This is a genomic window from Sphingomonas canadensis, assembly GCF_026013525.1.
In the GTDB taxonomy this organism is placed as follows: Bacteria; Pseudomonadota; Alphaproteobacteria; order Sphingomonadales; family Sphingomonadaceae; genus Sphingomonas; species Sphingomonas canadensis.
This window is the reverse complement of sequence record NZ_JAPDRA010000001.1, coordinates 392010-501140: the sequence shown is the minus strand read 5'-3', so window position 1 is coordinate 501140 and position 109131 is coordinate 392010. Positions and strand designations below refer to the sequence as shown.

Below are 109131 nucleotides of genomic sequence, written 5' to 3'. Positions count from 1 at the left end.
CGCCGCGCAGGGTATCGAGCAACGGCTTGGACTTGGGGGCAATGGGAGTGGTCAGAACCGCCTCTCAATCATCAATAGAATCAGATTCCAGAAGATTGTTGGAGTCTGTTGTCGCGTGGAAGCCGGGGCTTATGCGTTCATGCCCAAGTTGCCAACAGCTTGACTCGCCGGGGCCTGCGGGCTCCCCCGGATTCGCGGATCGCTTCCCCAAAATTCACAGCCTGTGGATCGTTCCGCGGGTCTGGGGATCGCGCTGTGGATGGTGCCGGCCCGAATCCGCCCGGCTGGGGATGCTTGGCCCCGGCCCGGGGTTGCGCTAGCGCCTGTCCGCCATGTTCTCCACAGATCCATCCAGAAGCTGATGCGCCTGCACCTGCACCTGCTCTCCGATTCCACCGGCGAGACGCTCGAGAATATCGCCAAGGCCGCGCTTGCCCAGTTCGACGATGTCGAGACGCTGCGTCATTTCTGGCCGATGGTGCGAAGCGAGGCGCATCTGGAACGCATCCTGCAGGAGATCGCGCAGAACCCCGGGCTGGTGCTGTACACGCTGGTGAACCCGGAGATTCGCCGCACGCTGGAGGCACGATGCCGGGCGATGGGCCTGCCCGCGGTGGCGCCGCTCGATGCGGTGAACAACGCGCTGAGCAACCTTCTCGGCCAGGAAGCCAAGGCGCGGCCGGGGCGCCAGCACATGCTCGACGCCGCCTATTTCGCGCGCGTCGATGCGATCCACTTCACCATCGCGCACGACGATGGCGTGGGCGAGGAGAATTGGGAGCAGGCGGACATCGTGCTCGTCGGCGTCTCGCGTTCGTCTAAGACGCCGACCTCGATCTATCTCGCCAATCGCGGGTACAAGACGGCGAATGTGCCGATCGTAATCGAATCGCCGCCGCCCGAGATACTGTTCCGGCTCAAGCGGCCGCTGGTGGTGGGGCTGACGACCAGTGCCGATCGCCTGGTCCAGATCCGGCGCAACCGGCTGCTCTCGCTCAACCAGCAGCCCGGTACTTCCTATGTCGATCAGGACTCGGTCCAGCATGAGGTGGCGGTGGCGCGGCGCATGTTCGCCGACAATGGCTGGCCGGTGATCGACGTGACGCGGCGCTCGATCGAGGAAACCGCGGCGGCGATCATCCAGCTCTGCAACGAACATCGCGCCGCGCGGGATGCCGAAGCATGAGCCTCCGGCTGGTGCTCGCCTCACAGAGCGCATCGCGCCGGGCGATGCTCGATGCCGCGGGCGTACCGCATGAGGCGATGGCGGCGCTGGTCGACGAGCAGGCCGCGAAGGAATCGCTGCTCGCGCGCCAAGTCGCGCCGCGCGACTTGGCCGATGCGCTCGCCGAGCTGAAGGCGCTCAAGGTTTCCGCACGCGATCCCGCTGCACTGGTGCTGGGCGGCGATTCGGTGGTGGCGCTGGCCGACGGCAGCCTGCTCGACAAGCCGGAGAGCCGCAGTCAGGCGCGCGATCACCTGCGCCGCATGTCCGGCGCGACCCACAGCATCTACAGCGCCGCGGTGATCGCCGAGGGCGGCCGCCCGGTGTGGCGCTTTGTCGATCGGGCCAGGCTGCACGTCCGGCCGCTCTCGGATGCGTTCGTCGAATCCTATCTCGACGTCGAATGGCCCGCGATCGCGGGCTGCGTAGGCTGTTTCCGGATCGAGGGGCCGGGCGTCCAGCTCTTCACCCACACCGAGGGAAGCCATTTCACCATCCTGGGCATGCCGCTGATGAACATCCTGGATTACCTGCGCCTGCGCGGGATGCTGACGTCATGACGAACCCGGCAAAGCTCTATGCCGAGGTGATCGGTGATCCGATCGCGCATTCCAAATCGCCGTTGATCCATGGTTTCTGGCTCGATGCGTTGGGGATCGATGCCGAATATCGGGCCTGCCACGTCACGCCGGAGGGGCTCGGCGCCTATTTCGAGTCGCGGCGCGGCGATCCGGCCTGGCGCGGGTGCAACGTCACCATCCCGCACAAGCAGGCGGCGCTCGACCATGTCGAGGATCGCGGCGGGCTGCGCGGTACGATCGGCGCGATCAACACCGTGATCCGCGATGAGGACGGCGCGTTGACCGGGACCAACACCGATGCCGGCGGCTTCTATGCCCCGATCGCGGGCCTGGAGCTGGCGGGCGCGCAGGTCGTGGTGGTGGGTGCGGGCGGCGCGGCGCGGGCGATACTCTTCGCGCTCGCCCGGCTGGGGGTGGGGCATGTCACCGTCCTGAACCGCAACGTGCTGAAGGCGGCGGCGCTGCTCGCGTCCTTCGGGCTGAAGGGCGATGCGCTGCCGCTGGGCAGCGCGATCCCGCCCGCCGCGCTTCTTGTCAACGCCAGCGCCCTGGGGATGACCGGCCAGCCCCCGCTCGACCTGGACCTGTCGCCGCTGCCCGAAGACGCCGTCGTCTATGACGCGGTCTATGCCCCGCTGGAGACCGGGCTGCTCGCCGCGGCGCATGCGCGCGGGCTCGACACGGTGGACGGGCTGGAGATGCTGGTGGGCCAGGCCGCGCTGGCGTTCGAACTGTTCTTCGGCGAGGCGCCGCCGCGCGACCGTGACGAGGAATTGCGCGCGCTGCTGCTGGCCTGACGCGCGCGGAGGGGATGCGATGATCACGCTGGGGCTCACCGGATCGATCGGCATGGGCAAGTCGACGGTCGCGGCGATGTTCGCCGACGCCGGGGTGCCGGTGTTCGATGCCGACGCCGAAGTCCACCGGCTCCAGGGGCCGGGCGGTGCGCTGGTCGGCCGGATCGAGGCAGCGTTTCCGGGCACCACTGGCCCAGGAGGCGTGGACCGCAAGCGGCTGGGCGAGGCGGTGCTGGGCGACGACGCGGCGATCCGGCGGCTGGAGTCGATCGTCCATCCCGCCGTGGCGGAGGCGCGTGCCGCCTTCCTGGCCGCCCACGCCGATGCGCCGCTGGTGCTGCTCGATGTGCCGTTGCTGTTCGAGGCGGGGGGATGGAGCCAGGTGGACCGAATCGCCGTCGTCTCTGCAGCGGCCGAGGTTCAGCGCGCGCGCGTGATGGCGCGGCCGGGAATGACGGCGGAGCGATTCGAATCGATCCTTGCCCGCCAGCTTCCCGATGCGGAAAAGCGCGCCCGCGCCGATTTCGTGATCCCGACGGGCGGCTCGCTGGACGAGACGCGCGCCGCGGTGGATGCGGTGATCGCTTGCCTCGCGCGGCCGGCGGGAGGATAATGGGCCATGCGCGAGATCGTGTTCGACACCGAGACCACCGGGCTTAGCTTCTCGGGCGGCGACCGGCTTGTCGAGATCGGCTGCGTCGAGTTGATCAACCGGGTGCCGACGGGCAATCACTTCCACGCCTATCTGAACCCCGAACGGCCGATGCCGGCGGAGGCCTTTGCGGTTCACGGCCTCGGCGACGCATTCCTTTCGGACAAGCCGCTGTTCCACGAACGGGTGGAGGAACTGCTCGATTTCCTGGGCGACAGCCCGATGGTGGCGCACAACGCGGCGTTCGACTTCGGCTTTCTGAACGGCGAACTGGGCCGCTGCGGCCGCCCTTCCTGTGCCGCGACGCGGATGATCGACACGCTGTCGATCGCACGCCAGCGGCATCCGGGCGCGAAGCACACGCTGGATGCGCTCTGCTCGCGCTACGGCATCGATCTCAGCCAGCGCACGCTGCACGGCGCGCTACTCGACGCGCAACTGCTCGCGCAGGTCTATGTCGAGCTTACCGGCGGGCGGCAGATAACGCTGGGGCTGGCGGTTCAGGCCGCCGCGCCGCGCGTCGCTCCGATCGAGGCGCCGGTCCGCGCCAGCGTACGCCCGGCCCGGCATTTCGCGCCAAGCGATGCGGAGCGCGCGCGGCACGAGGAATTCATCAAGGGGATCGACGATCCGCTATGGGGTACACCGGCCGCCGGTTGACGCCCGGGGGCCGCATCCCTAGCTCGACGGCCCAAATAGTGCGGAGGAGAGTTATGGATATCCGAGTATCGGGCCACCAGGTCGACACCGGTGAGGCGTTGAAGCTTCACGTCACCGATCGGCTCCAGGGTATCGCCGGCAAATATTTCTCGCGCGCGCTCTCGGCGCAGGCGACGTTCGGCAAGGGTCCGCACGACATCGGCTTCACCTGCGATATCGTGGCGCATGTGATGCAGGGGCTGGTGCTCAAGGCGTCGAACCGCGGCCATGACGCGCATGTCGCCTTCGATGGCGCCGCCGACCGGATCGAAAAGCAGCTTCGCCGTTACACCCGCCGTCTGAAGGATCATCATGGCGGCCGCGCCAATGGCATCGAAGCGGCTGAGCCGGCGGTTCGCGACGACGCGGGCTATACCCTGTTCCTAGAGGATGGGGAGGCTGAGGAAGCGGCCGATTCGCCGCTGATCGTGGCCGAAACGCGCGTCGACGTGCCCGATGCCACCGTTTCCGACGCGGTGATGATGCTCGATCTGCGCAACACCAACGCGCTGCTCTTTCGCAACAGCGGCACGGGCGCGTACAACATGGTCTATCGCCGCGGTGACGGGACGATCGGCTGGGTGGAGCCCGAGCGCGCGGTGCGCTAAGGGGCTCCGCGCGCCTCTTCGAAGGGCTGCTAGCTGGAATTCGCATGACCGATCTGAGTGACCTGCTCACGCCCGACGCGGTGGTGGACGGCATTGTCGCTGGAAACCGCAAGACGCTGCTTCAGCAGCTCGGCGCGCTGGCAGAGCGCGTCTATGGCCAATCCGCGCGTGAGGTGACCGAACGGCTCGCCGCGCGCGAGAAGCTGGTCTCCACCGGTTTCGGCGGCGGCATCGCCATCCCGCACGCGCGGATGGAGGCGCTGCCCAGGGTGATGGGGCTGTTCGCGCGGCTGGAAAAGCCGGTGGAGTTCGCCGCGGTGGACGATCTGCCGGTCGATCTGGTGTTCGTCCTGCTGTCGCCCAGCGGGGCGGGGGCCGAGCATCTGAAGGCGCTCGCCCGCGTCTCGCGGCGGCTGCGCGATCGCGGCTTCGCGGCGAAGCTGCGCGGCGCGGGGTCGCGCGATGCGCTCTATGCGCTGCTCACGGGCGTGGAAGCGCGTGACGCAGCCTGACGCGGTCGGCGCCGGGGCGCATTTTCGCGCGCTCGAATCGCTCTATGCCGCAGCGCCGGTGAACCAGCTCTTCGAATCGCGGCTGGAGATTCCGGAGCCGGGCGTTTCGCGGATTCACTTCACCATCGATCCGCGCTGCTTCCACGCCGCCGGGGCCGCGCACGGCACCGTCTATTTCAAGATGCTGGACGATGCCGCCTTCTATGCGGCGAACAGCCTGGTCACGGACCGCTTCCTGCTCACCACCGCGTTCAACCTGCTCTTCACCAAACCGCTGAAGGAAGGCCCGGTGGTGGCGGAGGGACGCTGGGTGAGCGGCCAGCGCCGCGTGTTCGTGGCGGAGGCGCGGCTGGTCGATTCGAGCGGGGAAGAGGCGGCGCGCGGCACCGGCACCTTCATGCGATCGCGCATCGCGCTGGCCGGACTTCCCGGCTATCGTTCGTGAGCCATGCGATGCCGCGGCTGACCAGCTCGGTCCTGGTGAGCGCGATGGTGCGCCGCGCGAACCATGCCGGGGGATCGGCGGCGGTGCTGGCGCGCGGCGACGATACCGCGGGCGGAATCCTGATCCTTGCCTGTGAGCGCGGGAGCGGCGGGCGGCTGTTCGAGCGCGGGCTGGGGCCGAGCGGTGATCCCGCGCTGTTGCCTTCAGGACCTGCGGATGGCGACGATTCCGCGCTCACCGATTATTGGCGCCGCCGCCGCGAGCGCGATCCCGACCTGTGGGTCGTGGAGATCGACTCGGCGGATGCGGAGGCCATCGCCGCGGAGACGCTGGGCCTGGCCTGAGCACGGGCGGGGCTTTTCAGCGTTCGCCTCCTGTTCTAAAGTCTTCCTGCCTTTGGTGGCATCGGCGACAGCCCGCTCCCTCCTGAACAGGACAGACTCTGGATTTCGCCGATGCTTGCCGATCCCTCCCCGGTCATGGCGCCCCTGGTCGCTGCCGATGTCGCACGCGGCGTCAGCCGGCTGTTGCTGCGGCATGACAGCACCGCGATCACGGAGGTGATGCTGGCGGGCGGCCGCCGCGCGGACCTGATGGCGATCGACGCGCGCGGGGGCATCGCGATCGTGGAGATAAAGGTTTCGCGGGCCGATCTGCTCGGCGACATGAAATGGACCGATTATCTGGACCATTGCGACCGCTTCTTCTGGGCGGTGCCTGCCGGCTTCGATCTGTCGCCCTTCGACGCGCCCGAATTCCTTCCCGCGCGCGCCGGGCTGATCGTGGCGGATCGCTATGACGCCGCGATCGTGCGCGAGGCGGCGGAGGTGCCGCTGGCGGCGCCGGTGCGGCGGCGCTGCACCCTGTCCTTCGCCCGCCGCGCGGCGCGTCGCGTAATCCTGATGAACGATCCGGAAGCCGGCGTGATCTGATCGCGAGCCGTTACAGGTTCGGGCCGACCGCCGCCTTGCGCTGGATCTTGGGCGCTTCGGCCAGCAGCTTGGCGATCGCCGGGGAGCGCCGGTCCTGCTTGGCGTAATCGCGCGCGCTCATGCCGGCCAGCAGGTCGGCCTGGTCAGGATCGGCGCCATTGGCCAGCAGCAACTGCACCATCTCCAGGTCGCGGAGCTGCACGGCACGGATCAGCGGCGTCTCCCCGCTCGAATTGCCGATGTTAATATTGGCCTTGTAGGTCAGCAGGATGCGCACGCCCTCGATGAAGCTGATGTTCGTCGCCAGCATGAGCGGCGTGTTGCCGCGCGCGTCCTTGATGTTGGGGTTGGCGTCACGCTGGAGCAGGAAGCGGAGGTATACCTCGTCGCTGCGCTTGGTGACGATGTGGAGCGCCGCGTCGCCGCTGTCGCGCTCCTTGGAATCGATGATGCGCGTGCCGGGCTCGTTGAGGTACTTCATCACCTTCGCACCGTCGCCCTTCTTGACGGCCTCAAGGAACTCGTAACTTTCGGAGAACTGCTGCGCGAAGGCAGGCTGCGCGGCCAGGATCAGCGCGGCTGCGGCGGCGATACGCACGAAATAAGGCATTACGATACGGCATCCTCTGTGGCGGGAACGCTTGCAAGCCCCCAACTATCAGATCATGGCTGCGCGCACCATGAACAGTATCCACCGACGCATTGCAACCGCTCTGGCCGCCGTGCTGCTGGTTGCGGGATGCAGCCCGGCGCCGCGCCCGCCGCTGGACGGTGCCCGCATCGGCGGCCCCTTCGCGCTTACGGGTACCGACGGCAAGACGGTGCGCGACACCGATTTCGCGGGGAAATACCGGCTCGTCTATTTCGGCTACACCTATTGCCCTGACGTGTGCCCCACCGACATGCAGCGCACCGCCCGCGTGATGAAGGCGCTGGAGAAGGCCGATCCGGCGACCGCGGACAAGATCGTGCCGATCTTCGTCACCGTCGATCCCGATCGCGATACGCCGGCGGCGGTGAAGCAGTTCGTCAGCGCATTCGGCAACCGGTTCGTCGGGCTCACCGGCAACCCGGAGGCGATCGCCCAAGCGGCCAAGGCCTATGCCATCAGCTATACCAAGCAGCCGCCCGGGCCGGGCGGCGGCTATCTCGTCGATCATGTGGCGGTGGTCTATCTGATGGGCCCCAAGGGCGAGCCGATCAGCTTCTATTCGCGCGATATGACCGATGAGGCGATGCTGGCAGACCTTCGCCAATGGGTGAAGTGACCCCCTTCTGGGAGCTGCCGCTCGCCGCGCTGGACCGCGCGCAGTGGGAGGCGCTGTGCGACGGATGCGGCAAATGCTGCATCCACAAGCTGGAAGACGAGGTGACGGGCGAGCTGTTCGCCACCAACGTCGCCTGCCGCCTGCTCGACCGGCGCAGCGGGCGATGCAGCGACTATCGCAACCGCCGCGCCTATGTCAGCGAATGCGTGCGGCTCAGCATGGCCAATGTCGCCAAGATCGAATGGCTGCCGCGCACCTGCGCCTATCGCCTGCGGGCGGCCGGCGAGCCGCTGCCCGAATGGCATTATCTGGTGTGCGGCGATCCGGAAGCGGTGCATCGCGCGGGCGAATCGGTTCGCGGCTGGACGATATCCGAGGACGACGCCGGCGATCTGGAACACCATATGGTCGATCGGCCGCTGTGAGCGATGCCCCCGCGCCGCTGGTGATCGTGCGTAACGCGCGCGCCCGGACGATGCGGCTGAGCGTGGATCCGCGCGATGGCCGGGTACGGCTCACCCTGCCCGCCCGCGCGTCGCTGCGTTCCGCGCTCGCCTGGGCGGAGGAGAAGCGCGGCTGGATTGCCGAGCAGCGCGCGCGGATCGCGGCACCGCGACCGTTCGCGCCGGGCGCGCGCATCCCCTTTGGCGACGTCGAACTCGCGCTGGCCTGGAGCGAAGCAGGGCCGCGCACGCCCCGGCGTGAAGGCGACGCGCTGATATGCGGCGGCCCTCGCGAGGGATTCGAACGGCGGATCGAGCGCTGGTTCAAGCGTGAGGCGCTGGCGCTGCTCAGTGCCGAAACCACCGAGTTCGCCGATCGCGCGGGCGTGCGCGTCGCCAGTGTCGGCATCGGCGATCCGCGTTCGCGCTGGGGGAGCTGCGCCTCTTCGGGCGCGATCCGCTATAGCTGGCGGCTGGTGATGGCGCCGGAGTATGTGCGCCGCGCCACCGTGGCGCATGAGGTGGCGCACCGAGTCCACATGAATCACGGCGCGGCCTTCCACCGGCTGGTCGAACTGCTGCTGGAAAGCGATCCCGCTCCGGCGCGCACCTGGCTGCGCCGCAACGGCGCGGCGCTGCACCGGATCGGCCGTCACTCCTGACGGCGGTTGCCGTCCTCGCGCCGGCCCGCATCGTCCTGACGCCGTGAGCCGTCGCCGCCCGCGCCGTCACGCGGAGCGCGATCCACCTGGGCGGGCGGGCGCGGGATGTCGCGGGGGGCAGGCTGGGCGGGCGGCTCCTCGCGGGGCGGGCCGTTGCCGGTCATCCGGTCGATCCAGTCCTGGTCCAGCGTATCGCCGCCCGGATTGTCCTGCGCCGAAGCGCCGGGATCGATCGGATTGCCGTCCTCGTCGACGAAGGCGCCGTTGTCCGGCTCGCCGAAATAGCCTTCCTCGTTGCCCAGCTCCCATTCGGGCAGCGTCACCTCGGTATCGAACTTTTCGACCGGCCTGTTCGCCACCGCCTTGCCCATGAAGGCGGCGAAGGCGCGCGCGGGCGCGGTGCCGCCCTGCAACCCGGGCACTGCCTTGGCATCGTCGCGGCCCATCCACACGCCGGTGGTGAGCCCGCTGGAAAAGCCCAGGAACCAGCCGTCCTTGTTGGAGGTGGTCGTCCCGGTCTTGCCCGCCACGGGGCGGCCGATCTGCGCGGCGCGGCCGGTGCCGGTGGCGACTGCGGTCTGCATCAGATCGATCATCTGCTTGGCGACCGTTTCCGAAACCAGCACCCGGCTGGTGTCCACCTCATGCTGATAGATCACCTCGCCGTTGGCGGTGACGCGGGTGATGCCATAGGGGGTCACCGCCACGCCGCGCTGCCCCACCGAGGCGAAGGCGCGCGTCATCTCGATCAGCCGCACGTCGGAGGTGCCCAGCACCATCGCCGGAGTGGTATCCACCTTGGTGGTGATGCCGAAGCGCCGGGCCATGTCCGCGACGGCCCCAAATCCTACCTCCTGCCCCAGCTTGGCGGCGATGGTATTGACCGAATAGGCGAAGGCCGCGCGCAACGACATCTCGCCGCGGAACGCGCCGGTGGAGTTGCGCGGGGTCCATCCGCGGATCGTCACCGGCTCGTCGACCACCAGATCCTCGGGCCGGTGCCCCGCCTCCAGCGCGGCGAGATAGACGAACAGCTTGAACGCCGATCCCGGCTGGCGCGTCGCCTGGGTCGCGCGGTTGTAGATCGAGGCGACATAATCCTTGCCGCCCACCATCGCGCGCACCGCGCCGTCGCGATCGATCGATACCAGCGCGCCCTGGGCGTTGGCCGGGGTGTTCGCCCGGATCGCCTCGTTCGCGGCGCGCTGCATGTTGATGTCCAGCGTGGTCCACACCTCCAGCGGCGCGTCTGTCTCGTCGATCAGCACCTCAAGCTGGGGCAGCGCCCAATCGGTGAAATAGCGGACGCTGTTCTGCTTGGGCTCTGGCGCCAGCTTCACCAGCCGCGGGTTGGTGGCGGCGGCTACCTCGGGCGTGATCTTGCCGTTCTCCGCCATCACGCGCAGCACCACGGCTGCGCGCGACACGGCCGCCTCGGCGTCCGCGGTGGGCGAATAGTGCGACGGGGCCTTCACCAGGCCCGCGATCACCGCCGCCTCGGGCAGCGTCAGGTTGGTCGCCGGATGGCCGAAGAACTTGCGGCTGGCCGCGTCTATTCCATAGGCGCCGCCGCCGAAATAGACCTTGTTCAGATACAGCTCGAGTATCTGGTCTTTGCTGAACTTGCGCTCCATGGCGAGCGCCAGCACCGCCTCGCGGATCTTGCGGCCGAAATCATATTTGTTCGACAGGAAGATCGTGCGCGCGAGCTGCTGGGTGATGGTGGAGGCGCCCTGGAGCCGCCGGTCCGTCCCGCGGTTGGCGATGGCCAGCTTCACCGCGCGCATCATGCCGCGCGGATCGACGCCCCAGTGCGATTCGAAACGCTTGTCCTCGATCGAGAGGATCGCATCCTTCATCACCTGCGGAATCTTGTCGTATTCCACCCATTCGCCATAGCTGGGGCCCATCGAGACCAGCACCGTGCCGTCGGCGGCATGGACGCGGATCATCTGGCCGTTTGGCGAAGACTTCAGTTCGTCGAAGCTGGGCAGCGAGGCGCGGGTGGAATAGACCGCGATCAGCAGCACGATGAACGAGACAAGCCCGATCGCGGCCACGCCGCCGCCGGCCCAGAACAGCCAGCGCCGCCACGTGGGCCATGCCGGGAACCTCGCGGGAAGATAGGAGCGGATGTCCATGGGAGTTGTGGTGAATTACGCCCTAATGGCGCGGCTCACAAGCCGTCAGGAACCGCCCGCCTCATTCGTGCTACCACCCGGCCCGTTAGCGCCGCGTGAACGGAAGTCGAGCGACACCGAATTGATGCAATAGCGCAGTCCCGTGGGGGGCGGGCCATCGGGGAAGACATGGCCCAGGTGCCCGTCGCAGCGCGCACAGCGCACCTCCACGCGGCGCATGCCGTGGCTCGCATCCTGATGTTCGCTCACATGCCCCCCGGCGGCGGGTTGCGTGAAGCTGGGCCAGCCGGAGCCCGAATCAAATTTGTCGTCGCTGTCGAACAGCTCTAGCTGGCATCCGGCGCAGCGATAGATGCCGTCGGCCTTGTTGTCGGTGAAGCGGCCGGAGAAGGCGCGTTCGGTCCCGGCCTCGCGCAGCACATGATATTGCTCGGGCGTCAGCCGCTTGCGCCATTCGGATTCGGGCAGGTTGATCTGATCCATGCCCGGGATGTGTTGCGCGCCGCGCGTTCCGTCAATCGCCCAGATTGGTGAATCGCGCGCCGGAGCGGGCCGCGGCGCCGGCGATCAGCCCTTCCAGGCCCAGTAAAGCTGGGCCGGCGGCACGTTCCACCATTCCATCGCGTGATCGATGCGATCGAAATAAGGCTCCAGGAAATCGCGGACCTTGGGCGAGAACTGATAGACCAGGAAGGCGCCGCCGGGGCGCAGCACCTTGGCCGTGGCCGCGCCGATCGCCGGGCCGACGCCGGGCGGCAGCGTTGAGAAGGGCAGGCCGGACAGCACGTAATCGGCATGTTCGGAGCCATGCGCGGCGACGATCTCGCCCACGTCCGCGGCCGATCCATGAACCGCGGAGAAGCGCGAGTCGCGGATCGTCTTGCGCAGATAGGTGACGAAATCCTCGTTGGTGTCGATCGCAATCAACTGGGCGTCTGGCGCCAGCCGGTCGAGCACGGGCTGGCAGAAGGTGCCGACGCCGGGGCCATATTCGACGAACGTCTTGCACTGGCTCCAGTCGGCGCGATCCAGCATGTGGCGGATCAGCTTGCCCGAGGAGGGGATGATCGATCCCACCATCACCGGGTGCTTCAGGAAGCCCTTGAAAAACATGGCGCGCGGCGAAGGTGCGCCGCCACGGGCATGTTCCAGACTCCGGGATGTCGTCATGGCCGATCCTTGCTCAAAACCGGGCTGATACGAGGCACCCGTCCGCGCATCCGTCGCAATTTTGTCATCGTGATGCAACCCGGGAGTGCCCCTTCCTGCGACGGGCCGAGGCTCCGTCGCTTGCGATAGCCGCACATCGGCCTAAGAATCGCGCGCCTAGCCGCCCAACTGAAAATCGAACCAAGTCCGTATCCATGGGGCCAAAGCCTTCCTCCGCCTTCCGGGGCATCGATCCCGGCTTCTCGCTGTTGTTCGTGGTGATGCTCGCGATCGCCGCGGGCAACACGGCGCTGCAATCGGTGCTGCCCGCACTCGGCCGCTCGATGGGGGTGGCGGACAGCGTGGTGGCGGCGGTCTTTTCGGTCTCGGCACTGCTCTGGGTGATCGCTGCCCCCTATTGGGCGCACCGCTCCGATCGCCAGGGGCGGCGGGCGATGGTGCTGCTGGGCGTCGGCGGGTTCAGCGTCTCGCTGTTCCTTTGCGGGTTGTTCCTGGCGATGGGGATCAACGGCTGGCTGGCGCCGACCACCGCCTTTGCCGCCTTCGTCGGTGGGCGCGTGATCTATGGGACGTTCGGATCGGCCGCGCCGCCCGCGGTGCAGGCGATCGTCGCGGGCCGCACGAGCCGCAGCGAACGGACGCGGGCGCTGACGCTGCTCGCCTCCGCCTTCGGGCTCGGCACCATCCTGGGTCCCGCGCTGGCGCCGTGGCTGGTGATGGGCAGCCTGTGGCCCGGCGGGCCGGAGATCGGGCTTTCCGGCCCGGCCTTCGTGTTCAGCGGCTGCGGGCTGCTGCTGCTCGCCGCGATCGCCCGCTATCTCCCGCGTGAGGAGCATGGCGCGCATGGCGCCGCCGCCTCCTATCCCTCGATCGGCGGGCAGGGGACCGGCGCCACCGTTACCGCAGCCACCGCGCCGCACAGCGAGAAGATCGGCTATTTCGATCCACGCATCCGCGCCTGGATGATCACCGGCCTGGTGATGGGCCATGCCCAGGCGATGACCGGCCAGGCGATCGGCTTCCTGGTGATCGACCGGCTGGGCATGACGCCAGCCGAAGCGCTGGGGCCGACCGGCATCGTACTGATGATGGGTGCGGGATCGGCGCTGCTGGCCCAATGGGGGCTCATCCCGATGCTGGACCTGCGCCCGCGGGCGCTGGTGATGGTCGGGCTGGGGGTGGCTGCGCTGGGCGCGGTGCTGACGGGCAGCGCGACCACGCTCTATGGCCTGGCCACCGGCTATGCGCTCGCCTCGCTCGGGTTCGGCTTCGCGCGGCCGGGGTTCACCGCGGGCTCGTCGCTCGCGGTGGGGCCGGAGGCGCAGGGATCGGTGGCGGGGCGCGTCACCTCGATCAACGGCGCCGCCTTCGTACTCGGCCCTTCGCTGGGCGTCGGCATGTACGAGTTGTGGCGGCCGCTCCCCTATCTGTTCGCGGCCGCCGGGCTGGTGCTGCTGCTCGCCTATTGCTGGTACCGGCTCAACCCTTCTGACCGCGCGGCTGGAGCATCCCCGGAGCGATGAAGCCGATCGGCTGGATCGCCACGGCGTCCTGTTTCAGCCGGGAAGACATTGCCTGGTACTCGGTCTCCATCTCGGGCGTCACCGTGGCGCGCGATTCGGCCAGCGCCGCTTCGAAATGCGCCATCGTCACGGTCGTGGCGTCGCGCGATTCGCGCAGCGCGATCAGGCCGGCGCGGCGGACCACGTCTTCCAGATCGGCGCCGGTATAGCGTTCCGCGCGCTCGGCGATGCCGCGCAGGTCGACGTCCGCATCGAGCGGCATCTTCGCGGTCTGTATCCGCAGGATGCGCAGCCGCCCCTCCGCGTCGGGCACGCCGACATAGACCAGCTCGTCGAACCGGCCCGGCCGCAGCAGCGCGGGATCGATCAGGTTGGGGCGGTTGGTGGCGCCGATGACGACCACCGACTGCATCTCCTCCAGCCCGTCCATCTCCGCCAGGATGGTGTTCACCACGCGCTCGGTCGCCTGGGGCTCGCCCAGCCCGCCGCCGCGCGCGGGCACCAGCGAATCGAGCTCGTCGATGAAGATGACGCACGGCGCAACCTGGCGTGCGCGGGCGAACAGCCGGGCGATCTGCTGCTCGCTCTCGCCATACCATTTGGACAGCAGGTCGCTCGATTTGGTGGCGATGAAATTCGCCTCCGCCTCACGCGCCACCGCCTTGGCGAGCAGCGTCTTGCCGGTGCCCGGCGGGCCATAGAGCAGGAAGCCCTTGGCGGGGCGGATGCCCATGCGGCGGAACGCCTGAGGCTCCTTCATCGGCAGCTCGACGCCTTCGCGCAACCGCATCTGCGCATAGTCGAGTCCGCCGACATCCTCCCAGCGGACGGTGGGCTTCTGCACCATCACCTCGCGCATCGCGGAGGGCTGGACGCGCTTCAGCGCCTCCAGGAAGTCGTCGCGCGTCACCGAAAGCGTGTCGAGCACGTCGGGCGGGATCGTGCCTTCGGACAGATCGAGCCGGGGCATGATCCGCCGGACCGCCTCGATCGCCGCTTCGCGCGTGAGCGCGGCGAGATCGGCACCGACGAAGCCATAGGTGGTGCGCGCCAGCTCCTCCAGATCCACCGCCTCGTCCAGCGGCATGCCGCGGGTGTGGATGCCCAGGATTTCGCGCCGCCCGCGGTCGTCGGGAACGCCAACCACGATCTCGCGGTCGAACCGGCCCGGACGGCGCAGCGCCTCGTCGATCGCGTCGGGACGGTTGGTCGCGGCGATCACCACCACATTGGCGCGCGCCTCCAGCCCGTCCATCAGCGTGAGGAGTTGGGCGACAAGCCGCTTCTCCACCTCGCCGGAGACCTGTCCGCGCTTGGGCGCGATCGAATCGATCTCGTCGATGAATATGATCGAGGGCGCATTCTTGTTCGCCTCCGCGAACACTTCGCGCAGCCGCTTTTCCGATTCGCCATAGGCAGAGCCCATGATCTCCGGCCCGTTGATCAGCAGGAAGGTCGCGTCGCTCTCGTTCGCCACCGCGCGGGCCAGCCGCGTCTTGCCGGTTCCGGGCGGGCCGTGGAGCAGAACGCCCTTGGGCGGATCGACGCCCAGCCGCTGGAACAGCTCGGGATAGCGCAGCGGCAGCTCCACCATCTCGCGGAGCTGGTCGATCGTCGGCCCCATGCCGCCGATATCGTCATAGGTCACGTCGGCGCGGCGGCTGTCGCCCGCCTCTTCATATTCGGTGCGCAGCTCGATCTCGGTGTTCTCGTCGATATGGACGATGCCCTTGGGCGAGGCCGAGAGGACTGCCAGCCGGATTTCCTGCAGCGCATAGGCGGGCGCGCGCAGGTGGCGTGCCACCTCGGCCGGCATCTCGCCCACGCGCTGCTGGCCGACGGTGGCGACGGTGTCGCCCTGCGCCAGGGGCCGGCCGAAGAAGGTGCGCTTCAGCGCCATCGCCGATCCCTGAAGCCGGAAATTGGCCTGGGCCGGGGCAAACACCACGCGGGTTGCCGCCTTTGACTGCGCCCGGCGGATCTCCACGAAATCGCCCGATCCCACGCCGGCGTTGGCGCGCTGGAGCCCGTCGATGCGCAGGATCTCCAGGCCCTCGTCCTCGGGATAGGGGTAGACCGCGCGCGCGGGCGTGGCGCGCTTGCCGACGATCTCGACCACATCGCCTTCGTTCAGGGCGAGCGCGGCCATGATGGCACGCGGCACATGCGCCAGTCCGCGTCCGCTGTCCTCCGGCCGGGAATTGGCCACCTGGAGCTTGCGCCCGCGGTTTTCGTCGTCTGCCATCGTGCGCCTCTCCTGCCGTGGACGAAGCGCGCAACATAGGAATGCGCCCCAGCCGCGGCGAGGGGGCGCGAAAAAAAGGGCCGGCCCGATGGGCCAGCCCTGGAAAGTTTTAGGAGAGGATGCCTGAAAGGCCTGTTCTATGTGCGCCGCAGCATCTCATTGTGCAATTGCGAAGAAAGTGTCCGTGCTTGCATGTCTTGCAATCGTAACCCGTACGCACGATAAACGATCTGCCTGATGCAAGCCCGGCTCCCCCTGCGGGCTATCCAGGACCGGAAGGGTGTGATGCAGCGCACAAGATTATGCGACGACTACCACCCCTAACCGCCATCGAGGCTTTCGTTCAGGTTGCCCGGCTCGGCTCGATCAAGGCCGCGGCCGAGGAGTTGGCGCTCTCCTCCCCCGCGCTCAGCCGTCGCGTCCAGGCGCTGGAGCGCTTCATAGGCAAGCCGCTGTTCGAACGGCGCCACCAGGCGCTGGCGCTCAACGACGATGGCGAGCGGCTTTTGAGCCTGATCGCTCCGGCGCTCGATTCGATGACCGACGCGATCGAGGCGATGACGAGCGGGACGGAGGTGCTGCGCCTGCGCCTGGGCGTGCCGCCGCTGTTCGCCACCCAGCAGCTTCTGCGCCGCCTGCCGGAGCTGAAGCGCCGCCACCCGGAATTGCACCTCGATGTCGATACCGCCGGCCACGGCACGGCACGGCTGGGCGACGGGCTCGACGCGGCGATCGTGATCGCGCGCGATGTCGATCCGGGGCTCTACACGCGCCGGCTGGATCGCAACCGCGTCTATGCGATCGGTGCCCGCGCGCTGGTGGAGGGTCCCAATCCGGTGACCCGGCCGGAACAGCTCGCCGGCCTCACCGCGCTCGTCCACCGCGACATGCCGGAGAATTTCAACGCCTGGCGCGCCGCCGCGGGGCTGGGCGAGGTCGAGATGGCGGTCGACTATTTCGATTCGGGATCGCTGATGCTGGAGGCGGCGGCCCAGGGGCTGGGCATCGCCTTCATGCTCGAAACCCATTTCGAGACGGCGCGCGATTCGCGCGTCGTCCGGCTGTTCGATATCACGGTGGACAGCCAGTACAGCTATTGGTTCGTGTGCCGCCCCCGCGCGCTGTCGCAACGTGCGGTGCGTATCTTCCACGATTGGCTGATCGCCGCGCTTTCGCCCGCGGCGGATTGATCGCGCGCCCGGCCGGGAGATCCGGCCGGGCGGCGCTTCTGCGCGCTTATTCGGCGCGCGCCTGCACGATCTTGCCGGGGGTGCGCGGCGGCTCGCCCTTGGGCAGCGCGTCGACATGCTCCATACCCTCGGTCACTTCGCCCCACACGGTATACTGGCCGTCCAGGAAGGTCGCGTCGTCCAGGCAGATGAAGAACTGCGAATTGGCGCTGTTCGGATCGGGTGTGCGCGCCATCGAGCAGACGCCGCGCACATGCGGCTCGCGGCTGAACTCCGCCTTCAGGTTGGGCTCCTTCGAACCGCCGGTGCCGGTGCCGCTGGGATCGCCGCCCTGCGCCATGAATCCGTCGATCACGCGGTGGAACACCACACCGTCATAGAAGCCGCTGTTGGCAAGCTTGGCGATGCGATCGACATGGCCGGGGGCCAGATCGGGGCGCAGGCGAATTTTCACATCGCCGGTTTCGAGCGTCATGACGAGCTGGGTGGGGGTGGACATCGAAATAGCTACTCCTTGATTTGCGGCAGCAGGTAAGGCGCGCGTGCGCGACTTGCAAATCCCTCCGCCGCGTTTAGGAGCGCCTCGACCGGGCCGTGGCGTTGGCGCACCGCGAAGAAGGAGGTCGGACGATGAGCGAGACCGAGCTTCACGCCGCCGACACCCCGGCGCCCGAGAGCGAGCTGGACGAGGACGACCGGCTGAAGCCCGAGTTCGTCAGTGCCGTTCTGGAGGCGGTCGACGCGGGCGATGTGGAGACCGCGCGGGCCCGGGTGGAGCCGCTGCATCCCGCCGACATCGCCGACCTGTTCGAGCTGACCCCGTTCGACAAGCGCCAGGCGCTGGCCGCGGCGATCGGCGACCTGATCGACGGCGACGTGCTCGCCGAGATGAACGATTGGGTGCGCGAGGCGCTGGTCGATGCGTTGGAGCCGCACCAGGTCGCCGATATCGCCGCCGAACTCGATACCGACGACGCAGTCGCGATCATCGAGGACATGGAGGAGGAGGACCAGCGCGCCGTCCTCCGCGCGCTCGATCCGGACGATCGCGCCGCGATCGAGGAAGCGCTCTCCTATCCCGAGGAATCCGCCGGCCGCCTGATGCAGCGCGAGCTGATCGCGGTGCCCGAGCATTGGACGGTCGGCGACGTCCTCGATTATCTGCGCGGCAACGAGGGGCTCTCCACCGATTTCTGGGAGATCTTCGTCGTCGATCCCTCGCATCATCCGGTGGGCACCTGCGCGCTCTCCTGGATCCTGCGCACGCCACGGTCGATCTCCGTCGGCGACGTCATGAAGCGCGAGCAGACGCTGATTCCGGTCGAGATGGACCAGGAAGAGGTGGCGCTGCGCTTCCAGAAATATGCGCTCATCTCGGCCGCCGTGGTGGATGGCGACGGGCGGCTGGTCGGCATGATCACGGTGGACGACGTGGTCCACATCATCTCCGAGGAAGCCGGCGAGGACGTCCTGCTGCTTTCGGGCGCGGGCGAGGGCGACATCAACGAGCCCGTGGTCGATTCCTACAAGGCGCGCGTGCGCTGGCTGGTGGCGAACCTGGGCACCGCGATGATCGCCGCGACGATCATCGGCCTGTTCGAAGGCACGATCGCGAAGATGGTGACGCTGGCCGCGCTGATGCCGATCGTGGCGGGCGTGGGCGGCAATGCCGGCACCCAGACGATGGCGGTCACGGTGCGCGCGCTCGCCACCAACCAGCTCACCGATTCGAACAGCCTGCGCACGATCCGGCGCGAGATACTGGTGGCGCTGCTCAACGGATCGACGATCGCGGCGGTGATCGGAACAGCGGTGACGCTGGTGTTCTGGAACGCCGCGCTGGGCGCGGTGATCGCGGCCGCGATGCTCGTCAACATCGTGATCGCGGGCCTGGCCGGGGTGATCGTGCCCCTGACGCTCGATCGCTTCCGCGCCGATCCGGCGGTGGCGTCGTCGATCTTCGTGACGATGGTGACCGATTCGATGGGCTTCCTGGTCTTCCTGGGCCTTGCGACGGCGGCAGGACTCACCAGTTAGGGACGGTGTGGCGGGGCCGGCCTGCCGAACGGCCTCCAGGCCCAACTCCCGGAAAACAGGACCCGATGCCGCTTCATCTGACCAAGGTCGCTTTCGGCTGCGACAGCCTCGCCTATCTCGCGGAGCGGCTGGCCGCGCGGCAGGGGCCGGTGGAACTCACCACGCGCTACCTGCCCAAGCGGCATGAGGAGATCGTGGAGGGCGGATCGCTGTTCTGGATCCTGAAGCACCAGCTTGTCGCGCGCTCGCCGATCCTCGGCTTCGGCGAGGCTGAGGGCGGCAAGACCGCGATCCGCATCGCGCCGCATGCTATCCCTGTCCAGGCGCGGCCCAAGCGCGCGCACCAGGGCTGGCGCTATCTGGAGGGCGCGGATGCCCCGCCCGACCTGCTCTCCGCAAGCGGCGGGATATCGGAGATGCCACCCGAGCTCGCCGGAAAACTGGCTGGGATGGGGCTTATCTAGAGACTGACCCGGTTAGGCAGTCCCGGCCCGCTCGATCAGCACGTCGCCCAGCACCAGCACGTCCATCTTCGTGCGCAGGAAACAGTCGAGCGCTTCCTCGGGCTTGCACACCACCGGCTCATTCTCGTTGAACGAGGTGTTGAGCACCATCGGCACGCCGGTTTCCGCCGCGAACGCTTCGATCAGGCGGTAGTAGCGCGGGTTGGTGGCGGCATGGACGGTCTGGAGCCGGCCGGAGCCGTCGACATGCGTCACGGCGGGAATACGCGGGCGCTTGTCCTCGCGGATCTGGAACACCTGCATCATGAAGGGGACATCGTCGTCCTCCTCGAACCAATCCGCCACGCCGCGATCGAGCACCGAGGGGGCGAAGGGGCGGAAGCTTTCGCGCCGCTTGATCTTTAGGTTCAATATGTCCTTCATGTCGGCGCGGCGGGGATCGCCCAGGATCGAACGGTTGCCCAACGCGCGCGGGCCCCATTCCATCCGCCCCTGGAACCATCCGATCACCTTGCCTTCGGCGATGGCATGGGCGGTGCGTGCGCACAGCTCGCCCTCGTCGGCGTGGCGGGTGACGGTGCATCCGGCCGCTTCGATCTCCGCCGCGCGCGTTTTCAGCAGCGCGTCGACCTCGGCATCGCTGGCGCCCGGGCCCCAATAGGCGTGATCCATCACGAAGCCGCGCGGATTGCCCAGCGAATGCCAGTGCGCGAATGCCGCGCCGATCGCCCCGCCGGCGTCCCCCGCGGCCGACTGGACATAGACGTGCGTATAGGGGGTGCGGCGGCGCACCTTGCCGTTCGCCACCGAATTGGCCGCGCATCCGCCCGCTAGCGCGATATTGGTGGTGCCGTGGCGCGGCTGGACGGTGTCGAGCAAGTGGAAAAAGGCTTCCTCGTACAGCGCCTGCACCGATCGGGCGATGTCGCGATGCTCCTGCGTCAGCTCGCCCGCCTTGTCGCGGCGCGGGCCCAGCAGTTCCTCCAGCTTGCCGGTGAACAGGTCGCCCACCGCGGGCATCCCGTCCTCCCACTGATAGGCGACGCCTTCGCGGTGATGCCTGAAATAATCGAGGTCCAGCTCGAACCCGCCGTCGGGCTTCAGCCGCACGATCCGGCGCAGCGCGTCGACGCGGGTCGGCTGGCCATAGGGCGCCAGCCCCATCACCTTGTACTCGTCGCCATAGTGCGGAAAGCCCAGATACTGGGTCAGCGCCTGATAGAAGATGCCGAGCGAATGGGGGAAATAGACCCGCCCCTCCACCTGCATCGTCGCGCCGCGGCCCACGCCCCACACCGCGCTGCTGAAATCGCCGAAGCCGTCCACCGACACGATCGTCGCCTCGTCGAACGGCGACACATGGAAGGCCGAGGAGAGGTGGGCGATGTGATGCTCCACGGGCACCACCTGCCCGCGGAAGGCGGGGCCGGGCAGCGTATCGGCCAGATGCTCCTCCACGCCCTTGCGCTTGCCGCGGTTGCGCAGCCGTTCGAGGATGAAACCGGGGTTTGGCCGGGACTTCGCGACATAGGCCAGCTTGCGCCACAGATGCGCGCGGCTGTCCTGGTTCATCGCGATCACGTCGACGTCGGCCAGCGTCGTGCCCGCCTCTCGCAGGCAATAGGCGATGGCTTCGGACGGGAAGCCCGCCCAGTGCTTCAGCCGGCGGAAACGCTCTTCCTCCGCCGCCGCGATCAGCTTGCCGTCCCGCACCAGGCACGCCGAAGAGTCGCCGTGAAATGCGTTCAAACCCAGGATTATCATGGGGCCCCTCGACTGGTCACCTCTCCGGTGCGGGCCTTCTCTACCGGCGTTGCGGCCGGTGCGAAAGGGGCCCCGGTTCAGCGGTGGAGCAGGAAAACCGCGTGTTCCGCCAACAGGTTCGCCATCGCCGATCCGGTGCCCCGATCGCGCGAGAGGAACCAGCAACCCTCCACGGTGATGCCGCGCTCGGCCACCAGCGCGCGGAAATCGTCCACCGTCACATGATGGATATTGGGCGTTTCATACCAGGCGAGCGGCAACGACCGGGTCACCGGCATCCGCCCGCCCCACAGCAGCGATAGCCGCACCCGCCAGTGGGCGAAGTTGGGGAAGGAGACGAAGGCGCGCTTGCCGATGCGCAGGAGCTGTTCGAGGATCAGGTCCGGCCGCCGCGTCGTCTGCAGCGTCTGGCTGAGAATCGCATAGTCGAAGCTGGCGTCGGGATAGTCGGCCAGATCGGTATCGGCGTCGCCCTGCACCACCGATAGCCCGCGCGCCACCGCGGCGGCCACATCGGCCGGGTCCAGCTCCAGCCCGCGCGCGTCGCATCCGCGATTGTCGCGCAGCGCCGCCATCAGCGATCCGTCGCCGCAACCGACGTCCAGCACGCGCGATCCCGGCGCGACATGCGCGGCGATCAGGGCAAGGTCAGGGCGCAGGCTCATGCATAGACCCCGGGATTGTCGCGCAGCATCAGCCGCTCCGGATGCGGCGCGCGTTCCCAGCCCAGCCGTTCGTACACGGTGTGCATGTCGCGGGTGAACAACAGCCAGCGCCGCAGCCCCTGAAGCTCCGGATGCGCGTGCAGCGCCTCGATCATCGCGCGCGCCACGCCGCGGCCGCGCCACGCCTCCAGCACGAAGACGTCGGCCAGATAGGCCATGGTGGCGCGATCGGTAACGACGCGCGCCAGGCCGATCTGGGCATCGCCATCGAACGCGCTGGCCGCGATCGAATGCTCCAGCGCCCGCGCCACCGTCTCTCGCGGGATGCCGGGCGACCAGTAGCTGGAGGCGAGGAAGCCATGGATGACGTCAAGCTGCCGCTCGGCCGGATCGAAGGAGATGCGCACGTTCACCGCCGCTCGCCCGCGCGCAGGAAACCGTCCACCACCCGGCTCAGCTCGGGCGATTCGAGCAGGAAGGCGTCGTGCCCGAACGGCGAATGCAGCTCGACGAAGCTCACCGGCGCCCCGGCCGCGTTCAGCGCATGGACGATCGATCGCGATTCGGGCGTGGGATACAGCCAGTCGGTGTCGAAGCTGACGAGGCAGAAGCGCGTCGCCGTGCCGCGGAAGGCATCGGCCAGCCGCCCGCCATGCTCCTCGGCCAGGTCGAAATAATCCAGCGCACGGGTGATGTAGAGATAGGAGTTGGCGTCGAACCGGTCGACGAAGCTCAGCCCCTGGTGCCGCAGATAGCTTTCCACCTGGAAATCGGCGTCGAACCCAAAGGATTTGGCATCACGCCCCTGCAGCCGGCGGCCGAACTTCTCGGTCAGCCCGGCTTCGGACAGATAGGTGATGTGCGCCGCCATCCGCGCCACCGCCAGCCCGGCCGCGGGGGGATCGTTGTCGGCATAATAATCGCCGCCGCGCCATTTGGGATCGGCCATGATCGCCTGGCGCCCCACCTCGTGGAAAGCGATGTTCTGCGCCGAATGCCGCGCCGCGCTGGCGATCACCACCGCGGATGCGACGCGATCGGGATAGGTCGCGGCCCAGCTCAGCGTCTGCATCCCGCCCATCGATCCGCCCACCACCGCGAACAGCCGGGCGATGCCCAGGTGATCGAGCAGCATCGCCTGCGCGCGCACCATGTCGCGGATGGTGATCACCGGAAAACTCATTCCCCATGGCCGCCCGGTCGCGGGGTTCACGCTGGCCGGGCCGGAAGAGCCCAGGCAGCTTCCCAGCGCGTTGACGCAGATCACGCAGAAACGATCGGTATCTACCGGCTTGCCCGGCCCCACCATGCGCGTCCACCAGCCGGGCTTGCCTGTCACCGGATGGTTCGACGCGACATGCTGATCGCCGGTCAGCGCGTGGCAGATCAGGATCGCGTTGGAAGCGTCGGGCGCCAGCGTGCCATAGGTCTCATAGGCGATGTCGACCGGCGACAGCAGCCCGCCGCCGTCGAGCCGCAGCGGGCCCGGCAGCGTCACGGAACGGGAAAGCCCGAACCTCGGGTCGATGCGCGGATCGTCGGACACTGGCGGGTGGTTAGGGGCGGCAGCCCCCGGGTTCAAGCGGATTGGGGCGGCAGCCGCCGTCCCGCGATTGCCTCGGCCGCCAGCCGCCCGGTTTGCGCGGCGCCGTTCATATAGCCGGGATAGGCATCGGACAGATGCTCGCCGGCGAAGAAGATGTCGCCGGATCGCGCGACCTGGCTTTCGCCCGGATCGTCCGATTCGAGCCACAGCAGCCCGCCGAAGCGGGTGAGCTGGCCTGGCGGATAGTTGACGTAGCCGCCCTGGCTGAACGGATCGGCACGCCATCCGGTGCGCCGCCACGGCCCCTGCGCCACCGCGGGGATCAGCCCCGGGATGGCGTGTTCGGATGCCTGGGCAAAGCGGCGGGCCAGTTCGTCGGCGGCGCCGGGCTCGGCAGCTTGCGCGCCGCCCAGATACCAGGTCCAGATGGGATCGACGCGCCCGGCCAGGTGGACGCTGCCGTCCCACCCTTGCGAATATCCCTGTTCGTCGGCCTGCCACAGCTCGCCGCCGGTGCCCATCGGCCCCTGCCACGGCATCGCGCCCGCCGCGGCCTGCACCTTCTCGTTCGTGCCCAGCTCCATCTCGGCGATGAAACGCTGCCATTCCCGGTCGATCGGCACGCCATATTCGATCTGGCGCAGCACCGGGGCGGGCAGCGCCAGGATCAGCGTGTCGGCCTCCGCCATGCTGCCGTCCATGAAGTGAAGGCGCAGCGGGCCCTGTCCGCGCTTGTCCGCCCGGTCGATCCGGCGGAGCTGGCGGCCCAGCGCGATCCGCGCCGCATGGCGATCGGTCATCGCCGCGATCAGCGCGCTGCTGCCGCCCTCGATCACCAGCCGTTCGTCGGCACCGCCCAGCACCTCGGCCCGTTCGCCGTTCACGGTGGGCAGGTTGAAGATCAGCTCGATCGCGGAGGCGCGATCGGGCTCCACGCCATATTCGGTGCGCGCCGATTCCTCCAGCAGGCGGCGGATCCAGGGCTCGGCGATCAGGTGCGAATGGCGATCCAGGTATCCGCGGATCGACATGCCGTCCAGGATGCGCGCGGCATTGGCATGGTCGCGGTCCAGCCAGTCGGCATGCACGCCGATCTGCGCGGCGATCGGGCGCAGCCCCTCGGCCAGCGCCTCCTCGCCGATCAGCGTGCCGTTGGCCAGGATCAGGGTGCGGTGCGGCGCTTCCTTGCGGTCGATCAGCTTCAGCCCGAACCGCGCGATCAGCGCATGCATATCGTCATGGTCGGTGTTGACCAGTTGGGCGCCCGCCTCGAACGCCGGGCCTTCCGCCGGGCGCTGGGTCAGAATCCGCCCGCCGGTGCGCCGGCGCCCTTCGTACAGGCAGGCGTCGATACCGTTGCGGCGCAGGTGGTGGAGCGCGCTGAGCCCCGCGATCCCGCCGCCGACGATCGCCACGCGCCCCGGCGCGGCCGCGCGCGCCGGGCGAGGGAGCGCCGCCACCGCGCCCGCCGCCAGCATCGCCTTCAACAGCGCGCGGCGGGTGGCGCCGGGGCAGGCGGGCACGGGCGCGCGATCGCCGGCTGCGGCCAGATTGCTCCGCCGTGCCGCCGCCAGTGCCTTCCAGAGCGTGTCGCCCGCCCGCATCCCCGTGTACCGATTCTCCTTGCCGGGGCCGGGCATAGCCGCCGCCACCTTGCTATTGCGTAACCGTTCGGCCAAGCGGCGCACCATGACCGGACCTGTAGCCAAGCCCTGGATCCTAGAGATCGCGCCCTATGTCCCCGGACGTTCCACCACGCTTTCGGGAAAGAAGGCGATCAAGCTTTCGTCGAACGAGAACCCGCTGGGCACCTCGCCGGCGGCGCGCGACGCCTTCGTCTCGGCAGCGGACAGCCTGGAACGCTATCCCGATTCGGGCGCGCACGATCTGCGCGAGGCGTTGGCCGCGCTGCACGATCTGGACCCCGCGCGGATCATCTATGGCAACGGATCGGATGAGGTGCTGCACCTAGCCGCCGGCGCCTTCGCCGGGCCGGGGGACGAGATCATCTACGTCAACTACGGCTTCACCGTCTATCCGATCGCCACGCGCCGCGTGGGCGCAACCCCGGTAGTCGCCCCCGATCACGATTATGCGACCGATGTCGACGCGATCCTGGCCTGCGTCACCGATCGCACGCGGATCGTGTTCGTCGCTAATCCCAACAATCCCACCGGCACCTATGCCACGCGGGCGGAGATCGCGCGGCTGCACGCCGGGCTGCCCAGCCATGTGCTGCTGGTGCTCGATCACGCCTATGCCGAATATATCGACGGCGATATCGACGACGGCGGGATGGAGCTGGCGCGCGACGCCCCGAACGTGCTGGTGACGCGAACCTTCTCAAAGATGTACGGGCTGGCCGCGGAGCGGATCGGCTGGGGCTATGCCGCCGCGCCGATCATCGATGCGATGCACCGCATCCGTCTGCCCTTCTCGATCACCATCGCGGGCACCGCGGCGGCGATCGCCGCGCTGGGCGACACGGCCTTCGTCGAACATACCCGCGCGCACAACGCCGAATGGCGCCGCTGGTTCTCGGACGAGATCGCCAAGATGGGCAACGCCGGCCTGCGCGCCGTGCCCAGCCAGGCGAATTTCGTGCTGGTGCTGTTCGAGGGGCGGCTGACCGCCGAGCAGGCCTATAGCGGGCTGATGGAGGCCGGCTATATCGTGCGCTGGCTGCCCGGACAGGGGCTGCCGCACGGGCTGCGCATCACCATCGGCACCGAAGACGACAACCGTGGCGTGATCGCCACGCTGCGCAAGCTGGCGGGCGAGCACTGATGCAGCCCGCGCCTTCCGGAGACGCGCTGCAACCGCTTCCCTTCGGGCGCGTGACGATTATCGGGCTGGGGCTGATCGGCTCGTCGATCGCGCGTGCGGTGCGGCTTTACATGCCGGGCGCGCGCGTCACCGGCTATGACGCTGATCCGGCGGTGCGCGATGTGGCGGTGCGCCTGTCACTGTGCGACGCGGTTGCCGATACGCCCGGCGCGGCGGTGGCCGATGCGGAGTTCGTGATCTTCTGCGTGCCGGTGGGCGCGATGGGCGAGGCGGCGGCGTCGATCGCCGCCGGTCTGCCCGCCAACGCGGTGGTGAGCGATGTCGGATCGTGCAAGGAAAGCGTCGTCGAGGCGCTGTCGGCCGCGCTGCCGGGTGCGATCATCGTCCCCGCCCATCCGGTGGCGGGTACCGAGAACAGCGGGCCGGAATCGGGCTTCGCCAGCCTGTTCCGCAACCGCTGGTGCATCGTCACTCCCGCGCCGGACGCCCCTGCGCTCGCGGTGTCGCGCGTCGTCGCCTTCTGGGAGCAGATCGGCGCCGAGGTGGAGACGATGGAGCCGCACCATCACGATCGCGTGCTGGCGGTGACCAGTCACCTGCCCCACCTGATCGCCTATACTATCGTCGGCACCGCATCGGACCTGGAGGAGGTCACCCGTTCGGAGGTGATCAAATATTCGGCCGGCGGCTTCCGCGACTTCACCCGCATCGCGGCCTCGGACCCGACGATGTGGCGCGACGTGTTCCTGGCGAACAAGGAAGCGGTGCTCGACATGCTCCAGCGCTTCTCGGAGGATCTGTCGGCGCTCCAGCGCGCGATCCGCTGGGGCAAGGGCGACGAGCTGTTCGATCTCTTCACGCGCACCCGGGCGATCCGCCGCTCGATCCTTGAAGAAGGCCAGGACGACGCCCGCCCGGACTTCGGCCGCGCGCACGAATAGGTGGTGGGACGGGCTGGTGCCGCGCCTTCAGCCCTTGGCCAGCGCCTCGGGCTGGAGCGCATTGATGCCCTTGTGGACCAGCGCCTCGGCCTCGTCGCGCGGCAGGCCCGGCGGGATGGCATCGCCGAAGTGGAAGGTGATGACGCCCGGGCGCTTGGCGCCGCCCTTGGGCCACACATGCCCGCTCTTCACCGCCACGGGCACCACGGGCAGGCCCAGCATCCGGTACAGCCCGGCAAAGCCCGATTGCAGCCATGGCGCCTCTCCCGGCGCCACGCGCGTGCCCTCCGGAAAGATCATCACCGATCGCCCCTCGGCCAGCGCGGCCTTGGCGTCGCGCATCATCGATCGCATCGCCTTCGCGCTCGCCTTGCGGTCCACCACGATCACGCCATAGCGCCGCGCACTCCAGCCCCAGACCGGGATCTGCGTCAGCTCGCGCTTCATCACCGTCGCCGGAGCGCGCAGCAAGCGGGTGAGCTCCAGCGCCTCGAAGATCGATTCATGCTTGGCGGCAAACAGCACCGGCCCTTCCGGCACCTCGCCCTCGCATTCGACGCGGATGCCCAGGAATATCCGCGCCGACCAGCGCAGCGTGCCCGCCCATGCGTTGCAATAGGCGCGCATCGGCCCCCGCCCGAACAGCGCCGCGACCGGCGCCAGCAGCACGATCGGCACCGACAGGGTATAGAAGAACGCCGAAAAGGCGATCGTGCGCAGCCAGTTGATCATCCCGCCCCCACCAGAATCGCGGCACCGCGCAGCAGCCATTTGTGATATTCGTAGAGCAGGGTAGCGAAGCGCGGGTTGGTCCGCACGGCGTCGCCGGAAATCGCCACGTCGCCGCCCAGCAGCTTCGCCAGCTCCATCCGCGCGCGCGGCATATGCCAGTCGGAGGTCACCAGCCGCACCGAACGATAGCCGCGGCGGCGCACCCAGGCCGCCGTCTCGCTGGCGTTGGAGCGCGTGTCGCGTGCCTCGCGGCCCAGATCGATGCAGCAATCGAACAGCCGCCGGTCGGCCTTGTAGGCGATCGCCAGCTCATGCGGCCGCACGTCGCGATCCACGCCGCTTACCAGCATGCGCTTGGCCATCCGCGTGCGCATCAGCTCGATCCCGCGATCGATGCGGCCGGGGCCGCCGGTCAGCACGACGATCGCGTCGGTCTTGCCTGGCGGCAGCGGGCGGCCGAGCGACAGCATGAAGACGGCGAAGCCCAGCACCCACGCGACCAACGCCAGCAGCGCGATGCGGAGGGCCAGGCGGATCACAGCGTCTTGGCCAGCGCGCGCAGCACCGCGACCCGCGCGGCGAAGGTGGCGAGCAGCGCGAAGCTGAGCGGCAGGAGCAGCAGCAGGAACCAGTCGCGCTGCTGGAGCGCTACGCCGCTCATCAACTCCGATCCCAGCGCGTCGAAGCGCGATTGCAGCAGCCAGATCAGCCCCAGCGCCAGCGCGGCGCCGATCGCGCCGCCCAGCAGCGTGTCGATAGCGATGCGCCGCTGGAACAGCCGGGCGACCTGGAGGTCGGTGGAGCCGAGCATGTGCAGCACCTCGATCGTGTCGCGATGCGTGTCGAGGCCCGCGCGCGCCGCCAGCAGCACCACCGCCGCCGTGGCGCTCGCCATCAGCAGCACCAGCCCACCCGCCAGCCAGGTGAGCGTCGCCATGAAGCTGCGCACGGGCGACAGCCATTGGGCATGCCGGTCCACCCGGGCGGAGGGCGCAATGCGCCGCGCCGCCTCCTCGGTCGCGCGCACGGCCGCGTCGCCGCGCACGTCGACGTCGATCATCGCGGGCATCGGCAGGTCGGGGTCCAGCCCGGTGTCGCCCAGCCAGGGCTTGAGCAGCTCGGCCAGCCGCGCGCGATCCACCTCGGCCGCCCGCACCACGCCCGCGGTGCTGCGTAGCGCCGCCACCAGCTCGCGCGCCTGCCGGTCGCGTACCGCCGCGTCGGGCTCGACGATCTGCACCGTCAGGCGCCCCGAAAGCTGGCGGTCGAGCTGTGCCGTCGCCGCCAGCATGCCCAGCCCCAGCCCGCCCGACAGCACGGTGAGGAACAGCATCACCGACATGATCCAGGTCATCGCGCGCGTGCGGCGACCCTCGTCGAGCAGCCGCCGGTCGGGCGCGTTGGGGTTGAGGCTCAGCTTCATGCCGGGCTCGCCGGTGGATGGCGCAGCGCGCCGGTGGGATCGTGCAGCCGTCCCTTTTCCAGCCGCATCATCCGCGCGTTGGGGATGCGATTGAGCAGGTGGAAATCGTGCGTGGCCACCACCACGGTGGTGCCCAGCCGGTTGAGGCTATCGAACAGGTGGAGCAGCCGTTCGGCCATGTCGGGATCGACGTTGCCGGTCGGCTCGTCCGCCACCAGTATCTCCGGCCGGCCGATCACGGCGCGGGCGATGGCGATGCGCTGCTGTTCGCCGCCCGAAAGCGTCGGCGGCTTGGCCTTGCCCCGGTCGGTAAGCCCGACCCAGGCGAGCATCTCGCGCACCGGCGCTTCGATATCGCTCTCCGGAATGCCGGCCACGCGCAGCGGCAGCGCGATATTGTCATAGGCGGAGAGGTGGGGGAGCAGCCGGAAATCCTGGAACACCACGCCGATGCGCCGCCGGAATCCGGGCAGGCGCGCGCGCGGCAGCACCCCCGCATCCTCGCCGAACAGCCGCACCACCCCGCGCGACGGCCGCTGCGCCAGATAGAGCAGCCTCAGCAGCGACGTCTTGCCCGCGCCCGATGCGCCGGTGAGGAAATAGAAGGAGCCGGAGGTGAGCGTGAAGCTCAGGTCCGATAGCGTCTCGGTCCCCGTGCCATAGCGCAGGCCTACATTCTCGAACTGGACGATGTTGGCCATGCCCGACGCCATTTCGCACAGCCGCCCGCGCCGCTCAAGCACGTGCGGCGCCCCACCGCTTGTAGCGCGAGTCGGACATGGCTAGAATCGGCACATGATCCTTGAATGCAGCCAATGCCGCACCCGCTATCTGGTCCCCGACAGCGCGATCGGGCCGGAGGGGCGCGTGGTGCGCTGCGCAAGCTGCAAGCATAGCTGGCATCAGGCCCCCGCGCTGGCGGACCACAGTACGGCGGCCCGGCAGGAAACCCCGCCTGCCGCCCCGGCGCCTCGCCGCGCCGCCGCTGCTGCGCCTGTCCGCGCGCCCGATCCGGCACCCGCTCCCGCCGCCGCCCCGCGCGAGGAGCGGCCGGCGATGCGCTTCGAGGATCCCGCCGCGACGGCGCCCCCGCCCGGCGATTACGATCCCTTCGCCCCTCAGCCGCCGTTCAAGCCGCGCCGCAATCCGGCCAAGCGCTGGACCGCGGCGGCCTTCGTCGCCTGTTTCTCGATGCTGCTGGGCACGGGGGCGATCATCTATTCGGGCGCGCCGGGCCTCGCCTCGCAGCTTGGGCTGGGCTTCGGCGGCGTGGAAACGCCGCTGCGCTTCATGGACAAGGCGGTGGAGCGCCGCAATCCAGCGGGCGGCGGCGAGCTGTTCGCGGTTTCTGGCAAGGTGGTGAACCCCACCGGCGAGCGCCAGCGCGTGCCCGACATCCGTGTCGAGCTGCGCGATGCCAAGGGCGCGCTGCTCTACGCCTGGCGGATCACGCCGGAGGTGCGGATGCTCGATCCCAAGGGCGCGATCGACTTCAACGGCGCCAAGCTGGACGTGCCGGGCAACGTCCGCATCGTGGAATTCACCTTCGCGAACGAAATCGGCGGCTGAGCCACGCCAGCCGCGCCCCGTTCAGCGCGGCGGCCGCCAGCATGCCCGCGCCTGATGCGATGACGAGCGCATGGGCGCCCCACCCCATATGCACCAGCCATAGCCCCGCGCCGCCCGTGATCAGGAAGAAGGCAAGGATGCCGTTGATCCCCGCCGCCACCTGATCGCCGAGCGATCGCAGCGCATAGACGAACACGACCTGCAACCCGTCGAACAGGATGAACGGCGCCCAGACGAACAACATCGCGATCGCCAGCGCATGGACCTCCGCCGCCGCGGGGAACAGGCCGACGAAGGGCTGGGGCCACAGGATCAGCAGCAGCGCGAGCAGCCCGGTCGATCCCGCCGCCAGCGCCGCCGCCACCAGCGCGCGCGATACCGCTGCGCCGGGTACGCCCTCGCCCACCGCATTGCCCGCGCGCACCCCGGCGGCGGAGGCGAAGCCCAGCCCCAGCGCGAAGGTGACGTTGTGGATCGAGAACACGATCTGGAAGGCGTGGGTCGCCGTCTGGCCGAGCTGGGTCGAAAGCGCGATCAGGATCGAGAAGCCGGCAAGCTCCAGTCCGGAGGCGAACGCCGGCACCGCGCCGAAGCGCAACAGCCGGATCGCGCCCGCCAGCGTCTCGCGCGTGAACAGGCTGTTCAGCGCATGCACGCCGCGCTCGCGGGCACGGGGCAGCGTCCATGCCGCCGCCAGCATGCCCGCCGCGCCGATCGCCGACGCGATCACGGTGGCGGTTGCGGCCCCCGCGGCGCCCATCGCCGGCAGCCCCAGATGCCCGCCGGACAGCGCCCAGGCCAGAACGGCGTTGACCGGCAGTACGGACAGGTTGACCGCGGTCACGCGCCCCGGCCGGCTCACCCCTTCCAGAAAGAAGGTGGCAGCGATGATCAGGAGCTGTGGCGGATAGGCGAAGGCCATCACCCGCACGACATGCGCCGCCGCCGGGGCGATCCCGGGCTCCACGCCGACGGCGATCAGCATCGGATGCGCGAACAGGAACAGCGGCAGCGCGCTCGCCACCGCCAGGATCAACGCCAGTGCGAGGCCCTGGTGGAACACGCGCCCCGTCTCGCGCAGATCGCCTGCGCCGTCGGCACGCGAGACGAACACCAGTACGCCGGTCAGCGCGCCCAGCGTCACCACCATCCCGATGAAGGTCAGCGTGCGGCTGGCGCCCAGCGCGGCGACCTCGGCCGTGCCGGTCATGCCCACCACCACCACGTCCGTCAGGTGCAGCAGCGTCCAGTTCAGGCTGGTGAGCGCCACCGGCCATGCCAGCGCCAGGATGCGCCGCGTCTCGGCGGAAAGGGCGGCGGGGGCGGGCATGGGGCGCCGGGCCTAGCCTTTCCGGGTGCGGCGCGAAAGGGCGGCGGCATGCGCACGGCGAACGGGTTGCCAGCGGGCGGGGGCTTTGCTAGGGGCCGCGCCTTACCAGCGCCGGGCCTGGCCCGGCGGATGTTTCACGTGCGGTCGTGGCGGAACTGGTAGACGCGCAACGTTGAGGTCGTTGTGTCCGAAAGGACGTGGAAGTTCGAGTCTTCTCGACCGCACCAGTGAAGCAGTCCGCGGGGCCGATCGCCCCGCTCTCCGGCTTCCCTGCCTTGGCATAATTTTGCGACAAACCTGCCCTAGGCCGGGCGCCGCCACCCCGGATGCCGTCCGCGTCCCGGGCCTGTCAGGTGGAGTGATTGCGGTGAAGTTGCGAATCGGATGCGCGCTCTCGGCGCTGGCGATGGGAGCGATGCCCGCCCATGCGCAAGAACCCCCGGCGCCGCCGCAGCATCCCCCCGCGGCCCCCGGCGGCGATCCTGCGGGCGAGGACGAAATTCTCGTCACCGGTGAGCTTCCCGGTGCGATCGTGAGCGAAATCCCGCCCGAGCAGCAGCTTACCCCGGCAGATATCCGCTCCTATGGCGCGGGCAGCCTGGGTGAACTGATCACCGCGCTTGCGCCGCAGACCGGCAGCGGGCGCGGTCGCGGCGGGGACGGCGGGCCGGTCGTCCTGCTGAACGGCCGCCGCATCTCCAGCTTCTCCGAAATCCGCGAGATCCCGCCCGAGGCGATCCTGCGCATCGATATCTTCCCGGAAGAGGTGGCGCTCAAATTCGGCTATCGCGCCGATCAGCGCGTGGTGAACGTGGTGCTGCGCCCGCGCTTCCGCGCCTTCACCGCGGAGCTTGCGGGCGGCGCCCCCACCGCCGGCGGCAACTGGAACCGCCAGGCGAGCCTCAACATCCTGCGGATCGGCGGCCCCGGCCGTGTCAGCTTCGACATCGGCTACAGCGGCAATAGCGGGCTGCTCGAAAGCGAGCGCGACGTCATCCCGACGCGATCGACGCTGTTCGATACGCTGGGCAACGTCAGCGCCATAACAACGGGCGGAGAGATCGACCCGGCGCTCAGTGCGCTTGCCGGCCAGACGGTGACCGTGGCGGGCGTGCCTGCCGGTGCCGCGGGCGGCGCCCCCTCGCTCGGCAGCTTCGTGCCGGGCGCCAATCAGCCCAACACCAGCGATTCCGGCGCCTATCGCACACTGGTAGCGCCCAGCGATGCGCTGACGCTGAACGGCGTGGTGAGCCGCAATCTTTCGGACGGGATGAGCGCCACCTTCAACGCCCGGCTGGAGGTGCGCCAGAGCGAGGCGCTGCTCGGCCGCGCCGGTGTGGCACTGGTGCTGCCCGATTACAGCCCCTTCTCGCCGTTCGGGCAGGATGTGCTGCTCAGCCGCTATCCGGCGGGGCTGGGCGCGTTGTCGCGCAACAGCGCCAGCCAGAACGCGCATCTGGGCTTCACCGTCAACGGCGAGCTTTCGAAATGGCGTTGGACGGTGACCGGCAATTTCGATCGCGACCGCAACCGCAGCGTCACCACCACCGGCCTTGATACCGCGCCGCTTCAGGCGCTGCTGGATGCGGGCGATCCCGCGTTCAATCCGTTCGGCCTTCTTCCGGCAGGGGCGATCGCGGTGAAGCCCTCCGATCGTGCGCTGTCGGTTTCGCGCGTCGCGGCGCTGGACCTGCTGGTCAACGGATCGCCGTTCCGCATGCCCGCCGGCGATGCATCGGCCAGCGTGCGCGTCACGGGCCGCACCCGCGACTATGACAGCGAGTTCCTTCGCGCCGGCGCGCCCGGCTCCAGCAGCAATTCGCGCGACGAGGCTGCGGCGCAGTTCAACCTGGATCTGCCGATCACCAGCCGCCGGGAGGGCGTGCTTTCCGCGATCGGCAACCTCTCGGTTAACGGCAGCGTCGAGGTGGAGCGCTATTCGGACTTCGGCACGCTGGTGACGCGCGGCTATGGCGCGGTCTGGTCGCCGTTGAGCCAGGTCACCTTCGTCGCCTCGGTCACCGACGAGGAGGGCGCGCCCACCGCGCAGCAGCTCGGCGATCCGGTGGTGTTCACCCCCAACGTCCGCGTGTTCGATTATGTGCGCGGCGAAAGCGTCGACATCACCAGCATCACCGGCGGCAACCCGGGGCTGGGCGCGGACAGCCGCCATGTGCTCAAGCTGGGGCTCAACGCGCGGCCGTTCGACAATATCGACCTGAATCTGCGCGCCGAATATGTCGCCAGCACCACGCGCAACCAGATCGCCGGCTTCCCCTCCGCCACGGCAGAGGTCGAGGCGGCCTTCCCCGCCCGCTTCGTGCGCGATGCCTCCGGGCGGTTGACCAGCGTGGACATGCGCCCGGTGAACTTCGACCGCGCCGACCGATCGGAGCTGCGCTGGGGCTTCAACTTCTCGATGCCGCTCAGTTCGTCGATCGAGAAGATGGTGCAGCGCTATCGCGGCGAGGTGGAGGAGGCGCAGCGCAACGGCCAGCCGATCCCGCCGCCGCCCGAGCAGCTCCGCATGCGCTGGGGCCGCGACGGCAGGCCGGGCCAGGGCGGCGGACCCGGGGGGCAGGGCGGCCCCCGCGGCGAGGCCGGTGCGGGCGGTCCGCCGGGCGGCGGCTTTGGCGGGCGCGGTCCCGGCGGCGGTGGCGGCGGACGCGGCTTCGGAGGGCGCGGCGGCGGTCTCGGCGGGCCGAACGGCATGCTGGCGGGCCGGCTGCAATTCGCGCTGTACCACACGATCCACCTGAAGGAGCAGGTGGTGGTCAGCCCCGGCCTGCCGGTGCTCGACCTGCTCGACGGATCGGCGATCGGCAGCCGCGGCGGCCAGTCGCGCCACGAGTTGGAGGCGCAGGCCGGGCTGATGAAGGACGGGCTGGCGCTGCGGCTCTCCGCCAAGTGGCAGAGCGCGACGCACGTCGACGGCGGCACCGCGGCCAATCCCCAGCCGTTGCGCTTCTCGCCGCTCGGCACGATCAACCTGCGGCTGTTCGCCGACCTTGGGCAGCAGCTAAACCTGTCGCGCAACCGCCCGTGGATGCGCGGGATGCGGGTGACGCTGTCGGTCGACAATCTGTTCGACACGCGGCTGAAGGTGACGGACGCCAACGGCCTGGTGCCGCTCAGCTACCAGCCCGACCTGCTCGATCCCACGGGGCGGACGATCAAGCTGACCATCCGCAAGCTGTTCTTCTAATCCGCCTTGGCGCCGGCCGGACGGTTGCCCGCGGCCGGGAGCTGGACGCGGCGATCCTTGCCCTGGCTGTCGAAGCCGTTGGGCGCCTTGCGATAGAGCAGGGTGATCGAGACGCGGCGGTTGCGCGGGTCGGCCGGGTTGTCCTGGATCATCGGCTCGCGATCGGCCACGCCCTCGATCCGTTCGAACCGCACTTCGGGCACGCCGCCGGACGACAGGCGCCGCCGCGTGGCCTCGGCACGGCCGCTGGAGAGCATCCAGTTGTTCATGTTCAGCGGGTCGTTGTAGCGCAGGCTGTCCGTGTGGCCCCGGATCATGATCGGGTTCGGCAGGTCGCGGATCGATTCGGCGATCATCGCGATCAGGTTGTTCGCCTCGGGAACCAGCGCGGTGGTGCCCAGGTCGAACATCGAATAATTGGCGTCGTCGATCAGGTCGATGCGCATCCCGTCGCGCGTGGGGACGAATCGCACGTGCTGCGCCAGCCGCGCCAGCTTGGGCGTGGACTGGATGCGGCGTTCGATCGTCTTGCGCATCGAGTCGAAGTTCTTCTGGTCCTGCGCGGCCAGTGCGGCCTGTTCCTTCAGCGATCCCTTCTCGCCGGTGCCCACGTCGTTGCCGCCCGATCCGCCCACGGGGACGGTCAGCGCCTTGGTGCCGGTCTGCGACGCCTTGTTGGGATAATTGTCGCGCTGGTTGATCGCCTCGCCGCCCATGATGCCGTTGGAGCCAGCGCTGTTCTGGCGCAGCTCGACCAGGGTCGGCGCGAAATAGTCGGCCAGCGCCTTGCGCTGCTTCTCGGTCGTCGCGCCGAGCAGCCACAGCAGCAGGAAGAAGGCCATCATCGCGGTCACGAAATCGGCATAGGCGACCTTCCAGGCGCCGCCATGGTGGCCGCCGCCGCCTTCGATATAGATCTTCTTGACGATGATCTTCGGTGGGGCCTTCGCCCCGTGGGGAGCCCGTGCGGCGGACATTATCGTGCGCCTCCGGCGCGGCGGCGCCGCCCCGCTCCCCCACCCGGCCTCCCGCTAGAGCACCTTGGATGGGAGGCCGGGTGGGGGAGCGGGCCGGTGCCGCTCCGGCGAAACCGGACCAGCATCAACGCCCCCTCAGGCCGTCGAAGACCTCGCCGAAATTGGGCTGGTTGGAATGCGCGATTCCGCTGCGCGCCGCCTCGATCACCAGCGGCTGGGGATGGCCGTGGAGCGAGGCGATGATGATCTGTTTCACGACGTGATAGATCGCCGCATCGGCATCGATGATCTGCTTCAGCCGCCCGGCCAGCGGCGCGACGATGCCATAGGCCAGCAACACGCCCAGGAAGGTGCCGACCAGCGCCGATCCGATCATGCCGCCCAGGATGCTCGGCGGCTTGTCGATCGATCCCATGGTCTTCACCACGCCCAGCACGGCCGCGACGATGCCGAGCGCCGGCAGCGCGTCGCCGAGCGACTGGAGCGTGTGCTGCGGCCCTTCCACCTCGTGGTGGTGGGTCTTGATGGCGTTGTCCATCACCTCCTCCACGGCATGCACGTCGAGCGTGCCGGAGGAGACGACGACCAGGCGCAGCGTATCGGCGATCAGGTTGATCAGCGTGTGATCGGCCAGCAGCCGCGGATATTCGGCGAAGATGGCGGAGGACTTCGGGTCCTCGACGTGCGGCTCGAGCGCGATCGGGCCTTCGGTGCGCAGCATCTTCATCAGCTTCGAAACGAGGAAGATCGTGTCGAGATAGTCCTGCTTCTTGTACTTCGGGCCTTTCAGCACCTTCACGACGCCGCCGCCCAGCGCCTTCAGCTCCTTCATCGAATTGCCGATGATCAGCGCGCCCAGCGCGGCGCCGCCGATGATCAGCATCTCGTGCGGGATGGCGTGGAGTACGGGCTCCAGGGCGCCGCCGGTGATCACGAAACCACCGAAGACCATCGCGATGAGGACGACTAGGCCGATTACAGGAAACACGGCGACAAATTCCCCCCGAATGGCGGCCACCGGCGGCCGCGGGCGCTTTCGATATTAGGAACGGCAGCGCACGGCGGAACTTGCGCGAGAATCCGCTAGAAAATGGTTACCGCCGCGGAAACTCAACGCAGATAATCGAACAGCGACAGGCCGGAGAGCTTGGTGAAGCTCGTCTGCGTCGCCTGCAGCACCGTGAGCGTCTTCTGCAGCTCGGCGATCGCGGTGGCGATATCGGTATCCTCAAGGCCCGAACGGGTCTCGGCGCGTGCGGTTTCGGCGTCGGTCAGGCGCTGCGCCTCCAGGTCCATCCGCAGCGCGCGCGCACCCACGGAGCTGCGCGCGGCGGAGACCTGATCGATCGCCTGGGTGATCGAATCGCCGGCATCGCCCGGCCCTTCGCCATCCTTCAGCGCCGCCGAAAGCGTGGTCAGCACGGCGAAGATGTCGCCGAACGCCTTGTCGCCCGTGACGGAGGGCTGGATCGCATGACCGTCCGCGACCGGAATCGCCGCGGGCTCGCCGGTGCCGGCATAGGTGATGCTGCCGTCCGCCGTGCGGACATAGGCCGCATCGCCCGCCGCGCCGCCGAACAGCGGCTGGCCGCGCACGTCCTTGGCATTGGCGAGCTGGAACAGATCCTCGATCACCGCATCCAGCGACGCCGCGATCGACTGGCGGTTGGCGTCGGTCAGCGCCGGGCCGCCCGCCTCCAGCGCCAGCTCCTGCGCGCGCTGGAGCTGGGTGGCGATACCGTCCAGCGTCGAATCGGACTGGGCGAGCACGCTCTGCGCCAGCTTGACGTTGCTGGCATAGGCCGCGTCGTTGGCCGAAGCGCGCGCCAGCCCGTCGACGCGCAGCCATGCGGTCGGGTCTTCGGAAGGCGCGCTGAAGCGCTTGGTGGTCGCGATCTGCGTCTGTAGCTTGTCAGCCTGCTGGCCGAGCTTGCCCATCAGCAGCGACGGCCGCTCATAGATCTGGGAGGTGGTGATGCGCATGGCTTAGCGGATCTCCAGCATCGCCTGCAGCGTTTCGCGCGCCACCTGGATGACGCGGGCCGAGGCCTGATAGGCTTGTTGGAAGCGGATCAGGTCCACCGCCTCCTCGTCGACATTGACGCCGCTGACCGCGTCGCGCGCCGCCACAGCGCCGTCGCGGATCGCGGTCTGGGCATCGGCGACCGAACGGCGCGCGGACAGCGCGGAGGCATTGGCCGACACGAGCCCGCTCAGCCCGGCTTCATAGCCGGCCGAGCTGCGCAGCGATTCCAGCGCGGTCAGGTTGCTGTTGTCGCGCGTGCCGCCGCCCACCGCGGCCGCGGCGATGCCGCGCGGGTCAGTGAGCACCATCGCGATGCGCGTCGGGGGATCGCCGGCCTCGAACATCGGTGCGCCCGCAGTGCCGTTCAGGTCGCGGCCCGATGCCTGGAACTGGTTGATGCCGGTCACGAAATCGCTCGCCAGCGCGTTCAGCGACGCGCGCGCATCGGCGATTCGCTGCGCGCCTTCGGCGGCGCCCGACAACGCGCCGGCAGCCGGGGAGAAGGCGCGCGTCTCGCCGTTCAGGTGCAGCGCGAAGGAGGCTGCGCCCTCTTCGTTGAACACCGCGGTGACGGTGCCGGATTGCTCCCCATGCACCAGCGCCGGGCCGTTGCTGCCGCCCAGCCGCACGGTGACGCGGCCTACCGCGTCGAAGCTGACGTTGGCATCCGTGATCGCGCTCAGCGATTCGAGCAGCCGGTCGCGCTCGTCGAGCTGTGCCGCGGCGGTGCCGGAGCCGGGGGCCGAGCGTCCGATGCCCGAATTGACCCGTGCCAGTGCCGTGGCGATGCCGTTGAGCTGATCGACCTGCACATCGGTGGCCTGCTCCAGCTCGGCCGCCGCGGAGGCAAGCGCTTCGCCCGTGGCGGTGAAGGCGCTGGCGACGCTGGACGCGGCCTCCAGCATCGCCGCGCGCTGCGGCAGCGACGAAGGATCGGCGGCCAGCGTGCGCGCCGCGCCGAAGAAGGAGGTGAGCTGATCGCCGAGCTTTTCGGCGGTCAGCGCGCTTTCGATCCGCTCCAGCCAGGTCACGCCCGCCTCGGTCCGCGCCAGATCGGCGCTGGTCGTGCGCACCTCGGCCGAACGGAACTGGTCCGCGGCGCGATTGACGCCCAGCACGCTGACGCCCAGCCCGTTCGCCCCGGTGCCCACCGGAGATCCGGGGGCGGAGATCTCGCGCACATTGGCGGTGCGGCGCGAATATCCCGCCGCGCCGGCATTGGCGATGTTCTCCGAAACCGTGGTCAGCGCGGTCTGATAGGCGCGCACGCCCGAGGCGCCGATCGAAAGCAGGTCGCTCATCCGGTGCCTCCATCGGCGTTGCCGGCATCGGCGGCGGACGCGGCCGCGCCGACGGCGGCACCTTCGCCGGCCGGCATCGCGCGGCCCAGGAAGTCCGCCATCGCCTTGCCCAGGCCCAGCGGCTTCTGCTGGGCCATGGTCTGGGCGAACTGGGTGTCCTGCATCTCCTTGAACTGGTCGATCGCCTTGCTCTCGAACAGCCCGTCGGCCAGCTTCGCCTGGCGCATCGACTTCATCATCATGTTGATGAAGATCGCCTCGAAGCGCTTGCCCGCCGCGTCCAGATTGGCGCGCGAGGCAAGGCGCGACGTATCCGTGGAAACGCCGCCGGCCGTGCCGGTGATGGGGGCTGCCGAGCCGCTCACAGGACGATCAGCTCCGCCTTGAGCGCGCCGGCTTCCTTCAGCGCCTCCAGGATCGCCACCAGGTCCGCGGGCGATGCGCCGATCGCGTTCACCGCCTTCACCACGTCCGCCAGCTTGGGGCCGGGCTCGAACAGGAACATCGGGCGCTTCTCCTCGTCCACGCCGATCGCGCTGCGCTGTTCGGTGGTGGTCTGGCCCTGGCTGAAGGGCGCGGGCTGGCTGACGCGGGGCGCCTCCTCGATACGCACGGTCAGCTTGCCGTGGGTGATCGCGGCGGGGCTGACGCGCACCGCCGAGTTGATCACCACCGTGCCGGTGCGCGCGTTGACGATCACCCGGGCAGGGGCCTCGGCGGCCTCAACCGGCAGATTCTCGATCTCCGACATCATCTCGGCGCGCACATCGGCGCCCGGGGGAGCCGAAACCGCCACCGAAACACCGTCGATCGCGCGTGCGCGGCCCGGGCCGAAGCGCTGGTTGATTACGTCCTGCACGCGCTGGGCCGTGGTGAAGTCCGACCGCGCGAGGTTGAAGGTCAGCACGGGCGCGGTGTCGAAGCCGGTTTCCACCGTGCGCTCCACCGTGGCGCCCTCCGGGATGCGGCCCGAGGATGGGATGTTGACGACGACGGAGGAGCCGTCGGCACCCTCCGCGCCCAGCCCGCTGACGGCCAGGTTGCCCTGCGCCATCGCATAGATCTGGCCATCGGCGCCCATCAGCGGGGTCATGATCAGCGTGCCGCCGCGCAGCGACTTGGCCTTGCCCATCGAAGAGACGGTGACGTCCAGCTTCTGACCGGGCTTGGCGAAGGGCGGGAGATCGGCGGTGATCATCACCACCGCCGCGTTCTTCAGCCCCGGCGAGACGCCCGGAGGAAGCTGAAAGCCGAAGCGCGAGGCGACGCCCTTCATCGACTGGACGGTATATTCGAGGTTGTCGTCGCCCGTGCCGGGCAGGCCGACCACCACGCCATAGCCGGTGAGCTGGTTCGAACGGATGCCCTGAAAGGCGCCCAGGTCCTTCACGCGCTGGGCGGCGGCCGGCTGGACCGCGAGCAGCGCTGCGACGAAGGCGATGAGGAGGCGGATCATTGCGGGCTCCGTCAGAAGGGGCTGATGACCGAGAAGAACCGGCCGAGCCAGCCCTGGCGGCTGGCGCGGGCGACGTCGCCCTTGCCGGTATAGGCGATGCGGGCATCGGCGACGCGCGTCGAGGCGATGCGGTTGTCCGCGCTGACATCGGAGATGCGGACGATGCCCTTGATCTGGATGAACTCGTCGCCGCGGTTCAGCGTGACGCGCTTCTGGCCCTGAACCAGCATCGTGCCGTTGGGATAGACCGCGGCCACGGTGACGCTGATCTCGCCGGAAAGCGCGTTGGCCTGATCGGTCTCGCCCTTGCCGTTGAAGTTGCGCCCGCTGGATGCGGATGCGTCGGTCGGCTTGAACAGCGACAGCGCGCCCGTCGACGGCGGCGTGAGCGAGAAGCCTCCGCCCGAATCGAGCTTCGAGCTCGCGGACTTGGAGGCGGTGGTGCGCTCGACCAGCACGATCGTTAGCGGATCGCCCACGCGGCGGGCACGCTGGCCCTCGTAGAGCGCGGCATAGCCCTGATCGGCCTGGAAGATGCCGCCGTTGGCGGGCTTCGGCACGCTGGCGGGCGCGGGCGCCGGCAGCGTGACCGAGAAGTCCTCCTTGGGCTTCTTCTTGCCGAAGAGCTGGGCCTGGGCCGGCGCGGCCGCGAAGGCCACGGCCAGCATCGCGGCGCCGGCGAGCAGCAGCTTAGATGTTCTGGTTGACATATTTCAGCATCTCGTCGGTGGCGGAGATCATCTTCGAGTTCACTTCATAGGCGCGCTGGGTCTCGATCATGTTCACCAGCTCCTCGACGACGTTGACGTTGGAGCCTTCGAGCATGCCCTGGCGCAGCGTGCCGCGGCCGGTCTCGCCCGGATTGCCCAGGCTGGCGGCACCGCTGGCGCTGGTCTCGACCAGATAATTGTCGCCCTTGGCGAGCAGGCCCGCCGCGTTGGGGAAGGTCGCCACCTGGATCTGGCCGAGTTGGCTTGCCTCGGTCTGACCCGGGATGGTGGCGGAAACGGTGCCGTCGCTGCCGATGGTGATCGCGGTGGCGCCCTCGGGGATCGTGATCCCGGGCATCACCTGATAGCCTTCGGAGGTGATGAGCTGACCGGTGGACGAGCGCGAGAAATTGCCCGCGCGGGTATAGGCCAGCGTGCCGTCCGGCATCTGGATCTGGAAGAAGCCGTCGCCGTCCACCGCCAGATCGAGCGCGTTGCCCGTGGTCTGCAGCGAACCCTGGGTCTCGATCCGCGTCGTGCCCTGGATCCGTACGCCGGTGCCCATGTTGATGCCGGTGGCATATTGGGTCTGGGCGGTGCTGGCCGCGCCGGGCGCGGTGATCGTCTGATAGGCGAGCGTCTGGAACGAGGCCCGGTCGCGCTTGAACGCGGTCGTGTTGACGTTGGCCAGGTTGTTCGAGATCACGCGCATGCGCATATCCTGGGCGTCAAGCCCGGTACGCGCGATGTGCATTGCTGCGGAACCCATTGATACTACTCCCTATCCCGGCAGCCGCATCAGCGATGCGGCGGTCTCGTCCATCGACTTGGCTTCTTTCAGCAGATTGGCCTGCACCTCGTAGCTGCGCTGGTTCTCGATCATGTCGACCAACGCCTCGGTCAGGTTTACATTCGATTGCTCCAGGGCTCCGGATTGTACCCGGGCCTCCAGGTCGCCGGGCAGCGCGCCGCCGCCTTCGACATGGAGCAGGTTGTCCAGCCCCTTCACCGTCCTGCTGCCCGTCGCGCTGGCCAGCTTGACCCGGTCGATCGCGATCGGGGCCAGCGGATCGCCGCCGGGCGGAACGATCGATACGGTGCCGTCGCCTGCGATCGTGATCGCCTGGAAGGGCGGCACGGTGATGGGGCCCCCCGACCCCATCACCGGGAAACCGTCACCGGTTTCCAGCACGCCCGAGGGCGAGACCGAAAGGTCGCCGCGCCTCGTATATGCCTCGGTCCCGTCCTTCGCCTGCACGGCGATCCACGAATCGCTGGTCACGGCGATGTCGAGCGGACGCGCGGTCTGCATGATCGTGCCCGCGCGCCGTTCGAAGTCCTTGACCTCTTCGGTCGCCACCGAGCGCGTCTCGAGCGCCGACCCGGACAGCACCATGCGATCGAAGGTCACGCGATCGGCGCGATAGCCGATGGTGGAGGCGTTCGCGATGTTGTTCGCGATCGTCGCCTGCCCCTGCATCTTCGCGCGCAGTCCCGAAAGCGCCGTGTAGACGAGCCGGTCCATTTGCTAAGCTCCCGCGTCCGCCGCCGTTAGCTGCGGATGTTGAAGATGGTCTGCGAGATCTGGCTCGCGGTATCGAGCGCCTTGGCGTTCGCCTGGAAGTTGCGCTGCGCCGCGATCAGGCCGACCAGTTCCTCGGTGATGTCCACGTTGGAGCGCTCGACCGATCCCGACATCAGCGTGCCGAAGCCGTTGGCGTTCGGCTCGCCCAGCCGCGGCTCGCCCGACAGGCCGGTGGCCGCCCAGGTAGAGTTGCCGAGCTGGCGCAGGCCCGATGCGTTGGTGAAGTTGGCCAGCATCACCTTGCCCAGCGGCTGAAGGTCGCCGTTGGAGAAGCTGGCGCGCACGATGCCGTCCTCGCCGATGGTCACGCTCTCGAACTGGCCCACCGCGGCGCCGTCCTGCGCGCGGTTGTTGACGCTGAAGGGTGAGCCGACCTGGGTGGTCTGGGTGCCGAAGTCGAGCGTGATCACCTGCTCCGCGGTGGCGCCGGGCGACAGGAAGCCGCCAAAGGTGGTGCCGCCCGACGGCGCGGTCAGCTTGCCGGTCGCGTCGAATTCCAGCGTGATCGGCTGGGTGCCCGCGGTGGCGGTATCGGCGTCGAGCTGCTGGTCGCCGACGAAGGAATAGACCTTCCAGCTACTGGTCGGATCGCCGGCGCTCGGTGCGGTCTCGCGTACGAAATAGCTGGTCATCGTCAGCGCGTTGCCGTTGGCGTCATAGATCGTCGTCTGGGCCGACTGGTTGTAGGTGCCCGGATCGAAGCGATCGAAGGCATAGGGCGTGCTTTCGAAACGCGCCGCATCGGCCGGGATCGTCGAATTGGCCGACAGGTTGAGCGAAAGCGCGACGTTGCGCGTCGCCTGCGGCGTGCCGCTGGTCTGCGGCAGGCGCAGCGCCTCGGCCGAATCGATGCCGGTCGCCACCACCGCGCCCGATCCGTCGACCGGATAGACGAGCAGCTTGTTGCCCTGCTGATCGGTGACATAACGTTCGCTGTCGACGGTGAAGCTGCCGTTGCGGGTGAACATCACGCCCGCCGTGCCGGTGTCGGCGCGGACCGCGAAGAAGCCGTCGCCCGAGATCGCGAGATCAAGGGCCGAGCTCGACTGGGTATAGCCGCCCTGGCTGAACTGCTGGCGGATCGACTTCACCACAGTGCCGGAGCCGACCATCTGGTTCGGGTTCGAATCGCGCGTGGACGCGATCACGTCCGCGAACATCGTCGTCGAGCGCTTGAAGCCGTTGGTGGCGACGTTCGCGAGGTTGTGCGAGATCGTCGACATGTCGGTCTGGGCGGCCTGGAGCCCGGAAAGAGACGTATAGAAGGACATGGTCGTTACTCCTGGTATGCGCCTCAGCCGACCTTGCGGACCGAGGAAACGGGGACCTGGCCGATGCCGGGCAGGGTGAGGACGGGCTCGCCCGCAGACGAGAGCGAAACGGCGGTGACCGGCGCCCACACCAGCGGTGTGGCCTGGACGCTGCCGCCTTCGGCGTTGCGCGCCGCGACGCGGATGCGGAACGGCCCGTTGCCGGCGGCCTCGCCGCTGTCGGTGGTGCCGTCCCAGTCGAAATCGATGCTGCCCTGGCTCTGCGCGCCCAGCGATACGGTGCGCAGCACGGCGCCGTCGGCATTCTCGATGGTGACGTTGACGTCGGTCGCGTCGCCTTCCAGCTCGATCGATCCGGAAAGCCCGCCGTCGGTGCGCGGATAGGCGGTGTCGCCCGCGGTCAGCACGCTGCGGCCGACCCAGGACATCATGTCGCTGGTCGTCGTGCCGTTCAGCCGGTCGGAAATCGCCTTCAGCGTCGAGTTCATCTCGCTGATCCCGGCCAGCGACGAGAACTGCGCCATCTGGGCGACCATCTGGGTGTTGTCGACGGGCTCGAACGGGTCCTGGTTCTTGAGCTGCGCGGTCATCAGCGTCAGGAAGTCGGACTGCGACATCGCCGTCGGATCGGTGCGCGTCGACGTGTTCGCGGTGGAGGCGCCGGTGCGGCCGATGCCGAGCGAAGCCAGTGTGGAATCGAAGCTCGCCATGATCAGCGTCCCAGCTTGAGGGTGTCGATGATCAGCGACTTGGCCGTCTGCATCACTTCGACATTGTTTTGATAGGCGCGGGCGGTCTCCAGCATGTCGACCAGCTCGCGGGTCTCGTCGACCGCCGATTCCCAGACGTTGCCGTCCTTGTCGGCCATGGGATTGCCGGGGTCGTAGCGCTTCACCGGATCGGAACCGGCGGTGACGACGCTTTCGACGTTGACGGTGGCCATGCCGCTCGCCTCGTCGAACTGGGTGCGGAACACCGGCTTCATCGTGCGATATGCGGCGTTGGGGCTCGACGCGACGGTGCCGGCGTTGGCCAGGTTCGACGCGGTGGTGTTCATGCGCACAAGCTGCGCGCTCATCGCGCGCCCGGAGACCTGAAAGATCGAAAGGGGCTGGTCACCCATGCTCATTCTCCCTTGAGCGCGCGCGTGATGGTGGAGATGCGGCCGTTCAGGAACGCGAGCGTCGTCTGATAGGCGACCGCGTTTTCGGCGAAGGCCGTCTGCTCGGTGGAAAGCTCGACGGTGTTCCCGTCCTGGCTGAGCTGGAGCGGCACGCGATAGAGCGTTGCGCCCTCGATCGCGCTGTCGACATTGCCGCCGGGCGCCCCGATCGCGTTCAGCGCCGAGCGGAAGTCGATGTCCTTCGCCTTGTAGCCGGGCGTCGAGGCGTTGGCGATGTTCGACGCCAGCACGCCCATGCGCTGTGAGCGCACGGACAGTGCAGCGCCATGCACCCCGAATAGTCCCTCGTTCGCCATCTCACGCCTCCCGCGCAAAAGTTCACGGGCGTTTCCAGCAAATGCCGTGCCAACTTATCCACAGGCTCGGGCAGGCATCCCCCGGGCGCCCGGCAGCGGCACGGGCGGCAAGATCTTGCCGCCACACCGGCAACCGGCTGCCGGGCCGTTCGCGGGGCGTTGCTGGCGGCGCGCGCACCGGAAACTGGCGCGGTATTTGCAGCCGCGAGCGCATGGACATCGCAGGCTTTCCCGGGCTGGGGCCCTTCCTCGATCCGCTGGCGCTCACCATCGTGGGTGGCGGCACCGCCGTTGCCGTGGTGCTGCGCACGCCGTTGCGCGACGTGGGGCGGGGCCTCTCGGCGCTCCGCCTGCTGTTCCGGCGCGGCTTCGATGCAGATCCGCTGGTGGCGCAGATCCTGTCGCTGACGCGCATCGCCCGCCGCCACGGCATCACCCGACTGGATCGCGCGGTGATCGCCGATCCGGACGTTTCGGCGACGATCGCCGCGATCGTGGATGGCGGCGATCCGCTGGGCGTGTTCCGCCATCGCCAGGCCGCGCGCACCGAACGGCATCGCGCCGCGATAGAGATGTGGGCCGGCGCGGCCGACATCGCCCCTTCGATGGGCATGGTCGGCACGCTGATCGGCCTGGTCCAGATGTTCACTTCCATGCGTGATCCCGGCGCGATCGGCGGGGCGATGGCGGTGGCGCTGCTCACCACGCTCTATGGCGCCGTGCTGGCGACGCTGGTGGCGATGCCGGTTGCAGCACGGCTCCAGCGCCAGGCCCGGCGCGAGGCCGAGGAACGTGCGCGGCTGGAACGGCCGCTTATGGCGCTGGCGGCGCTCGAACCCGCCGTCCCGCGTGAGATGATGGAGGCAGTCGCATGAACTGGGATTTCGATATCCGGCGCAACGCGCGCCCGCTGTGGCTGACGACGCTGGCGGATCTTTCGCTGCTCCTCGTCGGCTTCTTCGTGTTCCTGCAGATCAACAAGACGACCGATCCGGCCAAGCTGGCGGAGGCCTTCCGCTCCGGCTTCGGCGCGCGCGAGGCGGCGGCGCCGGCGATGCCGCTGGAGCTTGCCACCGTCACCGGCTTCGCCCCCGGATCGGCGCGCGTCGCCGATGCCGCCAGCGCGATCACCTGGGCGCGGGAGGCGGCGCGCGATCCCCGCACGCGCCTGCGCATCGTTGGCGAGGTCGATGGCACCACCGCCGATGTCGATCCCGCCACCGGCAGCGGCCCGATCCTGGCCGCGGACCGCGCCCGCGCCGTCGCCGCCGCGCTGGTCGGGGCGGGGGCCGCTGCGCCCGGGCGTATCGAGATCGGCACCGCCACCGGCCAGCGCCGCGCGGTGATCACGGCCGGCTTCGTCGGGGAACGGAAATGACCCCGGCAAGAACTTGCCGCCCGGCAATGCCGGGTTGCCGCCCCACCCCTTCCGCATGGGAGAAGAAGATGCTGTTGTTCGTTGCCCTCGCCGCCGCGGCCCCCGCCGCCGCCGCGCCGGAGCCGTTCCAGTCCACCCGGGTGCTCGACATGATCGTCGCCCAGTTCACCGGCCACGGCATCGGCGAGGAGGGCGGCGCCCGCTTGCCCGTAGACCCGCGGCTGAAGCTGGCCGCCTGCGCCGCGCCGCAGCTTTCCTGGTTCGGCGAGGATCGGGATGCGGTGATGGTGCGCTGCATGGCGCCCGAATGGAAGATCTACGTCTCCGTGAAGGCGGCGCCGAAGCCGCGGCCGGCGGTGGTCGCGCCTATCGCTCCGGCCCCAGCGCCGGTGCGCGTCGAGCGCCCCGCGCCGCCGCCCAAACCGGAAGTCGTCGTCCGCCGCGGCGATACGGTGACGATCGAGGTCGGCGCGCCCGGTTTTTCGATCACGCGCCAGGGAATGGCGATGTCCGATGCCCCGGCGGGCGGCCGGATACAGGTCAAGGTCGACGATAAAAAGCCGCCGATTCAGGTGGTTGTCGTCGAGGCCGGCCGGGCCACGTTGCCCGGCTGGGGCGAGTGATATTTTTTCTTAAACTTTGGCGCAGGCCGCCGTTCTAGAGATTGTCGGGGAACACAGTGAGGATTGCGAACATGGTGGATCCCATTGGCTTCAAGCCCGCCGCGGTCGCCGACCGCCGGCTGGTGCAGGCCGGCACCGTATCGGCACCCCAGGCGACGGCCCCGGCCGCTGCGGTAGCCGCCTCCGTCGCCAAGCCGGCGGCGGGCGAGGTTGCGCGCAGCCTTTCGTCCTCCGCGCCCGTCGACGCCGATCGCGTCGCCCGCATCCGCAAGGCGATCGAGGACGGCAGCTTCCCCATCGTTCCCGCCACCGTGGCCGATCGGCTGCTGGCCTTCCGCATGAACTGGAATCCCAATGACGCGGCATGATGCACTGGTAAGCGTGATCGAGGCGCTCCACGCCGAGATCGCGGCGCTCAAGGCCAACGACGTCGGCGCGCTGGAGGCGGCGACGCAGGCCAAGCTGGCCGGTATCGATGCGGTCGCCCGGCATGAGGACGAGCCGATGACTCCGGCGATCCGCGAGCTGGCGGGCGAAGCGCACCGCCTGAACGAGACCTGCCGCATTTACGTGAACCTGATGGCGGCAAATGTCCGCCGCCGCCTGCAGGCGCTTTCCGGCATCGGCGCCGCCGCCTATTCCCCGGCGGGTGCCTACGCCTGACGCGACGGGAGAGGGCCGCCGCACGATGCGCGCGGCCGTTCCACGAGGCGAAAAACTGGCACGATCCTTGCTGATATGCCCATGATTTAGGGCAATCGGATTTGGGATCGATGGGCGTAAACTCAGTCGCCAACACCGCCAGCGTCCGCACCGCGATAGCGGCCGCGAGCCGCAAGACCGGCATCGACTTCAACTATCTGCTCGGCCAGGCGCAGTCCGAGAGCGGGTTGCAGCCGACGATCCGGGCACAGGGCTCGACCGCGACCGGGCTCTATCAGTTCATCGAGCAGAGCTGGTTGGGCGTGGTGAAGCGCCATGGCGCCGAACATGGGCTGGGTTGGGCCGCGGACTCGATCCGCCAGAATTCCAGCGGCCGCTATGTCGTCTCCGATCCCGGCGTGCGCCGCGCGATCCTGGACCTGCGCACCGATCCCGCCGCCGCCGCCATGATGGCCGCCGAACATGCCTCGGACAACAAGGACGCGCTCCAGGCCTCGCTCGGCCGCGATATCGGCGCGGGCGACCTCTACATGGCCCATTTCCTCGGCCTGGGCGGCGCGCGCACCTTTCTGAGCGCGATGGACCGCAATCCGGATCGCGCGGCGGCGGGGCTGTTCCCCGCGGCGGCGGCGGCGAACCGCAGCATCTTCTATAACTCCAAGGGCCAGCCGCGCACGTTGCAGCAGGTCTATGACATGATGTCGCGCAAGATCGATCGCGGCGCCGTCGCCGCCGGCGGCACCGCGCCGTCGACGGCGGTCGCGTCTTCCGGGGTCGAGACCTTCGCGCTGCCCGAGGCCGCCGCGCCCAAGGTGGAGCCGTTGCCGCCCGAATGGCTGCAACTGCTCGGCGGCGACGGCGAGATCGTGCTCGGCAACGGGGCCACGCAGCAGAGCGACGGGGCGTGGATCCACACCACGCTCGCCAACCTCGGCACGCTGCGTGAGCCGGTGAATCCGCTCCGGCCGACGCCGGAGACGGCAAAGCTCGCATATCTGATGCTCGCGAGCCTGGGGGCGTAACGGATGAACGGACTGGCGTTCTCGGCCGATCGTATCGGGCCGATGGTAAGAAGTTTCGCGCTGCCGCTGGCGATCCTGATGCTGGTGGCGCTGATGGTCGTGCCGGTGCCTTCGGCGCTGCTCGACATCTTCTTCATCATGAACATCATGATCAGCCTGGCCGTGCTGATGGTCGCGCTGAACGCGCAGAAGCCGCTGGACTTCTCCGCCTTCCCCACGGTGCTGCTGTTCGCCACGCTGTTCCGGCTGGGCCTGAATGTCGCGTCGACGCGCGTCGTGCTGGGCCACGGACATGAAGGTACCAGCGCCGCCGGCCATGTGATCGAGGCGTTCGGCACCTTCCTGATCGGCGGCGACTATGTCGTCGGCCTGTTGGTGTTCGCGATCCTGGTGATCATCAACATGATCGTCGTCACCAAGGGCGCGGGCCGCGTGTCCGAGGTTTCGGCGCGCTTCACCCTGGATGCGCTGCCCGGCAAGCAGATGGCGATCGACGCCGATCTGAACGCTGGCCTGATCACTCCGGACGAGGCGCGCGCGCGCCGCGCCGAGGTTTCGACCGAGGCCGATTTCTACGGATCGATGGACGGTTCGTCGAAGTTCGTGAAGGGCGATGCCGTCGCCGGCCTGCTGATCCTGGCGATCAACATCGTCGGCGGCCTGATCCTGGGGCCGGTCAGCCACGCCATGTCGCTGGGCGATGCGGCCACCACCTATATCCAGCTCGCCGTCGGCGACGCGCTGGTGGCGCAGATTCCCGCGCTGCTGCTGTCGATCGCCGCGGCCGCGATCGTTACCCGCGTCAATTCGCAGCACGACCTGACCGGCCAGATCGGCAGCCAGTTCGGCAGCCACAAGACCTGGACGCCGGTGGCCGGCATCCTGGCGCTGCTGGGCGTGATGCCGGGCATGCCGCATTTCGTGATCCTGCCGGCCGCGGCCGTCGCGGGCCTGGCGGCGTGGCGCCTGCACAAGGTCGCCAACCTGCCGCCGCCGCCCGAACCCGCGCCCGAGCCCGCAGATCCCTCGCGCATCGGCTGGGAAGAGGTGACCGACAACATGCAGGTGATGCTCGACATCGGCTATGGCCTGGTGCCGCTGGTCGACGAACGGCGCGGCGGGCCGCTGATGGGCCGCATCACCGGCGTGCGGCGCCAGCTCTCCAAGGAGCTCGGCTTCGTCGTGCCGCAGGTGCGCGTGCGCGACGACATCAACCTCCCGCCCTTCACCTATCGCGTCGTTATCGGCGGCGTAGTGGTGGGCGAGGACCAGGTCTCGCCCGACGAAATGCTGGCGCTCGACACCGGCCAGGCTGCGGGCCGCCTGCGCGGCAAGGGCGTGAAGGACCCGACCTTCGGCCTCGACGCGGTGTGGATCTCCGCCGCCGACGCCGATGAGGCGACCGGCGCGGGCTATCTGGTGGTCGATCCGGGCACGGTGATAGCCACCCACCTGAACCAGTGTCTGGTCCAGAACTCCGCCGACCTGCTGGGTCCGGACGAGGTGCAGTCGCTGCTCGACGGGCTCAAGGAGCGCGCGGCCCAGCTCGTCGCCGCGCTCTCGCCCCAGCCGGTGCCGCTCACCACGCTCACCCAGGTTCTGCGCGGCCTGCTGGCGGAGAGCATCCCGCTGCGCGAGTTCCGCCGCATCGCCGCCGCGATCGCGGTCGCCGCCCAGCGCACGCTCGATCCGGACGAGATTCTGGAGCTGATCCGGCCCGAGCTTGGCCCGCTGATCATCCAGCGCCTGTGCGGCGTGCGAGAGCCGCTGCGCGTGATGACGCTGGAAGGCCATCTGGAGGCGCTGCTCGGCCAGGCGGTCCGTTCCGATCCGTCGCGCCGCCACACGATCGAGCCCGATCTGGGCCGCCGCATCGCCGACGCGCTCCAGCGCGCCGCGCAGCCGCTGGTGGCGGAAGCCAAGCCGTTCGCGCTGGTCGTCCAGCCCTCGATCCGCGTCGCGATCCGCAAGCTGGTCAAGACCGTGCTGCCCGACACGCCGGTGATGAGCTTCTTTGAGGTTCCCGAGGACAAGGCCGTCGAGGTGGTGGCCGTGATCGGCGCGCCGGAGGCGTTGCCGGCATGACCGAGCTTCCCGGCAAGAACGCCTTTCGCGGGGCCGTGCCCGCCGAACCGCCACTTACTTATGCTCCCGCGCGCACGCGCGCGCGCGAGGCAGAGGGGCTGGTGCGCAAGCATCTGCCGCTCGTGCGGCGCATCGCCTGGCACATCCATGGCTCGATGAGCTCGCTGATCGAGGTCGAGGATCTGGTGCAGGTCGGGCTGGTCGCGCTGATCGAGGCCGCGAATAATTTCGAGGATCGCGGCCAGGTCACGTTCGAGCAGTATCTGGCCACGCGCGTGCGTGGCGCGATGATCGACGAGCTCAGGCGCCAGGCGACGATCACCCGCGGCGCGATGCGGCGGCGGCGCGAATATCAGGAAACCGTGTCCGCGCTCACCGGCGAACTGGGCAAGCCGCCGGACGACACGCAGGTCGCGGCGAAGCTGGGCGTCACGGTGGAGAAGCTGCGGGCCGAATATGCGAGCGCGGAGGCGGTGCGCTTCGATTCGATCGATGAGATGTATTCGGACGAATCGCCCTGGTTCATGTCCGACGATCCCGATCCGTTCGAGCAGCTTGCCGAGAGCGACCAGCGCGAGGCGCTGATCGCGGCGATATCGGAACTGCCCGAGCGCGAGCAGATGGTGATCCAGCTCTATTATGTGGAGGAGCTCAATCTGGAGGAGATCGGCCAGGTGCTGGGGGTGGGCGCCGCGCGCATATGCCAGATCAAGGCGAGCGCGCACGCGCACCTGAAGAAGGCGCTGCACAAGCGATTGGGATGAGCTGGCCGCCCGGGGGCGGCCAGCTCTATCGATGGGGGCGGGGGGTGCCGGGGGGCGCTTCCCGTCCCCTGTACGTTCGTCGCGTTGACCCGGTGCGGCCCGGGGCGCTAGCCAGACCCCATCGACTTGGCGTGGAGAGGTTGCATGACCATCAGGCGTACCCGTTTGTCGCTCGCGGTGGCGGCGGCGATGATGACCGTGGCCGGCGGCGCGGCGCTGGCCGTGCCGGGGCCGGTGCTGGCGCAGGGCTCCGGCATGCAGATCTTCGTCAAGACGCTGACCGGAAAGACGGTCACGCTGGACGTCGACCCTTCCGACACGATCGAGAATGTGAAGGCCATGATCCAGGACAAGGAAGGCATTCCGCCCGATCAGCAGCGCCTGATCTTCGCCGGCAAGCAGCTTGAGGACAATCGCACGCTGGCCGATTACAACATCCAGGGGGAATCCACCCTCCATCTCGTGCTGCGCCTGCGCGGCGGCTGAGCTTTCGCCTGCGCGCGCCTCGCGCTTGCGAGACGCGCCGCGCACCCGGTTCGATCCTGCTGGCCGTCATCGCGCGGGGGCAATGGGAAGCCGCGTTGCCCGCGGCGCCCGATGCACGCTATGGCGCGGGGGAGCTTCCTGACGATGCCGGGGATGCCCGGCTGTGGCGGTGGAGCGCCTGAACCCGCCCTAGCGGAGCGCCGTGGAACATGTCACGCAATCCGATCGCGCGCCGCCTGTATCTAGCGGGAGGCTTCGTGTCGCTGGGGCTCGGCGCGATCGGTGCGTTCCTGCCGCTGCTGCCCACGGTGCCGTTCGTAATCCTGGCCGCCTGGTGCTTCGCGCGCTCCAGCCCCGCGCTGGAGCGCAGGCTGCTGGAGGATCCGCGTTTCGGCGCGCATATCCGGCGCTGGCGCGCGCATGGCGCGATCAGCCGCCGGGGCAAGCTGGCGGCGAGCGTTGCGTTCGCGATGAGCGTGATCGCCGCGCTGGCCTTCGCCGCCTTCCCCTGGTCGCTGGTGACGGTGGCCGCGGCGGCGATCGGCGGCACCTGGATCTGGACACGGCCCGAGGATTAGAGTCTGTCCTGTTCAGGCGGCACCGCCCTCCGCAACCTTTCCAACGATGCTGCGCATCGCCGGAACCTTGGGCTGCTCCGCCCGCTCCCCCACCCGGCCACCCAACGGCAGTCTATTCTGTGGGTGGCCGGGTGGGGGAGCGGGCCGGTGCCGATTCCGCCAAAGGCGGACAGACTCTAACGCGCAAAAGGAAAGCCCCGGTGGCCGAAACCACCGGGGCTCCCATGCGCCCCCTCAGTACTTCGAGGGGTGACCGGCCGTGGTGCCTGTCAGGGGGGTGACACCCCGACCGGCTCACGCTTAGCGGAGGAGCGACAGAACGCCCTGCTGGCTCTGGTTGGCCTGCGCCAGCATCGCGGTCGACGCCTGGCTCAGGATCTGGGCCTTGGCGAGCGCCGCGGTTTCCGCGGAATAGTCGGTGTCCTCGATGCGGCTGCGCGCATCGGTCAGGTTGGCGACATTGGTGGTCAGGTTGTTGACCACCGACTCCAGGCGGCTCTGGGTCGCACCCAGCGTCGCGCGGGTCTCGTTCACCGTCTTCAGGGCGTCGTCGAGCGTCTCGAGCGCGTCGGCGGCGTCCCCGGCGTCGGAGATGTCCACGTCGATCGCATCTTCGAGGTCGATCTCGGCGAGCGACAGCGTCACGGTGTCGTCCGAGCTCGAGCCGACCTGGATCGTCACGTCGCCCGAGTCACCGGCCGAGCCGTCGAACAGCGCGGCGCCGTTGAACTTGGTGTTGCTCAGGATGTCCGAGATCTGGCCGGTCAGCTCGGTGACTTCCGCCTGCAGGTTGGTGCGGTCGTCGTCCGAATAGCTGCCCGAGCTCGACTGGACAGCCAGCTCGCGGATGCGCTGCAGCATGTTGGTCACTTCGCCCAGCGCGCCTTCCGCCGTCTGCGCCATCGAGATGCCGTCGTTGGCGTTGCGGATCGACTGGTTCATGCCGGTGATCGTCGCGGTCATCGAAGAAGCGATGGCGAGGCCGGCGGCGTCGTCACGCGCGCTGTTGATGCGCTTGCCCGTCGACAGCCGCTCCATCGCGGTGCTCAGGGACTTCTGGGCCGCGGCCGATGCGTTGGCGGCGCGGAGCGAAGCGGTGTTGGTGCCGATAACAGTCATGGTATTCTACTCCATTCAGACCTGGCTTCCCGCGCACCCCCCAAGCGGGAGCTCCGAGCTGCCAAGCCACTGAACGGCCGCCATCCGCGGGGATTAAGCAAAAAAATCGCCATATCGGGTCGTCGCCCATCCCTCGCGCGCGCGTAGGCGCCCGGACGTTTGGAGCGTAGGTAGTGACACGGAGCCCCCGAATTTTACCCGGCGTTAACCAATAATCCCCCATGAAACCGGGGTCAGTGGGGGGAATTATGCCATCGATCCTTCCCTCGGCCGCCGTGCTGAGGACCAAATACGCGCTGGTTTCCGCGCTGCGGGCGCAGGGCTTCGACGTCGCGACCGCCGAAGACGCGCGTCCCGCGCCGGGCGACCTGTTCCTGGTGGCCGAGGGCGAGATCCCGCCGGCGCCTGCCCGCACGCTGATCGTCGGATCGGGCAAGTGCGAGGCGATCCCCTTTCGCGACGGCAACCCCGCCCGCCTGAGCTATGACAGCGAGGATTGCGGCATCGGCATCGGCTTCGCCAGCGCGATCGTGCGCGGCGTCAACGCCCCGGTCGCCGCCGATCCCGAGAGCCTGGCGCTGCTGGCGCTTTCGGAGCGCGTCGCCGCTTCGGACATCACCGTCCTGATCAACGGCCCCACCGGCACCGGCAAGGAGGTGCTGGCGCGCGCGATCCATATGGGTTCCTCGCGCAAGGACGGCCCCTTCGTCGCGATCAACTGCGCGGCGCTGCCCGAAACGATGCTGGAAGCGATGCTGTTCGGCCACCAGAAGGGCGCCTTCACCGGCGCCTCCTCCGGCGGCCAGGGCTTCTTCCGCGCTGCGGACGGCGGCACGCTGCTGCTCGACGAGATCGCCGAGATGCCGCTCAACCTCCAGGCCAAGCTGCTCCGCGTGCTGCAGGAGCGCGAGGTGGTGCCGATCGGCGGCACCGTGCCGGAGAAGGTGGACGTGCGCGTGATCGCCTGTGCGAACCGCGATCTCCATGCCGAGGTCGATGCCGGCCGGTTCCGCGCCGACCTTTACTACCGCCTGTCGGTTTTCCCGCTGGCCACCAAGCCGCTGTGCGAACGTACCGGCGACATAGCCGCGCTGGCCGCCGCGATGGTGCTGCGCCACGCGGGCAACCGCGCCACGCTGCCCTGGATCACCGCGGAAGCGGCCGATGCGCTGATCTCGCATCCCTGGCCCGGCAATGTCCGCGAGCTGGAGAATGTGATCCAGCGCGCGCTGCTGCTGTGCGGCGGCGACCGGATCGAGCCGGAGCACCTGATCTTCGATCGTGCGCCGGAGCGCCGCCAGGAGGGGGCCGCCACGCTTTCGAACATCGTGCAGATGCATGAATTCCAGGCGATCCGCGACACGTTGGCCGAATGCAACGGCAGCCGGATCGAGACCGCGCGCCGCCTGGGCATCTCCGAACGCACGCTGCGCTATCGCCTGGCGAAGGCGCGCGAGCAGGGTGAGCGGATCGTCGAGAGGATACCGGCATGAGCGGCGTCGGCGGAATCGGTGGCGCCATGGGCGTCGACCGGGTGATGGCGCTGCGTGCGCAGATCCTGGAGCGCAACGCCGCGCTGAGCCGCGCGCAGCAGGCCCCTGTGCCGGCGGCGACCGAGGCGAAGCCCGACAGCTTCAGCGCCACGCTCCAGACCGCGCTGCGCACCGTGAACGAGAACCAGCAGGCCGCCAGCCAGCTTTCCGCCGCCTATGAGCGCGGCGAGACGGTGGACATCGCCAAGGTGATGCTCGCCCGCCAGCAGGCTTCGGTGGGCTTCGAGGCGACCCTTCAGGTCCGCAACAAGCTGCTGTCCGCGTACAAAGACATCATGAGCATGCCGGTGTAATCCCATGAGCAACGCACTCACTCCCTCCGCCGAATCGCCGGTTGCGGCGCTCGCCGCTCCGCTCAAACAGGCCGGAAACCTGTTCGCCCAGCCCGCCGTCCGGCGGGCGTTGCCGCTTCTGTTCCTGGTCGGGATCGTCGCCGCGGGCTGGCTCGCATGGTCGTTCGTGGCCACCGCGCCGCAGCGCGTGCTGTTCACCAATCTGGCCGATGGCGACAAGGCGGCGGTCACCCAGGCGCTCGACGCGGCGGGCATCTCCAACGCGATCGACGGCTCCGGATCGGTTACCGTGGCCGAGGATCAGTATCACAAGGCGCGCATGCTGCTCGCCAGCCAGGACCTGCCGAAGGCGGCGCCGGGCGGTTACGCGATCCTCGATCAGCTTCCCATGGGCGTCAGCCGCGCCGTGGAGGGCGAGCGTCTGCGCCAGGCGCGCGAGACCGAGCTGGCCCGTTCGATCCAGGAGATCGATTCGGTCGCCGAGGCTCGCGTCCACCTCGCCACGCCGGAGGCCTCGGCCTTCGTGCGCGACAAGGCGGCACCTTCGGCCAGCGTCATCGTGAAGCTTCAGCCCGGCCGCGCGCTGGGCGATTCCCAGATTCGCGCGATCGTGAACCTGGTAGCCTCCTCGGTCCCCGGCATGACGCCGGAGAATGTGACCATCGTCGACCAGATGGGCGCGCTGCTCAGCAAGCCCGGCCCGAACGGCGCCGACGGCAGCGGTGGCAACGCGCGCATCGATTTCCAGAAGCGGCTGGAGGACAAGTTCCGCGAGCAGCTCAACCAGTTGCTCACCCCGCTGGTGGGCGCGGGCAATTTCACCGCCGAGGTGCAGGCCGACGTCGATCTGGACGAGAGCCAGGCCACGCGCGAAGCCTATGACAAGGAAAACGCCGTCGTCCGTGCCGAGCAGGGCAACTGGACCGGCGCTGGCGCGAACGCAGCCCCGGGCGGCATCCCCGGCGCGCTTTCGAACACGCCGCCGCCGGCCGCCGCGCTGACCCAGCCGAACCAGGATCCGGCCCAGGCGGCCGCCGCTGGTGCTCCGGGTGCCCCCGGCGCCGCGCCGGCCGCCGCCGCTGCCGCGCCTCCGGTGAAGCAGAGCGACAGCTTCGCCCGCAGCTATGACATGGGCAAGGAAGTGTCCGTCACCCGCCAGATGCCGGGCCGCGTGAAGCGCCTGTCGGTCGCGGTGCTGCTGCGCGAGGAGAATGGCAAGCCGCGTGGCAAGGTGGAGATCGACCAGATCACCAGCCTGGTCCAGGCCGCCGTCGGCTATGACGCCGCGCGTCAGGATCAGGTGACGGTGATCAGCCGCAAGTTCAATCCGGCCGCCCCCGGATCGCAGACCGAGGCGCCCGCCTGGTACGAAGCGAGCTGGGTGCCGATGGCCGCGCGCAACGCCACCGCGCTGCTGATCGCGCTGCTGGTGCTGTTCCTGGGCGTGCGTCCGCTCGCCAAGGCGCTGATGAAGCGCCGCGAGGAGCCCGCCGCGAACCGCCCGGCGCTGCCGATCGGCGGCCATGGCATGGGGCCGGGCGGGCAGGGCGACGGCGAAGGCGCGCCCGCGATGCCGGCGGTCTCCGTCGACATGCTCGACAATCCCTCGCACAGCTATGAGGAGCGCGTCGGCCTGGTCCGCGGCTTCACCCGCGACAATCCCGCCCGTGCCGCGCTGGCCGTGCGCGACATGATCAAGGCCGAGGGCCAGTGAACATGGTCCGCAGCTTCACCGGCGTCGAGCGCGCCGCGGTGCTGATGATGCTCGTCGGCGAGGAGGAGGCCGCGGCCATCCTCCAGAAGCTCGATCCCGAGGAGGTGCGCCAGCTTGGCCGCGCGATGTTCACCGTCGCCGACGTCAGCGAGGCGGAGGTCGAGCAGGTGCTCGACGATTTCACGTTCAAGGCGCGTGCGCGCAACGGCGTCAGCTTCGATCCGGGTCCCCAGATCGAGGGGATGATGACGCGCGCTCTGGGCGCCGACCGGGCCGAGAGCGTGCTGGCGCGGATCATGCCCGCCAAGGCCTCGAGCGGGCTGGAGATGCTCCAATGGTATGAGCCCGCCGAAATCGCGGCGATGGTGGAGAACGAGCATCCGCAGATCGCGGCCGTGCTGCTCGCCAACCTCGATCCCGATATCGCGGCCCAGGTATTCGAACATCTGCCCGAGGCGATCCAGCCGCAGGTGCTGCGCCGCGTCGCCACGCTGGGTCCGGTCCCGGCCGAGGCGCTCGATGCGCTGCGCCAGCTCTTCGCCAATCGCGGCGGCGGCGGTGCGGCGAAGAAGACCGGCGGCATCCAGCTCGGCGGCACGCGCGAGGCGGCGAAGATCCTCCAGGGCGCGCGCAAGACCACCGAGGCGCGCGTGATGCCCAAGCTCGCCAAGATCGATCGCCAGGTCGCCAAGGAGATCGAGGAGGCGATGTTCGTCTTCGACAACCTGTTGGAGATGGACGACAAGAATCTCTCCACGCTGATCCGTAACGTCGACACCGATGTACTGGTCAAGTCGCTGAAGGGCGTCGAGGAGGAGGCGCGCAACCGCTTCCTGGGTTGCATGTCCAGCCGCGCCGCCGACGGTATCCGCGACGAAATGGAATCGCGCGGCCCGATGAAGCTGGCCGAAGTGCTCGAATCGCAGAAGGTGATGATCGCCATTGCGCGCGGCCTGATCAAGGACGGCACGCTGATCATGCCGGGCAAGGGCGGCGACGACGACTATGTCTGATTTCCTACCGGGCTTCGCATCGCGCCATCGCGCTGCGGCGGATGTTCTCCAGCGCGCGTTCCAGGATCCGGGCGGCTTCTCGCCCGCCGACGTCGATCGCATCGGCCGCCGCGAGTTCACCGAGAGCGCGGGCACCCCGCGCCACTTCTCCCCCGCCGATCCGGAGGCGAACCCCACCGCCGGCTGGGACCCGTTCGCGCCCGATCTGCCGCCCGCGAACATGGGCGCCTTCGTCGATCCCATCGCCGCCGCGCATTCCGCAGGCGTGGCCGAGGGCCGCGCCGCCGCGCTGGCCGAGCTCGACGACGCCCGTGCCCGCGAAGCCGCGCTGCTCGATCAGGTGTCGCTGGCGCTGGCCGCAGGCGCACATTTCGATCGTGATCGGATGGCGGGCCATCTGCGCCAGACAGTGCTGCATCTCGTCACCCGGCTGGTCGGCGAGATCGGCATCGCGCCCGATGTGCTGGCGAACCGCATCGGCGCGGCGATCGATCTGCTCGCCGATTCGGCCGAATCGGCAATGATCCGGCTGCATCCCGACGATCTGGCGCTGCTGGAAGGCAAGCTCCCCGAACGGCTGTTCGGGGTCGGCGATCCGAATCTCGCGCGCGGTGCGTTCGTGATCGAGAGCGCCTCCACCATCGTCGAGGACGGGCCGGAGCTGTGGCTCGAGCAGCTCGCCCAGGCGATCGATCGCGTGCCGATCCCGCCCGCATGCTGAACGATTTCACCGCCGACTATATCGAGGGCCTGGCCTGCGGCGATTTCGCCCCGCGGCCCAAGGTATCCGGCCGCCTGGCCTCCTATGACGGGCTGCTGATGGAGGCGATCGGCCTTTCGCTGCCGGTCGGCACCGTCTGCGCGATCGGAAGCGGCGACGGGCGCGTCGAGGCCGAGGTGATCGGATTCCGCTCCGGGCGCACGCTGCTGATGAACCTGGGCGGACCGGCCGCGCTGCTCCCCAATGCGCCCGTCCGCCCGATCGGGGCTCCCGGTGAGGCGGAGGTGGGCGCGGCGCTGCTCGGCCGCGTCGTGGACGGCGCAGGCAAGCCGATCGACGGTCTCGGTCCGATCCGCGGCGCGGGCAAATGGCCGCTCGCCGGCAAGCTCCAGAATCCGCTCGATCGCGGCCGTGTGCTCCAGCCGCTCGATGTCGGGGTGCGCGCGATCAACGGGCTGCTCACCATCGGCCAGGGCCAGCGCGTCGGCATCATGGCCGGATCGGGCGTCGGCAAATCGGTGTTGCTCGGCATGATCGTGCGCGCGGCGCAGGCGGACGTGGTCGTCGTCGGCCTGATCGGCGAGCGCAGCCGTGAGGTGGCGGACTTTTTGGAGACCAAGGTTACCGGCGATGCGCGCGCGCGATCGGTGGTGGTCGCGGTTCCGGCCAATCACTCGCCCGTGCTGCGCATCCGTGGCGCGCTGCGTGCCACCGCCATCGCCGAGGCGTTCCGCGCCGAAGGCAAGAAGGTGCTGCTGATCATGGACAGCCTGACGCGCGTTGCCCATGCGGGGCGCGAGATCGGGCTGGCGCTGGGCGAGCCGGCCTCGGCGCGCGGCTATCCGCCCTCGGCCATCGCGATGCTGCCCAGCCTGATCGAGCGCGCGGGCACCTGCGTCACCTCCGGCGGCTCGATCACCGCCATCTATACCGTGCTGGCGGACGGCGACGACGGCAACGATCCCGTGGTCGACAGCGCCCGTTCGATCCTGGACGGCCATATCGTGCTCAACCGCCAGCTTGCAGAGCGTGGCGTGTACCCCGCGATCGATCTGGGGCCGTCGGTCAGCCGCGTGATGACCGATATCGCCGAGCCCGCGCATATCCATGCCGCGCGCGTGCTGCGGCGCCATCTCGCGACCTATGAGGAGAATCGCGATCTGGTGCTGATGGGCGCCTATCGCCCCGGCGCAGATCCGGAGATCGATGCCGCGATCGCCTATCACCCCGCCGTGATGGAATATATCCGCCAGGACGCCAATCAGGTCATCTCGCTGGACGAGTCCGTCGCCGAGCTGACCGGTGTGTTCGGCGATGCGTAAAGGCGTATTTCGAGGCGGCACCAGCCCGCTCCCCCAACCGGCCACCCACAGCATAGGGACCTTGGGTGGCGGGGTGGGGGAGCGGGCTGGTACCGCAACGCGCCGTCCGCGCATCGACTCCGCCGCGGATGAGGTGCGATGAAGGCCCGCAAGCTCGATCGCCTGTTGCGCGTCCGCACGCTCCAGCTCGGCCAGGTCCGCGCGCAGGAGGCGGAGGCCCGCGCCCGCGTGATCAAGGAAGAGGAGCTGCGCACGCGCATCGCCCAGCTCTCCGCCAATGTCGCGCCCGCCGAATCGCAGGGGCTGGCGACCAGCCTGATCGCCGCGGCGCATTATCGCGAACGTCTCCAGCAATCGGCCTTTGCCGCGGATCGTCGTGTTGCGGTGGCTTCCGAGGGGCTCAGCGCCGCTCAGGCCGCGACCCGCGAGGCGAAGCGCGATCAGTCGGCAATCGAAAAGCTGATCGCGCGCGAACATGCGGAGGCGGCGCTGAAGGCGCTCCGCGCGCTCGAGGAATTGCCGCCCAGTGGCAGGAATCGGCACGATCTTTGCTGATGCCGGGCTGAGAAGCTTCCGGAGTGCATGACTTGACCCAGGTTTCGCCAGCGATTTCGGTCCCGGTCTCCGCCGGTGCGCGCCCCGCCGCGCCCGCAGCGGCAGGCGCGGCGCTGTTCTCGCTCGCGCTCACATCGATCCAGCTTCCGCGCGCCGGCACCGCCGACGCGCCGGAGCCGCCCGTCGCGGGGGGCGACGGGCGGCAATCCGTTGCCGGGGGCGGCAAGGAATTGCCGCTTGCCACTGCGGAAGGTGCGCCAGGCGAAGACGACGCCGAAACGGCCGAGGAGGATGCTGATCCCGCGTTCGCCTGGTTCGCCGCGCCGCTGCCGGTGATGGAGAATCCGGTTCCGGTCCAGGGCGCTCCCGCCAACGCCGCCGCGCGGATGATGGTGCCGCTCGCGGGTCCGTCCGCCGCCGACTCCGAACTGGTCGAGGCGCTGCGCCTAGCCGGTCAGGTGATCGCGCCGGCCGATGCCGCCGGCGCTGCCGCGGGTACGGCACCTGCGGTTCCTGTGCAGCCCGATGCTGCCGCTCCGCAGGCGGAGGCCGCGGCGGTGCTGTCCGATCTCGCCGGGCTGCCCGCTGTCGCACCCGCCGCCAGGGCGCCCGGCTTTGCGCCGCGCGCCGTTCTCCAGGCGGACGAGGCGGGTTCCGAAGCCACCGTGCCCGCGCGCATTGCCTTTGCGCATGCCGCAGCCACCCATGCCGGGGGCACTGCGTTGGCCGCGGTCCCCGCAGTCGCTCCGCGCGCCGTTCCCGCCGAACAGGTTGCGCCCGCCGCCTTGTCCTTCACGCTTGCGCCGCAGCTTGCCGATGCCCTTGCGCCGGCCACGGCCCGCCGCCCCGCCGCGCTTGCGCGTGACGCCGCGCTGGGGATCGTCTCGGGCACGCTGACGCCCGATGCGCCGCGCACGCCGCTGACGCCGGGGGTTCAGGAAGTGCAGCAGCCGGTGCTGGACATGCGCCGCCATGAGTGGATCGGCGCGATGGTGGAGCGGATTGAGGCGCTGCGCGACGCCGCCGGGCTGCGTGAGGCGAACATCCGCCTGGCGCCCGACGCGCTCGGCACCGTCGATGTTTCGATCCGCCGCGAAGGCGATGCGCTCCACGTCCACTTCGCCGCCGATTCGGCCGCCACGCGCAGCATGATCAGCGAGGCGCAGCCGCGCCTGGCCGAGCTTGCCGAGGCGCGCGGCCTGCGGCTCGCGGGCAGCTCGGTCGATGCCGGCACGGCGGGCCAGGGCGGCCAGCGCCAGGATCCGGCGCCGCGCGCCCAGCAGCTTCCCTCCGCCCCGCCGCCGGCCCGCGCCGACGGCGCCGCCGCGGATGAATCCGACCAACGTATCGCGTGAGACCTGAGGAGACCGTCATGGAAGACATCACCGGAGATTCCGGCCCCGGCAAGAAGAAGAAAAAGGGCGGGCTAATGAAGAAGCTGCTGCTGTTCGTCGTGCTGCCGCTGGTGGCGGTGGGCGGCGGCGTCGGCGGCGCGCTCTATGCGATGAACGCGGGCTGGTTCAGCGCCAAGCCGGCGGGCGGCGACCATGCCGACGCCGACAAGCCCAAGCTCGTTCCCAAGAGCGAGGAGAAGCGCGCCTCGGTAAAGGGCGGCGAGGGCGGCGGCCATGGCGAGGGCGGCGATTCGGCCGAACGCCACGGCAAGCCGACGCCCGAGGGCGAGGGCGGCGACGAATATGCCTCCGCCTATTATCCGCTCGAGAAGGAGTTCACCTCCAACCTGCAGGACAGCGTCCATTTCGTGCAGGTCGGCATCGCGGTCGAGACCCATTATGACGACCGCGTCCTCGAGAACATCAAGACCCATGAGATCGCGATTCGCTCCGCGATCCTGCTCGCGCTCAGCCAGACCGGCGAGGACGAGGTTTTCAACCCCGACGGCAAGAAGGCCATGCAGGAGCGCCTGGTGAAGGCGATCAACGAGGTTTTGAAGGAAAAGGAAGGATTCGGGGGCGTTAGTAACGTCTATTTTACCAATTTCATCGTTCAGTGAACGGGCATGGTTAACGGCCCTTCAGAATCTGCGGTTGCGGAACGGCGCGAGCGCCCACGTGTCAGTGCGGATCACGCACCGGCGCTTGGCGCCGCGCCGAACCTCAATCCGTTCGGCGACCTCGTCGTGCTGCAGCATCTTTCCGCGCGGCTCGCCAAGGCGCTCCGGGTCGTGTTCGAAGGTCTCGCGCGGCGGCCGCTGCGCTGCTGGGCGGAGCCCGTGGCGGTGCAGCGCTTCGCCGACTATCGCGCGGAGCGCGGCAACGCCCTGACCGCCTGGCAGCCGCTGGCCGCCGGCAGCGCACGCGCACGCGCGCATGTGGTGCTCGACGGGCGCCATGTGTTCGAGCTGCTCGACTGTTTCTTCGGCGGCGAGGGGGAAGCCCCGCAGCCGCTGCCCGCCGAATTCACCCCGGCCGCGGAAACGCTGGTCGCGCGCATCGGCCAGGCGATCGTGGCGCCGCTCGATTCCGCCTGGGAGCCCGTCGCGCGCATCGCCTTCCGCGCGATCGAGGGCCATGCCGGCAATGTTCCCGAGGCCGGCGGCGACGAGCCGGTGGTCGTCACCCGCTTCGGCGTGGCGCAGGGCGAGCAGAAGCCGGTGTGGGTGGACATCGTCTACCCCGTGTCCGCACTGAAGCCGCACGCCGCCTCGCTCACCGCCAAGGTCCATGATTCCTCCACCGATGTGGAGCCCGCCTGGCGCAGCGGCCTGACCCGCGCCGTGATGGGCGTCACCTTCCCGGTCCGTTCGGTGCTGGCCGAGCCGGTGGTCTCGCTCGGCCGCCTGCTCGACCTGAAGGCCGGTGACGTGATCCCGATCGAATTCGGCCCCGAGGTTCCGGTGATGGTCGCCCAGCGGCGGCTGGGCACCGGCCTGGTGGGCACCGCAAACGGCCGCGCGGCCGTCCGCCTGACATCGCTCGAACCCCTGGATGCTGAGGATCTGAAATGAACGACATGACCGGAGGATTCCCCGTGGACGCCGCGGTGGCCGCCAACTTCCGGCTGCTTCAGGACGTCGACGTCAAGCTGACGGTCGAGATCGGCTCGACCCGCCTCACGCTGCGCGAGCTGCTCGCGCTGGGCGAGGCAAGCGTGATCGAGCTGGACCGCGACGCCAACGAGCTGCTCGACGTGTTCGTCAACGGCACGCTGATCGGCCGCGGCGAGGTGGTGACCGTGGGCGACAAGTTCGGCGTGCGCCTTACCGAGCTGGTGAGCCCCGACAAGCGGACCGCCGCGAAATGATGTGGTCCTACATCCTCAAGCTGGTGATCCTGCTGCCGCTCGTCTGCGGCCTGCTGATCGGCTGCCTCTATGCCTGGCGCAAGCTTGAGGCGCGGCTGCCGAAGAACCAGGGCGAGCGGATGGTGCAGGTGAAGGAGACGATGATGCTCTCCCCCGGCCTGCGCCTGGCGGTGATCGATTTCGAGGGCCGCCGCCTGCTCGTATCGGTCAGCCGCACCGGCGTTACGCTCGTCGACAAGGCGGGGGGATGATGCGCGCCATGGTTCCCAGCGGGCGCCGCCTGTTCGGCGGGCGCATGGCGCTGCTGATCGGCCTGCTGGCCTTCGCGCTGCTGTTCGCCTTCCCGGTGCTGGCGCAGGGCGCCGGTGCCGCGCCCGCCGCCGCTCCGGCGGCCCAGGCGGCGCAGTCCGTGCCCGCCGTGCCGGGCGCGGGCGACGCGATCGATCGCGCATTGGGCGATCTGGGCGGCGGCGATGCCCCGCTCAGCCTGTCGCTCCAGGTCCTCATCATCATGGGCCTGCTCACGGTGCTGCCGGGCATCCTGCTGATGATGACCAGCTTCACCCGGATCATCATCGTGCTGGCGGTGCTGCGCCAGGCGCTGGGATTGCAGCAATCGCCGCCCAACCAGGTGCTGATCGGGCTGTCGCTGTTCCTCAGCTTCTTCGTGATGGCGCCGGTGATCACCGACATGAACGCCAACGCGATCCAGCCCTATGCCGAGAACAAGATCGGCGCGACCGAGATGATAAAGCAGGCCGGCCGCCCGCTGCACGCCTTCATGCTGAAGCAGACCCGGTCGAAGGACCTGAAGATGTTCGCCGACATGGCGAAGACCGGCCCGATCGCCGAGCCCAAGGACACGCCCTATTCGGTACTGCTCCCGGCCTTTGTGACGAGCGAGCTGAAGACCGCGTTCCAGATCGGCTTCCTGATCTTCCTGCCCTTCATCGTCATCGATCTGGTGGTTGCGACGGTGCTGATGAGCCTGGGCATGATGATGATGTCGCCCACCATCATCTCGCTCCCCTTCAAGCTGCTGTTGTTCGTGCTCGTCGACGGATGGGCGCTGACGATGGGCAGCCTCGCCTCCAGCTTTGTGACGTGACGCCATGGACGCAGAATATTTCCTTTCCGTCGGCCGCGAGGCGATCTGGGTGCTGGCGCTGGCCAGCGCGCCGATCGTGATCCCGGCGCTGCTCGCCGGCCTGATCCTGGGCATGGTGCAGGCGGCGACATCGATCCAGGAGCAGACGCTTACCTTCGTTCCCAAGCTGATCGTCACGGGCTTCAGCCTGGTGATCTTCGGCGGCATGATCATCGGGCTGCTGGGCGATTTCACCACCAGCATCTTCGAACGCATCCCCGAGATCGTCCGCTAGCCGCATGATGGGCTTCGGCCTCTCGATCGAGCCGCAGCTCTGGACGCTGCTGTTCGCGATGGTGCGCATCGGCGCGGCGTTCATCGCCGCGCCGGTGTTCGGCGCCGTCGCGGTGCCGGTGCATGTGCGCATCGCGCTGTCCGGCGCGATCGGGATCATGGTGATCAACGTCGCGCCGATCACGCCGCCGGGCGAGATCTTCTCGATCGCCACCATCCTGGGCGTGGTGGCGGAGGCGCTGATCGGGCTCGCGCTCGGCTTTGTGCTGCAGGTGGCCTTCGCCGCGCCGATGGTGGCGAGCGAGGTGATCGGCATGAGCATGGGGCTGGGCTTCGCCAACGCGATCGATCCCACCAGCGGCCATCCCACCCCCGCGCTGGGCCAGTTCCTGTCGATCCTGATGACGCTGCTGTTCCTGGGCGTCGACGGGCATCTGGTGCTCGTCGATCTGGTGGTGCGCAGCTATGAGGTGATGCCGCCGGGCGCGTGGATCACGCCGCAGCGGCTGCTCGATATCGCGATGTTCGGGGGCTATGCCTTTCTGGCCGGGCTGCTGCTGGCGCTGCCGGTCGGCTTCCTGCTGCTGTGCCTCAACATCGTCGTCGGCATGCTCAGCCGCGCCGCCCCGGCGCTCAACCTGTTCGCGGTCGGCCTGCCCGCCAGCCTGGCGGTGGGCGTGGTGGCGCTGATCGTCGCGCTGCCGGCGATGGGCGACTATCTGTTCGTGATCATCCGCGAGGCGCTCGACGCCGCGCCACGGCTGGTGCTCGGCTGATGGCGGACGAATTCGGCGAAAAGACAGAAGCACCAACACCGCGGCGCAAACAGAAAGCCGCGGAAGAAGGCCAACTGCTGCGCTCGCGCGATTTCGGTGCGGCGCTGGTGGTGATGGCGGGATGCGGCTGGATGGCGCTGCTCGGCCCTTCGCTGATGGGCGCGTGCCGCCAGGTGATGGCCGCCAGCTTCAGCTTCGGCCGCGAGGATATCGAGCATTTCGAGCCGTTTCGCCCGCTGGCCGAGGCGGGGTGGAAGCTCGCGCCCGCGATGGGCATGCTGTTCCTGGTCACCATCGGCGCGTCGATCGCGGGGGCGGCGGCGCTCGGATCCTTCGGCTGGCACGGCAAGGCGATCCAGCCCAAGGGTTCGCGGATCAACCCGGCATCGGGCCTGAAGCGCATCTTTGGCCCCACCGGCTGGATCGAGCTGGGCAAGTCGCTGCTCAAGGTGATTCTGCTCGGCGCGATCGGCTGGTGGATGCTCTCCTCCGCCTCGCGCCAGACGATGGGGCTGGTCAGCTCCGATCTCCACGCCGCGATCGGCGGCATGGGCAGCCAGTTCATCACGCTGATGTTCGCGATGGCCGGCGGCATGCTGCTGATCGCCGGAATCGACGTGCCGATCCAGATATTCCGCCACCTGAGCCAGCTTCGCATGACCAAGCAGGAGGTGAAGGAAGAGCATAAGGAGACCGAGGGTTCGCCCGAGATGAAGTCGCAGCAGCGCCAGCGCGCGCACGAGCTGTCGAAGGGCGGCATGCGCAAGGGCGTGCAATCGGCGCAGGTGGTGATCACCAACCCGACCCATTTCGCGGTCGCGCTGCGCTATGAGGACGGCGACACGGTGCCGGTGGTGGTGGCCAAGGGGCGCGGCGCCACCGCGCTGGCGATCCGCGAGCTGGCGGCCGAATTCTCGGTCCCCGTGCTCGAATATCCGGCGCTGGCCCGCGCGGTCTATTACACCAGCCGCGAGGGGCAGGAGATCCGCGACGACCTGTATCTGGCGGTGGCGACGGTGCTGGCCTTCGTCTTCCGGCTCAACCAGCAGGCGGGCGGCTATCGCCCCGATGGAATTCCTTCCGCGGGGCCGATGCCCGCGGTCGCCGTGCCGGATTCGGCGCTTTTCGACGAAAACGGGCAGAAAATGGCGGGCGCGGGCTAAAGTCCGCGCGCCGCCTGCCGCTTACCGGGACAGAGGTGCACCAATGGCAATCGAATCGGTCGCGAAAACGCTTGGCTCAGGCTCCGGCCTGGATATCTCTGCGCTGGTCAACGGGCTGGTCGACGCGCAGTTCGCGGCGAAGAACAGCGCGCTCGCCAAGCGCGAGGAGACGCTGAGCGCGCAGATCTCGTCCGCGGCGGACATCAAGGCCAGCATCAGCGCGTTCGACACCTCGCTCAAGACGCTGGTGCGCAGCGGATCGCTGTCCAGCGCGCCCACCAGCTCGAACAGCGCGATCGTGAAGGCCAGCGCGCTTCCCGGCGCATCGGTGCAGAACCTCTCCACCACCTTCGAGGTGCGCCGCATCGCCGCCGCCCAGTCGGCGGTGGCCACGGCGGTTTCGGACAAGACGGCGGCGATCGGCACCGGACAGCTCACGCTCACCTTCGGCACCGCCACCGTCGCCAGCAACGCGATGACCGGCTTCACCGCCGGCACCGCCGATCCGGTGACGATCGACATCACCGCATCGAACAACAGCCTTGAGGGCATCCGCGACGCGATCAACGCCAAGAAGGCCGGCGTCACCGCGTCGATCCTGAGCGATTCGGGCGGATACCGGCTGGTGATCAAGGGCGCGACCGGCGCGGCGCAGGCCTTCACCCTCACCGCGACCGAGGATTCGGGCGCGGAGGGGCTGGCCGCGCTGAACATCGGCGTCGGCGCCACCGGCACCTCGGTGACCGCCGCGGCGCAGGACGCGCTGGTCGCGGTGGACGGCGTGCCCGTCACGCGCAGCAGCAACACGATCAGCGACCTGATCACCGGCGTGAAGCTGGAGCTTGTCTCGGCCGCCGAGGGCACCCAGGTGACGCTCGGCTCGCAGACGCCCACCGAGGCGCTGTCGCAGGCGGTGAACGATTTCGTCGGCGCCTATAACGAGCTGCTCGCGAAGCTGCGCACCGCCACCGATCCGATCACCGGCCCGCTGCGCAGCGATGCGTCCGCGCGATCGATGCTCGTCTCGCTGCGCGGGCTTTCGGTGAAGGAGCTGGTGAGCGATTCGACCGGCAAGCTGCCGACCACGCTCGCCGCGATCGGCGTGGCCACCAATCGCGACGGCACGCTGCGCGTCGATCAGGCGCGGCTGGCCTCGTCGCTGACCAACTATCCCACCACGGTGGAGGCGATGTTCCGCACCAGCGGCGCGCTGCCCACCGCGCTGACCAACATCACGCTGGCGGCGACCAGCACCGTATCCGGCCTGGGCGCCAGCGAGGCGCGCTATACCGCCGCCAAGACCGCGATCGCCGACGACAAGAAGAAGGCGGAGACCGCCGCCGAATCGATGCGCACGCGGATGACGCGCCAGTTCGCCGGCATGGACGCCGCCGTCGCGGCCTATAAGTCGACCCAGACCTTCCTCGAGAACCAGGTCAAGGCCTGGAACAGCAGCAACTGATCGCGATGCGCTACGCAACTGCCCCCAACGGCGACCCGCTCGCCACCTATCGCCAGATCCACGCCGCGGGCCGGGTGGGCGCGGCCGATCCGCACGCGCTGGTCGCGCTGCTCTACGAAGAGGCTTCGGCGGCGCTGCGCGCGGCGGCCTGGGCTGCGGAGAACCGCAAGCTGGAGGTGCGCAGCGAGCGCGTGTCGCGCGCGGTGACGCTGTTGTTCGCGCTCGAATCCGGGCTGGATTTCGAACGCGGCGGAGACGTCTCGCGCACGCTCGCTACCTTCTATCACGGGCTGCGCCAGCAGATCCTGAAGGCCAGCATCGGCACCAATCCGGCGCCCTTCCGCGACGCCGCCGCCAGCCTGGACGAGATCGCCGGCGCCTGGTCCAGCGTGCGCGCGGCGAGCTGAACCGGGGCTCGCCGGTCTTTGGCGGCATCGGCGCCGGCCCGCTCCCCCACCCGGCCACCCAACACCAGTCTATTCTATGGGTGGCCGGGTGGGGGCGCGGCCCGGCACCGTCTGCTAAGACGCGCGCGCCCTACCCGCCCCAGCGTTCCAGCACGGCCTCGGCCGTCGTTTCCTCGGCGGGCGCGGCCTGGGCGGGGGTCGCGGAGAAGCGCGGGGCCGGCATCGGCTGGATCGGTCCGCCCAGCGGGGTGCCGAAATTGTCGCGCGCCCGGTTGTGCGGATGCGACGGCGCCTCGGACAGCGAGAGTACCGGGGTGACGCACGCCTCGGTCCCTTCGAAATGCGCGGCCCAGTCGTCGCGCGATCGCGCGGCGAAGGCGGCGGCGAAGCTTTCGGTCATGTCGGGCCAGGTCGCGCGGTCATATTGGCGGAAGCTGCCCAGCGGGAGCTGAAGCCCGGCGCACAGCGCCTCGAAACACGGCGGCTCCAGCGCGCCCACCGCGACATGGCGCCCGTCGGCGCAGGCATAGCAGCGATAGAAGGGCGCCCCGCCGTCGATCAGGTTCGATGTGCGCGTGTCGGCCCATCGCCCGCTGCCGTGCAGCGCGTAATAGACGGTCATCAGCGCCGCCGTGCCGTCCACCTGCGCGGCTTCCACCACCTGCCCGCGCCCGGTGGCCTGCGCGGCCAGGATCGCGGAGACCAGCCCCAGCGCCAGGAACATCGCGCCCCCGGCATATTCGCCCAGCAGGTTCAGCGGCACCGCCGGCATCGAAGCGCCGCCGATCGCGTGCAGCGCGCCGGTGATCGCCAGATGGTTGAGATCGTTCCCCGCGGTGCCCGAGAGCGGCCCTTCCTGCCCCCAGCCGCTGACCCGCGCATAGACGAGCCGCGGATTGACCGCGAGGCAGCGCGAGGGATCGAGCCCGATCTGTTCGGCCACGCCCTTGCGAAAGCCCTCGATAACCCCGTCGGCGTGCGCGATCAGCGACAGCGCGCGTTCGCGCCCCGCCACGCTGGTGAGGTTGAGCGGCACCTCGCTGCGCCCGCGATAGAGCATCGGGGCGATCATGCTGCCGTCCGGCCCCTCGCGCCGGATGCGCACCACATCCGCGCCCATGTCTGCCAGCAGCATCGCGGCAAAGGGCGCCGGCCCCGCCGAATCGAACTCCACGATCCGAACCCCCGCCAGCGGTCCGTGACGTACCTCAACCATTGCAGCGACATCCCCCCGATCGACGTGCAGGCGCCATCCATAGCATCCCGGACGCTGGTGTCGCCCGCGGACTTGCGGTAGCGCGGCGGCATGCGCCAGCCCCATATCGTCGCGATCGGCGGAACCACCCGCGAGGATTCGTCCACCGGCCGCCTGCTCGCCGCCGCGCTGGCGATGGCACAGGCGCGCGGCGCGCGCACCACGCTGATCACCGGCAAGGCGATCGAGTTCCCGCATTACGATCCCTATTCCCCCGCCGGGCCGCAGGACGATCCGCGAATCGCCCATTATCTTGCGGCGCTGCGCGATGCCGATGCCGTGATCGTGGGATCGCCCGGCTATCACGGCACGCTTTCGGGGCTGGTGAAGACCGCGCTCGATTACATCGAGCAGTTGCGCGGCGACGATCGCGTCTATCTGGACGGGCTGCCGGTCGGGCTGATCGCCACCGCGGCGGGATGGCAGGCGGCGGTCTCCACGCTCCAGGCGCTGCGCACGATCGTCCACGCGCTGCGCGGCTGGCCGACGCCGATGGGGCTTGCGGTCAACACGATGCAGGGCGATCCGCAGGCCGCGTGCGGCGATGCGATGGCGGTGATGATCGACCAGATCTTCGCCTTCGTCGAACGCCGCCCGGCGCCCGCGCGCGATTGAGGGCTGGTTGCCGCGCGCTTAACCGAATCGTGAGGGGTTTCCCCTAGCTTCCCTGCTCGAACGGAGCGGGACTCGGATGGATCAGGCGATCGGCAGCAACGCATGGCGCGCGCAACGCACGGTGCGCTCGATCCTGGCGGTCGACGACAGCCGCACCAACCTGAACCTGCTGGCGCACCGGCTGGGCCACCTCGGTTATCTGGTGGTGCTGAGCAACAGCGGGGCCGAGGCGATGGACCTCATTTCCGCGCGCGGTTTCGATCTCGTGCTGCTCGACATGGTGATGCCGGAGGTTTCGGGCCTGCACGTGCTGGCCGAGATCCGCAGCGCGCCCGATACCGGAGACCTGCCCGTGATCATGATCACCGGCTGTGGCGATCCCGCCGCCGCGGTGGAGGCGCTTCAGGCCGGCGCGGACGATTACGTCACCAAGCCCTTCACCTTCGAGCTGCTGGCCGCGCGCATCGAGCGGACGCTGACGCGCGCCGACCGGGTGGAGGCGCTCAAGCGTTCCAACCTGGCGCTCGACGCCCGCATCGCCGCGCGCGCGATGGAGCTGGGCGAGGTGCGCACGGAACTGGCGGCCACCCGCGCCGATCGCGGCCGGCTGCTCGCCTCGGTCCGCTCGCTCAACGACGAGCTCGCCCGGCTCCAGCGCTGGTAGGCCGCGGCTTCTCCGCGCTTAGCGGAACCAGTGCCGCCCCACGAAATAGCCGGTAACCCCCAGCGCGATCGCGACGCAGAACAGGGTCTCGCCCCAGAAGGCCCAGGGCTCGTGCGCGAAGGGGATGCCCGCCACGTTCATTCCCAGCAGGCCGGTGACGAAGGTGAGCGGCAGGAACACCATCGCCACGATCGCGATGATCAGGCTGCGCTGGTCGATCTGTTCGGTGCGCAGGTCGGTCAGCGTTTCGTGGGTCAGCGCGGCGCGTTCGCGGATGCTCTCCAGCTCCTCGGCCATGCGCGCGGCGCGATCGGCGGCGGCGCCCAGCTTCAGCCGGTCGTCGTCGCGCAGCCATTTGCCGGGCAGCAGCGCCAGCTTCTCCAGCGCCGCGCGCTGGGGGTTCAGGAAGCGGCGGTATCCGATCGCCTGGCTGCGCACCTGGTTGACGAGCCGGCGGAGCTGAAAGGCGCGGGCGTTGCCGATCCGCGTCTCGCACGCATCCAGCGAATCGCCCAGCTTCGCCACCATCGGGTCCAGCTCCTCGGTGATCTCGTCGGCGATCGCGGCGATAAGGTCGCCGGGATCATGGATCTCTCCCACCGCCAGATCGGCGCAGACCCGGTCCATCGCGTTCAGCGGATTGCGCGTCACGGAGAATACCCGCCCATGCCGCGCATGGATGCGCACCGATGCGAGCGGATCCGACGCGGTGAGCTGTTCGGAGGACAGCCCGCGCAGGTTGATCACCGCGCCATCCTCCACCGCGTCGCAGCGCGGGCGCGTTTCGGCGGCGGTCAGCGCCTCGATCACGAAGGGCGACAGGTGCGCCTGCTCGTCCAGCCATTGCTGGGCATGTTCGTTGTTGGTCGTCAGATGGACCCAGACCAGGTCGCCGTCGGCCCCGGGCGCCTCCTCCAGCGGAATCTGCCGCGCGGCGCCATCATGCACGATCCAGGCGAAGCCGGTCATCCGCGCACCTCCAGATCGATCGAAAGGCCCGGGCCGGGATCGGCCGGTGGCGCGGCGCAGGCGATCCGCGCCGCATCGCCGCGCGCCCGCGCCAGGATCGCCGCGGGCACGTCTTCGCGATGGAACACCCGGTCGCACACCGCCAGCGCGCGCGCCTGGCGCAGCGTCAGCTCGTCCGGATCGGGGGACGCCAGCGTGAAGCGCACCAGCTCCGGCTCCGGCGCGGCGCCCGCGGCCAGCCATAGCTGCACCGCCTCGGGCGCATGCTCGCGCATCGGGTCCAGCGTGCCGCCCTCGGCCAGCGCCCGGCCCAGCGCGCGGCGGCGGTCGCCATAGTCGGGCCAGCGTTCGCGCGTGGCGGGCTTGGCGTTGCGCAGCGCGCGGGCCAGCGCGCCCAGGCTTTCGGGCAGCATCGCCTCCAGCCGCTGGCGCAGCATCGCCGCCAGCCCGGCCGAGGCGCCGCCCGTGCCCACCGCGATCATCACCGGATCGCGATCGACGATCGCGGGCAGCGTGAAATCGCACAGCTCCGGCCGGTCCACCGCGTTCACCAGCACGCCGCGCGCGCGCAGCCGCTCCGCCACGGGCTCCGCGTCCTCGGCCGCCACGATGGCGATGGCGGCGTCGGCATGCTCGTCCGCCACGATCACGGCGCCTGCGCGTTCGAGCAGCCGCCGCTTGGCCTCCGCCATCTCGCCATCGCCGATCAGGATCACCCGCCGCCCCGCCAGCCGGACGAACAGCGGCAGCGAGTGGAGGCTCATTTCAGCCAGTCCGGCACTTGCTCGGCATCCATGATCGTCTCCGCGGCGATGCGGCTTGCGACGATCGCATAGCGATCGCCCGAAACCAGCACCTCGGGCACCAGCGCGCGGCTGTTGTAGGTGCTGGCCATCGTCGCGCCATAGGCACCGGCGCTGCGCAGCACGATCAGGTCGCCCTGCGCCACCTTGTCCATCACGCGCGCCTTGGCGAAGACGTCGCTCGATTCGCAGACCGGCCCGGCGACGTTGGCGGTGAAGGTCTCGCCCGAGGGGCGCACGGCGGCGACATCGTGCCAGGCGTCATAGATCGCCACGCGCGCCAGATCGTTCATCGCCGCATCCACGATCACCCAGGGGTGGGTGACGCCCGGCTTCACCCACAGCACCTCGGTCACCAGCACGCCGGCGTTGGCGGCGATCACGCGGCCCGGCTCGAACATCAGCTCGACGTCCCAATCCTTCGTGGCGCGGGCCACCATCGCGCCATATTCGGCGGGGCTCGGCGGCGTCTCGCCCTCGCGATAGCTGACGCCCAGCCCGCCGCCCAGATCGACATGCGTCACCTTGTGCCCCGCCGCGCGCAGCTCGCGGATCAGCAGGCCGACGCGATCGAACGCGGCCTCCAGCGGGGCCAGGTCCTTGAGCTGGCTGCCGATGTGCAGCGCCACGCCGCGCAGATCGAGCCCGGGCAGCGGCGCCAGCCGGTCGAAGATCGCGCGCGCCTGATCGATCGGCAGGCCGAACTTGTTCTCCGCCTTGCCGGTGGAGATCTTGGCATGGGTGCCGGCGTCCACGTCCGGGTTGACGCGCAGCACCGCGGGCGCGCGCTTGCCCCGCTCCGCCGCCAGCGCCGCCAGCACGACGCCTTCCTCCTCCAGCTCCAGGTTGAACTGGCCGATGCCCTCGTCCAGGCCCAGCGCCAGCTCCGCGCGGGTCTTGCCCACGCCGGAAAAGACGATGTCCTCCGCCTTCATCCCCGCCGCCAGCGCGCGCTTCAGCTCGCCGCCCGAGACCACGTCGGCGCCCAGCCCCTCGTTGGCAAGCAGGCGCAGCACGCCCAGATTGGGGTTCGCCTTGATCGCGAAGGCCACGCGGGTGCGGCCGGCCTGGGCCACCGCTTCCTTGAACACGCGCGCATGGCGCTGAAGCGTTGCTGTCGAATAGACATAGACGGGGGTACCCACCTCGGCCGCGATGCGCGAGAGGGGGACTTCCTCGGCGTGAAGTTCGCCGCCGGTGATATTGAAATGGTCCATGATGTTCCGGATCAGTTGGGCGGCGGCAGATCGAATTCGTCGCTGCGCCGCTCTTTCGAGCTTTCGATCAGGTCACCGGATCGCGCGGGGCGCGTCTGCGGTGCCGGCTCCAGAAGCTGCTCGGGCGAAGGCGTGGCCCGGGCAGCGGTGGGTTTGACCGGAAGCGACTGGCCGGGCGCGGGGGCCAGATCCTCGCGCGCGCCGCATCCGCCCAGCGAAAGCGCCGCCAGCGCAACCAGCACAGCCCTCATCGCCCTTCCTCCGCCCGTGCGGCGCGTGCCGCCGCGATCGCATCGCGCACCCGCGCGGGTGCCGTCCCGCCGAAGCTGGTACGGCTCGCCACCGACGCATCGACGCTGAGGACGCCGTACACGCCTTCGCCGATCCTGTCGTCGATTCCTTTCAGGGTCTCCAGCGGCAGCTCGTGCAGCCGCACGCCTGCTGCCTCCGCGGCCGCCACGGCGCGGCCGGTGATATGGTGCGCCTCGCGGAAGGGCACGCCCGCCTCGCGCACCAGCCAGTCGGCCAGATCGGTGGCGGTGGCGAAGCCCGATTCGGCCAATGCGCGCATGCGATCGGTGCGGAAGGCCGCGCTTTCCACCATTCCCGTCATCGCCGCGATGGAAAGCCCCAGCAGGTCGTGCGCCTCGAACACCGGCGGCTTGTCGTCCTGCATGTCCTTCGAATAGGCGAGCGGCAGCCCCTTCATCGTCATCATCAGGCTGACCAGGCAGCCCGCGATCCGCCCCGAATGGCCGCGCACCAGCTCGGCGGCGTCGGGATTGCGCTTCTGCGGCATGATCGAGCTGCCGGTGGACCATTGATCCGAAAGCGCGACGAAGCCGAACGGCTGGCTCGCCCACACCACGAATTCCTCGGCCAGCCGGCTGAGGTGCAGGCTGCATTGCGCCGCCGCGGTGAGATATTCGATCGCGAAATCGCGGTCGGACACCGAGTCGAGCGAGTTGCGCGTCGGTCCGTCAAAGCCCAGCGCCGCCGCGGTCGCATGCCGGTCGACCGGGAATCCGGTGCCCGCCAGCGCCGCCGATCCCAGCGGGCACAGGTTCATCCGCGCCCGCGCATCGGCCAGGCGCGAACGATCGCGGCCGAACATCTCGAAATAAGCCATCAGATGGTGGCCCAGAGTCACCGGCTGCGCGCTCTGCAGGTGCGTGAAGCCCGGCATCACGCTCTCCGCATGCTCGTCCGCACGCGCCAGCAGCGCGTCCTGCAACGCGGCCAGCGCCGCCTCCGCCTGGTCGATCGCATCGCGCACCCAAAGGCGGAAATCGGTTGCCACCTGGTCGTTGCGCGAGCGCGCGGTATGCAGCCGCCCCGCCGCCGGGCCGATCGCCTCGGCCAGCCGGCTCTCGGTCACCATATGGATGTCCTCGAGCGTCAGGTCTTCGGGCACGCCGTTCGCGGCGAAATCCGCTGCCACCCGGTCCAGCCCGGCGGAGATCGCGGCGGCATCCGCTGCCGATACGATGCCCTGCGCGCCCAGCATCGCGACATGCGCCTTCGATCCGGCGATATCCTGCTGCCACAATCGCTTGTCGAACGGGATCGATGCGTTAATCTCACGCATCACCGCCGACGGGCCTTCGGCGAAGCGCCCGCCCCACATCTTGTTGCCCCCTTGGGCATTGGAGCCGTCCGTGCGCCCGGTAATCGCCCTTCTCCTGCTTTCCGCGCTGGCAATCGGCGGCTGCGATAGGCAATCGACGCCCCCCCCGCAAGCGAACGTGACGGCGGAGGCTTCCGCTGCGGAAACCAATGCCGCGCCCGCGGTGATCGCCCCCGGCACGATCGATCGCAGCAGCAAGGGCAAGCCCGCGCCGGCGGAGGCATTCCTGAACCCCGCTGGCGCCAAGGTGACGCTCGCCGATTTCAAGGGCAGGCCGCTGCTGGTGAACCTCTGGGCCACCTGGTGCGCGCCCTGCGTGAAGGAGATGCCGACGCTGGACGCGCTGGCGGGCGAGCTTCAGGGCAAGGTCCAGGTGCTGGTGGTGAGCCAGGATCTGAAGGGCGCGGAAAAGGTCGGCCCCTTCTTCGCGGAGCGCAAGTTCGCGCATCTCCAGCCCTATCTGGATCCCGATGGGCTGCTGGGCATCGCCTACAACACCAATCTGCCCACCACCGTGCTCTATGATTCGCAGGGGCGCGAGGTGTGGCGCATGCTGGGCGAGGCCGACTGGACCAGCGCCGACGTGAAGGCGAAGATCGCCGAGGCGAGTTGAGCTATTCGTTCCCGCGGCGGTTGCGCAGGAATGCCGCCGCGCCCGCATAGGTCGTCATCGCCCCGCCGATCACCAGCACCGCCCATCCCCATTGCAGTTGCACGGCGCCGATCGCCGCCTCCGCCAGCCCCTTGAACGGATTGTCCGCAAGATCGGTCTCCATCTGGGCGCGCATCTCGGCCATGCCCTGCTGGAAACGGATGAAGGTGAACGCGAGCAGCGCCAGGCTGGCGGCGCCGGGCCAGAGCACGTGGCGCACCTGGCCGAACAGCGCCAGCGCCGCCGCGACGCCCGCCAGGATCAGGATGAAGATCCCGTCCCCCTTGCCGTTCTGGAAATAGTTCATCTGGCCGACGATCGGCACGCTGATGATCGGCGTGAACACGCCGGCGAACAATAGCGCGGCACCCGCGAGCGCGATCGTCTTCAGGTCCTTCATGCGCATCGTCCCCTGTCGCCGCGCTCAGCTTGCGCGCCGCGCGGCCATACAGTCAACGCCGGAGGGGTTTGCTGCGCGATCCCTATGGGATTGCAAAAGCCTTGATTCGCAGTGGCAGTTTAAGCCGTTGAAAACAATGACAATAGCCGCTGTCATTTCACGAAGTTTGACTCCAAAATTCAGGCACTTTGACTCCGTATTCCTGAAGGTGATTCCAAATGAAAATAAGCAATTGAATCACATAGAGAATTTTGGAGGTCTATATCTACGCGTTCGGATCGCGTGCCGGAGGTAAACTCAGTTGGGTTGCCGCCGAGAGCGCTTTTTCAGATATCGCTCAATGTCTGATCGCCGCCAGACTCTCACGCGATTGATGATAGCGGCAGGTTCGTAGCCAGCGTCGCGGAGTTTGACACCGATGCCGAGGCTTTGTCCCCCAATTCTGTCACGAAGCTCCCCGGGAAGCACGAAGCAGCTCTGGAACTTCAGCACGCCGGTCAGCGGAAGCGTGGAGCATTGCACCCCTAAAGCACCGTTGATGAAACCGGCTCGCACAGCTGCCGAGATGAATTGCGGTGTCGTGCCAACTATTTCAGCAGCTATCTGACAAGGAACATCGATCCCATTGATTTCCTTCCCTACCAATCGACGCGAGCGGTGACGCGCGACGTCGGAGGCCTGAACGATCAAGCCGTCGGCTACCGATGAACCGGGACAATCTGCAAAGCGGAGTTGCATCTGCCCGCACAGCATTTTTTCAAATACGGCGATCCAATCGTAGGGGTTGCCGTTTCGCTGCATTGCTTCCCTCAGAGTTTCACCCCCATCAAAGGGGGCGCTGCGCTCCTGAAGGCGTTCGCGCAATGCGGAAATCGAGGCTTTGGTGATCAGAGTGCTATCTGTCACGATCGCTGCATCGGCGTTGGTCGCTACTTGAATTAGCCCAGCCGATATGAATGCCTCGATGCAGAAGCGGGGAATGCCCAGCTGACGGGCGCAATCGTTGGACCGCACGCTCAGCTCAAGGACATCCGCCAGGCGAGAGATGGCCGCCTCATCGTAGAGAGCGGCTCCGCCTTTCACGTTATGACGCGCTAAGAAGGTTTCACTTCGTCCCTCCAATCTTCGGAGGCGCTTTCCACAAATCCCTAGCCGTTTCGTGGCCTCCAGCGCACTGAGCATCCCCGTACGACATGCGCCATCGACGATGGCCCCCGGAAACAATTTGGCAGGCACGATAGCGTCAGCGAGCGCGACTGAGATTGCGGACCTAACCAAGCCTTGTATCGGAGTTTTCGTAGCGGCGCTTTCAAATAGTCGACCAAGAGTACCCAACCCTCGCCTGGCTGATGGCGTCTTGCTCTTGCTAGTCGACACTTTGACGAATCTCGTCAGGGAGTCAGGCCAATCATTGGCAAATTCGAGACCCGCGGCGATGCACGCCGCCGATCCGATAGCGCCCCCTGCCCCAGGCGATGACTCAAGTGAGATCTGCGCCTCACCAATCGTCAGCAAGCCCAACAGCGCATCAGCCGGTGCCCAAGTGTTGAACGGATCGGGTAGCGAAGACGAGGCTGACTGCCGGACCGCCTCCACGGGGCTGACAAGCGCCGCTCCAAGCCGCGCTGCTTCGTGCAGATGCGGTGGAAGGACCTGCGACTCCGCACCCAGCAATGAAGCGCCGCACTTTTCACATTTGGAAAGGGAGCGGCATGCTCTCCACCCGAGTGGTCGAGAGCATTGGGGACACTCGGAGAGCAGGAGTTCCATCGTGGTTGGACAGTAATCGAGGAGCCTGACGGTCCACAGCGCGGGAACGTGCCCCTGCTCCTCAAGCGATTTTGGCGCAAAACGCCGTGCAGTTGCCTCGATGTGGCGCCGCTCGACATGGCTGCCAAACCAGTGGACCACGGAACGGCCGAGATCGTCCTGTTCTGCAGAATGCATGCGGCGCTCAATTTCGGTGGTGGAAGTTCCAAGAAGTTTGGCGATTGCAGGAACTGCCGCCCCCTGCGTGAATGGAACCGCCTCTGAAGCCTGAGCCTTGAGTCCGATCAGATTCAGGAGATGCATAGGCTTCGAGAATCTGTTCGCGTCGCATGCCCGGACAAGAAGGGATGACAGACATTCACCGGGAAATGGCTCAGTGCCGACGACGAGCGGCCTGATGTCCGAGGCGGCAAGAAGATTGACGCATTCCGCCATGTTATGCCGCGCGCCGAGCCGGGGATACGGAGGGCAAACCATCAGTGAAGGGATTGTAGTCGATGATCCCCATGCTGACGAACTTGCGCTCCGTGGCTACGGCAAGATCGCCAGGATCGATCTCGTCCCGGCCGTCGACTACTGACAGGAACAGGGCTTCCTTGATGAGGTTGCAAGCGCGGCCAAGAACGCCTTCCGAGACCTCCTGAATCATATCGGGAATTCCAGGAAGCTCGAGCAGCCGCGTGGCATTCGAGGCAATCTTGCGCTTCTCGAATTCCACCAGATAACGCGCAAGAAACCCTGCGAAGAGTTTCCTGTCAGCGGCGTCGCTCACATCAAGCATCTTCATTTCCAGGGGCTTCTCGCATCTCATCGCGAGCTGGGGATTGGCCATGATCGGTTTCCAGGCATCTTCAATACCCGACATGACCACCGGGACCACGGCCTCGATCAACAACCATTTGATTGTTTCCGCCACGCTGGCGGCGACACGACTACGCCAGCTTCACGCTGCTTGTGGGCTCAAGCTTGGAGTAAATGTCGAGGGTCAGGATGCGACCGACCATCATCGCGCAAAGCTTGGTAGCGCTTCCGCCCGATGAGCAGAAGGATGCGGCGCAGGAATCGCCGACGAAGCAGCATTTCGTGCCCTTCGGAGCCAGCTACGTGCTTCACCCCGGCCGCTTTGTACTGGGCGTGACGCTTGAGTGGCTCCAATTGCCGCGCACGATGTCCGGTTACGTGACAGGCAAGTCCTCACTTGGTCGACACGGCCTGGTTATCGAAACCGCGGCCGGCCTGCATCCAATGTTTAGCGGATGCCTCACGTTGGAACTCGCTAACGTCGGCGAGGTACCTCTCGAAATTTATCCTGGTATGAGCGTTTGCCAGATTTTTCTTCACCGCACGGCTAGCTGCGAAGCTGACAATCGCGGGGAGTTTTCGGGACGCCGAAAGCCGACACTCAAGGCGCCCAGCTTCGATCCCGTCTTCGATCGCCTGAGAGAGGTACCTGGAGTGGGCGTCAAATTAGGCGCGGACGATGGCATGTCCGACACAGTGGCCTAGGCCGCGGACCGCGCATGCAGGGAGTGGATCCGAGGCCCGAGCCTCATCAGCGTCCCAATCGGAAGGTGGCATTGTTTTAAATTGGAATGTCTGAGCTGAATGGGATCGCGAAGCCACGCGTACCCGCGAGCCGCGCTTTCTACTCCACCTACTCGACGGGTCTGATGCGGTTCGTCTCGAAGTGATCCTCGCTGTTCTGCTACGAGCCTGATCGGGTGGCAGCCTCGATTCCAAGCCTGTTGCATTAAGGCCTCAAGCAAATGACAAAATGTGCTTCTCTGCCCCCGTCAAATCTGGGATGGTCTGGCTTGATGCGAAATGACTGGGGCCTCTGATGGTACGGAAGAAAATCAGCAACCCATCAGGGCAACGACAATCACCTGAATTGTTTTGTCGTAAGATCAATGCGGCTTCCTCTCGGAACCTACCTTAATTTCCGACAATCGTATTGACTATGTCTCGCGCTCTACAAGATGGGTGGGTAGCATCGCAGACTTGGGACGACGGCCGTCGAGAAGTTGCATGAGCTTCTCCACCATCATTGCGCCGGCGATTCCCGTTGGCTGCTGGATGGTGGTAAGGGCAGGCGTGAAATGCGCTGCCGGCGGAATGTCATTATATCCTACGAGCGAATAGTCCCTGGGAGTTTGATGGCCGCGCCGGGCAAAGGCGCCGATGACCGCCATCGCTGCCGTGTCGGAAAAGGCGAAAACCGCGTCTGGCAGACCGGCCTTACAATTATAGCGTTCGGCCGCCGCCTGGACCGATGCAAAAGCAAACGACTCGACGGGAAGCTGGTCGAGCTGCACTGCCGAATTGGACTTGGCTACCGCCGCCAGACCCTGATACCGCAATAGCAGCTCCTCATGCGCCGTATCTCCCACGAACAACCACCGCGTGCGACCGAGCTTCAGGAAGCGCTCGCCTGCCAGCTCTCCACCGAGGAAATTATCCGTGCCGATGGCGCAATAGTCCGAAGCCGCATGGACCGCCCCCCACACGACGATCGGGACGCCGGCGCGGGCGACATCGCGAAGCATCTGCTCGCGCGTGCCTTGTCCCAGCACAATAAAGCCGTCCGCGCCACGCGCACGGTACAGGTCGACGAATCCCTCGACCGAGTCGAGACCCGTCGGCGATAGAAGCAAGTCGATTTCACGCACTGAGAGCGCCTCGGAGACGCCGGCTAGCAGCTCAAAGATGAACGGGTCGCCGATCGCGCCGTGCCGGTGCGAACCGAAATCCAGCACGACCGCGACCGTGTTTGCACGCTCCTGACGCAGCTTCTGGGCATTGCGGTTTACCGCATATCCCTGCGCGCGCGCCGCCTCGAGTACCCGCTCGCGAGTCTCGGAATTCACCAGCGGACTGTTCGCGAGCACGCGCGAGACGGTCGGCTTCGAGACATTGGCCGCGCGCGCGACATCCTCCATCGTCGGGCGGGGGGAGGACGGCCGTGAAGAGGTTCTTGGCTTCATAGACACGGTGGTAGGTCGCGGCGCGCGCCGACGCAATCGTGGAGAGCGCCATTATGAAACAAGTATTGAAATGCATTTCATAACCGGTTACGCCCCATTCGTCAGCCGGCGAAGTTCGGCCCAAGGAGGGGAGTAAATCAATGCGCATCTCGCGAAATCTTTATCTGTCCTTGTCGGCCTGCGCGGCCGCGATCGCCATTGCCGGTATCTCGCCAGCCGCGGCCCAGGAGGCAGCGCCTCAGTCGCAGCCGACCGCTGCGGAGGATGAAGGCAACGACGACATCGTCGTCACCGCGCGTCGGTCCGATGAACGTGCGCAGGACGTGCCCATCTCGCTCACCGTCCTCTCGCAGGACACGATCCGGGCGAAGGGCATCAACTCCGCCACCGATCTTCAGAATTTCACGCCGTCGCTGACCGTGATGGGGGATGTCCGGCGCAATCAGGAGACCTATACGATCCGTGGCTTGGGCGGGTCGGGCGGCGCCGGCACCGGTAGCGGTCCGGGTGTGGTCGGATACTTCGCCGAGGTTCCGACGATCGCGAGTGGCCCCGGCAACTTCTACGACCTCGCCTCGCTGCAGGTGTTGAAAGGTCCGCAGGGCACGCTGTTCGGCCGCAATACGACCGGCGGCGCCGTGCTGCTGGAGCCTACCCGGCCGAAGATGAACGTTGTGGAGGGTTACGCCGACCTCACGATCGGCAACTATAATCGCCGCGGCGGCCAGGGCGCACTCAACATTCCGATCGTCGATGATGTCCTTGCGATCCGTGTGGCGGGGCAGTTCGACAAAAGGGATGGATATGTCCGGGATGTCGTCACCGGCGTCGATTATCTCAACCGCAACAATTTCTCGCTGCGCTTCGGCATGCAATTCAATCCGAGCGACAGCATCAGCAGCTACACCGCCGTCAATTATATCGATGTGGACGAGCATGGCGGCGGCAGCATCCTGCTTAGCGTTCGCCCCGGCAGCACCTATGCCCCGCTGCTCCAGCCCTATCTCGCGCAACAAGAGGCGCGCGGCCCGCGGGAGACCGCGCTCAGCACGCCAACCTTTGAAAAGGCCAAGACTTTTCTCGCGCTCAATAATACCGAGTTTCGGCTGAGCGACACGCTGACCTTCACGAACATATTCAGCTATGCTCGCACGCGCTCGACCGCTGCGACCGACCGTGATTCGACACCGCTGCCGATCGCCGATCTGCTCGGCGCCTTCCCCGGAAGCTACAACAATAACCTGCGCACCATCACCGAAGAGGTGCGGATCCATTATGACGACGGGCGGTTCAGCGTCCAGGCCGGTGGTTTCTTCCTGACCGAGAAGAGCCTCGAACCCCTGACCTTCCTCACTCGCAACCCGCTCCAGGCCGGCGGCATTCTTGGCGGCGGGCCGATCATCCTGCCCCCCGCGCTGCAAACCGCGCTCGGGGTGAATGGGCCACTGCTTCCCGCCATCAATGTGCAGCCAGACGCATCCGTCTATGGGCAAAGTCGGGCGCTGTATGGCCAGGTGCAGTATAAACTGACTCCAAATCTGACCGCGACCGCCGGCTTCCGTTGGACCTGGGACAAGTTCGGCGGTACCATTACTTCCTATCAGGATCCTGCAAGCTATCAGGTCTTCAACCAGTTGGCCGCACTGGGCGTCGTCACGCCGGCGCAAGCCGCGCAGGTTATCGGCCTCAATGCCGATCTCTGCGTCTATGACGCGTTCAAGGCCGTCGCGGCGGGCGGGTTTCCCACGCTCAAATACCCGAACTGCACCAAGCCGAGCTTCAATGGCCGCAGCGACGGACCGACCTGGCAATTGGGGCTCGATTGGCGCGCTGACTCGAACACGCTGATTTATGCCGTGTCTCGCCGCGGCTACAAGTCCGGTGCCAACAATCCGATCGTCACGCTGTTTCTCGGCGATTCCTATCCTCTTGCCGCGGTGCGGCCGGAAAAGGTGACCGACTTCGAAATCGGCGTGAAGCGGGACTGGACTTTCGGCGACGTCAGGGCCCGCACCAATATCGCGGCCTTCTACACCGCTTTTGACGATGTGCAGGTCATCCAGCGTGCGGCGATCGCCGGCGCGGACATTCTCGCCAATGCGCAGAAAGCCCGTGTGGTCGGAGTCGAAGCCGAGTTCCTGGTCATGCCCAGCAAATGGGTGACGCTGGGAGCCACCTACTCCTACAACGATGCCCAGTATCTTGACTATACGACCATCGCCATCCCGGCCATCCCTTCCGCACTCACGGCTGCCCAGCCCTCGCGTGATCTTTCCAGCACGCCCTTCACGTTCGTCGCGAAGCACAAGTTCAGTCTCGACGCCCGGGTCGGCATCCCGATCGCGGAAAGCGCGGGCGACCTTTCGGTTCGCGCGACCTATAGCTGGCAGTCGCGCCAGCGTGTCGCCTCGGACCCCCAGCCGCTCGACACAATCGCTCCCTATGGCCTGCTGAACCTGCGCGTGGAATGGAACGGCATGTTTGGCTCTTCGCTCGATGCGGCGGTGTTCGGAACCAACGTCCTGGACAAGGAATATCGCGTGACCGCGAATACTGGCTACAATAATTCCGGATTCGCCAACTCGATCTACGGCGAGCCTGCGCAATATGGCGTGCAGCTCCGCTACAGGTTCTGACGATGCGTACGATGCGACTCTCGCTCGCCGCACTGCCGCTGGCGCTGTTCATCACCCACATGGGGGTTGCGCAGACTGTGCCGGCAACGGCGCCGGCGGCGGCCGGGTTCAGCCTCGATCGGCAACAGGCGATGCTGCTCGAACGGGCCCGGCGCGGAGGAGCTGCCGACTTGGTGGCGACTGCCGGTCCCGATGGCGGTATGGTGCTGAACGGCACGATCCAGGGCCGCCGTTTTGTCCTGGGCGTGCCGGCGAACTGGAACGGCGAGATGATCCTGTTCGGCCAGGGCTATGCCACGCCAGGCTCCACGCCCACCGTGCCCGCCGATCCCTTTTCGAAGGACCCGAGCGGCGGCACCTTCCGTCATGCCTATGGCGAGGGCATTGCGTTCGGCATCGCTGCGACCGACAAGTCGGGTGTCGCGACCGAAAGCGGCGCCCTCAACGCCATGCGGCTTCGCGCCCTCGCAGCAAAGATGGGCACCCGCCGCTTCTACGCGCTGGGCGGCTCTATGGGCGGCAGCATCGTGATGACGCTGATCGAGCGCTATCCCCGCGCCTTTTCCGGCGCGGTCTCGATGTGCGGTGTGACCGAAGGGTGGCTTCCACTCGTCCAGCAGCTTGCGGACATTCGCGGTGCCTATGACATTCTGACCGCAGGTACGCCCTATGCTATCCCGGGCGACAAGGACCTCACCCGCTCCGCGCTGCCGACCGTTCCACCACCGGGAAGCCCTATTGCCGGGGACGCGTTTCGCGAACAGCAGAAGATGAAGCTGATCGCGCCGGTGCTCGCCCTCTTCCAAGCGGCGAAGAAGAGCCCTGAGGGATCGGAGGCCCGCATCATTCGCCAGATCGCCGCGATCGGCGGCTTCGCGCCCGATCCCGCTGCGATCGGAGCGCCGCTCTACTCTGCGGCGCTGGGAATGGACGACATCATCGCGACCATGGGCGGCCTGCCGATCGGGAACCGGGGCCGCGTCTACGCGCCGCCCGAAATGACGCCGGAGGAAGCGGCGGACTTCAATCGCCGTATGCCGCGCTACGACGCGGATCCAGCAGCAATCGCCTATGCGCGCGCTTGGCATCAGGCGACCGGGCGGTTTCGCATTCCCCTGGTCACTGTCCATCAGGTCATCGACTCGCTCGTTCCTTTCTCTCAGTCCGAAAATCTCGGTCGAATCGTCGCGCGTGCGGGCAATGGCGCCCGGATCGCGCAATATGCGGTGCCTGCGACCAAATTTCCGCTGCCCGGAGGATTGGAAGGCTATGCGCATTGCGGCTTCTCTCCGGCCCAGAACATCGCCGCCTTCGACGCGATGCGACTCTGGGTATTGACCGGCAAGCGCCCGGGACCGGACGCCGTGCGATGAGCGGGGGTCGCATCGGGCGGCGCGAAGTGCTGGGTATCGGCGCAGCCGCCGCAATGACCGCGACCGTGCCTGCCTTGGCCGCGAGACGCCGCACCTTCCTGTGGGGAGCGGCGACCGCCGGGCACCAAGTAGAGGGCAACAATGTCAATGCCGACATCTGGCTGCTCGAACAGGTCAGGCCCAGAGTGTTCGCCGAACCCTCCGGCGATGCCTGCGACAGCCTGAACCGCTGGCGGGAGGATGTGGCGATCGTGAAGGCGATCGGCCTCAACTGCTATCGTTTCTCGGTCGAATGGTCGCGGATCGAGCCGATGCCCGGACAGTTCAGTCAGGCTTATCTCGACCATTATACCCGCATGGTCGATTACTGCCGCGAGCTCGGGCTGGCGCCGGTCGTTACCTTCAACCATTTCACCTGCCCGCGCTGGTTTGCCGCCGCCGGTGGCTGGGAGAACCAGGACGCACCCGATCTGTTCGCGCGCTATTGCGGGAAGGTCGCGCGCGCGATGGGCACGGGCATCAGCCACGCACTCACCTTCAACGAACCCAATCTTGCACTCGGCGGCCGCTGGGCAGTGAGTCCGCCCCCGCCCGCTTTCATGGAGCGGCTGGCAGCCAATGTCGCAGCGGCCGCCAAGGCAAGCGGATCGGATCGCTTCTCGCTGCTCAATGGTGGGGATCCGGTACCGATGATCCCCGGCGTGGTCGCGGCACACGTCAAGGGCCGCGAAGCGATCCGCGCGGTCCGTAGCGATCTGCCGATCGGCATGAGCCTGGCCATTCCCGACAATGTCGCCGTTGGCCCCGACAGCGGGATCGCGCGCAAGCGTGCCGAAATCTATGGTCCGTTCTTCGCCGTGATGGACAAGGATGATTTCGTCGGTGTCCAGACCTATGGCCGCGCCTATGTCGGACGCGACCGCGATGTGGAGGCACCCGCCGACGCGCCGCGTGGCGCCGACGGCAAAGAATGGTTCCCAGCCGCGATCGGCAATGTCGTGCGCTACGCACACAAGGCGACCGGCAAGCCGGTGCTGATCACCGAGAACGGCCTTGATGCCGCGGATGATGCGAAGCGGCAGCGCTTCATCCCCGAAGCCATTGCCTCGGTCGAAGCCGCGGTGCGGGATGGCATCCCCGTGCTCGGCTATATCCACTGGTCGCTGCTCGACAATTTCGAGTGGTTCTCGGGCTATGGACCGAAATTCGGGCTCGTCGCAGTCGATCGGACCAGCTTCCGGCGATCACCCAAAGCGAGCGCCTATGTGCTGGGCCGGATCGCCAAGCGGAGCCAATTGGGTTGAGTACGGGTTTTCTCTGGGGAACCGCGACTGCCGGCCACCAGGTTGAGGGCAATAATATCAATGCCGATATCTGGCTGCTAGAGCAGGTTCCGGGCACTTCGTTCAGGGATCGGTCGGGGGACGCCTGTGACAGCCTGAACCGCTGGGCGCAGGACATCGCGATTGTCCGCTCCCTCGGCCTGAGTGCCTATCGCTTCTCGGTCGAATGGTCGCGGATCGAACCCGCCGAGAGCCAGTTCAGCCAGGCATGGCTTGATCATTATGCGCGAATGGCCGCCGCGTGCCGCGACGCCGGCATCGCACCGATCGTGACCCTCAGCCATTTCACCTCGCCGCGCTGGTTCGCTGCGTCAGGAGGATGGAGCAACCCGAACGCACCGCAACTGTTCGCGCGTTTCGCCGAGCGCGTCGCGCGGGCATTCGGCGGTCTCGTGCGTCATGTGATCACTTTCAACGAGCCCAATCTGCCGCTGATGGGAAAATGGAGCGCCACTCCCATCGCCGATCCTGCCCGCACCGGACTTGATGCCATGCTCGCAGCCGCAGCGCGGGCATGCGGTTCGGATCACTATCATGTCTGGGTCTATTCCCGTGGCGAGCATCTCGAAACGCTGCTTGCAGGTCATCACGCCGCCCGATCGGCCTGGAAGCAGGTCTGGCCGCAGAGCCTGGTGGGAATGAGCCTCGCGCTTCCCGACGTTCAGGGCGCGGGCACCCAGGTTGGCGTCGAAGCCTATCGGCAACATGCCGAAGCGCCTTTCTTCGCCGCCGCACGTGACGATGATTTCATCGGCGTACAGACCTATGGGCGACTTGTTCTCGATGCACATGCGATCGTGCCGCCGTCCGCGGATGCGGAACGCACCCAGTCGGGAGACGAATTCTATCCCCAGGCGCTCGGCGCGGCGGTAGCGCATGCACACCGCCAGACCGGCAAGCCGGTCTTCGTCACCGAGAATGGCATCGCCACCGCCGAGGATGCGCAGCGTCTTCGCTATCTTCGCGCGGCGATCGCGTCGCTCGGCACGGTGCGGCGGCAGGGAGTGCCGGTGCTGGGCTATCTGCACTGGTCGCTCCTCGACAATTTCGAATGGCGCCGCGGCTATTCGCAGCAGTTTGGGCTGGTCTCGGTCGACCGGAGCAGCTTCATTCGCACGCCGAAGTCAAGCGCACGGCTGTACGCGCGTCTGGCGCGCGAGATGGTATGATGCGCAGGCTCGCAATCGCATTGGCGCTGATCGCGCTTCCCGGATCCGCGCTTGCCCAGATCGCGTTGCCGCCCGCAGTGGGAATCAGCACCGAGGCGCGCGCATCGCTTGCGGCCGACGCCGCCCGGCCACCGGCGGGTCCCAGTCTGCCGGCACGGCGCGCGCGGATCGATTCGATCCAGCAGGAGATCGGTGGTCGCATGCTCGCGCGCTACGGCGTGACGATGCGCGAGACGGTGATCGCGGGCGTTCCCGTTCGCATCTTCACGCCCGCCGGATGGTCGCCCAAAGGGCCGTTGCTCATGAACCTGCACGGCGGCGGGTTCATCGTCGATGCCGGATCACGCACGGAGAATATCCCCGTCGCGGCATTGACGGGATATCGGGTTGTCGCAGTGCGCTACCGGCTTGCGCCCGAATACCCATTTCCGGCGGCGCTCGATGATGCCGAAGCCGTCTATCGCGCGCTTCGGGAAGAGGCGGACGGGCAGCCGGTCGCTGTCTTCGGCACCTCCGCAGGGGCGATCCTGACCGGAGAACTCATCGCACGTCTGAAAGCGCTGGGTGCCCCGCTCCCCGCCGCGGTCGGCTTCTTCTCGGGAACAGCCGACCTCGAACAGTCCGACGATGCGATGCAGTTGTTCGGCGGCGTCGGCGCGAGCGACTTGGCGCGGATCTATGCGGGTACACGCGCGCTTCGCGATCCGGCGCTGTCCCCGCTTCGGGGCGATGTCTCCGGCTGGCCGCCCACGCTGTGCCTGTCGAGCGGGCGCGACTTTCTGCTTGGATCGACCGCCACGCTTTGCCGGGTGCTCGATGCAGCCGGGGTTCCGGCAACGCTCCATATCTTCGATGGACTGCCGCATGCCTTCTGGGCCTATGTCGAGGCCCCGGAAAGCGATGCCGCGTTCGCGACGATGGCGCGCTTCTTCCTGCGTAATATGGGAGGCATGAAATGATAAGAAGCGCCATGATCGCTGCCGCGACCCTGTCGGTCTCGGCGTCGGCGAACCAGGAAAGGCCGCCGATCGAAGTGCCGGCCTTCATATTGCCGACCTCGAACCAGCTCAGCCCCGAGGCCCGGCAGGTGCTGGCGCGAATGGATGCGGCGCGGGCGCCGGATCTGAAGGGCGACATTGCGCGCTCTCGCGCCTTCTATGCCAGATGGAATGACGACCGGCTCGCGGAGATGCGGCGTCATTTCAGGACCCGCGAGCAGCGGGCGACGATGGGCGGGGTCGCGGTAGACGTCGTGGTCCCCGCGAACGGCGTGCCGCGTGCCAACGCGCAGCGTGTTCTGATCAATGTCCATGGCGGCGCCTTTCTATGGGGATCGGGAAGCGGCGCGCTGGTCGAAGCCGTACCCATCGCGGCGACGATGGGGATCAAAGTTGTGACCGTCGATTACGCGCTCGCGCCGGAACACAAATATCCCGCTGCTTCGCAGGATGTGACCAGCGTCTATCGCGAACTGCTCAAGCGATACCGGCCTGAGAATATCGGGATTTACGGGTGCTCGGCGGGCGGGGTCATTACCGCCCAGTCGGTTGCCTGGATTCGCCGACAGGGCCTGCCGCGCCCCGGTGCGATCGGAACGCTGTGCGGTACTGGTGCACCTTATAGTGGTGACAGCGCTTATCTCTCCGGTCCGCTCGAAGGAAAGCCTCCGCTGACGACTGGCCCCTTGCCTTCGGTGCTGCCGACCCCATACATGGCCGGCGTTCCTGCGAACGACGCTGCTGCCTATCCGCTGGAAAATGATCAGGAAGTCCGGCATGCGCCGCCCACCCTGCTCCTGGCTGGCGGGCGCGACTTCGCGGTCAGTGCGCTGACGCGCGCGCACCGCAAGCTGGCGGCGGCGGGTGTTCCCAGCGAACTCTATCTCTTCGATGGTCTTCCCCACGCATTCTTCATGTGGCCGGACATGCCCGAATCGATCGAGACCTACGGACTGATTTCCCGATTCTTCGACAAGCACCTCGGAAAGCGTGCACGCTGATGCGGATGCGTACCATCATCGCCCTGGCGCTTACCTACGCGCTGCTCGGCATCCTGATGAACAGCGTCGGGGCGGTGATCCTGCAGTCGATCCGCCATTTCGGCGCGACGCGGGTGATGGGGTCGAGCCTGGAGGCCTGCAAGGATCTCTCGGTGGTCGCGGCCTCGTTCCTGCTGGCTACCCGGGTGCCCGCCTTCGGATATCGCAACGCGCTCATCGCTGTGCTGGCTACGATGGCGGCCGCATGTCTTGCCGCGTCCTTCGCTTCCGGCTTCCTAGCCATGCAACTGCTGTTCGTCGTTACCGGCCTTGGCTTCGGCGTGGCCAAGATCGCAACCTACTCCACGATCGGTCTGCTCGCCCGCGACCCCGCGGGCCATGCCAGCCTGACCGGGACGATCGAGGGCGTGTTCATGGTCGGCGTTTTGTCGGGAGCCTGGCTGTTCGGCTGGTTCATCGCGGGCAACGATCAGGGCGGAGACTGGCTGCGCGTCTACTGGCTGCTGGCTGGCCTGTGCGCAGCCGGCGCGCTGCTGTGGCGCTCGGTCGTCCTTGACGAGCGGGACGCCGTGGCCGAACCCGGCGGCGTGACCGGGTGGCGCGAGATGGCAACGCTCGCATTGCTGCCCGCCACGGTCACCGCGCTGATCGCGCTGTTCCTCTATGTGCTGATCGAACAGGGCGTCGGCACCTGGCTTCCCAGCTTCAACCGCGAGGTGCTGCAGTTGCAGCCCGCGCTCAGCGTGCAGATGTCGAGCATTTTCCTCGCGGCACTCGCACTGGGCCGCCTGACCTCGGGCTATGTGCTGCGGCGCCTTGACTGGCTGCCCGTGCTACTTGCCTGTCTCGCGGCGATCGCGCTCATCGTCGTCGCCACACTTCCGCTCGCCCGTCCGGTCGCGCCCGGTATCCATGCGGGATGGTTCGAAATGCCCGTCGCCGCGTATCTCTTTCCACTGCTCGGGATTTTTCTCGCACCCATCTATCCCACCATCTGCTCGGCAGCGCTGAGCGCACTGCCGCCTCATCGCCACGCCGCGATGGTCGGCCTGATCGTGATTTTCTCGGCGCTGGGCGGGACGATCGGTTCGCTCGCGGTCGCCATGCTGTTCCAGCATGTTTCCGGCGAACTGGCTTTCTACTTTGTGCTCGTTCCCATCGCACTGATCGCGCTTCTTCTCCCCATGATCCGGAAGCGCCAGGATCGGAGCATCGCCGCATGACCGGTCATCCGGGTCCTGCACAACTGTTCGGCCCCCTGTTCGCGGCAGTACAGGAGCGCGGAATTTTCGCTGACTCGAAAACCTTCGCCGATGCAGTGCCGCGTGCTGCTCCCGAGGCGATCCTCGCTGCCTGGCGCGCCGCCGCGCCACTGGACGATGGCGCGTTGCGTGAGTTCATAGCACAGCATTTCAACCTTCCCCCAGAGCGCGACGAGTACCGGCCCGATGGCCGCCCCATCGCGCAACATATCGCAGGGCTTTGGCCGATCCTGACCCGAACCGCCGCAGGCGCGCCGGGTGCTTCCGAACTCGCGTTGCCACGCCCCTTCGTCGTTCCCGGCGGGCGATTTCGCGAACTCTATTACTGGGACAGCTTCTTTACGATGCTCGGCCTCGCACGGTCCGGTCGCGAGGATCTGATCGAGGACATGATCGCCGATTTCGGCAGCCTGCTCGACCGGTTCGGTCACATTCCGAACGGGACGCGAACCTATTATCTCTCGCGTTCGCATCCGCCATTCTTTCACCTGATGGCGGGGCTTTCGACGGACGGCTCGGAAAGCGCCCGCAGGCGCCGGCTGGGCTGGATGCGAAGAGAGCATGATTTCTGGATGGCCGGCGCCGGGGGCCTGGCCCCCGGGGCGCAGGCTCGCCGGACCGTCCGGCTTGCCGATGGCAGCCTGCTCAACCGCTACTGGGACGACAGTGACGCACCCCGCGATGAATCCTGGCGCGAGGACGTCACGCTCGCGGGCGCCACATCGCGCCAGGCCGGGGAACTGTGGCGCGATATCCGAGCCGCAGCCGAAAGCGGCTGGGACTTCAGCTCGCGCTGGTTTCAGGACGGAGTCTCCCTCGCCACGATCCGGACGACGCGGTTCGTACCGATCGATCTCAACTGCCTGCTGCACGGACTTGAATCAAGGATCGCGCGTGAAGCCGCTGCGCTCGGCGATCCGGTGACGGCACGCATCTTTTCCGGTTTCGCAGATGACCGGCAAAAAGCTATCAACGCCCATCTGTGGAATGACGCTGAAGGCCATTATGGCGATCTCTCGCTCGACACGGGTCAGGTCGGCGCAAAGCTGAACGCAGCGGCGGCGTTCGCGCTGTTTGCAGGTATCGCGGATGCGACAAGAGCCGAACGCTCCGCTGAGGCGTTGACGCGGCTGCTGCGGCCGGGCGGGCTGGTCACCACCTTGTCGGAAACCGGTGAACAATGGGACGCGCCCAACGGATGGGCGCCGCTTCAATGGATCGCGGTCACCGGACTGCGCCGTTACGGGTTCTGCGGCCTGGCGGAAACGATCGCCGAACGCTGGCTGACTATGGTCGATGAGCGCTATCGCGCCACAGGCCAGCTGTTCGAGAAATATGATGTCGAGCGTCGCGAGACGGGCGGCGGCGGCGAATATCGTACCGAAACCGGCTTCGGGTGGACCAATGGCGTTGCGCTCGACCTGCTGGCGGCTCGCGGCGAACTCCAGGAACGCAAAGCATCATGATCGAGAGAGGAATATCCATGCGACCGTCCGTCACCGCTAAAATTGCCCTGTGGAGTGCGCCGCTCCTGTTTGTTGCCGTTCCCGCGGTATCGCCGCTGATGGCAGCGGCGCAAGATGCGCCGGGCGCACCTGCCCTCACTGTGGCGCAGCAAGCGATCGTGACCAAGGCGCGGCAGTTCGGCGCGACCGATATCAAGGTCCAGCCAGCGCCCGGTGGCGGCTTCATCCTTGGCGGCAAGCTCGAGGGCGATCAGTTCGCGGTCGCTTTTCCGGCCAACTGGAACGGCAAGGCACTGTTGTTCGCGCATGGCTATTCGACGCCGGGTTCGCCGATCGCGGTCTCCGAAAATCCGATTGGCAAGGGGACGGGCGCAGGCGGCATGCTGGCGGCCGCCTATGAGGATGGGCTGGCCGCGGGCCATTCCGCTTATGACAAGGCCGGCATGGGCGTTGAGACCGCTACGATCAACACGCTGCGTCTGCGCAACTTCGTCGTCAAACTCGGCGCACGCCGCGTCTATGTGAGTGGCGCCTCGATGGGCGGTAACATTGTTCTTTCGCTAATCGAGCAGCACCCCCGAGCATTTGCGGGCGGGCTTGCGGTGTGCGGCGTCACCAATGGATGGGAATCGCTATTCGGGCAGTTGGTCGATATGCGAGTTACCTACAATTATTTGACGCGCGGTACGCCCTACGCGCTCCCGGGCGAGCAGGATGCGACCCGTAGCGCGCTTCCCACGACACCGCCCTCTGGCGATACGACCAATGGCGAAGCCTATCGTTGGGCGCAGATCGGCAAGATCGCAACGCCGATTCTCGCGCTGTTCCGGGCGGCCGCCGCCGATCCCAACGGACCCGAAGCGCGGATCGCCCGGCAGGTCGCGGCGGTCGGCGGCTTCGAGGTTGACGCCGCCTCGGTTGCCTTTCCGCTGGTCACCGCGACCCTAGGGGCTGACGATCTCGCCGCGACCTTTGGCGGTCAGATCATCGACAATAGCAAAAAGACTTATGTCCTGCCGGAGATGAACGCGGAGGAACTCGCGGCCTTCAATAAGGGCGTGCAGCGCATTCGTGCCGATCGAGGGGCGGTGGCCAACGCGCGTCGCTGGCACCAGGCGACGGGAAGATTCCGCGTCCCGCTGATTACGATGCACAACCGGATCGACTCACTCGTACCCTATTCCCAGTCCGAGGCGCTCGGCAGGATTGTTCGAAACGCGCGTAACGACCGGTTGCTGGTGCAATACGGCGTCCCGGCCACCCGGGCACCTCTGCCCGTAGGCGGCGTCGAAGGCTATACCCATTGCGGCTTCACGCCCGAGCAAGGCGCAACTGCATGGCGGACCTTGTACAATTGGGTGGAGACCGGTCGGCGCCCTAGTCCCGACGCAGTGAAATGATCCGCTCGATCGTTGCCGCGTTCGCCGCAAGCCTGATAGGCCTGACCCCGGCGAACGCGACGACGCGCGCTCGCGACGAATCCTTGTCTTTTGCGATTCAGGCCCCAGCAACGGGCGCTTCATGGTATCCCGAGCAATGGCCAGAGGCTCAATGGGAGAGCGATCTCGCGCTGATGCGCCGAGCCAACATCACGGTCGTGCGGGTCGGTGAGTTCGCATGGGCGCGGCTCGAGCCGGGCGACGGCAGATTTGACTTTGGTTGGCTCGACCGGGCGATCGCGGCGGCCGCCCGGCACGGCATCCGCGTCGTCATCGGCACGCCGACCGCTGCGCCCCCTGTCTGGCTCAGCGAGGCGCATCCCGATATCCTGCGCGTCAATGAGGACGGCAGCATCGAAGGTCACGGAGAAAGGCGCCAATTCTCCTTCGCCAGCGCAACCTATCGCCGCTACGCCGTGCGAATCGCCGACGAACTCGCCCGCCGCTACGGACACAATCCAGCGGTGGTTGGCTGGCAGATCGACAATGAGATCGGCGTGCCGTCCTTCGACCGCGAGGCCAAAGCACGCTGGGCGAAATGGCTCTCGGGACGATATGGCACGATCGACGCGCTCAACCGGCGATGGACGACCGAATATTGGAGCCAGCGTTACGAGCGCTTTGACCAGATTCCCCTAAAGTCACGCGGGCCGCAAAATCCGGCTCTGCTGCTCGACTTCCGCCGCTTCGCCAGCGCGCTATGGGCGGAGTATGTCGCCGCTCAGGCTGCGGCGATCCGCGCCCATGCCGATCGACGCCAGTTCGTGACAACCAATTCGACCGCCTGGAACAACAATTTCGACCAGTTTCTCGTCCACGAGGTGCTCGATATCGCAGCCTGGGACGATTACGTGCCCAATGGCCGGCCGGACTGGGCGGCCAACGCGCTCCATCACGATCTCGTGCGCGGATACAAGAGCCGCAATTTCTGGGTGATGGAAGCGCAGCCCGGCCGGGTCGATTGGGGAGCGTTAAACCGCTCGCTAGAGCCGGGCCAGGTGCGGGAGATCGCGTGGCAGGCGGTAGGACATGGAGGCGATGCGGTCATCTACTGGCAGTGGCGCAGCGCCTTCAATGGACAGGAGCAATATCATGGTACGCTCATCGGACCCGATGGCGAGCCAATGCCAATCTATGACGAAATTGCTCGCACCGGCGAGGAGTTCGCCCGCGCGGCGCCCCATCTCGCCGGCACCACGGTGCCCCGCGCTGAGATCGCACTGATCTATTCCCAGGAGAGCCGCTGGGCGATCGAGAATGAGCGCCATAGCCGTGACTATGATCCGGTCGCCGTGCTCAAGGACTGGTACCGCCCCTTCGCCGCCAAGGGATACAGGATCGACGTGGTGCCGCCGGGCGCCGACCTGACCGGATACAGGCTGGTGCTGGCCCCCAATCTCAACCTGATCGACGAGAGCGTCGCCGAGCGGTTGAGCACCTATGTGCGCGGTGGTGGCCAGCTGATGCTGGGGCCACGCTCGGGCATGAAGGATGCGGACAACGCCCTTTGGCGCCAGCGCCAGCCCGGACCGCTTTCGGCGCTGCTCGGCATGCAGGTCGAATATTATTATCCGCTCGACGAGTCCGCGGCGATCACCGGTCCAGGCGGACCGGCCACGGTACTGACATGGGCGGAAGTGCTGCGGCCGATCGCCCCCGACGCGGAAATCCTGGCGCGATACACCGGCGGTAGCGGCTGGCTGGTCGGCCGTCCCGCAATAGGCGCGCGACGCGCCGGCCGCGGCTCGATCATTTATGTCGGTGCCATACTCGACACCAATGGCCAGAATGGATTGAGCATTTGGATGGCGGCTCGCGCTGCCCTTTCGACACCGGTGATCGAACCGCCAGCGGGGGTCGAGGTGATGGAACGATGCAATGCGCGGACGCGCTACCTCATCCTTATCAACCACAATGATCAGCCGGCTCGGATCGACCTCCCGACGAAAGGCCGCGCGATCTTGGGCGAGTTGCGGGAGAATGAATTGCCAGCTCATGGCGTCGGTATATGGGCGATAAGCCGGGAAAGGTGATCAAGACAGCTTGCTCCCCTTTCTTACCACGGACGATGCCGAACGGCGAGTAGTGGCGGTCTCTCATGACTTGCCGAAAGTAGCCATGCGTTGCTTGCGCGGGCTCCACGCTCTCTCGCCCCGCTTGATTAGAATGGCGGGCATCTGCGGTGCATTAAGCGACCAAGCGCAACTCGGAACCCTCCTCACCCCGGAGATGACCTGGGAACACTAGGCGGAAAGTGGAGCACCGCCGATTTTGGGCCGACACAGTCTGTGACTAGCTATCGTGGATCGAGATGCGCCTTATGGCCTTTGACCGCGCCAGATACAGTTTCGTCGCCGCCGCGCTTCAAATCAGCGGTCGCTTTTGGCGTCCTCAGCGCCGACCCTGAGGACCGAAATTAGGGGGCGAAGCGGAATCTGAGCGAATCTCACTAAACGGAGTCACTCCGCCGCAATTTGAGTCACGCCTCACGCAACCCGACAATCCCGGGAAAATGCCTGGATGCCCCGCGTGGATTCGAACCACGATTGACGGAGTCAGAGTCCGTAGTCTTACCATTAGACGACAGGGCAATGCACAGCGGCAGTGCGAAGGCGCGCCAATTAGGCTTCGCGCGGGCGGCTGTCAACGGCGCTTGGGGCGCTCGCCTTGCTCCCCCGGCGGCGCTTCGCTAGCATGACGGCCAAGCGCCGGACGGCGGGAAACCGCCGCGACGGGAAGAACATAAGCGAGTGATCTGCCCGATGGAGCATGGCTCCCCAAGGCCGGGCGACGCCCCGGCACCCTCCGCGCCCGACGGGGCGCCACGCCAGGCGCGGCCGCGCAGTTCCGATTCGCGTCATTATGCCGCGCTCGATCTGGGCACGAACAACTGCCGCCTGCTGATCGCCCGGCCCCAGGGCGGGGGCTTTGCGGTGGTGGACGCCTTTTCGCGCATCGTGCGGCTGGGCGAGGGGCTGGCGACCAGCGGCCGCCTGTCCGACGCGGCGATCGAGCGGACCATCGCGGCGCTGCGCATCTGTGCCGACAAGCTGCGCCGCCGCAAGGTCTCGCTCGCCCGCTCGGTCGCGACGGAGGCGTGCCGCCGGGCGGAGAACGGCACCGAGTTCATCGGCCGCGTCTATCGCGAGACCGGCATCGCGCTCGACATCATCACCGCCGAGGAAGAGGCGCGGCTGGCCGTGCTCGGCTGCCACGCGCTGCTGGAGCCGGGCGACGGCCCCGCGCTGGTGTTCGACATCGGCGGGGGATCGACCGAGCTGGTGCTGGTCGATTCGGCCCAGCCCATGCCCGCGATCCTGGACTGGCACAGCGCGCCCTGGGGCGTCGTCTCGCTGACCGAGGCGACCGGCCATCATGGCGATGGCGCCGCACGCTATGCCGCGATGAAGGCGCTGGTGAGCGATGCCTTCGCGCCCTTTGTCGGGCGGCTCGATCCGCCGCCGGGGCCGCGCCGCCTGCTGGGCACCAGCGGCACCGTCACCACGCTCGCCAGCGTCCATCTGGGGCTGGCCAGCTATGACCGGTCGGTGGTCGACGGGCTGATCGTACCCACCGCCGCGATGCGCGCGGTGAGCGAGCGGATCGCCGCGATGACGATGGCGGAGCGCACCCGCGTCCCCTGCATCGGCAACGAGCGCGCGGACCTGGTGGTGGCCGGCTGCGCGATATTGGAGACGATCCTGGGGCTGTGGCCCGCGGAACGGCTGGGCGTCGCCGATCGCGGCATCCGCGAGGGCATATTGCGCAGGTTGATGAATGGGGGGAAGGCATGAGCCGCGGCGGCACCAGGGGGCATACGCGCGTGCGCACGGCGCGCGGGCGCACCGCGCAATCGACGCGCTGGCTGGAACGCCAGCTCAACGATCCCTATGTCAAGCGCGCCAAGGCGGAGGGCTATCGCAGCCGCGCGGCCTATAAGCTGTTGGAACTGGATGAGAAGTTCGGTTTCCTGAAGGGTTCCAAGCGCGTCGTGGACCTGGGCATCGCGCCCGGGGGCTGGGCACAGGTGGTGCGGCGCAAGCTGCCCAAGGCGGCGGTGGTCGGCATCGATCTGTTGCCCGTCGATCCGATCGATGGCGTCGAGATCCTGATGATGGATTTCCTGGACGATGCCGCGCCCGAACGGCTGATCGCCGCGCTGGGCGGGGCGCCGGACCTGATCCTGTCCGACATGGCGGCCAACACCGTGGGCCATCCGCAGACCGACGCGCTGCGCACCATGGGGCTGGTGGAGGTGGCGTTCGATTTCGTGCAGCAGGTGCTGGCCCCCGGCGGCGCCTTTGTCGCCAAGGTGTTCGCGGGCGGCGCCGATTCGCAGCTTGTCGCAGAGATGAAGCGCGCCTTCACCACGGTGAAGCACGCCAAGCCGCCGGCCAGCCGCAAGGGATCGGTCGAATGGTATGTCGTGGCCCAGGGCTTCAAGGGGCGCCCGGACGCGCCGGGGGCCTGAAGCCAGCCGACGCCCGCGTGCCGCCCCCCGGAAAGCAAAGGGCCGGAAAGCAAAAGGGCCGCGGGATCGCTCCCCGGCCCTTCGCTTGAACCCGATTCGCCGGCGGATCAGCCGTCGTAATCGCCGCCCAGATTCTGGTTGCGCGGCGGCGCCGCGGCGGTGAGGCGCAGCGCCTCCGCCTGGGCGGAGAGGCTGCCGATCTCGTCCGGCGCTTCCTCGTCGTCGATCTGAACGCGCTGCAGGCCGGAAACCACCGCCTCTTCGAGCTGGTCGGGGCGGATCGTCTCCTCCGCGATCTCGCGCAGCGCGACGACCGGGTTCTTGTCGCGATCGCGATCGAGCGTCAGCTCGGCGCCGCCGGAAATCTGCCGGGCGCGCTGCGCCGCGAACAGCACCAGATCGAACCGGTTGGGAACCTTGTCGACGCAATCCTCGACAGTGACGCGCGCCATGAACGCTTCCTTGAATCTACGGGTGTCCGGAAAGGACGCGGACCTAGGCGCGAACCCCCGGAATGTCAAGGAAATGCGCCCCTTGCCCTTTGCCCCGCGCCCTCCCATCACGTCGCCATGGCCGGGCATGCACCGCAACCGAGCTTCACGGTCGACGGCAACCGGCTGACCCTGCTCACCGAGGGGCCGGAGCGGCTGGCGAACCTGCTCGCGCTGATCGGGGCGGCGGAGCGCACGCTGCGCATCATCTATTACATCTATCTCGACGACGAAGCCGGGGCCGCGCTGCGCCAGGCGCTGATCTGCGCCGCCGAACGCGGCGTGCGCGTTTCGGTGATCGTCGACGGGCTGGGGAGCGAGACGGCCGCGGCCAACCGCTTCTTCGATCCGCTGGTGGCGGCGGGGGTGGACCTCTGCCGCTTCGTGCCGCGCTGGGGGCGGCGCTATCTGTTGCGCAACCACCAGAAGCTGGCGCTGGCGGACGAGGAGCGTGCGATCGTCGGCGGGTTCAATATCGAGACCGCCTATTTCGGCACCGCGCAGGACGGCGCCTGGCGCGACCTGGGGCTGCTGGTGGAAGGGCCGGCGGCGGCGCGGCTGGCGGGCTATTTCGACGCGCTGGCGCAATGGACGCGGCAGGAGCGCGCGCCGATGCGGCTGCTGGGCGCCACGTTGAGGAGCTGGAGCGAGCCGGCCGGTGCCGCGCGCTGGTTGCTCAGCGGGCCGATGCGGCGGCTGTCGCCCTGGGCCAAGATGTTCCGCCGAGACATGCAGCGCGCGCTGCGGATCGATTTGATCTCCTCCTATTTCGCGCCAAATCCGGCGATGCTGCGGCGGCTGGACAAGGCGGCCCGGCGCGGGCGGGTGCGCGTGGTGCTTCCCTCGCGCGTCGATCATGGCGCGGCGTTATGGGCGGCGCGCTTCACCTATGCCGGGCTGCTGCGCAAGGGCGTGGAAATCTATGAGTATCAGCCGACCAAGCTGCATACGAAGCTGTATGTGATCGACGATGTCGTCCACATCGGATCGGCCAATTTCGACATCCGCAGCATGTTCCTGAACCTGGAGCTGATGCTGCGGATCGAGGATGCGGCGTTCGCCGCGCACGTCCGCCGCTATGTCCAGGGCGAGGTGCGCGAATCGCGGCGTATTACCGGCGAGGATTACCGGCGGCAGACCGGGCCATGGACGCGCTTCCTTCAGATGGCCGCCTATTTCGTGATGGCGGTGCTCGATTATAACGTCTCGCGGCGGCTCAATTTCGGGAGGTTCAGGCGGCGGTGAGGCGCAAACGCGGCTGGAAATCGCGGCTTACGCGCATGGTGCAGGTCAGTTGGCGGGAGCGCGCGCTGCTGGCGGAGGCGGCGCTGCATCTGGCGCGGGCGCGGGTGCTGCTGGCGCTGGTGCCCTTCCCGCGGCTGTCCCCGCGCCTGGGCACCTTCGTCGCGGCGGCCGATCCGCGCGCCGCGCCGCGCACCGGCAGCGCCGATCAGGCGCGGATCGCGCGCGAGATCGGCTGGGCGGTCACCCGCGCCGCCACCCATGTGCCTTTCCGCGCGGTCTGCCTGCCCCAGGCGATCGCGGCGCAGGCGATGCTGAGGCGGCGCGGCATCGGCGCGGGGCTGCATCTGGGCGCGCGCAAGGGCACCGAAAAGCCGCTGGAGGCGCACGCCTGGCTCGACGCGGCCGGGGTGGAGGTCACCGGCTATCCGGAGAACGCCCGGCATGTGGAGATCGGCTGTTACGTCTGAAGCGGCGCGGCGGGAGGGAGAGCGGCGGCTATTTCTTGCGGCCCCAGTTCAGGATCACGGTGCTGCCGCCGCCCTCCGGGGTGGTGATCACGGCCACGGTGCTGGTGCCATCGGCCGCGCTCATCATCGTATCGGTGGATAGCGTGACCTTGAACCCGCCCTTCTCGATCTCGCCGCGCGACCAGGCGAGCACCGTCGCGGGCGCGACCGGCACGGCATAGCCCATCGATCCGCTGCCCGCGCCGGGGCCGTCCTTCGCCTCCACGCAATGACGTATCGCGGCGCCGGCATAGACGGGCGCGAAGGCGGGCTTGTGCGCGCAGCTCGCCTGGCCCGGCGCCGGAGCGTCCTTGGCGGCGCGGCCCGCAGGCCCCGCCTCCCGGTCCTTGCCGCTGCCGGAGCCGCCGCTGCTGCATGCGGTCAGCATCGCCGCCAGTCCGGCGGCCACGATCACCCGCTTCATCGCATCGCTCCTTCCGGCCTGGGCCGGATCAGAAGGGAACGTCGTCGTCCAGATCGTCGGGGAAGCCGCCGCCGAAATCGCCGCCGCGCGAGCCGCCGCCCGATCCCGCGGCCGTTCCGCCACCGCCATAGCCGGCGCCACCACCGCCGCGCGCGGAGGAGGGGCCGCCGAAATTGTCGCCGGCGCCCCAATCGTCGCCGCCGCCGCCACCGCGCGAACCGCCGCCGCCGCTACCGCCGCCGGGGGCATCGAGCAGCACCATCTGGGCGTTGAAGCCCTGCAGCACGATCTCGGTCGAATAACGGTCGGCGCCCGACTGGTCCTGCCACTTCCGCGTCTGGAGCTGGCCTTCCAGATAGACCTTCGATCCCTTGCGCAGATAGCGTTCGGCGACATTGGCCAGGCCTTCGGAGAAGATCTTCACCGTATGCCACTCGGTCTTCTCGCGCCGCTCGCCGGACTGGCGGTCCTTCCAGGTCTCGGACGTGGCGATGCGCAGCTCCACCACCTTGCCGCCGTTCTGGAAGCTGCGCGCTTCGGGGTCGCGCCCCAGGTTGCCGACCAGGATCACCTTGTTGACGCTGCCCGCCATGGAATCTCCGTCTTGGAATCGATATCAGGGGGCGGCGCCCGCCTCCCCCTTGCGCAGGTGCGCGTGGAGGAGCGGGGTACTATCGATGGGCGACGTCATCAACCTGAACCGGGCCAGAAAGGCGAAGGCACGTGTGGAGAAGTCCGCCCGCGCTGTGGAAAACCGCATCCGCTTCGGCCGGACGAAGGAGCAGAAGGCCGCCGATCGCGCCGCGCAGGAAAAGGCCGCGCGCGATCTGGACGGCGCCAGGCGCGATTAGCCGCGCTCCGGCAGACGCTATCCCAGCCCCAGCGCCACCGCCGTCCAATAGGTGATGCCCGCGCCGGCATAGGCCAGCGCGAACAGATACCCCACCATGAAGGCGGGCCATTTCCACCCGTTGGTCTCGCGCCGCGTCACCGCGATGGTGGAGATGCATTGCGGCGCGAACACGAACCACACCAGGAAGGCCAGCGCCGTCGCCAGGCTCCAGCGGCTCTGCAGCTTCTCGCGGATCGTCTCCTGCCCCGCGTCGCCTTCCGGATCGTCGATGGCGTAGACGGTGCCGATCGCCGCCACCGCCACCTCGCGCGCGGACATCGCGGGCAGCAGCGCGAGCGAGATGTCGCGGTTGAAGCCGATCGGCGCCACCACCACCTCGATCGCCGAACCGATCCGCCCCGCGATCGAATATTCGACCTGGCTCTGCCCGTCGGGCGCCTTGGGGAAGCTCAGCAGCGCCCACAGCACGATGGTGGTGACCAGGATGATGCTGCCCGCGCGCTTCAGGAACACCTCGGCGCGCTGCGCCAGGCCCAGCAACAGGTCGCGCGGCTGGGGCCATTGATATTTGGGCATTTCCATCATGAAGCCGCTGGTCGCGCCGCGCGTCACCGTGCGCCGCAGGATCAGCGCCGCCGCCAGCGCGCCCAGGATGCCGGTGATCAGCAGCCCGAACGCCACCAGCCCCTGCAACCCGACGAAGGGCAGCACCTGCCGGTTGGGGAAGAAGGCGCCGATAACCATGGTGTAGACCGGCCAGCGCGCCGAACAGGTCATCAGCGGGGCGATCAGGATCGTGGTCAGCCGGTCCTTATCGTCCGCGATGGTGCGCGTGGCCATGATGCCGGGGACGGCGCAGGCGAAGCTGGACAGCAGCGGGATGAAGGCGCGGCCCGAAAGCCCCACGCTGGCCATCAGCCGGTCCATCAGGAACGCGGCGCGCACCATGTATCCGGAGGCCTCCAGCGTCAGGATGAAGGCGAACAGGATCAGGATCTGCGGCAGGAACACCACCACCGCGCCCACGCCCGCGATCACGCCGTCCACCACCAGCGAATGCAGCCAGCCCGCGGGGATCAGCGCGCCCGCCTGCTCGCCAAGCCAGGCCATCAGCCCCTCGATCCAGCCGATCGGCGCCTCTGACCAGGCGAACACCGCCTGGAACATCACGAACATCAGCCCGAACAACAGCACCGGCCCGGCCACGGGATGCAGCGCCACCGCGTCGATCCGGTGGGTCCAGCGGCGCACCGCGGTTTCGGAGACGGTGGCGGCCAGCGCGATCTGGCGCGCGCGGCGCTGGAGCACGGTGATGTCGTGCGGCACGCCATGGCCCTCGCGCAGCGTCCGCGCGCCGGGGGAGATCACCTCGGCCAGCCGCTCCTTGAGCGCGTCCAGCCCGCGGCGGCGCACGGCGACGGTGGGCACCACGGGAACGCCCAGCTCACGCTCCAGCGCTTCGGGGTCCAGCACCAGCCCGTCGCGCTCGGCCAGGTCGAACATGTTGAGCGCCACCACCATCGGCAGCCCCAGCGCGATGAGCTGAAGCGTGAAGCGCAGGTGGTTGTCCAGATTGGCGGCGTCCACCACCACCACGATCGCGTCAGGCAGCCGCTCGCCCGCCTGCTTGCCCAGCAGCACGTCGCGGGTGACCGCTTCGTCCGGGCTCGACGGGTCCAGGCTGTAGGTGCCGGGCAGGTCGAGCAGCTCTACCGGCCGCCCATCGGCCAGCGCCAGGCGGCCCGCGTGGCGCTCCACGGTGACGCCGGGATAATTGCCCACCTTCTGCCGCGCGCCGGTCAGCGCGTTGAACAGGGCGCTTTTGCCGGCGTTGGGATTGCCGACCAGCGCGACGAGCGGTGCGGGGTTCATGCGCTCAGCCGGCCGTTGGCGCCACGTGGATCGCGCCCGCCACATGGCGGCGCAGCGCGACGATCATCCGGCCGATCCGGCACGCCACCGGCCCGCCCATCAGGCCGGAGGGGCGCAGCAGCTCCACCTCCACCCCCTCGTCCAGCCCCAGCTCGCGCAGCCGCCGCGCCTCCGGCTCGGTCAGCGCATGCCAGTCGACCGAGGCGACGACGCCCGCGCCCATGCGGGGCAGCGCGTTCAGCGGGACTCGGGAAGGGGCGGGCAAATTCATAATGCGAGCGATTATCAATAGAAGCGGTCCAACGCCAGCGCAATCCCGGCCCCGGCTGCGATTGGGGGATCGCGCCGGTGTCCGCCGGAATACAGGATTGCTGGGAGCAAAGGAGGCGGGGATATTCCGTATCGGCGCGCCCTATCCGCCCTGACCGCGCCTACACCGCCGGATAGCGCAGCCGGCCGATGAAGCGCGACAGGCTGGGCCGGTGGGTGCCCTGGCCGGTCAGGCGCCCCTTGGCCTTTTCGAACCGCATGATCCCGTCGATCCGCCGGGCCAGGAAGGCGCGGGTTTCGGCATGGCCTTCGCTGTCGTCCTGCACGAAGACGGCGACGGTGGCGGCATAGACGCCGGCCAGGATGCCGCGCTTCGTATAGTGGTTGTAATCGGTGGCGGTGTCTCCGGCCGCGCGCCACATCGCGTCGGCCGCGCGCCAGCCCAGCCGGGCGGCGCGCACGGCGTTCTGCGGCATCGCCAGGATCGCCAGCGCGCGGCGCAGCGATTCGCGATGCGGCGCCGCCAGCGCCAGCCGCGCCTCCACCAGCGCGGCGATGCGCTCGCGGATCTTCATCGCCGCAAGCGCATCGGCGGGCAGCTTCTCCAGCATCGCCCGGTCGATATGCGCGAACCAGGCGTCGATCATCTCCATCGCGCCGCCCGGGAAGCACAGATCGGCCATGCCGGGGTCCACGCCCAGCGTGCCGGCGGCGGCATGCGCGGCGGCGGGGGTCCAGCCGTCGAAGGCGGCATTGGCGGCGATCAGCGGCGCGATCGCCTCGCGCAGCTCGTCTAGCGTCGGATCGGGGGGCAGAGCGGCCATGGCCCGTTCTACTCTGCCCGCCGCACCAGCACCAGCGCCGCTGCGATCAGCATCGCGCCGACCAGATCGGGCAAGCCCAGCCGCTCGCCATAGACGATCCAGCCGACCGCACCCGCCACGATCGGCTGCACCAGCAGCGCGATGCCCACCACCAGCGGCGCGATGTGACGCAGCGCGAACAGCACCAGGCTCTGCCCCAGCACCTGGCTGGCCAGCGCCAGCCCGATCAATATGCCCCAATTGTGCGGCCACACCGTCTCGCCCAGCGCCAGCGCGAAGATCAGCATCGGCGGAACGGTGGCGATGGTGGAAAGTGCCAGCGCCGGAAACGGCGTCAGGTCGCGCCGCGCGCGCAGCATCAGCACGAAATAGACGGTGTAGAGCGCCCCCGCGAGCAGGCACAGCAGGTCGCCCGCCAGATGCTCCGGCGACATGCTGTACGAACGGCCGAGCAGCAGCACCGCGCCCGCCGCGGCCAGCGCGAAGGCCAGCCCCTGCTGCCGCGTGGGCCAGGCCCGCGCGGCGAGGAAGCCGTAGATCGGGAACATCAGCGTCGCCGAATTGCCGAACAGCGTCGAATTGGCCAGCGTCGTCTTCATCAGGCCCAGGTGCCAGCTCGCCAGGTCTCCGGCGAAGGCGAATCCCGCCAGCCCCAGCGCCCACCAATGGCCGCGCGCGCCGGCGAAGGGGCGCGGCCCGGCGGCGGCATAGCAAAGGCCGATCAGCAGCGGCGCCGCGATCGCCACGCGCCAGAAGCCCGCCGCCACCGGCCCCACGTCCGCCCCGCGCACGAACCATGGGCCGAACGCGAGCGCGATGTTCCCCGCCAGCAGCGCCGCCAGATGCCAGCCAGTTGCGGTTTGCCCGGGAGCAGTTTTTCTTGATGCCTGCGAATCGTGCATGCCGCCCCTTAGCTTCCTAGCTTGGGTTGCGTAACGAAACTCTCGGGGAGCCCGTCTCATGCCCAGCCTGTTCGATCCGATCCAGCTCGGCGCCGTGCATGCGCCCAATCGCGTGCTGATGGCGCCGCTGACCCGCGGCCGCGCGACGCAGGATCATGTGCCCACCCCGGTGATGGGCGAATATTATGCCCAGCGCGCCGGCGCCGGGCTGATCATCAGCGAGGCGACCGGGATCAGCCGCGAGGGGATGGGCTGGGTCTATGCCCCGGGCCTGTGGACCGAGGCGCAGGTGGAAGGCTGGAAGCCGGTGGTGGAGCGGCTGCATCGCGCGGGCGGGCGGATCTTCGCCCAGCTCTGGCACATGGGCCGTATCGTCCACCCCGATTTCCTGGACGGTGCCGCCCCGCTCTCGGCTTCGGCGACCACCGCGCCGGGCGAGATCAGAACCTATGCCTCCGGCGACGGCAAGAAGCCGTTCGAGCCCGCCCGCGCCGCGACGAAGGACGACATCGCCCGCGTGCTCGACGATTACAGCGCCGCCACGCGCAACGCGCTGCGCGCGGGGTTCGACGGGGTGCAGCTCCATGCCGCCAACGGCTATCTGATCGACCAGTTCCTGCGCGACGGGACCAACCTGCGCGACGATGATTACGGCGGATCGCCGGAGAACCGCGCGCGGCTGCTGCGCGAGGCGACGCTGCGGCTGATCGCCGAGGCGGGGGCGGATCGCGTCGCCGTGCGCCTTTCGCCCAATGGCGAGGTGCAGGGCGTGGACGACAGCGATCCGGCGTCGGTGTTCGTGCCGGTGGCGAAGTGGCTGGGCGAACAGGGCATCGCCTTCCTGGAGATGCGCGAATCCAAGCCGTCGAGCGATTTCCGGCCCAGCGCGGTTCCCAGGCTGAGCCCGGAGATCCGCAAGGTTTTCCC

117 protein-coding genes and 2 tRNA genes (2 of these 119 running past the window's edge) are annotated in these 109131 nt (G+C 68.2%); 70 read left to right on the top strand and 49 right to left on the bottom strand.

Annotation, left to right across the window (positions count from 1 at the left end; genetic code table 11):
• Window positions 1-22 carry the start of a uroporphyrinogen decarboxylase gene (hemE, locus tag OM513_RS02430; RefSeq protein WP_264942547.1) on the bottom strand. 995 nt of this gene lie to the left of the window's left edge, so only the first 22 of its 1017 coding nucleotides appear in the window; its start codon is at window positions 20-22; its stop codon lies beyond the left edge, outside the window.
• Window positions 23-361: 339 nt separating this feature from the next.
• Here hemE and OM513_RS02425 point away from each other — a divergent pair, with 339 nt between their 5' ends.
• The 10 genes from OM513_RS02425 to OM513_RS02380 all read left to right on the top strand — a co-directional run bounded on the left by OM513_RS02425 (window position 362) and on the right by OM513_RS02380 (window position 6451).
• On the top strand, window positions 362-1186 hold the full coding sequence (locus OM513_RS02425) for a pyruvate, water dikinase regulatory protein (RefSeq protein ID WP_264942546.1): 825 nt from the start codon (window positions 362-364) through the stop codon (window positions 1184-1186).
• Window positions 1183-1785 carry a Maf family protein gene (locus tag OM513_RS02420; RefSeq protein ID WP_264942545.1) on the top strand — a complete coding sequence of 201 codons (603 nt, stop codon included), beginning with the start codon at window positions 1183-1185 and terminating at the stop codon, window positions 1783-1785. The genes OM513_RS02425 and OM513_RS02420 overlap by 4 nt, the downstream gene beginning before the upstream one ends.
• Window positions 1782-2603, top strand: coding sequence for a shikimate dehydrogenase family protein (locus OM513_RS02415; RefSeq protein WP_264942544.1), 822 nt, complete (start codon window positions 1782-1784; stop codon window positions 2601-2603). Before OM513_RS02420 ends, OM513_RS02415 begins: the two co-directional genes overlap by 4 nt.
• 19 nt (window positions 2604-2622) lie before the next feature.
• Window positions 2623-3216, top strand: a complete 594-nt coding sequence (gene coaE / locus OM513_RS02410; protein WP_264942543.1) for a dephospho-CoA kinase — start codon at window positions 2623-2625, stop codon at window positions 3214-3216.
• A 6-nt stretch (window positions 3217-3222) separates the two neighbouring features.
• Entirely contained in the window at window positions 3223-3915 is a 693-nt protein-coding gene (gene dnaQ / locus OM513_RS02405) for a DNA polymerase III subunit epsilon (RefSeq protein WP_264942542.1), read from the top strand.
• A gap of 53 nt (window positions 3916-3968) precedes the next feature.
• On the top strand, window positions 3969-4562 hold the full coding sequence (gene hpf / locus OM513_RS02400) for a ribosome hibernation-promoting factor, HPF/YfiA family (RefSeq protein WP_264942541.1): 594 nt from the start codon (window positions 3969-3971) through the stop codon (window positions 4560-4562).
• A 44-nt stretch (window positions 4563-4606) separates the two neighbouring features.
• Entirely contained in the window at window positions 4607-5074 is a 468-nt protein-coding gene (locus OM513_RS02395; protein ID WP_264942540.1) for a PTS sugar transporter subunit IIA, read from the top strand.
• Complete coding sequence (locus OM513_RS02390; protein WP_264942539.1) at window positions 5034-5519, top strand: PaaI family thioesterase; 486 nt, start codon at window positions 5034-5036, stop codon at window positions 5517-5519. Before OM513_RS02395 ends, OM513_RS02390 begins: the two co-directional genes overlap by 41 nt.
• Before the next feature lie 8 nt (window positions 5520-5527).
• A complete protein-coding gene (locus OM513_RS02385; protein WP_264942538.1) occupies window positions 5528-5863 on the top strand; it encodes a DUF1491 family protein in 336 nt (111 codons plus the stop codon).
• A 135-nt stretch (window positions 5864-5998) separates the two neighbouring features.
• The gene (locus OM513_RS02380; RefSeq protein WP_264942537.1) at window positions 5999-6451 is read left to right on the top strand and encodes an MmcB family DNA repair protein; all 453 of its coding nucleotides are present in this window, start codon (window positions 5999-6001) and stop codon (window positions 6449-6451) included.
• Window positions 6452-6461: 10 nt separating this feature from the next.
• On the opposite strand, the gene OM513_RS02375 is transcribed toward OM513_RS02380, so the two are convergent.
• Window positions 6462-7061, bottom strand: coding sequence for an ankyrin repeat domain-containing protein (locus tag OM513_RS02375; RefSeq protein WP_264942536.1), 600 nt, complete (start codon window positions 7059-7061; stop codon window positions 6462-6464).
• A 70-nt stretch (window positions 7062-7131) separates the two neighbouring features.
• On the opposite strand from OM513_RS02375, the gene OM513_RS02370 reads away from it, so the two are divergent.
• Genes OM513_RS02370 through OM513_RS02360 form a run of 3 tightly spaced genes read left to right on the top strand, consistent with a single transcriptional unit; the run spans window position 7132 to window position 8824 of the window.
• Window positions 7132-7719, top strand: coding sequence for an SCO family protein (locus OM513_RS02370; RefSeq protein WP_264942535.1), 588 nt, complete (start codon window positions 7132-7134; stop codon window positions 7717-7719).
• Window positions 7707-8144: a YcgN family cysteine cluster protein gene (locus OM513_RS02365; protein ID WP_264942534.1), complete on the top strand. Its 438-nt coding sequence runs from the start codon at window positions 7707-7709 to the stop codon at window positions 8142-8144. Before OM513_RS02370 ends, OM513_RS02365 begins: the two co-directional genes overlap by 13 nt.
• A 50-nt stretch (window positions 8145-8194) precedes the next feature.
• Window positions 8195-8824 carry a M48 family metallopeptidase gene (locus OM513_RS02360; RefSeq protein ID WP_264943018.1) on the top strand — a complete coding sequence of 210 codons (630 nt, stop codon included), beginning with the start codon at window positions 8195-8197 and terminating at the stop codon, window positions 8822-8824.
• Here OM513_RS02360 and OM513_RS02355 read toward each other — a convergent pair.
• The 3 genes from OM513_RS02355 to OM513_RS02345 all read right to left on the bottom strand — a co-directional run bounded on the left by OM513_RS02355 (window position 8815) and on the right by OM513_RS02345 (window position 12135).
• On the bottom strand, window positions 8815-10965 hold the full coding sequence (locus OM513_RS02355) for a transglycosylase domain-containing protein (protein ID WP_264942533.1): 2151 nt from the start codon (window positions 10963-10965) through the stop codon (window positions 8815-8817). The genes OM513_RS02360 and OM513_RS02355 overlap by 10 nt on opposite strands.
• 45 nt (window positions 10966-11010) lie before the next feature.
• Window positions 11011-11448: a peptide-methionine (R)-S-oxide reductase MsrB gene (gene msrB / locus OM513_RS02350; protein WP_264942532.1), complete on the bottom strand. Its 438-nt coding sequence runs from the start codon at window positions 11446-11448 to the stop codon at window positions 11011-11013.
• Between the two features lie 84 nt (window positions 11449-11532).
• Complete coding sequence (locus OM513_RS02345; RefSeq protein WP_264942531.1) at window positions 11533-12135, bottom strand: class I SAM-dependent methyltransferase; 603 nt, start codon at window positions 12133-12135, stop codon at window positions 11533-11535.
• A 194-nt stretch (window positions 12136-12329) separates the two neighbouring features.
• On the opposite strand from OM513_RS02345, the gene OM513_RS02340 reads away from it, so the two are divergent.
• Window positions 12330-13658 carry an MFS transporter gene (locus OM513_RS02340; protein WP_264942530.1) on the top strand — a complete coding sequence of 443 codons (1329 nt, stop codon included), beginning with the start codon at window positions 12330-12332 and terminating at the stop codon, window positions 13656-13658.
• On the opposite strand, the gene OM513_RS02335 is transcribed toward OM513_RS02340, so the two are convergent.
• Window positions 13615-15903: a CDC48 family AAA ATPase gene (locus OM513_RS02335; protein ID WP_264942529.1), complete on the bottom strand. Its 2289-nt coding sequence runs from the start codon at window positions 15901-15903 to the stop codon at window positions 13615-13617. The genes OM513_RS02340 and OM513_RS02335 overlap by 44 nt on opposite strands.
• 302 nt (window positions 15904-16205) lie before the next feature.
• On the opposite strand from OM513_RS02335, the gene OM513_RS02330 reads away from it, so the two are divergent.
• Window positions 16206-17093 carry a LysR substrate-binding domain-containing protein gene (locus tag OM513_RS02330; RefSeq protein WP_264942528.1) on the top strand — a complete coding sequence of 296 codons (888 nt, stop codon included), beginning with the start codon at window positions 16206-16208 and terminating at the stop codon, window positions 17091-17093.
• 46 nt (window positions 17094-17139) lie between these two features.
• On the opposite strand, the gene OM513_RS02325 is transcribed toward OM513_RS02330, so the two are convergent.
• A complete protein-coding gene (locus tag OM513_RS02325; protein ID WP_264942527.1) occupies window positions 17140-17592 on the bottom strand; it encodes a peptidylprolyl isomerase in 453 nt (150 codons plus the stop codon).
• Between the two features lie 131 nt (window positions 17593-17723).
• Here OM513_RS02325 and mgtE point away from each other — a divergent pair, with 131 nt between their 5' ends.
• Window positions 17724-19130, top strand: coding sequence for a magnesium transporter (mgtE, locus tag OM513_RS02320; protein ID WP_264942526.1), 1407 nt, complete (start codon window positions 17724-17726; stop codon window positions 19128-19130).
• Window positions 19131-19195: 65 nt separating this feature from the next.
• A complete protein-coding gene (locus OM513_RS02315; protein ID WP_264942525.1) occupies window positions 19196-19594 on the top strand; it encodes a DUF1489 family protein in 399 nt (132 codons plus the stop codon).
• A 12-nt stretch (window positions 19595-19606) separates the two neighbouring features.
• Here the strand turns inward: OM513_RS02315 and OM513_RS02310 are convergent, their stop codons facing one another.
• The 5 genes from OM513_RS02310 to OM513_RS02290 form a co-directional block, all read right to left on the bottom strand.
• A complete protein-coding gene (locus OM513_RS02310; RefSeq protein ID WP_264942524.1) occupies window positions 19607-21358 on the bottom strand; it encodes a carbamoyltransferase family protein in 1752 nt (583 codons plus the stop codon).
• Window positions 21359-21435: 77 nt separating this feature from the next.
• Window positions 21436-22023: a methionine biosynthesis protein MetW gene (metW, locus tag OM513_RS02305; protein ID WP_264942523.1), complete on the bottom strand. Its 588-nt coding sequence runs from the start codon at window positions 22021-22023 to the stop codon at window positions 21436-21438.
• Window positions 22020-22436: a GNAT family N-acetyltransferase gene (locus tag OM513_RS02300; RefSeq protein WP_264942522.1), complete on the bottom strand. Its 417-nt coding sequence runs from the start codon at window positions 22434-22436 to the stop codon at window positions 22020-22022. Before OM513_RS02300 ends, metW begins: the two co-directional genes overlap by 4 nt.
• The gene (gene metX / locus OM513_RS02295; protein ID WP_264942521.1) at window positions 22433-23569 is read right to left on the bottom strand and encodes a homoserine O-acetyltransferase MetX; all 1137 of its coding nucleotides are present in this window, start codon (window positions 23567-23569) and stop codon (window positions 22433-22435) included. Before metX ends, OM513_RS02300 begins: the two co-directional genes overlap by 4 nt.
• Before the next feature lie 32 nt (window positions 23570-23601).
• The gene (locus tag OM513_RS02290; RefSeq protein WP_264942520.1) at window positions 23602-25173 is read right to left on the bottom strand and encodes a flavin monoamine oxidase family protein; all 1572 of its coding nucleotides are present in this window, start codon (window positions 25171-25173) and stop codon (window positions 23602-23604) included.
• Between the two features lie 85 nt (window positions 25174-25258).
• Here OM513_RS02290 and hisC point away from each other — a divergent pair, with 85 nt between their 5' ends.
• Window positions 25259-26356 carry a histidinol-phosphate transaminase gene (gene hisC, locus OM513_RS02285; RefSeq protein ID WP_264942519.1) on the top strand — a complete coding sequence of 366 codons (1098 nt, stop codon included), beginning with the start codon at window positions 25259-25261 and terminating at the stop codon, window positions 26354-26356.
• Window positions 26356-27297 carry a prephenate/arogenate dehydrogenase family protein gene (locus tag OM513_RS02280; RefSeq protein ID WP_264942518.1) on the top strand — a complete coding sequence of 314 codons (942 nt, stop codon included), beginning with the start codon at window positions 26356-26358 and terminating at the stop codon, window positions 27295-27297. The genes hisC and OM513_RS02280 overlap by 1 nt, the downstream gene beginning before the upstream one ends.
• Window positions 27298-27324: 27 nt before the next feature.
• On the opposite strand, the gene OM513_RS02275 is transcribed toward OM513_RS02280, so the two are convergent.
• From OM513_RS02275 to ftsE, 4 genes are read right to left on the bottom strand one after another with little or no spacing between them, the layout of a single operon-like run.
• Complete coding sequence (locus tag OM513_RS02275; RefSeq protein ID WP_264942517.1) at window positions 27325-28029, bottom strand: lysophospholipid acyltransferase family protein; 705 nt, start codon at window positions 28027-28029, stop codon at window positions 27325-27327.
• Window positions 28026-28559: a YdcF family protein gene (locus OM513_RS02270; RefSeq protein ID WP_380916262.1), complete on the bottom strand. Its 534-nt coding sequence runs from the start codon at window positions 28557-28559 to the stop codon at window positions 28026-28028. The genes OM513_RS02275 and OM513_RS02270 overlap by 4 nt, the downstream gene beginning before the upstream one ends.
• Window positions 28560-28564: 5 nt before the next feature.
• Window positions 28565-29452 (bottom strand): cell division protein FtsX, encoded by an 888-nt coding sequence (locus OM513_RS02265; RefSeq protein ID WP_264942516.1) that lies wholly within the window; start codon window positions 29450-29452, stop codon window positions 28565-28567.
• Window positions 29449-30153, bottom strand: coding sequence for a cell division ATP-binding protein FtsE (ftsE, locus tag OM513_RS02260; RefSeq protein WP_264943016.1), 705 nt, complete (start codon window positions 30151-30153; stop codon window positions 29449-29451). The genes OM513_RS02265 and ftsE overlap by 4 nt, the downstream gene beginning before the upstream one ends.
• Before the next feature lie 94 nt (window positions 30154-30247).
• On the opposite strand from ftsE, the gene OM513_RS02255 reads away from it, so the two are divergent.
• A complete protein-coding gene (locus tag OM513_RS02255; protein ID WP_264942515.1) occupies window positions 30248-31021 on the top strand; it encodes an MJ0042-type zinc finger domain-containing protein in 774 nt (257 codons plus the stop codon).
• Here OM513_RS02255 and OM513_RS02250 read toward each other — a convergent pair.
• Window positions 30993-32351: an MATE family efflux transporter gene (locus OM513_RS02250; protein WP_264942514.1), complete on the bottom strand. Its 1359-nt coding sequence runs from the start codon at window positions 32349-32351 to the stop codon at window positions 30993-30995. The genes OM513_RS02255 and OM513_RS02250 overlap by 29 nt on opposite strands.
• Window positions 32352-32491: 140 nt before the next feature.
• Between OM513_RS02250 and OM513_RS02245 the strand changes: the two genes are divergently transcribed.
• Both OM513_RS02245 and OM513_RS02240 read left to right on the top strand, forming a co-directional pair.
• A tRNA-Leu gene (locus OM513_RS02245) sits at window positions 32492-32578 on the top strand.
• Window positions 32579-32718: 140 nt separating this feature from the next.
• Entirely contained in the window at window positions 32719-35556 is a 2838-nt protein-coding gene (locus OM513_RS02240; protein ID WP_264942513.1) for a TonB-dependent receptor, read from the top strand.
• Here the strand turns inward: OM513_RS02240 and OM513_RS02235 are convergent.
• The 13 genes from OM513_RS02235 to flgB all read right to left on the bottom strand — a co-directional run bounded on the left by OM513_RS02235 (window position 35553) and on the right by flgB (window position 46361).
• Entirely contained in the window at window positions 35553-36533 is a 981-nt protein-coding gene (locus OM513_RS02235; RefSeq protein ID WP_264942512.1) for a flagellar motor protein MotB, read from the bottom strand. The two genes, OM513_RS02240 and OM513_RS02235, sit on opposite strands and share 4 nt — an antisense overlap.
• 124 nt (window positions 36534-36657) lie before the next feature.
• Entirely contained in the window at window positions 36658-37521 is an 864-nt protein-coding gene (motA, locus tag OM513_RS02230) for a flagellar motor stator protein MotA (protein WP_264942511.1), read from the bottom strand.
• A 122-nt stretch (window positions 37522-37643) separates the two neighbouring features.
• Window positions 37644-38516 (bottom strand): flagellin N-terminal helical domain-containing protein, encoded by an 873-nt coding sequence (locus OM513_RS02225; RefSeq protein WP_264942510.1) that lies wholly within the window; start codon window positions 38514-38516, stop codon window positions 37644-37646.
• Between the two features lie 3 nt (window positions 38517-38519).
• Complete coding sequence (flgK, locus tag OM513_RS02220; RefSeq protein WP_264942509.1) at window positions 38520-39860, bottom strand: flagellar hook-associated protein FlgK; 1341 nt, start codon at window positions 39858-39860, stop codon at window positions 38520-38522.
• Complete coding sequence (locus tag OM513_RS02215) at window positions 39857-40225, bottom strand: rod-binding protein (protein ID WP_264942508.1); 369 nt, start codon at window positions 40223-40225, stop codon at window positions 39857-39859. Before OM513_RS02215 ends, flgK begins: the two co-directional genes overlap by 4 nt.
• The gene (locus OM513_RS02210) at window positions 40222-41316 is read right to left on the bottom strand and encodes a flagellar basal body P-ring protein FlgI (RefSeq protein WP_264942507.1); all 1095 of its coding nucleotides are present in this window, start codon (window positions 41314-41316) and stop codon (window positions 40222-40224) included. Before OM513_RS02210 ends, OM513_RS02215 begins: the two co-directional genes overlap by 4 nt.
• An 11-nt stretch (window positions 41317-41327) precedes the next feature.
• A complete protein-coding gene (locus OM513_RS02205; RefSeq protein ID WP_264942506.1) occupies window positions 41328-42026 on the bottom strand; it encodes a flagellar basal body L-ring protein FlgH in 699 nt (232 codons plus the stop codon).
• The gene (gene flgG / locus OM513_RS02200) at window positions 42007-42795 is read right to left on the bottom strand and encodes a flagellar basal-body rod protein FlgG (protein WP_264942505.1); all 789 of its coding nucleotides are present in this window, start codon (window positions 42793-42795) and stop codon (window positions 42007-42009) included. Before flgG ends, OM513_RS02205 begins: the two co-directional genes overlap by 20 nt.
• 12 nt (window positions 42796-42807) lie before the next feature.
• Entirely contained in the window at window positions 42808-43551 is a 744-nt protein-coding gene (locus OM513_RS02195; RefSeq protein ID WP_264942504.1) for a flagellar basal body rod protein FlgF, read from the bottom strand.
• Between the two features lie 26 nt (window positions 43552-43577).
• The gene (locus OM513_RS02190; RefSeq protein ID WP_264942503.1) at window positions 43578-44882 is read right to left on the bottom strand and encodes a flagellar hook protein FlgE; all 1305 of its coding nucleotides are present in this window, start codon (window positions 44880-44882) and stop codon (window positions 43578-43580) included.
• Between the two features lie 23 nt (window positions 44883-44905).
• Window positions 44906-45592 (bottom strand): flagellar hook assembly protein FlgD, encoded by a 687-nt coding sequence (locus OM513_RS02185; RefSeq protein WP_319951591.1) that lies wholly within the window; start codon window positions 45590-45592, stop codon window positions 44906-44908.
• 2 nt (window positions 45593-45594) lie between these two features.
• Entirely contained in the window at window positions 45595-46005 is a 411-nt protein-coding gene (gene flgC / locus OM513_RS02180) for a flagellar basal body rod protein FlgC (RefSeq protein ID WP_264942502.1), read from the bottom strand.
• Between the two features lie 2 nt (window positions 46006-46007).
• Window positions 46008-46361: a flagellar basal body rod protein FlgB gene (flgB, locus tag OM513_RS02175; protein ID WP_264942501.1), complete on the bottom strand. Its 354-nt coding sequence runs from the start codon at window positions 46359-46361 to the stop codon at window positions 46008-46010.
• A 212-nt stretch (window positions 46362-46573) separates the two neighbouring features.
• On the opposite strand from flgB, the gene OM513_RS02170 reads away from it, so the two are divergent.
• The 10 genes from OM513_RS02170 to OM513_RS02125 all read left to right on the top strand — a co-directional run bounded on the left by OM513_RS02170 (window position 46574) and on the right by OM513_RS02125 (window position 53960).
• Window positions 46574-47236 carry a motility protein A gene (locus tag OM513_RS02170; RefSeq protein WP_264942500.1) on the top strand — a complete coding sequence of 221 codons (663 nt, stop codon included), beginning with the start codon at window positions 46574-46576 and terminating at the stop codon, window positions 47234-47236.
• The gene (locus OM513_RS02165; protein WP_264942499.1) at window positions 47233-47739 is read left to right on the top strand and encodes a flagellar motor protein MotB; all 507 of its coding nucleotides are present in this window, start codon (window positions 47233-47235) and stop codon (window positions 47737-47739) included. The genes OM513_RS02170 and OM513_RS02165 overlap by 4 nt, the downstream gene beginning before the upstream one ends.
• A 68-nt stretch (window positions 47740-47807) precedes the next feature.
• On the top strand, window positions 47808-48362 hold the full coding sequence (locus OM513_RS02160; protein ID WP_264942498.1) for a flagella basal body P-ring formation protein FlgA: 555 nt from the start codon (window positions 47808-47810) through the stop codon (window positions 48360-48362).
• Window positions 48363-48433: 71 nt separating this feature from the next.
• Complete coding sequence (flgM, locus tag OM513_RS02155; RefSeq protein WP_264942497.1) at window positions 48434-48730, top strand: flagellar biosynthesis anti-sigma factor FlgM; 297 nt, start codon at window positions 48434-48436, stop codon at window positions 48728-48730.
• Window positions 48717-49025 (top strand): flagellar protein FlgN, encoded by a 309-nt coding sequence (locus OM513_RS02150; RefSeq protein ID WP_264942496.1) that lies wholly within the window; start codon window positions 48717-48719, stop codon window positions 49023-49025. The genes flgM and OM513_RS02150 overlap by 14 nt, the downstream gene beginning before the upstream one ends.
• 110 nt (window positions 49026-49135) lie before the next feature.
• Window positions 49136-50047 carry a lytic transglycosylase domain-containing protein gene (locus tag OM513_RS02145; protein ID WP_264942495.1) on the top strand — a complete coding sequence of 304 codons (912 nt, stop codon included), beginning with the start codon at window positions 49136-49138 and terminating at the stop codon, window positions 50045-50047.
• 3 nt (window positions 50048-50050) lie between these two features.
• On the top strand, window positions 50051-52132 hold the full coding sequence (flhA, locus tag OM513_RS02140; RefSeq protein ID WP_264942494.1) for a flagellar biosynthesis protein FlhA: 2082 nt from the start codon (window positions 50051-50053) through the stop codon (window positions 52130-52132).
• Window positions 52129-52896, top strand: a complete 768-nt coding sequence (locus OM513_RS02135; protein WP_264942493.1) for a sigma-70 family RNA polymerase sigma factor — start codon at window positions 52129-52131, stop codon at window positions 52894-52896. The genes flhA and OM513_RS02135 overlap by 4 nt, the downstream gene beginning before the upstream one ends.
• A 144-nt stretch (window positions 52897-53040) precedes the next feature.
• A complete protein-coding gene (locus OM513_RS02130) occupies window positions 53041-53382 on the top strand; it encodes a ubiquitin family protein (RefSeq protein ID WP_264942492.1) in 342 nt (113 codons plus the stop codon).
• 224 nt (window positions 53383-53606) lie between these two features.
• Complete coding sequence (locus OM513_RS02125) at window positions 53607-53960, top strand: YbaN family protein (protein ID WP_264943014.1); 354 nt, start codon at window positions 53607-53609, stop codon at window positions 53958-53960.
• A 300-nt stretch (window positions 53961-54260) separates the two neighbouring features.
• On the opposite strand, the gene OM513_RS02120 is transcribed toward OM513_RS02125, so the two are convergent.
• Window positions 54261-55079 (bottom strand): flagellin N-terminal helical domain-containing protein, encoded by an 819-nt coding sequence (locus OM513_RS02120; protein WP_264942491.1) that lies wholly within the window; start codon window positions 55077-55079, stop codon window positions 54261-54263.
• A 248-nt stretch (window positions 55080-55327) separates the two neighbouring features.
• On the opposite strand from OM513_RS02120, the gene OM513_RS02115 reads away from it, so the two are divergent.
• From OM513_RS02115 to OM513_RS02030, 18 genes are all read left to right on the top strand, one after another.
• A complete protein-coding gene (locus OM513_RS02115) occupies window positions 55328-56572 on the top strand; it encodes a sigma-54 interaction domain-containing protein (protein ID WP_264942490.1) in 1245 nt (414 codons plus the stop codon).
• Window positions 56569-56925, top strand: a complete 357-nt coding sequence (gene fliE / locus OM513_RS02110) for a flagellar hook-basal body complex protein FliE (RefSeq protein ID WP_264942489.1) — start codon at window positions 56569-56571, stop codon at window positions 56923-56925. The genes OM513_RS02115 and fliE overlap by 4 nt, the downstream gene beginning before the upstream one ends.
• Before the next feature lie 4 nt (window positions 56926-56929).
• Complete coding sequence (gene fliF / locus OM513_RS02105; protein WP_264942488.1) at window positions 56930-58639, top strand: flagellar basal-body MS-ring/collar protein FliF; 1710 nt, start codon at window positions 56930-56932, stop codon at window positions 58637-58639.
• A gap of 2 nt (window positions 58640-58641) precedes the next feature.
• Complete coding sequence (gene fliG / locus OM513_RS02100; RefSeq protein WP_264943013.1) at window positions 58642-59652, top strand: flagellar motor switch protein FliG; 1011 nt, start codon at window positions 58642-58644, stop codon at window positions 59650-59652.
• Window positions 59645-60373: a FliH/SctL family protein gene (locus OM513_RS02095; protein ID WP_264942487.1), complete on the top strand. Its 729-nt coding sequence runs from the start codon at window positions 59645-59647 to the stop codon at window positions 60371-60373. Before fliG ends, OM513_RS02095 begins: the two co-directional genes overlap by 8 nt.
• On the top strand, window positions 60367-61695 hold the full coding sequence (locus OM513_RS02090; protein ID WP_264942486.1) for a FliI/YscN family ATPase: 1329 nt from the start codon (window positions 60367-60369) through the stop codon (window positions 61693-61695). The genes OM513_RS02095 and OM513_RS02090 overlap by 7 nt, the downstream gene beginning before the upstream one ends.
• A gap of 138 nt (window positions 61696-61833) precedes the next feature.
• Window positions 61834-62250: a hypothetical protein gene (locus tag OM513_RS02085; RefSeq protein WP_264942485.1), complete on the top strand. Its 417-nt coding sequence runs from the start codon at window positions 61834-61836 to the stop codon at window positions 62248-62250.
• A 32-nt stretch (window positions 62251-62282) separates the two neighbouring features.
• Window positions 62283-63605, top strand: a complete 1323-nt coding sequence (locus tag OM513_RS02080) for a flagellar hook-length control protein FliK (protein WP_264942484.1) — start codon at window positions 62283-62285, stop codon at window positions 63603-63605.
• A gap of 17 nt (window positions 63606-63622) precedes the next feature.
• Window positions 63623-64264: a flagellar basal body-associated FliL family protein gene (locus OM513_RS02075; RefSeq protein WP_264942483.1), complete on the top strand. Its 642-nt coding sequence runs from the start codon at window positions 63623-63625 to the stop codon at window positions 64262-64264.
• Window positions 64265-64390: 126 nt separating this feature from the next.
• A complete protein-coding gene (locus OM513_RS02070; RefSeq protein WP_264942482.1) occupies window positions 64391-65218 on the top strand; it encodes a flagellar motor switch protein FliM in 828 nt (275 codons plus the stop codon).
• Window positions 65215-65514, top strand: a complete 300-nt coding sequence (gene fliN / locus OM513_RS02065; RefSeq protein WP_264942481.1) for a flagellar motor switch protein FliN — start codon at window positions 65215-65217, stop codon at window positions 65512-65514. The genes OM513_RS02070 and fliN overlap by 4 nt, the downstream gene beginning before the upstream one ends.
• Window positions 65514-65765 carry a flagellar biosynthetic protein FliO gene (locus OM513_RS02060; protein WP_264942480.1) on the top strand — a complete coding sequence of 84 codons (252 nt, stop codon included), beginning with the start codon at window positions 65514-65516 and terminating at the stop codon, window positions 65763-65765. The genes fliN and OM513_RS02060 overlap by 1 nt, the downstream gene beginning before the upstream one ends.
• The gene (fliP, locus tag OM513_RS02055) at window positions 65762-66622 is read left to right on the top strand and encodes a flagellar type III secretion system pore protein FliP (protein ID WP_380916242.1); all 861 of its coding nucleotides are present in this window, start codon (window positions 65762-65764) and stop codon (window positions 66620-66622) included. The genes OM513_RS02060 and fliP overlap by 4 nt, the downstream gene beginning before the upstream one ends.
• A 4-nt stretch (window positions 66623-66626) precedes the next feature.
• Window positions 66627-66896, top strand: a complete 270-nt coding sequence (gene fliQ / locus OM513_RS02050) for a flagellar biosynthesis protein FliQ (protein ID WP_264942479.1) — start codon at window positions 66627-66629, stop codon at window positions 66894-66896.
• Window positions 66897-66900: 4 nt separating this feature from the next.
• Entirely contained in the window at window positions 66901-67671 is a 771-nt protein-coding gene (gene fliR, locus OM513_RS02045) for a flagellar biosynthetic protein FliR (RefSeq protein ID WP_264942478.1), read from the top strand.
• Window positions 67671-68834, top strand: a complete 1164-nt coding sequence (locus OM513_RS02040; protein WP_264942477.1) for an EscU/YscU/HrcU family type III secretion system export apparatus switch protein — start codon at window positions 67671-67673, stop codon at window positions 68832-68834. The genes fliR and OM513_RS02040 overlap by 1 nt, the downstream gene beginning before the upstream one ends.
• 43 nt (window positions 68835-68877) lie before the next feature.
• Window positions 68878-70296 (top strand): flagellar filament capping protein FliD, encoded by a 1419-nt coding sequence (gene fliD, locus OM513_RS02035; protein ID WP_264942476.1) that lies wholly within the window; start codon window positions 68878-68880, stop codon window positions 70294-70296.
• 5 nt (window positions 70297-70301) lie between these two features.
• Complete coding sequence (locus OM513_RS02030) at window positions 70302-70703, top strand: flagellar export chaperone FliS (RefSeq protein WP_264942475.1); 402 nt, start codon at window positions 70302-70304, stop codon at window positions 70701-70703.
• 130 nt (window positions 70704-70833) lie between these two features.
• Here OM513_RS02030 and OM513_RS02025 read toward each other — a convergent pair whose 3' ends face one another.
• Window positions 70834-71919, bottom strand: coding sequence for a CaiB/BaiF CoA transferase family protein (locus OM513_RS02025; RefSeq protein ID WP_264942474.1), 1086 nt, complete (start codon window positions 71917-71919; stop codon window positions 70834-70836).
• 90 nt (window positions 71920-72009) lie between these two features.
• On the opposite strand from OM513_RS02025, the gene OM513_RS02020 reads away from it, so the two are divergent.
• Both OM513_RS02020 and OM513_RS02015 read left to right on the top strand, forming a co-directional pair.
• Complete coding sequence (locus OM513_RS02020; RefSeq protein WP_264942473.1) at window positions 72010-72573, top strand: NADPH-dependent FMN reductase; 564 nt, start codon at window positions 72010-72012, stop codon at window positions 72571-72573.
• 76 nt (window positions 72574-72649) lie between these two features.
• Entirely contained in the window at window positions 72650-73237 is a 588-nt protein-coding gene (locus OM513_RS02015) for a response regulator (protein ID WP_264942472.1), read from the top strand.
• An 18-nt stretch (window positions 73238-73255) separates the two neighbouring features.
• On the opposite strand, the gene OM513_RS02010 is transcribed toward OM513_RS02015, so the two are convergent.
• From OM513_RS02010 to argH, 5 genes are read right to left on the bottom strand one after another with little or no spacing between them, the layout of a single operon-like run.
• Window positions 73256-74206, bottom strand: a complete 951-nt coding sequence (locus OM513_RS02010) for a CorA family divalent cation transporter (RefSeq protein ID WP_264942471.1) — start codon at window positions 74204-74206, stop codon at window positions 73256-73258.
• Window positions 74203-74970, bottom strand: a complete 768-nt coding sequence (locus OM513_RS02005; protein ID WP_264942470.1) for a precorrin-2 dehydrogenase/sirohydrochlorin ferrochelatase family protein — start codon at window positions 74968-74970, stop codon at window positions 74203-74205. The genes OM513_RS02010 and OM513_RS02005 overlap by 4 nt, the downstream gene beginning before the upstream one ends.
• Entirely contained in the window at window positions 74967-76226 is a 1260-nt protein-coding gene (gene lysA / locus OM513_RS02000; protein ID WP_264942469.1) for a diaminopimelate decarboxylase, read from the bottom strand. Before lysA ends, OM513_RS02005 begins: the two co-directional genes overlap by 4 nt.
• A gap of 11 nt (window positions 76227-76237) precedes the next feature.
• Window positions 76238-76477: a hypothetical protein gene (locus OM513_RS01995; RefSeq protein ID WP_264942468.1), complete on the bottom strand. Its 240-nt coding sequence runs from the start codon at window positions 76475-76477 to the stop codon at window positions 76238-76240.
• Window positions 76474-77853 (bottom strand): argininosuccinate lyase, encoded by a 1380-nt coding sequence (argH, locus tag OM513_RS01990; RefSeq protein ID WP_264942467.1) that lies wholly within the window; start codon window positions 77851-77853, stop codon window positions 76474-76476. The genes OM513_RS01995 and argH overlap by 4 nt, the downstream gene beginning before the upstream one ends.
• Window positions 77854-77971: 118 nt before the next feature.
• Here argH and OM513_RS01985 point away from each other — a divergent pair, with 118 nt between their 5' ends.
• A complete protein-coding gene (locus OM513_RS01985) occupies window positions 77972-78466 on the top strand; it encodes a TlpA family protein disulfide reductase (RefSeq protein WP_319951590.1) in 495 nt (164 codons plus the stop codon).
• A gap of 1 nt (window position 78467) precedes the next feature.
• On the opposite strand, the gene OM513_RS01980 is transcribed toward OM513_RS01985, so the two are convergent.
• From OM513_RS01980 to OM513_RS01970, 3 genes are all read right to left on the bottom strand, one after another.
• Window positions 78468-78905: a hypothetical protein gene (locus tag OM513_RS01980; RefSeq protein ID WP_264942466.1), complete on the bottom strand. Its 438-nt coding sequence runs from the start codon at window positions 78903-78905 to the stop codon at window positions 78468-78470.
• A gap of 297 nt (window positions 78906-79202) precedes the next feature.
• Window positions 79203-81110 carry a TniQ family protein gene (locus OM513_RS01975; RefSeq protein WP_264942465.1) on the bottom strand — a complete coding sequence of 636 codons (1908 nt, stop codon included), beginning with the start codon at window positions 81108-81110 and terminating at the stop codon, window positions 79203-79205.
• A 1-nt stretch (window position 81111) separates the two neighbouring features.
• Window positions 81112-81591: a hypothetical protein gene (locus OM513_RS01970; RefSeq protein WP_264942464.1), complete on the bottom strand. Its 480-nt coding sequence runs from the start codon at window positions 81589-81591 to the stop codon at window positions 81112-81114.
• A 74-nt stretch (window positions 81592-81665) separates the two neighbouring features.
• Here OM513_RS01970 and OM513_RS01965 point away from each other — a divergent pair, with 74 nt between their 5' ends.
• The gene (locus tag OM513_RS01965) at window positions 81666-82181 is read left to right on the top strand and encodes a dCTP deaminase (RefSeq protein WP_264942463.1); all 516 of its coding nucleotides are present in this window, start codon (window positions 81666-81668) and stop codon (window positions 82179-82181) included.
• A 452-nt stretch (window positions 82182-82633) separates the two neighbouring features.
• Here the strand turns inward: OM513_RS01965 and OM513_RS01960 are convergent, their stop codons facing one another.
• Window positions 82634-83614 carry a LacI family DNA-binding transcriptional regulator gene (locus tag OM513_RS01960; protein ID WP_264942462.1) on the bottom strand — a complete coding sequence of 327 codons (981 nt, stop codon included), beginning with the start codon at window positions 83612-83614 and terminating at the stop codon, window positions 82634-82636.
• 185 nt (window positions 83615-83799) lie between these two features.
• Here OM513_RS01960 and OM513_RS01955 point away from each other — a divergent pair, with 185 nt between their 5' ends.
• From OM513_RS01955 to OM513_RS01910, 10 genes are read left to right on the top strand one after another with little or no spacing between them, the layout of a single operon-like run.
• Window positions 83800-86295: a TonB-dependent receptor gene (locus OM513_RS01955; protein ID WP_264942461.1), complete on the top strand. Its 2496-nt coding sequence runs from the start codon at window positions 83800-83802 to the stop codon at window positions 86293-86295.
• Between the two features lie 11 nt (window positions 86296-86306).
• Window positions 86307-87668, top strand: coding sequence for an alpha/beta fold hydrolase (locus tag OM513_RS01950; protein WP_264942460.1), 1362 nt, complete (start codon window positions 86307-86309; stop codon window positions 87666-87668).
• On the top strand, window positions 87665-88972 hold the full coding sequence (locus OM513_RS01945; RefSeq protein ID WP_264942459.1) for a glycoside hydrolase family 1 protein: 1308 nt from the start codon (window positions 87665-87667) through the stop codon (window positions 88970-88972). Before OM513_RS01950 ends, OM513_RS01945 begins: the two co-directional genes overlap by 4 nt.
• The gene (locus OM513_RS01940) at window positions 88969-90180 is read left to right on the top strand and encodes a glycoside hydrolase family 1 protein (protein WP_264942458.1); all 1212 of its coding nucleotides are present in this window, start codon (window positions 88969-88971) and stop codon (window positions 90178-90180) included. Before OM513_RS01945 ends, OM513_RS01940 begins: the two co-directional genes overlap by 4 nt.
• A complete protein-coding gene (locus tag OM513_RS01935; RefSeq protein ID WP_264942457.1) occupies window positions 90177-91139 on the top strand; it encodes an alpha/beta hydrolase in 963 nt (320 codons plus the stop codon). The genes OM513_RS01940 and OM513_RS01935 overlap by 4 nt, the downstream gene beginning before the upstream one ends.
• A gap of 11 nt (window positions 91140-91150) precedes the next feature.
• On the top strand, window positions 91151-92179 hold the full coding sequence (locus OM513_RS01930; protein WP_264942456.1) for an alpha/beta hydrolase: 1029 nt from the start codon (window positions 91151-91153) through the stop codon (window positions 92177-92179).
• A gap of 5 nt (window positions 92180-92184) precedes the next feature.
• Window positions 92185-93402, top strand: a complete 1218-nt coding sequence (locus OM513_RS01925) for an MFS transporter (RefSeq protein WP_264942455.1) — start codon at window positions 92185-92187, stop codon at window positions 93400-93402.
• Window positions 93399-94907, top strand: coding sequence for an alpha,alpha-trehalase TreA (gene treA / locus OM513_RS01920; protein WP_264942454.1), 1509 nt, complete (start codon window positions 93399-93401; stop codon window positions 94905-94907). The genes OM513_RS01925 and treA overlap by 4 nt, the downstream gene beginning before the upstream one ends.
• The gene (locus OM513_RS01915) at window positions 94904-96307 is read left to right on the top strand and encodes an alpha/beta hydrolase family protein (protein ID WP_264942453.1); all 1404 of its coding nucleotides are present in this window, start codon (window positions 94904-94906) and stop codon (window positions 96305-96307) included. The genes treA and OM513_RS01915 overlap by 4 nt, the downstream gene beginning before the upstream one ends.
• Entirely contained in the window at window positions 96304-98379 is a 2076-nt protein-coding gene (locus tag OM513_RS01910; protein WP_264942452.1) for a beta-galactosidase, read from the top strand. Before OM513_RS01915 ends, OM513_RS01910 begins: the two co-directional genes overlap by 4 nt.
• A 484-nt stretch (window positions 98380-98863) precedes the next feature.
• Here OM513_RS01910 and OM513_RS01905 read toward each other — a convergent pair.
• A tRNA-Gln gene (locus OM513_RS01905) sits at window positions 98864-98937 on the bottom strand.
• A gap of 171 nt (window positions 98938-99108) precedes the next feature.
• On the opposite strand from OM513_RS01905, the gene OM513_RS01900 reads away from it, so the two are divergent.
• Both OM513_RS01900 and OM513_RS01895 read left to right on the top strand, forming a co-directional pair.
• On the top strand, window positions 99109-100140 hold the full coding sequence (locus OM513_RS01900; protein ID WP_264942451.1) for a Ppx/GppA phosphatase family protein: 1032 nt from the start codon (window positions 99109-99111) through the stop codon (window positions 100138-100140).
• A complete protein-coding gene (locus OM513_RS01895; RefSeq protein ID WP_264942450.1) occupies window positions 100137-100817 on the top strand; it encodes an RlmE family RNA methyltransferase in 681 nt (226 codons plus the stop codon). Before OM513_RS01900 ends, OM513_RS01895 begins: the two co-directional genes overlap by 4 nt.
• Window positions 100818-100924: 107 nt before the next feature.
• Here OM513_RS01895 and rpoZ read toward each other — a convergent pair whose 3' ends face one another.
• A complete protein-coding gene (gene rpoZ / locus OM513_RS01890) occupies window positions 100925-101269 on the bottom strand; it encodes a DNA-directed RNA polymerase subunit omega (RefSeq protein WP_264942449.1) in 345 nt (114 codons plus the stop codon).
• A 117-nt stretch (window positions 101270-101386) separates the two neighbouring features.
• Between rpoZ and OM513_RS01885 the strand changes: the two genes are divergently transcribed.
• Both OM513_RS01885 and OM513_RS01880 read left to right on the top strand, forming a co-directional pair.
• On the top strand, window positions 101387-102553 hold the full coding sequence (locus OM513_RS01885; protein ID WP_264942448.1) for a phospholipase D-like domain-containing protein: 1167 nt from the start codon (window positions 101387-101389) through the stop codon (window positions 102551-102553).
• Window positions 102550-103020, top strand: coding sequence for a lasso peptide biosynthesis B2 protein (locus tag OM513_RS01880; RefSeq protein ID WP_264942447.1), 471 nt, complete (start codon window positions 102550-102552; stop codon window positions 103018-103020). The genes OM513_RS01885 and OM513_RS01880 overlap by 4 nt, the downstream gene beginning before the upstream one ends.
• Before the next feature lie 28 nt (window positions 103021-103048).
• Here the strand turns inward: OM513_RS01880 and OM513_RS01875 are convergent, their stop codons facing one another.
• Together OM513_RS01875 and ssb are read right to left on the bottom strand one after the other, a co-directional pair.
• Window positions 103049-103483: a lipoprotein gene (locus tag OM513_RS01875; RefSeq protein WP_264942446.1), complete on the bottom strand. Its 435-nt coding sequence runs from the start codon at window positions 103481-103483 to the stop codon at window positions 103049-103051.
• Between the two features lie 28 nt (window positions 103484-103511).
• On the bottom strand, window positions 103512-104075 hold the full coding sequence (ssb, locus tag OM513_RS01870; protein ID WP_264942445.1) for a single-stranded DNA-binding protein: 564 nt from the start codon (window positions 104073-104075) through the stop codon (window positions 103512-103514).
• 85 nt (window positions 104076-104160) lie between these two features.
• Here ssb and OM513_RS01865 point away from each other — a divergent pair, with 85 nt between their 5' ends.
• Window positions 104161-104334 carry a DUF4169 family protein gene (locus OM513_RS01865; protein WP_264942444.1) on the top strand — a complete coding sequence of 58 codons (174 nt, stop codon included), beginning with the start codon at window positions 104161-104163 and terminating at the stop codon, window positions 104332-104334.
• A gap of 17 nt (window positions 104335-104351) precedes the next feature.
• Here the strand turns inward: OM513_RS01865 and feoB are convergent, their stop codons facing one another.
• The 4 genes from feoB to OM513_RS01845 all read right to left on the bottom strand — a co-directional run bounded on the left by feoB (window position 104352) and on the right by OM513_RS01845 (window position 108204).
• Window positions 104352-106208 carry a ferrous iron transporter B gene (feoB, locus tag OM513_RS01860; RefSeq protein ID WP_264942443.1) on the bottom strand — a complete coding sequence of 619 codons (1857 nt, stop codon included), beginning with the start codon at window positions 106206-106208 and terminating at the stop codon, window positions 104352-104354.
• A 4-nt stretch (window positions 106209-106212) separates the two neighbouring features.
• Complete coding sequence (locus OM513_RS01855; protein WP_264942442.1) at window positions 106213-106479, bottom strand: FeoA family protein; 267 nt, start codon at window positions 106477-106479, stop codon at window positions 106213-106215.
• 160 nt (window positions 106480-106639) lie between these two features.
• Complete coding sequence (locus OM513_RS01850; protein ID WP_264942441.1) at window positions 106640-107302, bottom strand: COQ9 family protein; 663 nt, start codon at window positions 107300-107302, stop codon at window positions 106640-106642.
• Between the two features lie 8 nt (window positions 107303-107310).
• A complete protein-coding gene (locus OM513_RS01845) occupies window positions 107311-108204 on the bottom strand; it encodes a DMT family transporter (RefSeq protein ID WP_264942440.1) in 894 nt (297 codons plus the stop codon).
• A 58-nt stretch (window positions 108205-108262) separates the two neighbouring features.
• Here OM513_RS01845 and OM513_RS01840 point away from each other — a divergent pair, with 58 nt between their 5' ends.
• Window positions 108263-109131, top strand: the 5' portion of a protein-coding gene (locus tag OM513_RS01840; RefSeq protein ID WP_264942439.1) for an alkene reductase. It continues 238 nt past the right edge of the window; only the first 869 of its 1107 coding nucleotides appear in the window; it begins with the start codon at window positions 108263-108265; the stop codon falls past the right edge of the window.

What these genes read in the sequence shown, in the direction of transcription:
- OM513_RS01995 (WP_264942468.1), bottom strand. Translation starts at nt 76,477, where the DNA reads ATGAGGGCTGTGCTGGTTGCGCTGGCGGCGCTTTCGCTGGGCGGATGC.
- OM513_RS02345 (WP_264942531.1), bottom strand. Translation starts at nt 12,135, where the DNA reads ATGACGACATCCCGGAGTCTGGAACATGCCCGTGGCGGCGCACCTTCG.
- OM513_RS02385 (WP_264942538.1), top strand. Translation starts at nt 5,528, where the DNA reads ATGCCGCGGCTGACCAGCTCGGTCCTGGTGAGCGCGATGGTGCGCCGC.
- OM513_RS02370 (WP_264942535.1), top strand. Translation starts at nt 7,132, where the DNA reads ATGAACAGTATCCACCGACGCATTGCAACCGCTCTGGCCGCCGTGCTG.
- hpf (WP_264942541.1), top strand. Translation starts at nt 3,969, where the DNA reads ATGGATATCCGAGTATCGGGCCACCAGGTCGACACCGGTGAGGCGTTG.
- OM513_RS02120 (WP_264942491.1), bottom strand. Translation starts at nt 55,079, where the DNA reads ATGACTGTTATCGGCACCAACACCGCTTCGCTCCGCGCCGCCAACGCA.
- OM513_RS01950 (WP_264942460.1), top strand. Translation starts at nt 86,307, where the DNA reads ATGCGACTCTCGCTCGCCGCACTGCCGCTGGCGCTGTTCATCACCCAC.
- OM513_RS01865 (WP_264942444.1), top strand. Translation starts at nt 104,161, where the DNA reads ATGGGCGACGTCATCAACCTGAACCGGGCCAGAAAGGCGAAGGCACGT.
- argH (WP_264942467.1), bottom strand. Translation starts at nt 77,853, where the DNA reads ATGTGGGGCGGGCGCTTCGCCGAAGGCCCGTCGGCGGTGATGCGTGAG.
- OM513_RS01975 (WP_264942465.1), bottom strand. Translation starts at nt 81,110, where the DNA reads ATGGCGGAATGCGTCAATCTTCTTGCCGCCTCGGACATCAGGCCGCTC.
- ssb (WP_264942445.1), bottom strand. Translation starts at nt 104,075, where the DNA reads ATGGCGGGCAGCGTCAACAAGGTGATCCTGGTCGGCAACCTGGGGCGC.
- OM513_RS01955 (WP_264942461.1), top strand. Translation starts at nt 83,800, where the DNA reads ATGCGCATCTCGCGAAATCTTTATCTGTCCTTGTCGGCCTGCGCGGCC.
- OM513_RS02195 (WP_264942504.1), bottom strand. Translation starts at nt 43,551, where the DNA reads ATGGACCGGCTCGTCTACACGGCGCTTTCGGGACTGCGCGCGAAGATG.
- OM513_RS02255 (WP_264942515.1), top strand. Translation starts at nt 30,248, where the DNA reads ATGATCCTTGAATGCAGCCAATGCCGCACCCGCTATCTGGTCCCCGAC.
- OM513_RS02390 (WP_264942539.1), top strand. Translation starts at nt 5,034, where the DNA reads ATGCGCTGCTCACGGGCGTGGAAGCGCGTGACGCAGCCTGACGCGGTC.
- OM513_RS01910 (WP_264942452.1), top strand. Translation starts at nt 96,304, where the DNA reads ATGATCCGCTCGATCGTTGCCGCGTTCGCCGCAAGCCTGATAGGCCTG.
- flgG (WP_264942505.1), bottom strand. Translation starts at nt 42,795, where the DNA reads ATGGGTTCCGCAGCAATGCACATCGCGCGTACCGGGCTTGACGCCCAG.
- OM513_RS02205 (WP_264942506.1), bottom strand. Translation starts at nt 42,026, where the DNA reads ATGTCAACCAGAACATCTAAGCTGCTGCTCGCCGGCGCCGCGATGCTG.
- OM513_RS02250 (WP_264942514.1), bottom strand. Translation starts at nt 32,351, where the DNA reads ATGCCCGCCCCCGCCGCCCTTTCCGCCGAGACGCGGCGCATCCTGGCG.
- metW (WP_264942523.1), bottom strand. Translation starts at nt 22,023, where the DNA reads ATGAGCCTGCGCCCTGACCTTGCCCTGATCGCCGCGCATGTCGCGCCG.
- OM513_RS02020 (WP_264942473.1), top strand. Translation starts at nt 72,010, where the DNA reads ATGCGCCAGCCCCATATCGTCGCGATCGGCGGAACCACCCGCGAGGAT.
- OM513_RS02165 (WP_264942499.1), top strand. Translation starts at nt 47,233, where the DNA reads ATGAACTGGGATTTCGATATCCGGCGCAACGCGCGCCCGCTGTGGCTG.
- OM513_RS01895 (WP_264942450.1), top strand. Translation starts at nt 100,137, where the DNA reads ATGAGCCGCGGCGGCACCAGGGGGCATACGCGCGTGCGCACGGCGCGC.
- OM513_RS02290 (WP_264942520.1), bottom strand. Translation starts at nt 25,173, where the DNA reads ATGCGGGCGGGCGACACGCTCTGGAAGGCACTGGCGGCGGCACGGCGG.
- fliP (WP_380916242.1), top strand. Translation starts at nt 65,762, where the DNA reads ATGATGCGCGCCATGGTTCCCAGCGGGCGCCGCCTGTTCGGCGGGCGC.
- OM513_RS02325 (WP_264942527.1), bottom strand. Translation starts at nt 17,592, where the DNA reads ATGTCCACCCCCACCCAGCTCGTCATGACGCTCGAAACCGGCGATGTG.
- fliE (WP_264942489.1), top strand. Translation starts at nt 56,569, where the DNA reads ATGAGCGGCGTCGGCGGAATCGGTGGCGCCATGGGCGTCGACCGGGTG.
- rpoZ (WP_264942449.1), bottom strand. Translation starts at nt 101,269, where the DNA reads ATGGCGCGCGTCACTGTCGAGGATTGCGTCGACAAGGTTCCCAACCGG.
- OM513_RS02135 (WP_264942493.1), top strand. Translation starts at nt 52,129, where the DNA reads ATGACCGAGCTTCCCGGCAAGAACGCCTTTCGCGGGGCCGTGCCCGCC.
- OM513_RS02060 (WP_264942480.1), top strand. Translation starts at nt 65,514, where the DNA reads ATGTGGTCCTACATCCTCAAGCTGGTGATCCTGCTGCCGCTCGTCTGC.
- OM513_RS02355 (WP_264942533.1), bottom strand. Translation starts at nt 10,965, where the DNA reads ATGGACATCCGCTCCTATCTTCCCGCGAGGTTCCCGGCATGGCCCACG.
- OM513_RS01845 (WP_264942440.1), bottom strand. Translation starts at nt 108,204, where the DNA reads ATGCACGATTCGCAGGCATCAAGAAAAACTGCTCCCGGGCAAACCGCA.
- OM513_RS01900 (WP_264942451.1), top strand. Translation starts at nt 99,109, where the DNA reads ATGGAGCATGGCTCCCCAAGGCCGGGCGACGCCCCGGCACCCTCCGCG.
- OM513_RS02090 (WP_264942486.1), top strand. Translation starts at nt 60,367, where the DNA reads ATGCTGAACGATTTCACCGCCGACTATATCGAGGGCCTGGCCTGCGGC.
- OM513_RS02210 (WP_264942507.1), bottom strand. Translation starts at nt 41,316, where the DNA reads ATGATCCGCCTCCTCATCGCCTTCGTCGCAGCGCTGCTCGCGGTCCAG.
- dnaQ (WP_264942542.1), top strand. Translation starts at nt 3,223, where the DNA reads ATGCGCGAGATCGTGTTCGACACCGAGACCACCGGGCTTAGCTTCTCG.
- mgtE (WP_264942526.1), top strand. Translation starts at nt 17,724, where the DNA reads ATGAGCGAGACCGAGCTTCACGCCGCCGACACCCCGGCGCCCGAGAGC.
- OM513_RS02040 (WP_264942477.1), top strand. Translation starts at nt 67,671, where the DNA reads ATGGCGGACGAATTCGGCGAAAAGACAGAAGCACCAACACCGCGGCGC.
- fliD (WP_264942476.1), top strand. Translation starts at nt 68,878, where the DNA reads ATGGCAATCGAATCGGTCGCGAAAACGCTTGGCTCAGGCTCCGGCCTG.
- fliG (WP_264943013.1), top strand. Translation starts at nt 58,642, where the DNA reads ATGGTCCGCAGCTTCACCGGCGTCGAGCGCGCCGCGGTGCTGATGATG.
- flgB (WP_264942501.1), bottom strand. Translation starts at nt 46,361, where the DNA reads ATGGCGAACGAGGGACTATTCGGGGTGCATGGCGCTGCACTGTCCGTG.
- OM513_RS02010 (WP_264942471.1), bottom strand. Translation starts at nt 74,206, where the DNA reads ATGACCGGCTTCGCCTGGATCGTGCATGATGGCGCCGCGCGGCAGATT.
- lysA (WP_264942469.1), bottom strand. Translation starts at nt 76,226, where the DNA reads ATGGACCATTTCAATATCACCGGCGGCGAACTTCACGCCGAGGAAGTC.
- OM513_RS02420 (WP_264942545.1), top strand. Translation starts at nt 1,183, where the DNA reads ATGAGCCTCCGGCTGGTGCTCGCCTCACAGAGCGCATCGCGCCGGGCG.
- OM513_RS02315 (WP_264942525.1), top strand. Translation starts at nt 19,196, where the DNA reads ATGCCGCTTCATCTGACCAAGGTCGCTTTCGGCTGCGACAGCCTCGCC.
- OM513_RS02365 (WP_264942534.1), top strand. Translation starts at nt 7,707, where the DNA reads ATGGGTGAAGTGACCCCCTTCTGGGAGCTGCCGCTCGCCGCGCTGGAC.
- OM513_RS02395 (WP_264942540.1), top strand. Translation starts at nt 4,607, where the DNA reads ATGACCGATCTGAGTGACCTGCTCACGCCCGACGCGGTGGTGGACGGC.
- OM513_RS02335 (WP_264942529.1), bottom strand. Translation starts at nt 15,903, where the DNA reads ATGGCAGACGACGAAAACCGCGGGCGCAAGCTCCAGGTGGCCAATTCC.
- OM513_RS02160 (WP_264942498.1), top strand. Translation starts at nt 47,808, where the DNA reads ATGCTGTTGTTCGTTGCCCTCGCCGCCGCGGCCCCCGCCGCCGCCGCG.
- OM513_RS02115 (WP_264942490.1), top strand. Translation starts at nt 55,328, where the DNA reads ATGCCATCGATCCTTCCCTCGGCCGCCGTGCTGAGGACCAAATACGCG.
- flgK (WP_264942509.1), bottom strand. Translation starts at nt 39,860, where the DNA reads ATGAGCGACCTGCTTTCGATCGGCGCCTCGGGCGTGCGCGCCTATCAG.
- OM513_RS02275 (WP_264942517.1), bottom strand. Translation starts at nt 28,029, where the DNA reads ATGATCAACTGGCTGCGCACGATCGCCTTTTCGGCGTTCTTCTATACC.
- OM513_RS01980 (WP_264942466.1), bottom strand. Translation starts at nt 78,905, where the DNA reads ATGAAGGACCTGAAGACGATCGCGCTCGCGGGTGCCGCGCTATTGTTC.
- OM513_RS02310 (WP_264942524.1), bottom strand. Translation starts at nt 21,358, where the DNA reads ATGATAATCCTGGGTTTGAACGCATTTCACGGCGACTCTTCGGCGTGC.
- flgC (WP_264942502.1), bottom strand. Translation starts at nt 46,005, where the DNA reads ATGGGTGACCAGCCCCTTTCGATCTTTCAGGTCTCCGGGCGCGCGATG.
- msrB (WP_264942532.1), bottom strand. Translation starts at nt 11,448, where the DNA reads ATGGATCAGATCAACCTGCCCGAATCCGAATGGCGCAAGCGGCTGACG.
- OM513_RS02130 (WP_264942492.1), top strand. Translation starts at nt 53,041, where the DNA reads ATGACCATCAGGCGTACCCGTTTGTCGCTCGCGGTGGCGGCGGCGATG.
- OM513_RS01925 (WP_264942455.1), top strand. Translation starts at nt 92,185, where the DNA reads ATGCGTACCATCATCGCCCTGGCGCTTACCTACGCGCTGCTCGGCATC.
- hisC (WP_264942519.1), top strand. Translation starts at nt 25,259, where the DNA reads ATGACCGGACCTGTAGCCAAGCCCTGGATCCTAGAGATCGCGCCCTAT.
- OM513_RS02225 (WP_264942510.1), bottom strand. Translation starts at nt 38,516, where the DNA reads ATGCGCATCACCACCTCCCAGATCTATGAGCGGCCGTCGCTGCTGATG.
- fliN (WP_264942481.1), top strand. Translation starts at nt 65,215, where the DNA reads ATGAACGACATGACCGGAGGATTCCCCGTGGACGCCGCGGTGGCCGCC.
- flgM (WP_264942497.1), top strand. Translation starts at nt 48,434, where the DNA reads ATGGTGGATCCCATTGGCTTCAAGCCCGCCGCGGTCGCCGACCGCCGG.
- OM513_RS02415 (WP_264942544.1), top strand. Translation starts at nt 1,782, where the DNA reads ATGACGAACCCGGCAAAGCTCTATGCCGAGGTGATCGGTGATCCGATC.
- OM513_RS02375 (WP_264942536.1), bottom strand. Translation starts at nt 7,061, where the DNA reads ATGCCTTATTTCGTGCGTATCGCCGCCGCAGCCGCGCTGATCCTGGCC.
- OM513_RS02005 (WP_264942470.1), bottom strand. Translation starts at nt 74,970, where the DNA reads ATGAGCCTCCACTCGCTGCCGCTGTTCGTCCGGCTGGCGGGGCGGCGG.
- fliF (WP_264942488.1), top strand. Translation starts at nt 56,930, where the DNA reads ATGAGCAACGCACTCACTCCCTCCGCCGAATCGCCGGTTGCGGCGCTC.
- OM513_RS02360 (WP_264943018.1), top strand. Translation starts at nt 8,195, where the DNA reads ATGCGGCTGAGCGTGGATCCGCGCGATGGCCGGGTACGGCTCACCCTG.
- OM513_RS02030 (WP_264942475.1), top strand. Translation starts at nt 70,302, where the DNA reads ATGCGCTACGCAACTGCCCCCAACGGCGACCCGCTCGCCACCTATCGC.
- OM513_RS02085 (WP_264942485.1), top strand. Translation starts at nt 61,834, where the DNA reads ATGAAGGCCCGCAAGCTCGATCGCCTGTTGCGCGTCCGCACGCTCCAG.
- OM513_RS02025 (WP_264942474.1), bottom strand. Translation starts at nt 71,919, where the DNA reads ATGGTTGAGGTACGTCACGGACCGCTGGCGGGGGTTCGGATCGTGGAG.
- fliR (WP_264942478.1), top strand. Translation starts at nt 66,901, where the DNA reads ATGATGGGCTTCGGCCTCTCGATCGAGCCGCAGCTCTGGACGCTGCTG.
- OM513_RS02170 (WP_264942500.1), top strand. Translation starts at nt 46,574, where the DNA reads ATGGACATCGCAGGCTTTCCCGGGCTGGGGCCCTTCCTCGATCCGCTG.
- OM513_RS01875 (WP_264942446.1), bottom strand. Translation starts at nt 103,483, where the DNA reads ATGAAGCGGGTGATCGTGGCCGCCGGACTGGCGGCGATGCTGACCGCA.
- OM513_RS01960 (WP_264942462.1), bottom strand. Translation starts at nt 83,614, where the DNA reads ATGGAGGATGTCGCGCGCGCGGCCAATGTCTCGAAGCCGACCGTCTCG.
- coaE (WP_264942543.1), top strand. Translation starts at nt 2,623, where the DNA reads ATGATCACGCTGGGGCTCACCGGATCGATCGGCATGGGCAAGTCGACG.
- OM513_RS02190 (WP_264942503.1), bottom strand. Translation starts at nt 44,882, where the DNA reads ATGTCCTTCTATACGTCTCTTTCCGGGCTCCAGGCCGCCCAGACCGAC.
- fliQ (WP_264942479.1), top strand. Translation starts at nt 66,627, where the DNA reads ATGGACGCAGAATATTTCCTTTCCGTCGGCCGCGAGGCGATCTGGGTG.
- OM513_RS01945 (WP_264942459.1), top strand. Translation starts at nt 87,665, where the DNA reads ATGAGCGGGGGTCGCATCGGGCGGCGCGAAGTGCTGGGTATCGGCGCA.
- OM513_RS01915 (WP_264942453.1), top strand. Translation starts at nt 94,904, where the DNA reads ATGATCGAGAGAGGAATATCCATGCGACCGTCCGTCACCGCTAAAATT.
- treA (WP_264942454.1), top strand. Translation starts at nt 93,399, where the DNA reads ATGACCGGTCATCCGGGTCCTGCACAACTGTTCGGCCCCCTGTTCGCG.
- OM513_RS01935 (WP_264942457.1), top strand. Translation starts at nt 90,177, where the DNA reads ATGATGCGCAGGCTCGCAATCGCATTGGCGCTGATCGCGCTTCCCGGA.
- feoB (WP_264942443.1), bottom strand. Translation starts at nt 106,208, where the DNA reads ATGAACCCCGCACCGCTCGTCGCGCTGGTCGGCAATCCCAACGCCGGC.
- OM513_RS02075 (WP_264942483.1), top strand. Translation starts at nt 63,623, where the DNA reads ATGGAAGACATCACCGGAGATTCCGGCCCCGGCAAGAAGAAGAAAAAG.
- OM513_RS02235 (WP_264942512.1), bottom strand. Translation starts at nt 36,533, where the DNA reads ATGTCCGCCGCACGGGCTCCCCACGGGGCGAAGGCCCCACCGAAGATC.
- flhA (WP_264942494.1), top strand. Translation starts at nt 50,051, where the DNA reads ATGAACGGACTGGCGTTCTCGGCCGATCGTATCGGGCCGATGGTAAGA.
- OM513_RS02425 (WP_264942546.1), top strand. Translation starts at nt 362, where the DNA reads ATGCGCCTGCACCTGCACCTGCTCTCCGATTCCACCGGCGAGACGCTC.
- OM513_RS02015 (WP_264942472.1), top strand. Translation starts at nt 72,650, where the DNA reads ATGGATCAGGCGATCGGCAGCAACGCATGGCGCGCGCAACGCACGGTG.
- ftsE (WP_264943016.1), bottom strand. Translation starts at nt 30,153, where the DNA reads ATGGCCAACATCGTCCAGTTCGAGAATGTAGGCCTGCGCTATGGCACG.
- OM513_RS02095 (WP_264942487.1), top strand. Translation starts at nt 59,645, where the DNA reads ATGTCTGATTTCCTACCGGGCTTCGCATCGCGCCATCGCGCTGCGGCG.
- OM513_RS01965 (WP_264942463.1), top strand. Translation starts at nt 81,666, where the DNA reads ATGCGACCGACCATCATCGCGCAAAGCTTGGTAGCGCTTCCGCCCGAT.
- OM513_RS02145 (WP_264942495.1), top strand. Translation starts at nt 49,136, where the DNA reads ATGGGCGTAAACTCAGTCGCCAACACCGCCAGCGTCCGCACCGCGATA.
- OM513_RS02330 (WP_264942528.1), top strand. Translation starts at nt 16,206, where the DNA reads ATGCGACGACTACCACCCCTAACCGCCATCGAGGCTTTCGTTCAGGTT.
- OM513_RS02265 (WP_264942516.1), bottom strand. Translation starts at nt 29,452, where the DNA reads ATGAAGCTGAGCCTCAACCCCAACGCGCCCGACCGGCGGCTGCTCGAC.
- OM513_RS02150 (WP_264942496.1), top strand. Translation starts at nt 48,717, where the DNA reads ATGACGCGGCATGATGCACTGGTAAGCGTGATCGAGGCGCTCCACGCC.
- OM513_RS02185 (WP_319951591.1), bottom strand. Translation starts at nt 45,592, where the DNA reads ATGGCGAGCTTCGATTCCACACTGGCTTCGCTCGGCATCGGCCGCACC.
- OM513_RS02380 (WP_264942537.1), top strand. Translation starts at nt 5,999, where the DNA reads ATGGCGCCCCTGGTCGCTGCCGATGTCGCACGCGGCGTCAGCCGGCTG.
- OM513_RS01885 (WP_264942448.1), top strand. Translation starts at nt 101,387, where the DNA reads ATGGCCGGGCATGCACCGCAACCGAGCTTCACGGTCGACGGCAACCGG.
- OM513_RS02280 (WP_264942518.1), top strand. Translation starts at nt 26,356, where the DNA reads ATGCAGCCCGCGCCTTCCGGAGACGCGCTGCAACCGCTTCCCTTCGGG.
- OM513_RS01850 (WP_264942441.1), bottom strand. Translation starts at nt 107,302, where the DNA reads ATGGCCGCTCTGCCCCCCGATCCGACGCTAGACGAGCTGCGCGAGGCG.
- OM513_RS02340 (WP_264942530.1), top strand. Translation starts at nt 12,330, where the DNA reads ATGGGGCCAAAGCCTTCCTCCGCCTTCCGGGGCATCGATCCCGGCTTC.
- OM513_RS01930 (WP_264942456.1), top strand. Translation starts at nt 91,151, where the DNA reads ATGATCGCTGCCGCGACCCTGTCGGTCTCGGCGTCGGCGAACCAGGAA.
- OM513_RS01855 (WP_264942442.1), bottom strand. Translation starts at nt 106,479, where the DNA reads ATGAATTTGCCCGCCCCTTCCCGAGTCCCGCTGAACGCGCTGCCCCGC.